Annotated in this window: 132 protein-coding genes (1 of these 132 cut by a window edge); 79 read left to right on the top strand and 53 right to left on the bottom strand. The window is 44.5% G+C overall.

All coding sequences use genetic code 11. From position 1 onward, the window contains the following. The 5 genes from traF to MJX74_RS19480 form a co-directional block, all read right to left on the bottom strand. On the bottom strand, positions 1-316 hold the 5' end (the start) of the coding sequence (traF, locus tag MJX74_RS19500; protein WP_240224681.1) for a conjugal transfer protein TraF. It extends 716 nt beyond the left edge of the window; 316 of the gene's 1,032 nt are visible here — the first part of the coding sequence; it begins with the start codon at positions 314-316; the stop codon falls past the left edge of the window. 70 nt (positions 317-386) lie between these two features. Continuing rightward, positions 387-908 (bottom strand): hypothetical protein, encoded by a 522-nt coding sequence (locus tag MJX74_RS19495; RefSeq protein WP_240224680.1) that lies wholly within the window; start codon positions 906-908, stop codon positions 387-389. A gap of 2 nt (positions 909-910) precedes the next feature. Continuing rightward, positions 911-1,465: a hypothetical protein gene (locus tag MJX74_RS19490; RefSeq protein ID WP_240224679.1), complete on the bottom strand. Its 555-nt coding sequence runs from the start codon at positions 1,463-1,465 to the stop codon at positions 911-913. A gap of 226 nt (positions 1,466-1,691) precedes the next feature. After that, positions 1,692-2,003, bottom strand: a complete 312-nt coding sequence (locus MJX74_RS19485) for a hypothetical protein (RefSeq protein ID WP_240224678.1) — start codon at positions 2,001-2,003, stop codon at positions 1,692-1,694. After that, the gene (locus MJX74_RS19480) at positions 2,000-3,088 is read right to left on the bottom strand and encodes a ParM/StbA family protein (protein ID WP_240224677.1); all 1,089 of its coding nucleotides are present in this window, start codon (positions 3,086-3,088) and stop codon (positions 2,000-2,002) included. Before MJX74_RS19480 ends, MJX74_RS19485 begins: the two co-directional genes overlap by 4 nt. Positions 3,089-3,701: 613 nt before the next feature. On the opposite strand from MJX74_RS19480, the gene mobI reads away from it, so the two are divergent. The 13 genes from mobI (at position 3,702) to MJX74_RS19415 (ending at position 16,688) form a co-directional block, all read left to right on the top strand. Continuing rightward, positions 3,702-4,178 (top strand): conjugative transfer protein MobI(A/C), encoded by a 477-nt coding sequence (mobI, locus tag MJX74_RS19475; RefSeq protein ID WP_240224676.1) that lies wholly within the window; start codon positions 3,702-3,704, stop codon positions 4,176-4,178. Between the two features lies 1 nt (position 4,179). After that, the gene (locus MJX74_RS19470) at positions 4,180-4,932 is read left to right on the top strand and encodes a hypothetical protein (protein WP_240224675.1); all 753 of its coding nucleotides are present in this window, start codon (positions 4,180-4,182) and stop codon (positions 4,930-4,932) included. Further along, entirely contained in the window at positions 4,929-7,442 is a 2,514-nt protein-coding gene (gene mobH / locus MJX74_RS19465) for a MobH family relaxase (RefSeq protein ID WP_240224674.1), read from the top strand. Before MJX74_RS19470 ends, mobH begins: the two co-directional genes overlap by 4 nt. Continuing rightward, positions 7,435-9,372, top strand: a complete 1,938-nt coding sequence (traD, locus tag MJX74_RS19460) for a conjugative transfer system coupling protein TraD (RefSeq protein ID WP_240224673.1) — start codon at positions 7,435-7,437, stop codon at positions 9,370-9,372. The genes mobH and traD overlap by 8 nt, the downstream gene beginning before the upstream one ends. An 8-nt stretch (positions 9,373-9,380) precedes the next feature. Next, complete coding sequence (locus MJX74_RS19455; RefSeq protein WP_240224672.1) at positions 9,381-9,944, top strand: hypothetical protein; 564 nt, start codon at positions 9,381-9,383, stop codon at positions 9,942-9,944. Next, positions 9,941-10,600 (top strand): IncC plasmid conjugative DNA transfer DtrJ family protein, encoded by a 660-nt coding sequence (locus tag MJX74_RS19450; RefSeq protein ID WP_240224671.1) that lies wholly within the window; start codon positions 9,941-9,943, stop codon positions 10,598-10,600. The genes MJX74_RS19455 and MJX74_RS19450 overlap by 4 nt, the downstream gene beginning before the upstream one ends. Before the next feature lie 8 nt (positions 10,601-10,608). Continuing rightward, positions 10,609-11,571, top strand: a complete 963-nt coding sequence (locus MJX74_RS19445; RefSeq protein ID WP_240224670.1) for a S49 family peptidase — start codon at positions 10,609-10,611, stop codon at positions 11,569-11,571. Positions 11,572-12,140: 569 nt separating this feature from the next. Then, entirely contained in the window at positions 12,141-12,524 is a 384-nt protein-coding gene (traA, locus tag MJX74_RS19440) for a TraA family conjugative transfer protein (protein ID WP_240224669.1), read from the top strand. A gap of 171 nt (positions 12,525-12,695) precedes the next feature. After that, positions 12,696-13,001, top strand: a complete 306-nt coding sequence (locus tag MJX74_RS19435; protein WP_240224668.1) for a type IV conjugative transfer system protein TraL — start codon at positions 12,696-12,698, stop codon at positions 12,999-13,001. Continuing rightward, entirely contained in the window at positions 12,998-13,711 is a 714-nt protein-coding gene (locus tag MJX74_RS19430; protein WP_240224667.1) for a type IV conjugative transfer system protein TraE, read from the top strand. Before MJX74_RS19435 ends, MJX74_RS19430 begins: the two co-directional genes overlap by 4 nt. Then, positions 13,711-14,793: a TraK domain-containing protein gene (locus MJX74_RS19425; protein ID WP_240224666.1), complete on the top strand. Its 1,083-nt coding sequence runs from the start codon at positions 13,711-13,713 to the stop codon at positions 14,791-14,793. Before MJX74_RS19430 ends, MJX74_RS19425 begins: the two co-directional genes overlap by 1 nt. 93 nt (positions 14,794-14,886) lie before the next feature. After that, the gene (locus MJX74_RS19420; RefSeq protein WP_240224665.1) at positions 14,887-16,266 is read left to right on the top strand and encodes a TraB/VirB10 family protein; all 1,380 of its coding nucleotides are present in this window, start codon (positions 14,887-14,889) and stop codon (positions 16,264-16,266) included. Then, positions 16,266-16,688, top strand: a complete 423-nt coding sequence (locus MJX74_RS19415) for a hypothetical protein (protein WP_240224664.1) — start codon at positions 16,266-16,268, stop codon at positions 16,686-16,688. Before MJX74_RS19420 ends, MJX74_RS19415 begins: the two co-directional genes overlap by 1 nt. Before the next feature lie 280 nt (positions 16,689-16,968). Here MJX74_RS19415 and MJX74_RS19410 read toward each other — a convergent pair whose 3' ends face one another. Beyond that, positions 16,969-17,238 carry a hypothetical protein gene (locus tag MJX74_RS19410; protein WP_240224663.1) on the bottom strand — a complete coding sequence of 90 codons (270 nt, stop codon included), beginning with the start codon at positions 17,236-17,238 and terminating at the stop codon, positions 16,969-16,971. A gap of 657 nt (positions 17,239-17,895) precedes the next feature. On the opposite strand from MJX74_RS19410, the gene MJX74_RS19405 reads away from it, so the two are divergent. Beyond that, positions 17,896-18,315, top strand: a complete 420-nt coding sequence (locus MJX74_RS19405; RefSeq protein WP_240224662.1) for a hypothetical protein — start codon at positions 17,896-17,898, stop codon at positions 18,313-18,315. Between the two features lie 99 nt (positions 18,316-18,414). On the opposite strand, the gene MJX74_RS19400 is transcribed toward MJX74_RS19405, so the two are convergent. The 3 genes from MJX74_RS19400 to MJX74_RS19390 all read right to left on the bottom strand — a co-directional run bounded on the left by MJX74_RS19400 (position 18,415) and on the right by MJX74_RS19390 (position 20,255). Further along, positions 18,415-18,552, bottom strand: coding sequence for a hypothetical protein (locus MJX74_RS19400; protein ID WP_240224661.1), 138 nt, complete (start codon positions 18,550-18,552; stop codon positions 18,415-18,417). A 129-nt stretch (positions 18,553-18,681) separates the two neighbouring features. Beyond that, positions 18,682-19,212: a hypothetical protein gene (locus tag MJX74_RS19395; protein WP_240224660.1), complete on the bottom strand. Its 531-nt coding sequence runs from the start codon at positions 19,210-19,212 to the stop codon at positions 18,682-18,684. Between the two features lie 362 nt (positions 19,213-19,574). After that, positions 19,575-20,255: a hypothetical protein gene (locus MJX74_RS19390; protein WP_240224659.1), complete on the bottom strand. Its 681-nt coding sequence runs from the start codon at positions 20,253-20,255 to the stop codon at positions 19,575-19,577. A gap of 486 nt (positions 20,256-20,741) precedes the next feature. Here MJX74_RS19390 and MJX74_RS19385 point away from each other — a divergent pair, with 486 nt between their 5' ends. Next, on the top strand, positions 20,742-21,218 hold the full coding sequence (locus MJX74_RS19385) for a hypothetical protein (RefSeq protein WP_240224658.1): 477 nt from the start codon (positions 20,742-20,744) through the stop codon (positions 21,216-21,218). A 59-nt stretch (positions 21,219-21,277) separates the two neighbouring features. Here the strand turns inward: MJX74_RS19385 and MJX74_RS19380 are convergent, their stop codons facing one another. Beyond that, positions 21,278-21,811, bottom strand: coding sequence for a hypothetical protein (locus MJX74_RS19380; RefSeq protein WP_240224657.1), 534 nt, complete (start codon positions 21,809-21,811; stop codon positions 21,278-21,280). 458 nt (positions 21,812-22,269) lie between these two features. Here MJX74_RS19380 and MJX74_RS19375 point away from each other — a divergent pair, with 458 nt between their 5' ends. Next, positions 22,270-22,986, top strand: a complete 717-nt coding sequence (locus MJX74_RS19375; protein ID WP_240224656.1) for a hypothetical protein — start codon at positions 22,270-22,272, stop codon at positions 22,984-22,986. 52 nt (positions 22,987-23,038) lie between these two features. Here MJX74_RS19375 and MJX74_RS19370 read toward each other — a convergent pair whose 3' ends face one another. The 5 genes from MJX74_RS19370 to MJX74_RS19350 form a co-directional block, all read right to left on the bottom strand. Beyond that, positions 23,039-23,206 (bottom strand): hypothetical protein, encoded by a 168-nt coding sequence (locus MJX74_RS19370; RefSeq protein WP_240224655.1) that lies wholly within the window; start codon positions 23,204-23,206, stop codon positions 23,039-23,041. A 12-nt stretch (positions 23,207-23,218) separates the two neighbouring features. Next, entirely contained in the window at positions 23,219-23,467 is a 249-nt protein-coding gene (locus tag MJX74_RS19365) for a hypothetical protein (protein ID WP_240224654.1), read from the bottom strand. Positions 23,468-23,553: 86 nt separating this feature from the next. Continuing rightward, entirely contained in the window at positions 23,554-23,943 is a 390-nt protein-coding gene (locus tag MJX74_RS19360; RefSeq protein WP_240224653.1) for a hypothetical protein, read from the bottom strand. A 28-nt stretch (positions 23,944-23,971) separates the two neighbouring features. Continuing rightward, entirely contained in the window at positions 23,972-24,616 is a 645-nt protein-coding gene (locus MJX74_RS19355) for a hypothetical protein (RefSeq protein WP_240224652.1), read from the bottom strand. 42 nt (positions 24,617-24,658) lie between these two features. Then, the gene (locus MJX74_RS19350) at positions 24,659-25,246 is read right to left on the bottom strand and encodes a single-stranded DNA-binding protein (RefSeq protein ID WP_240224651.1); all 588 of its coding nucleotides are present in this window, start codon (positions 25,244-25,246) and stop codon (positions 24,659-24,661) included. A gap of 673 nt (positions 25,247-25,919) precedes the next feature. Here MJX74_RS19350 and MJX74_RS19345 point away from each other — a divergent pair. Further along, positions 25,920-26,567 (top strand): RES family NAD+ phosphorylase, encoded by a 648-nt coding sequence (locus MJX74_RS19345; protein WP_240224650.1) that lies wholly within the window; start codon positions 25,920-25,922, stop codon positions 26,565-26,567. A 30-nt stretch (positions 26,568-26,597) separates the two neighbouring features. On the opposite strand, the gene MJX74_RS19340 is transcribed toward MJX74_RS19345, so the two are convergent. Next, on the bottom strand, positions 26,598-27,254 hold the full coding sequence (locus MJX74_RS19340) for a helix-turn-helix domain-containing protein (RefSeq protein ID WP_240224649.1): 657 nt from the start codon (positions 27,252-27,254) through the stop codon (positions 26,598-26,600). A 500-nt stretch (positions 27,255-27,754) separates the two neighbouring features. On the opposite strand from MJX74_RS19340, the gene MJX74_RS19335 reads away from it, so the two are divergent. The 6 genes from MJX74_RS19335 (at position 27,755) to MJX74_RS19310 (ending at position 32,795) form a co-directional block, all read left to right on the top strand. After that, positions 27,755-29,209 (top strand): AAA family ATPase, encoded by a 1,455-nt coding sequence (locus MJX74_RS19335; RefSeq protein WP_240224648.1) that lies wholly within the window; start codon positions 27,755-27,757, stop codon positions 29,207-29,209. An 11-nt stretch (positions 29,210-29,220) separates the two neighbouring features. Further along, on the top strand, positions 29,221-29,613 hold the full coding sequence (locus MJX74_RS19330) for a hypothetical protein (RefSeq protein WP_240224647.1): 393 nt from the start codon (positions 29,221-29,223) through the stop codon (positions 29,611-29,613). 21 nt (positions 29,614-29,634) lie between these two features. After that, entirely contained in the window at positions 29,635-29,829 is a 195-nt protein-coding gene (locus MJX74_RS19325; RefSeq protein ID WP_240224646.1) for a hypothetical protein, read from the top strand. Continuing rightward, entirely contained in the window at positions 29,823-31,031 is a 1,209-nt protein-coding gene (locus MJX74_RS19320) for a hypothetical protein (protein ID WP_240224645.1), read from the top strand. Before MJX74_RS19325 ends, MJX74_RS19320 begins: the two co-directional genes overlap by 7 nt. A gap of 5 nt (positions 31,032-31,036) precedes the next feature. After that, positions 31,037-31,384, top strand: a complete 348-nt coding sequence (locus MJX74_RS19315; protein ID WP_240224644.1) for a hypothetical protein — start codon at positions 31,037-31,039, stop codon at positions 31,382-31,384. A 370-nt stretch (positions 31,385-31,754) separates the two neighbouring features. Further along, a complete protein-coding gene (locus MJX74_RS19310; protein ID WP_240224643.1) occupies positions 31,755-32,795 on the top strand; it encodes an IS481-like element ISSpu18 family transposase in 1,041 nt (346 codons plus the stop codon). An 84-nt stretch (positions 32,796-32,879) separates the two neighbouring features. Here MJX74_RS19310 and MJX74_RS19305 read toward each other — a convergent pair whose 3' ends face one another. From MJX74_RS19305 to MJX74_RS19285, 5 genes are all read right to left on the bottom strand, one after another. Next, positions 32,880-34,013 (bottom strand): hypothetical protein, encoded by a 1,134-nt coding sequence (locus tag MJX74_RS19305; protein WP_240224642.1) that lies wholly within the window; start codon positions 34,011-34,013, stop codon positions 32,880-32,882. A gap of 707 nt (positions 34,014-34,720) precedes the next feature. After that, the gene (locus MJX74_RS19300; RefSeq protein WP_240224641.1) at positions 34,721-35,164 is read right to left on the bottom strand and encodes a hypothetical protein; all 444 of its coding nucleotides are present in this window, start codon (positions 35,162-35,164) and stop codon (positions 34,721-34,723) included. Between the two features lie 93 nt (positions 35,165-35,257). Next, positions 35,258-35,653, bottom strand: a complete 396-nt coding sequence (locus MJX74_RS19295; protein WP_240224640.1) for a phage protein NinX family protein — start codon at positions 35,651-35,653, stop codon at positions 35,258-35,260. A gap of 102 nt (positions 35,654-35,755) precedes the next feature. Further along, on the bottom strand, positions 35,756-37,243 hold the full coding sequence (locus tag MJX74_RS19290; RefSeq protein WP_240224746.1) for a DUF4942 domain-containing protein: 1,488 nt from the start codon (positions 37,241-37,243) through the stop codon (positions 35,756-35,758). A gap of 58 nt (positions 37,244-37,301) precedes the next feature. Then, positions 37,302-37,460, bottom strand: coding sequence for a hypothetical protein (locus tag MJX74_RS19285; RefSeq protein ID WP_240224639.1), 159 nt, complete (start codon positions 37,458-37,460; stop codon positions 37,302-37,304). Between the two features lie 155 nt (positions 37,461-37,615). Here MJX74_RS19285 and MJX74_RS19280 point away from each other — a divergent pair, with 155 nt between their 5' ends. Beyond that, positions 37,616-37,777 carry a hypothetical protein gene (locus tag MJX74_RS19280; RefSeq protein ID WP_240224638.1) on the top strand — a complete coding sequence of 54 codons (162 nt, stop codon included), beginning with the start codon at positions 37,616-37,618 and terminating at the stop codon, positions 37,775-37,777. Between the two features lie 15 nt (positions 37,778-37,792). Here the strand turns inward: MJX74_RS19280 and MJX74_RS19275 are convergent, their stop codons facing one another. Beyond that, positions 37,793-38,137, bottom strand: a complete 345-nt coding sequence (locus tag MJX74_RS19275; protein ID WP_240224637.1) for a hypothetical protein — start codon at positions 38,135-38,137, stop codon at positions 37,793-37,795. 416 nt (positions 38,138-38,553) lie between these two features. Between MJX74_RS19275 and MJX74_RS19270 the strand changes: the two genes are divergently transcribed. Further along, complete coding sequence (locus tag MJX74_RS19270) at positions 38,554-39,006, top strand: H-NS family histone-like protein (RefSeq protein WP_240224636.1); 453 nt, start codon at positions 38,554-38,556, stop codon at positions 39,004-39,006. A gap of 116 nt (positions 39,007-39,122) precedes the next feature. Here the strand turns inward: MJX74_RS19270 and MJX74_RS19265 are convergent, their stop codons facing one another. The 3 genes from MJX74_RS19265 to MJX74_RS19255 all read right to left on the bottom strand — a co-directional run bounded on the left by MJX74_RS19265 (position 39,123) and on the right by MJX74_RS19255 (position 42,136). Next, positions 39,123-40,541: an adenine nucleotide alpha hydrolase family protein gene (locus MJX74_RS19265; RefSeq protein WP_240224635.1), complete on the bottom strand. Its 1,419-nt coding sequence runs from the start codon at positions 40,539-40,541 to the stop codon at positions 39,123-39,125. Positions 40,542-40,650: 109 nt separating this feature from the next. Further along, positions 40,651-40,896 carry a hypothetical protein gene (locus MJX74_RS19260; protein WP_240224634.1) on the bottom strand — a complete coding sequence of 82 codons (246 nt, stop codon included), beginning with the start codon at positions 40,894-40,896 and terminating at the stop codon, positions 40,651-40,653. Positions 40,897-40,954: 58 nt separating this feature from the next. Next, complete coding sequence (locus MJX74_RS19255) at positions 40,955-42,136, bottom strand: DGQHR domain-containing protein (RefSeq protein WP_240224633.1); 1,182 nt, start codon at positions 42,134-42,136, stop codon at positions 40,955-40,957. A 186-nt stretch (positions 42,137-42,322) separates the two neighbouring features. Between MJX74_RS19255 and MJX74_RS19250 the strand changes: the two genes are divergently transcribed. The 11 genes from MJX74_RS19250 to MJX74_RS19200 all read left to right on the top strand — a co-directional run bounded on the left by MJX74_RS19250 (position 42,323) and on the right by MJX74_RS19200 (position 50,548). Further along, complete coding sequence (locus tag MJX74_RS19250; protein WP_240224632.1) at positions 42,323-42,589, top strand: hypothetical protein; 267 nt, start codon at positions 42,323-42,325, stop codon at positions 42,587-42,589. Between the two features lie 1,129 nt (positions 42,590-43,718). Continuing rightward, positions 43,719-47,138: an adenine nucleotide alpha hydrolase family protein gene (locus MJX74_RS19245; RefSeq protein ID WP_240224631.1), complete on the top strand. Its 3,420-nt coding sequence runs from the start codon at positions 43,719-43,721 to the stop codon at positions 47,136-47,138. A gap of 632 nt (positions 47,139-47,770) precedes the next feature. Further along, the gene (locus MJX74_RS19240; protein WP_240224630.1) at positions 47,771-47,986 is read left to right on the top strand and encodes a hypothetical protein; all 216 of its coding nucleotides are present in this window, start codon (positions 47,771-47,773) and stop codon (positions 47,984-47,986) included. Positions 47,987-48,011: 25 nt separating this feature from the next. Continuing rightward, the gene (locus MJX74_RS19235; RefSeq protein ID WP_240224629.1) at positions 48,012-48,476 is read left to right on the top strand and encodes a hypothetical protein; all 465 of its coding nucleotides are present in this window, start codon (positions 48,012-48,014) and stop codon (positions 48,474-48,476) included. 3 nt (positions 48,477-48,479) lie between these two features. Next, positions 48,480-48,812, top strand: coding sequence for a hypothetical protein (locus tag MJX74_RS19230; RefSeq protein ID WP_240224628.1), 333 nt, complete (start codon positions 48,480-48,482; stop codon positions 48,810-48,812). A 76-nt stretch (positions 48,813-48,888) separates the two neighbouring features. Beyond that, positions 48,889-49,323: a hypothetical protein gene (locus MJX74_RS19225; RefSeq protein WP_240224627.1), complete on the top strand. Its 435-nt coding sequence runs from the start codon at positions 48,889-48,891 to the stop codon at positions 49,321-49,323. Between the two features lie 13 nt (positions 49,324-49,336). Continuing rightward, the gene (locus MJX74_RS19220) at positions 49,337-49,600 is read left to right on the top strand and encodes a hypothetical protein (RefSeq protein ID WP_240224626.1); all 264 of its coding nucleotides are present in this window, start codon (positions 49,337-49,339) and stop codon (positions 49,598-49,600) included. Positions 49,601-49,665: 65 nt separating this feature from the next. Then, positions 49,666-49,806, top strand: a complete 141-nt coding sequence (locus MJX74_RS19215) for an LIM domain-containing protein (protein ID WP_240224625.1) — start codon at positions 49,666-49,668, stop codon at positions 49,804-49,806. A gap of 12 nt (positions 49,807-49,818) precedes the next feature. Further along, positions 49,819-50,115, top strand: a complete 297-nt coding sequence (locus tag MJX74_RS19210) for a hypothetical protein (protein ID WP_240224624.1) — start codon at positions 49,819-49,821, stop codon at positions 50,113-50,115. Positions 50,116-50,124: 9 nt separating this feature from the next. After that, positions 50,125-50,292, top strand: a complete 168-nt coding sequence (locus MJX74_RS19205) for a hypothetical protein (protein ID WP_240224623.1) — start codon at positions 50,125-50,127, stop codon at positions 50,290-50,292. Positions 50,293-50,305: 13 nt separating this feature from the next. Beyond that, a complete protein-coding gene (locus MJX74_RS19200) occupies positions 50,306-50,548 on the top strand; it encodes a hypothetical protein (RefSeq protein ID WP_240224622.1) in 243 nt (80 codons plus the stop codon). 514 nt (positions 50,549-51,062) lie between these two features. Here MJX74_RS19200 and MJX74_RS19195 read toward each other — a convergent pair. From MJX74_RS19195 to umuD, 4 genes are all read right to left on the bottom strand, one after another. Beyond that, positions 51,063-51,467, bottom strand: a complete 405-nt coding sequence (locus MJX74_RS19195; RefSeq protein ID WP_240224621.1) for a hypothetical protein — start codon at positions 51,465-51,467, stop codon at positions 51,063-51,065. 78 nt (positions 51,468-51,545) lie between these two features. After that, entirely contained in the window at positions 51,546-52,286 is a 741-nt protein-coding gene (locus tag MJX74_RS19190) for a DNA-methyltransferase (RefSeq protein WP_240224620.1), read from the bottom strand. A 372-nt stretch (positions 52,287-52,658) separates the two neighbouring features. Further along, positions 52,659-53,909, bottom strand: coding sequence for a translesion error-prone DNA polymerase V subunit UmuC (gene umuC, locus MJX74_RS19185; RefSeq protein ID WP_240224619.1), 1,251 nt, complete (start codon positions 53,907-53,909; stop codon positions 52,659-52,661). After that, positions 53,909-54,313 carry a translesion error-prone DNA polymerase V autoproteolytic subunit gene (gene umuD, locus MJX74_RS19180; protein ID WP_240224618.1) on the bottom strand — a complete coding sequence of 135 codons (405 nt, stop codon included), beginning with the start codon at positions 54,311-54,313 and terminating at the stop codon, positions 53,909-53,911. The genes umuC and umuD overlap by 1 nt, the downstream gene beginning before the upstream one ends. A gap of 310 nt (positions 54,314-54,623) precedes the next feature. Between umuD and MJX74_RS19175 the strand changes: the two genes are divergently transcribed. Further along, complete coding sequence (locus tag MJX74_RS19175; protein WP_240224617.1) at positions 54,624-55,709, top strand: hypothetical protein; 1,086 nt, start codon at positions 54,624-54,626, stop codon at positions 55,707-55,709. 172 nt (positions 55,710-55,881) lie between these two features. Then, a complete protein-coding gene (locus MJX74_RS19170; RefSeq protein WP_240224616.1) occupies positions 55,882-57,477 on the top strand; it encodes a hypothetical protein in 1,596 nt (531 codons plus the stop codon). Between the two features lie 156 nt (positions 57,478-57,633). On the opposite strand, the gene MJX74_RS19165 is transcribed toward MJX74_RS19170, so the two are convergent. From MJX74_RS19165 to MJX74_RS19110, 12 genes are all read right to left on the bottom strand, one after another. Continuing rightward, positions 57,634-58,104: a hypothetical protein gene (locus MJX74_RS19165; protein WP_240224615.1), complete on the bottom strand. Its 471-nt coding sequence runs from the start codon at positions 58,102-58,104 to the stop codon at positions 57,634-57,636. A 99-nt stretch (positions 58,105-58,203) separates the two neighbouring features. Continuing rightward, positions 58,204-58,758, bottom strand: coding sequence for a hypothetical protein (locus MJX74_RS19160; RefSeq protein WP_240224614.1), 555 nt, complete (start codon positions 58,756-58,758; stop codon positions 58,204-58,206). Between the two features lie 285 nt (positions 58,759-59,043). Beyond that, positions 59,044-60,237 carry a hypothetical protein gene (locus MJX74_RS19155; RefSeq protein WP_240224613.1) on the bottom strand — a complete coding sequence of 398 codons (1,194 nt, stop codon included), beginning with the start codon at positions 60,235-60,237 and terminating at the stop codon, positions 59,044-59,046. A 106-nt stretch (positions 60,238-60,343) separates the two neighbouring features. Next, positions 60,344-61,138: a PRTRC system ThiF family protein gene (locus MJX74_RS19150; protein WP_240224612.1), complete on the bottom strand. Its 795-nt coding sequence runs from the start codon at positions 61,136-61,138 to the stop codon at positions 60,344-60,346. 1 nt (position 61,139) lies between these two features. Further along, a complete protein-coding gene (locus MJX74_RS19145) occupies positions 61,140-61,883 on the bottom strand; it encodes a hypothetical protein (RefSeq protein ID WP_240224611.1) in 744 nt (247 codons plus the stop codon). 28 nt (positions 61,884-61,911) lie between these two features. Further along, a complete protein-coding gene (locus MJX74_RS19140) occupies positions 61,912-63,261 on the bottom strand; it encodes a hypothetical protein (protein WP_240224610.1) in 1,350 nt (449 codons plus the stop codon). 74 nt (positions 63,262-63,335) lie between these two features. Then, a complete protein-coding gene (locus tag MJX74_RS19135) occupies positions 63,336-63,539 on the bottom strand; it encodes a hypothetical protein (RefSeq protein WP_240224609.1) in 204 nt (67 codons plus the stop codon). An 11-nt stretch (positions 63,540-63,550) separates the two neighbouring features. Next, a complete protein-coding gene (locus MJX74_RS19130; protein WP_240224608.1) occupies positions 63,551-64,096 on the bottom strand; it encodes a hypothetical protein in 546 nt (181 codons plus the stop codon). A gap of 85 nt (positions 64,097-64,181) precedes the next feature. After that, the gene (locus MJX74_RS19125; protein ID WP_240224607.1) at positions 64,182-65,927 is read right to left on the bottom strand and encodes a ParB/RepB/Spo0J family partition protein; all 1,746 of its coding nucleotides are present in this window, start codon (positions 65,925-65,927) and stop codon (positions 64,182-64,184) included. A gap of 106 nt (positions 65,928-66,033) precedes the next feature. Then, on the bottom strand, positions 66,034-67,140 hold the full coding sequence (locus MJX74_RS19120; protein ID WP_240224606.1) for a DNA polymerase III subunit beta: 1,107 nt from the start codon (positions 67,138-67,140) through the stop codon (positions 66,034-66,036). Between the two features lie 87 nt (positions 67,141-67,227). Next, positions 67,228-67,530 (bottom strand): hypothetical protein, encoded by a 303-nt coding sequence (locus MJX74_RS19115; protein WP_240224605.1) that lies wholly within the window; start codon positions 67,528-67,530, stop codon positions 67,228-67,230. Between the two features lie 297 nt (positions 67,531-67,827). After that, positions 67,828-69,174 (bottom strand): hypothetical protein, encoded by a 1,347-nt coding sequence (locus tag MJX74_RS19110; RefSeq protein WP_240224604.1) that lies wholly within the window; start codon positions 69,172-69,174, stop codon positions 67,828-67,830. Between the two features lie 1,191 nt (positions 69,175-70,365). Between MJX74_RS19110 and MJX74_RS19105 the strand changes: the two genes are divergently transcribed. Beyond that, on the top strand, positions 70,366-71,784 hold the full coding sequence (locus MJX74_RS19105) for a replication initiation protein (RefSeq protein ID WP_240224603.1): 1,419 nt from the start codon (positions 70,366-70,368) through the stop codon (positions 71,782-71,784). 301 nt (positions 71,785-72,085) lie between these two features. Next, positions 72,086-73,216 carry a tyrosine-type recombinase/integrase gene (locus MJX74_RS19100; protein ID WP_240224602.1) on the top strand — a complete coding sequence of 377 codons (1,131 nt, stop codon included), beginning with the start codon at positions 72,086-72,088 and terminating at the stop codon, positions 73,214-73,216. Between the two features lie 69 nt (positions 73,217-73,285). Here MJX74_RS19100 and MJX74_RS19095 read toward each other — a convergent pair whose 3' ends face one another. Continuing rightward, positions 73,286-75,028 carry a P-loop NTPase fold protein gene (locus MJX74_RS19095; RefSeq protein ID WP_240224601.1) on the bottom strand — a complete coding sequence of 581 codons (1,743 nt, stop codon included), beginning with the start codon at positions 75,026-75,028 and terminating at the stop codon, positions 73,286-73,288. A gap of 106 nt (positions 75,029-75,134) precedes the next feature. Then, positions 75,135-75,500, bottom strand: a complete 366-nt coding sequence (locus MJX74_RS19090) for a hypothetical protein (RefSeq protein WP_240224600.1) — start codon at positions 75,498-75,500, stop codon at positions 75,135-75,137. A 924-nt stretch (positions 75,501-76,424) separates the two neighbouring features. Between MJX74_RS19090 and MJX74_RS19085 the strand changes: the two genes are divergently transcribed. The 10 genes from MJX74_RS19085 (at position 76,425) to MJX74_RS19040 (ending at position 80,318) form a co-directional block, all read left to right on the top strand. Further along, positions 76,425-76,664: a hypothetical protein gene (locus tag MJX74_RS19085; RefSeq protein WP_240224599.1), complete on the top strand. Its 240-nt coding sequence runs from the start codon at positions 76,425-76,427 to the stop codon at positions 76,662-76,664. 13 nt (positions 76,665-76,677) lie between these two features. Then, positions 76,678-77,079: a hypothetical protein gene (locus tag MJX74_RS19080; RefSeq protein WP_240224598.1), complete on the top strand. Its 402-nt coding sequence runs from the start codon at positions 76,678-76,680 to the stop codon at positions 77,077-77,079. A gap of 273 nt (positions 77,080-77,352) precedes the next feature. Then, complete coding sequence (locus MJX74_RS19075) at positions 77,353-77,631, top strand: hypothetical protein (protein WP_240224597.1); 279 nt, start codon at positions 77,353-77,355, stop codon at positions 77,629-77,631. Positions 77,632-77,642: 11 nt separating this feature from the next. Continuing rightward, a complete protein-coding gene (locus MJX74_RS19070; RefSeq protein ID WP_240224596.1) occupies positions 77,643-77,867 on the top strand; it encodes a hypothetical protein in 225 nt (74 codons plus the stop codon). A gap of 245 nt (positions 77,868-78,112) precedes the next feature. Then, the gene (locus MJX74_RS19065) at positions 78,113-78,322 is read left to right on the top strand and encodes a hypothetical protein (protein WP_240224595.1); all 210 of its coding nucleotides are present in this window, start codon (positions 78,113-78,115) and stop codon (positions 78,320-78,322) included. Between the two features lie 13 nt (positions 78,323-78,335). Then, positions 78,336-78,629, top strand: coding sequence for a hypothetical protein (locus MJX74_RS19060; RefSeq protein WP_240224594.1), 294 nt, complete (start codon positions 78,336-78,338; stop codon positions 78,627-78,629). A gap of 138 nt (positions 78,630-78,767) precedes the next feature. Continuing rightward, complete coding sequence (locus MJX74_RS19055) at positions 78,768-78,992, top strand: hypothetical protein (RefSeq protein ID WP_240224593.1); 225 nt, start codon at positions 78,768-78,770, stop codon at positions 78,990-78,992. Between the two features lie 292 nt (positions 78,993-79,284). Next, a complete protein-coding gene (locus MJX74_RS19050; RefSeq protein WP_240224592.1) occupies positions 79,285-79,764 on the top strand; it encodes a hypothetical protein in 480 nt (159 codons plus the stop codon). 116 nt (positions 79,765-79,880) lie between these two features. After that, positions 79,881-80,054, top strand: a complete 174-nt coding sequence (locus MJX74_RS19045) for a hypothetical protein (protein ID WP_240224591.1) — start codon at positions 79,881-79,883, stop codon at positions 80,052-80,054. Positions 80,055-80,075: 21 nt separating this feature from the next. Further along, complete coding sequence (locus tag MJX74_RS19040) at positions 80,076-80,318, top strand: hypothetical protein (RefSeq protein ID WP_240224590.1); 243 nt, start codon at positions 80,076-80,078, stop codon at positions 80,316-80,318. A gap of 95 nt (positions 80,319-80,413) precedes the next feature. Here the strand turns inward: MJX74_RS19040 and MJX74_RS19035 are convergent, their stop codons facing one another. Then, the gene (locus MJX74_RS19035) at positions 80,414-80,773 is read right to left on the bottom strand and encodes a hypothetical protein (protein WP_240224589.1); all 360 of its coding nucleotides are present in this window, start codon (positions 80,771-80,773) and stop codon (positions 80,414-80,416) included. Positions 80,774-81,124: 351 nt separating this feature from the next. Between MJX74_RS19035 and MJX74_RS19030 the strand changes: the two genes are divergently transcribed. Beyond that, positions 81,125-81,268 carry a hypothetical protein gene (locus MJX74_RS19030; RefSeq protein WP_240224588.1) on the top strand — a complete coding sequence of 48 codons (144 nt, stop codon included), beginning with the start codon at positions 81,125-81,127 and terminating at the stop codon, positions 81,266-81,268. Between the two features lie 38 nt (positions 81,269-81,306). Next, complete coding sequence (locus tag MJX74_RS19025) at positions 81,307-82,239, top strand: bacteriophage abortive infection AbiH family protein (RefSeq protein WP_240224587.1); 933 nt, start codon at positions 81,307-81,309, stop codon at positions 82,237-82,239. Between the two features lie 42 nt (positions 82,240-82,281). Here MJX74_RS19025 and MJX74_RS19020 read toward each other — a convergent pair whose 3' ends face one another. The 3 genes from MJX74_RS19020 to MJX74_RS19010 form a co-directional block, all read right to left on the bottom strand. Further along, the gene (locus MJX74_RS19020; protein WP_240224586.1) at positions 82,282-82,575 is read right to left on the bottom strand and encodes a hypothetical protein; all 294 of its coding nucleotides are present in this window, start codon (positions 82,573-82,575) and stop codon (positions 82,282-82,284) included. Between the two features lie 229 nt (positions 82,576-82,804). Next, positions 82,805-83,785, bottom strand: coding sequence for a ParB N-terminal domain-containing protein (locus MJX74_RS19015; protein ID WP_240224585.1), 981 nt, complete (start codon positions 83,783-83,785; stop codon positions 82,805-82,807). A 14-nt stretch (positions 83,786-83,799) separates the two neighbouring features. Beyond that, positions 83,800-85,029: an AAA family ATPase gene (locus MJX74_RS19010; protein WP_240224584.1), complete on the bottom strand. Its 1,230-nt coding sequence runs from the start codon at positions 85,027-85,029 to the stop codon at positions 83,800-83,802. 442 nt (positions 85,030-85,471) lie between these two features. Between MJX74_RS19010 and MJX74_RS19005 the strand changes: the two genes are divergently transcribed. The 6 genes from MJX74_RS19005 to MJX74_RS18980 are packed head-to-tail and all read left to right on the top strand — an operon-like array spanning position 85,472 to position 91,543. Beyond that, on the top strand, positions 85,472-86,218 hold the full coding sequence (locus MJX74_RS19005) for a disulfide isomerase DsbC N-terminal domain-containing protein (RefSeq protein WP_240224583.1): 747 nt from the start codon (positions 85,472-85,474) through the stop codon (positions 86,216-86,218). After that, entirely contained in the window at positions 86,215-87,006 is a 792-nt protein-coding gene (locus MJX74_RS19000) for a thioredoxin domain-containing protein (protein ID WP_240224582.1), read from the top strand. Before MJX74_RS19005 ends, MJX74_RS19000 begins: the two co-directional genes overlap by 4 nt. A gap of 11 nt (positions 87,007-87,017) precedes the next feature. Beyond that, a complete protein-coding gene (traV, locus tag MJX74_RS18995) occupies positions 87,018-87,674 on the top strand; it encodes a type IV conjugative transfer system lipoprotein TraV (protein ID WP_240224581.1) in 657 nt (218 codons plus the stop codon). After that, the gene (locus MJX74_RS18990) at positions 87,674-90,253 is read left to right on the top strand and encodes a TraC family protein (RefSeq protein WP_240224580.1); all 2,580 of its coding nucleotides are present in this window, start codon (positions 87,674-87,676) and stop codon (positions 90,251-90,253) included. The genes traV and MJX74_RS18990 overlap by 1 nt, the downstream gene beginning before the upstream one ends. A gap of 1 nt (position 90,254) precedes the next feature. Then, entirely contained in the window at positions 90,255-91,016 is a 762-nt protein-coding gene (locus MJX74_RS18985; protein ID WP_240224579.1) for a hypothetical protein, read from the top strand. Continuing rightward, a complete protein-coding gene (locus tag MJX74_RS18980) occupies positions 91,007-91,543 on the top strand; it encodes a hypothetical protein (RefSeq protein ID WP_240224578.1) in 537 nt (178 codons plus the stop codon). The genes MJX74_RS18985 and MJX74_RS18980 overlap by 10 nt, the downstream gene beginning before the upstream one ends. Here MJX74_RS18980 and MJX74_RS18975 read toward each other — a convergent pair. The 3 genes from MJX74_RS18975 to MJX74_RS18965 are packed head-to-tail and all read right to left on the bottom strand — an operon-like array spanning position 91,540 to position 94,417. Then, positions 91,540-92,613: a hypothetical protein gene (locus tag MJX74_RS18975; protein WP_240224577.1), complete on the bottom strand. Its 1,074-nt coding sequence runs from the start codon at positions 92,611-92,613 to the stop codon at positions 91,540-91,542. The two genes, MJX74_RS18980 and MJX74_RS18975, sit on opposite strands and share 4 nt — an antisense overlap. Beyond that, positions 92,610-93,536: a hypothetical protein gene (locus MJX74_RS18970; RefSeq protein ID WP_240224576.1), complete on the bottom strand. Its 927-nt coding sequence runs from the start codon at positions 93,534-93,536 to the stop codon at positions 92,610-92,612. Before MJX74_RS18970 ends, MJX74_RS18975 begins: the two co-directional genes overlap by 4 nt. 59 nt (positions 93,537-93,595) lie before the next feature. Beyond that, positions 93,596-94,417 carry a recombinase RecT gene (locus tag MJX74_RS18965; protein WP_240224575.1) on the bottom strand — a complete coding sequence of 274 codons (822 nt, stop codon included), beginning with the start codon at positions 94,415-94,417 and terminating at the stop codon, positions 93,596-93,598. A gap of 191 nt (positions 94,418-94,608) precedes the next feature. On the opposite strand from MJX74_RS18965, the gene MJX74_RS18960 reads away from it, so the two are divergent. The 5 genes from MJX74_RS18960 (at position 94,609) to MJX74_RS18940 (ending at position 98,543) form a co-directional block, all read left to right on the top strand. Continuing rightward, positions 94,609-95,820 (top strand): PD-(D/E)XK nuclease-like domain-containing protein, encoded by a 1,212-nt coding sequence (locus MJX74_RS18960; protein WP_240224574.1) that lies wholly within the window; start codon positions 94,609-94,611, stop codon positions 95,818-95,820. Between the two features lie 81 nt (positions 95,821-95,901). Next, positions 95,902-96,663 carry a hypothetical protein gene (locus tag MJX74_RS18955; RefSeq protein ID WP_240224573.1) on the top strand — a complete coding sequence of 254 codons (762 nt, stop codon included), beginning with the start codon at positions 95,902-95,904 and terminating at the stop codon, positions 96,661-96,663. A gap of 5 nt (positions 96,664-96,668) precedes the next feature. Then, positions 96,669-97,145, top strand: coding sequence for a metal-dependent hydrolase (locus MJX74_RS18950; protein WP_240224745.1), 477 nt, complete (start codon positions 96,669-96,671; stop codon positions 97,143-97,145). 9 nt (positions 97,146-97,154) lie between these two features. Further along, a complete protein-coding gene (locus MJX74_RS18945; protein WP_240224572.1) occupies positions 97,155-97,691 on the top strand; it encodes a hypothetical protein in 537 nt (178 codons plus the stop codon). Positions 97,692-97,727: 36 nt separating this feature from the next. Continuing rightward, complete coding sequence (locus MJX74_RS18940) at positions 97,728-98,543, top strand: DNA/RNA non-specific endonuclease (protein WP_240224571.1); 816 nt, start codon at positions 97,728-97,730, stop codon at positions 98,541-98,543. Here the strand turns inward: MJX74_RS18940 and MJX74_RS18935 are convergent. Beyond that, complete coding sequence (locus tag MJX74_RS18935; RefSeq protein ID WP_240224570.1) at positions 98,509-99,186, bottom strand: ribonuclease HI family protein; 678 nt, start codon at positions 99,184-99,186, stop codon at positions 98,509-98,511. The genes MJX74_RS18940 and MJX74_RS18935 overlap by 35 nt on opposite strands. 376 nt (positions 99,187-99,562) lie before the next feature. On the opposite strand from MJX74_RS18935, the gene MJX74_RS18930 reads away from it, so the two are divergent. The 9 genes from MJX74_RS18930 (at position 99,563) to MJX74_RS18890 (ending at position 103,725) form a co-directional block, all read left to right on the top strand. Beyond that, positions 99,563-99,832 (top strand): hypothetical protein, encoded by a 270-nt coding sequence (locus MJX74_RS18930; protein ID WP_240224569.1) that lies wholly within the window; start codon positions 99,563-99,565, stop codon positions 99,830-99,832. A gap of 382 nt (positions 99,833-100,214) precedes the next feature. Then, positions 100,215-100,412, top strand: coding sequence for a hypothetical protein (locus tag MJX74_RS18925; RefSeq protein WP_240224568.1), 198 nt, complete (start codon positions 100,215-100,217; stop codon positions 100,410-100,412). 65 nt (positions 100,413-100,477) lie between these two features. Continuing rightward, entirely contained in the window at positions 100,478-100,759 is a 282-nt protein-coding gene (locus MJX74_RS18920) for a hypothetical protein (protein ID WP_240224567.1), read from the top strand. A 10-nt stretch (positions 100,760-100,769) separates the two neighbouring features. Continuing rightward, entirely contained in the window at positions 100,770-100,994 is a 225-nt protein-coding gene (locus MJX74_RS18915; protein WP_240224566.1) for a hypothetical protein, read from the top strand. Positions 100,995-101,003: 9 nt separating this feature from the next. Further along, complete coding sequence (locus MJX74_RS18910) at positions 101,004-101,483, top strand: hypothetical protein (protein WP_240224565.1); 480 nt, start codon at positions 101,004-101,006, stop codon at positions 101,481-101,483. A 12-nt stretch (positions 101,484-101,495) separates the two neighbouring features. Beyond that, a complete protein-coding gene (locus MJX74_RS18905; protein WP_240224564.1) occupies positions 101,496-101,843 on the top strand; it encodes a DUF6283 family protein in 348 nt (115 codons plus the stop codon). Between the two features lie 9 nt (positions 101,844-101,852). Then, on the top strand, positions 101,853-102,269 hold the full coding sequence (locus MJX74_RS18900; protein ID WP_240224563.1) for a hypothetical protein: 417 nt from the start codon (positions 101,853-101,855) through the stop codon (positions 102,267-102,269). Between the two features lie 147 nt (positions 102,270-102,416). Next, complete coding sequence (locus MJX74_RS18895; RefSeq protein ID WP_240224562.1) at positions 102,417-103,034, top strand: hypothetical protein; 618 nt, start codon at positions 102,417-102,419, stop codon at positions 103,032-103,034. 385 nt (positions 103,035-103,419) lie between these two features. Continuing rightward, positions 103,420-103,725 carry an RING finger protein gene (locus MJX74_RS18890; RefSeq protein ID WP_240224561.1) on the top strand — a complete coding sequence of 102 codons (306 nt, stop codon included), beginning with the start codon at positions 103,420-103,422 and terminating at the stop codon, positions 103,723-103,725. A 651-nt stretch (positions 103,726-104,376) separates the two neighbouring features. Here MJX74_RS18890 and MJX74_RS18885 read toward each other — a convergent pair. Then, entirely contained in the window at positions 104,377-104,964 is a 588-nt protein-coding gene (locus tag MJX74_RS18885) for an SOS response-associated peptidase (protein WP_240224560.1), read from the bottom strand. 373 nt (positions 104,965-105,337) lie between these two features. Between MJX74_RS18885 and MJX74_RS18880 the strand changes: the two genes are divergently transcribed. The 7 genes from MJX74_RS18880 to MJX74_RS18850 all read left to right on the top strand — a co-directional run bounded on the left by MJX74_RS18880 (position 105,338) and on the right by MJX74_RS18850 (position 109,739). After that, complete coding sequence (locus MJX74_RS18880) at positions 105,338-105,763, top strand: hypothetical protein (protein WP_240224559.1); 426 nt, start codon at positions 105,338-105,340, stop codon at positions 105,761-105,763. After that, positions 105,763-105,918 (top strand): hypothetical protein, encoded by a 156-nt coding sequence (locus MJX74_RS18875; RefSeq protein WP_240224558.1) that lies wholly within the window; start codon positions 105,763-105,765, stop codon positions 105,916-105,918. The genes MJX74_RS18880 and MJX74_RS18875 overlap by 1 nt, the downstream gene beginning before the upstream one ends. A gap of 495 nt (positions 105,919-106,413) precedes the next feature. After that, positions 106,414-106,689: a hypothetical protein gene (locus tag MJX74_RS18870; protein ID WP_240224557.1), complete on the top strand. Its 276-nt coding sequence runs from the start codon at positions 106,414-106,416 to the stop codon at positions 106,687-106,689. 190 nt (positions 106,690-106,879) lie between these two features. After that, on the top strand, positions 106,880-107,107 hold the full coding sequence (locus MJX74_RS18865) for a hypothetical protein (RefSeq protein WP_240224556.1): 228 nt from the start codon (positions 106,880-106,882) through the stop codon (positions 107,105-107,107). A gap of 293 nt (positions 107,108-107,400) precedes the next feature. Beyond that, positions 107,401-107,964: a hypothetical protein gene (locus tag MJX74_RS18860; RefSeq protein ID WP_240224555.1), complete on the top strand. Its 564-nt coding sequence runs from the start codon at positions 107,401-107,403 to the stop codon at positions 107,962-107,964. Positions 107,965-108,332: 368 nt separating this feature from the next. Continuing rightward, positions 108,333-108,692, top strand: a complete 360-nt coding sequence (locus MJX74_RS18855) for a hypothetical protein (RefSeq protein WP_240224554.1) — start codon at positions 108,333-108,335, stop codon at positions 108,690-108,692. A gap of 690 nt (positions 108,693-109,382) precedes the next feature. Next, positions 109,383-109,739: a hypothetical protein gene (locus MJX74_RS18850; RefSeq protein ID WP_240224553.1), complete on the top strand. Its 357-nt coding sequence runs from the start codon at positions 109,383-109,385 to the stop codon at positions 109,737-109,739. A 1,301-nt stretch (positions 109,740-111,040) separates the two neighbouring features. Here MJX74_RS18850 and MJX74_RS18845 read toward each other — a convergent pair. After that, on the bottom strand, positions 111,041-111,283 hold a 243-nt coding region (locus tag MJX74_RS18845; protein WP_240224552.1), incomplete at its 5' end, for a hypothetical protein.

Here is a 111,283-nt window from a genome sequence, read left to right as displayed (position 1 = left end):
CAATTAGCAGACGATTTGCATAGGCATATGCTGCAATATTTTCATCGGATGGGTTATCAATGGCCTTTTGCATCAAGACCTCAAGGTTTTGCTTCAACCAGGCAGAATCCAAAGCAACACTTTCTTCCGGTTGCTGCTCAATCGAAGTTGACTCAGATTTATTCTGCTCTTCCACTATGTCAGGAAGTACCTCAACGACCTCCTCTTTAACCTCATGCCAGAACCAACCACGTTCTCGTTGCTCATACCAATTCTGAGGCTCAGCACTCAAACACAGGCTTGGCAAAATTGATAAGACACATAAAAGAATTCGCATAAAAAAAACCACCGATTAAAGGTGAGTTATTTTTAACTTTTCAGTACAAATAAAGTGATATTAAGACAGTCTATTTTGCGGCCTTAATCTGTTGAGCATTTTGCGCAGTTAATGCAGTTTTGGTAATTTCGCAAACCGCACACGGTAACCAAGTGAACTCCTCTTCATGAAGCAGAAATGGCTTGCCGCAAGAACAGCACTCTTTCATGATGCGTAAACGGCGTGCTCTGACCTTTTCGATCATGTAGTGCATCCGATTAGGCGTCATGTTGTCTTGGGGGTATAGCGTGACGTATGCCTGAAAGAAGCACCACAGGTCTGTGACTGAAATCAACCGTGAATAATCTTCGTTACCGGGAAACAGATGTATGAAAATACGATGAGCTCTGACAATTAGATAGGCTTCCTTGCCACGCATCCAGCCTTCAGAAACGCGCTGTCGTTTCTGGCCATCAGCGGGGCCAGCATAATATTGCTTATACATACCCTTGTCTAAAGGGTAATAGATGTTGAGCAAGTTTTCATTCATGCCGAATTTAGCGAGGTGGCATGCCGCCAGTAACGACTGCATACGTTGATCAACTGCTCTCATCTTTACGCAACCATATCCAAAGCAAATTGGAATGTGTTCTGACAGCGAGCGCACTCTAAAAAATCTTTCAGGGATTTTTCGCTCTTAAAGGGTAAGCGAAATAAAGCGGTATCACTGATTAGTGGAAGAACATCTGTTGGGATCAAAGTTGTAATGTAACGGGCATTGGAAAGAGACATTCCTGTCAGGGCAGAGCACATCTCCACTGATTCTTTTGCGATATCTCTTATCAGCATCAGTATTTCTATTTGCTTACTGATGATTTGGCGGTAAGTAGAAGAGCTGTCATCCGTCAAATCGTAAAAGGACAATGCACCCTCTGAAGATACCTTTTCAAGGTTGCCATCAAATTTAAAAATACAACGAGAATTCTTTTCAACACAGTGCAAATTATGTGTAGCTATAATCGAGAGCTTTGACATCTCACGTGCGAAGGCAATAGAGGTGTTAGCAAAAGCCACATAAAAACCAGGATCTTCAGTCGCCAGCATTTTATGCAAAATAAGAAGGTCAATTTCTGACCGACGAATTTGCTTTAACAATCTATTAAATTGCATTTTATCCCCCTGCACACAAATTAGTCACCAATTATAATGTCAACAATGGACTTTGCAAGTTTTTTCAACATAGATATTTGCATTTTGCCTTGTCCAAGAATGTTAACAAAAAATGCCAATCACCTCGTAGTTTGGTGATTGGCCGTCGGGCTTTTACCGAAATAAACATAGATTGTTGATATTCCACCTGTATCTAATTAAGCCTGGCCCATCAAACCATCAGCTCTTATGAGCCTACTTGAAAAATATCATCAGCGAAGTCTACAATTTCAGATCGACCTTCAAAACGTTGCTCACTTCGATCTGCAGCATTCTCGACTACAGACGGCTTCGTAACAGTTTGGTGGTGTCCAACCTTAGGCTGATGCACACTATTTCTGTCATGGTGAGCACTATTCGAACCCCCGATACCAAGGCGCTCTATTGCCAAGCCCAGATCAGCTAAGCGAATTAATTCGGCATTCCTGTCCTTTGGTGCCATATCGAGACAATGAAGAGCCAGCGGTGATTGTTTTCTGAGAGTGATTTTAAACATCATGCCGCTCCAACTGACTCTTTAACTCTTTTAGCATACTGAACGCCACCCCAATACAGTCCTTCGCATACAACCGTAAGTGAATTTGCATCCCACTGGCCACCAGCTGTTGGCATAACAATTTCGTGATCCGGATAAGCCTGGCTAAGTGCTTCTTTGTAGTGGGTGGCTGGGCCACCAAATAGCAAGATCACGTCAATGTCAGCACCTGAACCTGCTTGATTCCGAATTTGCGTTACTGCAGTGCGTGTGATTTGGTCAATGTTCGGCCGCACGTTAAATTTCACTGCCACATCACGTTTATCAATATCTTTCCCGTCACAAACAGGGAAGGGATATGCCCGGCCTGAAATACGAATGGTACCAGGGTGCTTCCAGAATGCTGCATCAATTACATCGTTTGGTATTCTATCTAACTTCGGAAACGCAGATTTTAATCCAGCTGAAACCTGTTCAATTACGGTACCCATACCTGCTTCTACTGCACCTGAACGGGATTCATTTGGCTTCAGACCACGACTAACTAAATAATCAGCTGTGCCATAACCTATATCAACTGATAGAACTGTCATATCACGAAGCTGGCTATACCCCTTTTGCCCAATTGAATTTGCATAGCTGAGCAATCCAGCCATCGGTTGCACGATAACCCACGCATCTTTAACATGGATTGTCCTTCCCGAAATTGTGTGGGTACCGACAACCATTTTCTTGAGTTCGTTTACCCGATTCCAAGATGTAACAGGGACACCTAAGACCAGCATGTCTATCTCATCACAGTCCATCATGTAGAGCGATCCAAGCAGCAGTGCCTTATAGTTATGACTATCTATATATGTGTTATTTAGAATTCGGCCAGCTGAACGGTCAGACACCAAGCCAGCGTCAGGGCCTACCTCATAGAAAGCATTTTCTACCTGAACTTGAACTGTGTTTCGTCGGTTTAAGCCGGCTGACAAATCAGAGATCTTTGGGTCCACCTGTGAAACTACAGACGAATATGTAGTAATGATAGGTGCTCCATCCTTTTCCACTGACCTTACTAAGCTTGTTGTGCCAAAACCCAACTCAATCGCTCTTACATTCATATTTGAAACTCCACTCGGTTGTTCAAGCCGATCTTCACAAAAATTACAAAACTATCCCTCGTGGGTGCCAAAAGGGCACTTAAAGGGCGCCAAAGTTCTACCAGCCCAATGAGGGCGCTCTATAGGGCGAGTTATAGGCCCCTAGATGTGGCAGTCCGGTGCAAAGTGACCTTGATAGGCCCCTTAAGGGGCTGGTGCATCAAAAGCGGTCAATTGCAGTCCGATATGGGCACCCCGCGGGGCAGTATTAGGACTGGTGGTACTTTAAATCAGAAGTTGAGATTTCAATTTCATTAAGGGAGTGAAAAATGGGCCCTTAGCTTCCCATGACAAAATCAATCAATGACATCATTGCCAGAGATAGGCGTTGACTATGTGAGCGCTTGCTTAAGTGACATCGCAGTCAACAACCAAAGCAGAATCATTAAATATTCCTAAATATTTAGGCGGAATATTTTGTAAGGAGTGTCCATACCATGAATTCCACTAAAAAAAGCGCCTAAATATGTAGGCGTAATTTGATTAGCGGAATTACGGTGATGGTAAAAGCGAGGTCCCTTTAGGCAGAAAAAAAATTCCGCCTAAAGATAAAACTTAGGAGTTTTAACTAAACATGCAGCAGCTCGAAGAGTCGATCCAATATTTGCAAATCCAGCAAGAAGAACTACTGGATAAAGCTGACGAACTCATCTCTGTTTATTGGGCGTGGTTCACCGACTGCAATAGAACTATTAAGGAGCAGCGAAATGCAGGTCTTACTGATGCTCTCAGCGGAATGTATGCACCAGTTATTCAGAGAAAGAAATCTGGGGAAGGCATCAAGCCCTACATTATGTGGCGCAAGTTTGAGCCATCTTCAATAAGGCGATTGAACCCGAAATTCTCTAAAGCCATAAAGCCTGGATTTGATGGTGGATACATGACCGCTCTTAAGAAGGCAACATGGGAACAAGAGCGAGCTATGTCTCTTGAAGTGAAATTGAATCAGCTCAGATTGGCAGTAAACGCCCTGCAGAGTTCGATAGTAAAAATGCGTTCAGTAAAACGGAAAATCGAGAAAGAAACTAACCAACAAGCCAGTGAGGTTTAATATGACCAATCAGACTCTAGAAGTAACGCAAGATTTTGCTGCCCAAGCGGCAGAACCGGTAATTCAAAGCGGTAAAAAAGCAATAAAAAAACCAAGGCCAAGTCGGGCGGAAATGGTAAAACGCAACCTGAACCCCACAACGCATTTGGTTAACGTGCAAAAAACGGTGAAACTTCCACTGAGCTACGCTAGTGACATTCTTCACTACTATCTGCAGACCAACCAATCATTAATGCTCTCTGCCTATGAGCGCTTAGCCGGCCTTAAGCGGATGCTTACCAAAGATAAAGATTTGCTGGCACATGTAGATGAGTGGGTTGCACTTAACATCAGCATTTGTCAGAAGCAGCTTGCTGAAATTGCATCCCAACGTGAAGCTCTGGCCGATGGTTACATTGTGCCTGAGATGAACATTCCGGAGAGCTATAAAACCGAGTTCGTTGCATCACACCCAATTGCCCACAAAATGATTGTTGTCGCTGAAATGGTTGATGAAGAGCTGTCTGAAGTTGAAGCACTGTTCTTTGCCGGCGCAATTGATGATAGCCAATATGCCACATTAAGAGAGCAAGCCATGGTTATTATTCGTGGCTCCGTAGACCGGATCTTTAAAGCTACATCACCAGGCACTCGCACTGGTGGACGTTTCACGCCTCAGCTTCTTGCAAAATGGATCAGGGAAGGTAACCGGTTATCTATGCCGGATATACCGCTTATTGCACAAGATGATGAAAAGGCGGTAGCTGCGGCATGATTTTAAAAATCCTCGGCTATCTGAGATTGTCCCGCCCAAATACACCGGCCACAGATAACGAAGACCGTGATATCTATGGGCGAGTAATTGACGATGCTGAGGTGTATTTCTACCCAAGGCCAGTGAAAGGTTTGCCCCTGCTCGGGCAGGGAACAATCCGCAGAAAGTACAAAGCTAAGTTGCAAGAGCTAAAGCAAAGGATACCTATTGGGGATCACCATCTGACGCCATCCGGTTCACGAGTAATCGATGAGCTCTACTGGAATGTGATTGACCGGCTTATCGAATATGTACATATGATTCCGGCATCTGAAGACCATCATCATAGTGGGCCTGGCGGGCTGTTCTATCACTCAGTTGAAGCCTCTCTCTATGCTATGCGGGCAGCCATTGTAAAAAAATTCGAAACAACGGGCATGATTGACCTCGATAGGGAAATGGAGCCCAGAGCCCGCTATGCCGCATGGTTAGGTGGGCTTGTACATGACCTAGGCAAAGTGCTGGGTGATATCACCGTTGATGCTGTCACCGTGTTTGATAAATACAACTCAATAGTTAATGCCGAACACAATGAAGTGCCCGCGTGGAAACCTGATAAGTGGTCAATCTTTGACTGGGCCAAAGAGCACAAGGTTGTTACCTATTCTGTTTCCTATCGCAAGGACAGAAGACACAACCGCCATAATGTAGACACTGTACTTATGCTGCGCCAAATTGTTGGTGACGGCTATGCCATGGATTATCTCACAGACGGGCCAGTAAACCTGCACAGGGAACTGGGCCGGGTGTTATCAAACTACGAATCAAGTAAAGACTATTTATCTATTTGTGTGCGCGAAGGCGATGTTCTTTCGACTGCAAAAGATATGGCTGTATACACAAGACCCAGCACTGGCTCAGCGCAACTGTCAACACCATCACGTATCTATCGAGCCCTAAAAGCATCACGGCCAGAGTGGGAGTGGAACCAGCGGGGCAAAGAAGGTTGGATAGTTGGTGGTCGGGTTCATGTTAAGTGGCCTACTGCAATTGAAAGCATTATCAAGGGCGCCATAACCCATAACATCGGTATTCCACACAATGCAAAAACTGTTGTGTCCATTATGGAAGAAAACGGGATGCTTAGCCGGTTCGAGCCATCGCACCTCACAATTAAATTCTCACCTGGCAATTTCAGTAATGGTGAAGCCAATATGGTATTGCGTGGCGAGAAATCACTACATTGGGAAGAACTATTACGCTTTGCCTGGAACGGCACCGTGTTTGATACCGACCCATTACCAGATAACGCCCGTGGCCTTATCTTTCTGAGTGAATCAGCAAAAATGTTTATCGCCGATGATAAAGGCGGAATTATTCCTGTAGTTCTCGAACCGGCAACTGCCAAACAATTAAACCTACCTGCACTACATGAAGTCGAGCCGCCAGAAAACGCTGCAGTTATTCAGCAGGCAGAACCGGTGCAAGATGCGCAACCGAAAGAACGAGGCGCTTCAACAGCTGAAACCAATGAAAAAAAACCGGCAGCTAAATCATCACAAACTAAAGCCAAGGTAGTGAAAGCGAAACAGCAATCCGCTGTATCACCTAATAACTCTGAAGCCAAACCAATAGATCAGGAAACGGCTAAAGCTGATACGCAAAAGCCCAAAGCTGAAGCTGTGGTAATTGAGCTTGAGATTGACACCAGTGAAGTGTCATCCGCGACCGTAAAAGCTAAAACCAAAGGCGTTAACTTTGCAGCAGCCAAACAAAAACCTGTAACCAAAGAAGCCGCAGCTGGTGCTGAAAAATCACAATCGAATAAAGCAGAGCCATCATCAGAGCCTAAACTGAAAACTGACAAACCTGCCGAACCCAAACCCAAAGCAACGGGCGGTTCGGTTGATAGTGGAATATCAAAAAGCGCAACGGCCAAACCTTCAATTCAGAGTCTAATTGATGCATCGGTAGCTGTTATCAAAGTAGATGGTTCGGCCTATGCAAAGATTACCGTTTCAGAGTTAGACAGAGCATTTAGCAATAATCGAAAAGCCATCATCAGCCAACTTAAGCACGAAAAGATGCTGCATGTAGATGCGCAAAACCCGACACAGCTTATCCATACTGATAATCGAAACGGATTGAATGTTGAAGTCATAAGGCTAAAAACGCTGGCACTGAAAATGTTCCCTGAACATCTTATCGCCACAGAAATGAGTGCCGATGCTGGCGCCAGCATCAGTCCCTTGGAAATATTAGCAAACAATCTTGTACGCGGCTCGATCGCAGAGATACTGCTTCAAATCCCAATGGAAAAGCTCAAGCTCGCTACAAGCTTTGCTGATGGGAAATTTGCTTATCGAGCGCAACAGATGGCAATCGAGTTAAAACGACATACAGCAATCAACATCAATGATCTCTACAAGCACTTTACAGCTGCAGGACATAAACCAGAGAAAACCACACTAAACGACACAGTATATGAATCCGTTCAGGTCGCAGCGTTGAATGAGGTAATTAATGACTAAACGTATTGACCCCAGGTATACAGAACACTTGTTCAGGCCGATTTACGAAATAAATACTGCCGCAACATGGGCGGCTGGAGCTGTTGCTACACCTATAACAAGTGCAGTGGGCTCATCAATTTCCAATCTCAGCATTCCATTAGGTATATCTGCTGGCATGGCATGTGTTGCAGGGTACTACGGTTCGAAAGCATTGCCACTTTTAAAGCGGCAGATGGCGCTTACCGTCAACAGAAAAGAGTTCATAACATCAAGTGAGCTTCGTAAGAAAAATCTTGTGATTCCCCGCTTTACCGGCAAGCTGAAGAAAGACCCGCGTAACGTGTATATGGGTAAAGGTTACATCTGGGGGCCAGAGCATGCACAACGTGCTTACCAAGTGCTGGACATGGACTCAACCCTATCAGATGTGCAGCTTCCGTTTTTTCTAAAGCCATTAGTGTTAATGATGGCTCGTGAGACTGAAGAATTGGGTGGCTCACCGTGGATTCATGGAATGGGAGATCAAAAGCCAATTTCAATTCTGGAAAACACTCTCTTTGGTCACACCTTTATTTCAGGGAACGTTGGTACCGGCAAAACAACATTGTTGAGGTTAATGTCGGTAAATGCGCTGCACATGGGTAATGTGTTGATCGTGCTTGACCCCAAGAATGATGAAGACTGGAAGGAAACCATAAAGAAAGAAATGGAATACATGGGTATTGGTGATCAGTTCTACCATATCCATCCCTCACGACCACATAAGTCTGCCAGAATTGCACTGTTGAGTAATTACACTCGGATTACTGAGATTGCAAACCGAATCGCCCCGTTAATGGGTGGACAAGGTTCAGGTAAGTCATTCCAAGACTTTGCATACGGCATCATTGTCCATGCTGCACGTGGACTTCGGTACCTTAATGAACCAATTCGATTAACAAGCCTGCAGAAAATCATAGCGAGCGATAGGCGAGGCTTGGCAATGAGAGTGATATCAAGGTATTACGATGAGACACTAGGTGCTGGCTGGCATGGCAGATTAGATGCAACTCTGGAAAAGATGAATCCGGACAGGCTTGCTGCAATGGCTGGATATTATCTGAATGTATTGTCAAAAGAACACCCTGAAAAAGCAGTTGACGGCATGATTGAGCTGGCGCTGCATGATGAAGGCCATTACACAAAGATGGTGGTTTCACTTCGTCCAGTATTTACAGCGCTTACGGCAGAGCCGTTGGATGAGTTGTTGTCAGCAATTGACACTGATGATGTGGATGATGAGCGTCCAGTAGTTGATTTGGCGGCGATAATGGACAAGGGCGGCTGCATCTACATATCGTTAGATTCTCTCACGGATGCACAAAGCGCAGGCTTTATATCAAGGCTGATTATGGCCGAGTTGGCAGCTGCTGCTGGTGACCGATACAACAACAGCACCGGGACGCCGAGAAGGGTGACCATAGCCAATGATGAGGTGCATGCAAGTATTGAAAACAATGACAGTATTTTGAACCTTGCTGCGCAAGGCAGGGCAGCGCAAATCCAAATGATACTGGCGACACAGACGGTATCGGATTTGGAATCAAAAACAGACCCGGCTACAGCGAAACGCTTCCTTGGCCTGTGTAACAACTTCATTTCGATGAGAACAACCGACCCAACAACTCAAGAGTATGTGTCAGAGCAATTCTCAAAAACATCAATATCACAAAGTCAGACTCAGGTTGCCTCTGGCTCCTCGACAGATACGTCAATACTTGAATTTAACGCAAGCTATGGCGAGCGCTTAATGAAAACCCGTGAAGATATGTTCCCTAAGGAATTATTAGGGCAATTACCAGTGCTGCAGTATGTCGCAAGACTTGCGGATGGCCGGCGATTAAAGATGAAGTTAGATGTTTTGATTAACAACGATAGAGATGGGGAGAGAGCGCCATGGGTGCATTAGGAATACAAATGAAAGCCAGGCAAAGCATCCTTGTCGAGCGTCAGGATAAAAAGGCCTACGCCGAGGTCATCGGTAAGGATATCTATGCAGAGCTGGAAAAAATGTCCAACCTGCATCCCAAGCTGATGGAGATATCTATCAGACTGGCAAACTATCTGTCGGAGTGCGTCCGTGATGGCGAAGCAACACTACTGGACATCATTCTGAGTGAGGCTCTGACGGAGTGGTCAACGCGCTATATTCATGATGGCTGTAATGTTGCCTACCAAGCGTTTTGCAAAAGCATTTTTAAGCGGCTGGTAAAAATGTATGAGTATCGGATCACGGGTAAGCGTGGTTACAAACCATTCCATACCACCTATTGGGATTGTACTCGCATCGGCATTACACAGTGGATGCGGGACAACCAGATTAGGGAAGCTCAAATTGTAAAAGTGCATATGGATAGTGCTGCGAGTCAAAGAGAAGCAGCGCTGATAATTGCCCCTCAGATATTTGACCGAAGTGACCTGACAATGTGGGGCTTTCCAGATCCATTAGAACAGCGACCTGTGTTGGAGTCGGTCGCATGACAACAGTTATCACCAAGAACGCAAGCCGATTCAATGTCATTTACGTCATACTGGCATTGTTAGGCCTGTATGCATTTGCAATGATCGTTATCAAGGACACCCCTCAGTACAAAGTTGCTATTGAGGCAGAGCTAAACTATGTACTGGAGAAAATGCCTGAAGCTGAAGGTCAGCACCTTGAGAGTGTAACGCAAGGGCGATTCCAAAGATGGCTCTACGACAGTGGTGCATTCTATAAGCTAAAAAGCATGTTTATGCCAAAAGATGTGCAATATCAGGAGGAGATGTCAAAAGGCATATTCTCTGTAAAGCGTGTGCATCAGGTACTAAACAATCTGCAGTATCTTGTCTACCAGTTCATTATGCGAATTACGTTGGTCGAATTCTGGTTGTACACCATGCTTCCGATGATGGTTGCTATGGTGGTTACGGGGTATTACAACTGGAAAAAGAAGACATATCAGTTGGGCGGCCAGAGTGTAAACGTGGTTCGGTTATGGTTAAAAGTGGGCTGGGGTTTCCTGCTGCTTATGAGCTCTTACCTCGTCATCCCTAATATTGCCGGAGCCTATACGTTATTTGCTCCGCCACTGCTGATGTTCATTATGGCTCTGGCCATTTCAAAAATCATTCAGTCATTTCACAAGTCATTTTAAGGATAATCATGCTCGGGTTTTTCAAAAAGAATCAGGTTCAGCAGCCACAAGACATTGCCACAGTATTAGATAAGCATCTTGGGTCGTATGTTCGTACTTCGGTCGCGCATAAGATGTTGCTTACCGGGCTATTGATATTTGGTGTTGGCATGTCAGTGTACTCAGGCATGCTCAATGACAGCGCCGGCAAGAACCACATTGCCTTAATCCAGATAAAAGGGGAAATCAGTGAAGATAACCCGACTGGAAGCGGCCTAAAATTTAGTCGCGTCTTTGAAGAGGCCAGTAACGACAGCACTGTGAAAGCGATACTCATCACCGCATCATCCGGCGGTGGCAGCCCGACGCAAAGTGAAATGATGTACGAAACAATAAAGGACTATGTGAAGAAACCACTTTCAGAACGAAAGCTGGTAGTGGTGTCAATGATGGATTTATGTGCAAGTGCGTGCCTGGCCAGTGTAATTGCCTCGGATAAAATCTATGTGCATCGCAACACCCTTATAGGTTCAATCGGTGTGAGGATGGACGGATTCGCTATTGATGATGCACTGTCAAAGGTTGGCATTGAGCGTAAAGTGTTGACAAGTGGCAGCCTAAAAGACCTGTTAGATCCCTACCGTAAGCTGACCGGTGAGGAAGAAGCCTTCATCAAATCTACGATAATGATGCCGCTGCATAACACCTTTGTATCTATGGTCAAGGATGCACGTGGTGACAAGCTAGCTACTGACAACCCCTTACTTTTTACAGGTATGGTTTGGACCGGAGAGGATGGGGTTAAGAATGGACTTGCTGATGAAGTAATGACAACAGCTCAGCTTGAGAAACACCTTAAGGACGAATACCAGGTAACCGAAGTGAAGACCTACAACAAAGAGAGGTTTACACTTTCAAAACTTATAAATTCGGGGCTTGAACATGCTATTAGTCAAGCCTTGAGTAAGACACAAGCTGAAGTCACCTACTAAAAGCATTAATTGACTACCAACATAAACCCGCCGACACATGGCGGGTTTTTATTTCGCGATAAAGCCTGACATATCACTCCTTACGGGTGCGCTTTTTGACTGACAAAAGTTGCGCCCAATATCAAACACTAACTAAGCCATACAGATTTCATCGGCCGACAACTACTTGGAGGGATTTTCCCGAGTAGGCATTATGTATTGCACAAAGTAAGGCGTCTGACGCCGGCAAAAGGTTAGAGTTATATGGGTGTACTGGTATCGGCCCGCCCAACCTATAGGCCACCTATAGTGTTAAAGCCTGCGAACTTCAATGTAGAAGGTACCATCACTATAAATCATGAAGTAGGCCTGGCAAATGACGCTCATAGCAAGCGGCACTAACGAAAAATGTGGTGTAATAAACACGATAATTAGAAAGTATCACACAACCTTACACACCCTAAACATCTACCGTAAGCCCCTCAAAAGGCCGTAACAGTCCCCTTATGGGTTACCTAGTGAAGGGGCCGCCGATTGGGAAGGCTAAGCCTTTAAAATCAAAGCTCTTAGCCAAGATACCTGTTTAAAAAATGCAGTTTAATACACAGCGTCAAGCATTAATGCTCACTAACTGTACAGGTAAAGACATGAAATTAATCCCCAACTTCAAAGCATCAATTAAAAAAATTGCTACCCGTAAAAATGCAGCTCTGGCGCTTTTAATCACTCTTTTTGCTGGCGCCGCTGCAGCCGGTTCAGGCGGTGCTGAATTCGAACCAATGTATGACCAAATTGCAGACTGGTTGGATGGCGCTCCCGGTAAATCGGTAGCGGTACTTGCGTTTGGTTTTTCTATGTTTAACGTAATGCGCCAGAATTTTACTGCAGCAATTGGCGCGTTCGTTGGCTGTTTATTGATGGCCAACGCTAAAACAGTTATCGAATCGTTCCTGACAGCCGGTTTACCGTTGTAAGAATTTAATGACTCAGTTTTCCTGATAGTTTCTGAGACATTAGACAACCCCGCTATGCGGGGTTTTTTATTGGTCGGCATTACTAAGGAGCCAAAATATCAAACCTTAAGAAAAATTGGTTCTACAGATAGACGGTATAAATACATCCAATTGAAATACCGGTAAAAGCAGATGAGTGATAACCCTAACGAGTACCGTGTGCCAAAACGCATTAACGACCCAATTTTGCTTTGGTTCTTTCCAGTAATGCACGTAATGCCCATTTTCTTTGCTGCTGGGGCATCAGTGTTTTGGTCGCACCTAACACTTTACTTCATGCTTGGTGGCTTTGCCTGGTACTTCATAGTTAGTCACATAGATGCCAGGTATTCACGCGGGTATTTGTTCCATAGGGTTTGGGCATCCGGCGTTACGACGGGCCTTTTGAAAGAAACTAAAACCGTTGCAGATCCGGTTCAGCAAGAGTACTTCCAATGAAGAAAAAAGATAGCATAGTTGCAAAGTCCTACAGTGACTATGAGAAAAGCAAGCGTGTAAACCAAATCACTATTGCAAGCCTTTCTGTAGCGTTATGCATTACCACGTATATGGCTTTGCGTAATAACGTCGAGATCATCGTCACTCCTCCACAATACTCGTCAGAAATTGTGATTCAAGGTAGCAGGGCGAATGAAGCCTATATGACTGGCCATGCAATGAGTATCGCCGGCCTAATCGGCAACCTGAACGAGAGAAACGTTGACTTCGTGGTCGACCAGGTTACCAGGATGATGACGCCATACTTACGGTCAAACCTCGAAGGTATGTTTGTTAAAGAGGCTCAGATCTTAAAAATCCGTAAAGCATCGCAGCACTTCATTATTGAAGACATGATGTATGAACCGAAAAACAACATCGTTTGGGTGTGGGGCACAAAAACCCTGAAATTATCTACGGGTACAGAAGATACCCAGCGCTTTACCTATGAGCTTAGAATCGAGCCTGTATCAGGATCGCCGCGGATCACGCATTTTGACGCCTATAACGGTGTGCCGCGCAAGAAAAACAATGACTATGTGGTAGATGCAAAACCAATTAACACTCAGCATCTGGAAGAAGTCATGGGCACGACCAGCGATAAGCCAACCCGCTTCAAAATCCAATCACCGGACAGCCAGGCCGGCAATTCAACTGGAGAGAGCAAGTAATGAAATTGAAATTATCCCTTATGGCATTAGCAATAATGGCCAGCGCTGCATCTGCTGATGGTACCGGCCGCATTCCTATTGAAGATGTCAGCACAGGTCGACTAGTTGCTCCGCCACCTGATTTTCTTGAATTTGAACAGCAGCCTGCAAGCGGTATCCGTATAGACGCAAATGCTATCCGCACAGGCATTCAAAAGCTGCAAACACCACAGTATCAGGACGCCATCGAAGAAAGCGAGCGTATTTTTGAACAGGTTCCTCAATCAACACCAGCGCAAACTACTCAAAACGAAGTGATGGATAAAATCACCAAATCGTGGAAGCCGCAGCAGATTTTAAAGTTAAGCCCGGGTGAAAACATTGTCATTCCAGTAGGTCAAGGCTTGATGAACAGCATTCAGACCAATTTCAAAATGCTTGCCGCGCGGACATCTGACAAGGATTCAATCCTTGAAATTGAAGATGGATTTTTATACGTAACCATCAACAACAACCAGCCGGTAGGCCTGATCCTATACGAAGATGGTGTCATGGAGTCACAGGTATCAGTAACACTGGTGCCAAGTTCACTGCCACCGACAATGATTGACATTACCGTTGAGATGTCGGAGCAGATGCTAGCCAAGTCTGAGGAGTACAGAAAGAGAATTGCGCTGGAAGAAACTATAGCCAATGAAGAAGCGACATCAGGTAACCGAAATACCGAATATTCTGACCGTATCATCAACCTTCTTACACCGGTTGCAAAAGGCGACCTGCCTCGTGGCATGAGCCTGACCAACGACATCCCGGGATACCTGACTACTCCATGTCAGGTAACGATTTACCAGGAAGCCGGTCAGCGAATTACCGGCGGCCGCGAAATCATCGATGTTGTCCTTATGCGCAACGACACTGCCCGCGGTTATCGTGTCCGTGAAGAAATGTGCTTAAGCGCCGGCGTTAAAGCGGTAGCGCTTTTTGAAAAGAGCTATCTGCAGCCTGGCGAAGAGACTGAAGTATATATTTTGCGGGACAAACTTTATGAGCAGGAAATGGCACGTAAAAACCGCCGGCCGCGCCTGACAGGCAACGCTAATTGAGCAGAAGTTTCGCTAACACATCTTGGCAAGTGGTAGTTATGCCAATTCATATATTGGCCGCTAAAATAATCCCGTCAGTGAAGGAAGGGTAACATGCAACAGATAAAGCTCATGTGGGCAAATCCAGATACACGAAAATACATTGTCTATGGTTTTATCGCTGTGGCAATGGTTTTTCTCTTTAACTCTATGGGTTCAGAGGAGTCAGGGCCCAAAGCCAGCAAGAAATATTCAACCCGCGAAGGTACCGCATTTGGTGTGGCCTCATCAGCATCCAAAATTGCTGAAAGCGACTCAGCAAGCGTTATCAAAGAATTGACGCAGACATTCGCCGAAAAAGAGAAAGATATAGATGTACGTGAAACGGCCATGAACAAGAAGATGGCAGATCAGGAAAAATCACTGCTGGAATTGCAGGCTTCTGTGTTTGAACTGACGAAAAAATTGGATGCTTCGCTGAAAATGCAAACACGCGATCTTCAAGCCGACCAACCAGGACAGCAAGGTGTAAATCAAGCTGGTAAGGCTCGTGTGCAAGGTGAAAAAACTACAGTTGATGTTGTCGACCGTCAGGGAAACATTGTTCAGCGCAACCAAACACAAATTATCACACCACAGCAACCGGCAATTGAAGGCCGGGTGATCAGGACCATCACTCAGCGTAATGTACGAGAAGTGCGTAAATCTGGTGAAGTAGAACAAAAGGATATCCAGGTTTCTGAGCTTACTCAGAGAAATCAAAAAATTAATGACACCTCTGCCAAATCGAAGGCCGAGCAGGAAAATAAAAGTGTTGTTGGAGAGAACGATGGTGAATTCACTTTAACTATGGGCTCAATAATCACCGGCGTATTACTTAACGGTGCGGCATTACCTACAAGTTCGAGTGGACAGAAGGACCCCATGCCTATTCTGATGCGGGTAAAAAAAGAGGCTATTATGCCAAACCACTTCACCTTGGATATCCGTGAATGCCATTTACTGGGTAGCGGAATTGGTGATTTGGCATCAAGCCGGGGTTATATCCGTGCTGAAGCAATCAGCTGTATAACCAACGATGGCCAGGCCATTGAGAAGAACATAACTGCCTATGCGACATCGGCCGGAGACGGCATGAGCGGTATAGCAGGTGATGTGGTGTTTAAATCCGGCGCCATGCTGTCAAATGCCATGAAGGCAGAGTTCCTGGCTAACTTTGGTAAAGCGATCGCGCCCCAGCGTGTACAGTCACTCAACGTTAACCCAGGCCAGTCATCGATGTGGGAAGCACAGAATTTCAATTATGCCGGCGCTTCAGGTGTAGCAGGTGGATTTGGTGGGGCTGCAGAGCGGCTATCACAGTACTACATGGATTTAGTCGACCAGACATTCCCGGTAATCGAAGTATTGCCGGGTACCGAAGTGGATTTCATTGTTCAAAAGGGTATGACTATGAAGCTTGGCGGCGAAGTAATGGCAGGAGTGCAGCAGTAATGCAAATGAGCAAAATCACGATACTCATCCATACACTTATTTTAGTCGGTGCCAGCGTACTTATTTCTAAGTACATGACGATGACTGAGCTTGAAAAATACGCGGCCGCCAATCCCCAGCCTCGTATAGCAGTTGTCGATTTCGATAATCTGGTGAAGTCAAAGCTCGATAAGGGCGAAGATCCGGTTAAGGTCCTCAAACATGTGCAGATGATTACTATTGCGGCCATGGCGGACGGATACCTGCTTTTAGATAAGCAATACGTCACCGCGGCAGCGCCGGCATTCATTCTCCCGGATATTCCATACGACCGACTTGAGCAGGTGCTTAAAGAGCGCGGGCTAACGCCGGTTAGCGATGCAGCTGCGCAGTCAGAGCTCAACACAACAAAGCAGTCTCTGGACGAACTCCTCAAAAAGTAACAATAAAAAAGGCCTGGCATCCCAGGCCTTTTTTTTGGGCAAAAAAAACCGGCATCAGGGAGAGAGGTCTGATACCGGCAAAGGTTGGGCTCATTGTATCTATGGGCATGCCGGCTAAGCCCGGGCACCTGACATGCATTTAATCGTTTAGGACTGCAGGAAGCTTAAAAGGGCCGGCATAAGGGAGAGAGGTCTTCTGCCGGCAAGGGTTGGGTTTGCTTCTTGTTTGTCGCTATGTGAGGTAGTATCAGGTAATTCAGAAACCGGGCAGCAAAGCTGATTAATCAAATCGCAATAAAGCGAAAGCTTCAAAAATAATTGAGGACAGATAATTCAGAAGTTGTACCATTTTATCTGGGAAAAATAACAACAGACCAACGCAAACAACAAATCCTAAGACGAACTCGAACCAGTGCCAGGACACATCATTATTATTCTGTCCCTTTGACAAAGCCACATCGGGATGACTGGCTACATTCTGACCAGAACCTTTATGTGAAGCTCTAAACTCTTTTGGCCGGTACCAGTAATCCCTTTCATCCTGCGCCATCTCTAAACCTCAACACTTAATAAATTCTCTGAATTCTACAAAAGCAGTTTCATGACAGGTAAAGCTAAAGAGCAGAATAACTGGCGCTTACCATTCCTTTGTAGTTGCTAATTGCTACTATGCTAGTCGGTATCCCTCACTTCACTTTTCCAGTCCCAAGCCTAAATTGGGCTGGGCAGCGCTTCGTAGTAATGCTGAACAATGTGATGTCCCTCAGGTAGTATGGCCCGGGTGCAATAGTGTATTCGCTCGATGGGAATGAGCTCACCAGCATCCAGTCTGTCTAACCACAACTGATACGCGCACCGTTCATATGGCCACAGGAATGAGGTTGTCTTCGCAAGATCTCTGATTGAAGCAATATTGCCGGCCCTGGCACCCAGCCTCAATTGCTCCAACTCTTCTGATTCAGAGTGGAGTTGATGAAGCATGTAGCTGGCGGCCAGTGCAAAGAAACAGGCTAAGAAAGGGAATTTGCGTTTAGTCATGATAAAGCCTCGATTTAATACCTTAACTTAACTAGACGGAATCAATTCATTTTCTGGACATTGGGAAATGAAAATTGCCGACTAAGACCACAAAACAATGGCCCTTAGCAAAGCCCGCGGAGGTATTTCAGCAATAAGATGGGTTTAAGTAAAATTAACGGAGCTAAATATGAGTCAAAGTAATTCCATTAAATCAATTTCAATCACGGCACTATCCTACATCTTTGCTGTACTGGTGGCGGTAACGGTTGCGGACTGGGTAAACATTATGCTGTCTCTTAAGAACCCTTTAACAGCCATCGTTTTCGGAAGCTCGGTAATGCTGTCACTGATAGCCGGTAAACAGCTGGCACTTAAGTTAAATGGTAAAGGTGATCAGGTAAACCTTCAAACCATACTCAAGGATGTAAAACTAATCTGCATCGTTGCAGCTTCCATTTTGGTCGGATACTCATTGGGCCATCAAATTGTGGGCAAAGAGAACATCAATCTGAATCTGATGATCGGCTTTGTCTTCGGCTTGTTACAGTTTGCTTTCCTGACCAGCAAAAAACAAAAGGCTGAAAGACCAAAGGCTGAAGGGAAGTAATTCGAACAGTATCAAAAAGCGAAAAGGGGGATTATTCCCCCTTTCTTACTTCCTGATTCGTCCTGTATGTACGTCATGGCCAGCATCAACATTAAAACCCTATCTGTTAGATCGGTGGTGGCTATGAGCACGACCTTCTTCCTGCCACTGACGCCAATCTGGTTTACCCATAGTACCGGTGGCTAAATTCAGAAGAATCGCTACAGCAACAAACACTAAACATCCGACTAAAAACATGGTGCACCTCCTAATTGATATGCAACCATTATATCGGTGTGTAGATTTCACGCAACAAAGCTTGCCGGCAGATGCCAGCTAATAGTTCGGCCTTTGAGTGGCCATTACCAGGGTAAGAACATGCGCCTATTAAATTGGCATAATCAATACCCCGTGTATAAGCTCTCCAGAGGCCGCAGGCGCTGCCAACGGGAAAACCCCTGATGTCTTCTTAATCTCACGTGCAATCGCATCAGAGCGCCAACAATCGCCACCGACTACCGATGGATCACATAGATAAACCAGTTCATTTGTTTGCAACGTCATGACTGACGATATTGTGTCAATGTCATACCTTGAAGCTATATCGAAGATGGACAGTGATTCTGGTGCGCCATCAGGCCATAGCGAACCATCACCGGTAGTGTATTGAGTTAGTAAAACGGTGAAATCGTCATTCCCCCACGCACTAAACCAGCCGCATGGATGGCCCGTGGCACTTACGTAAATCTCTTTTCCGGATGCATTGATTAATACGCCGGTATAGGGTGGGGTAGAGGAGGCAAGCTCTATCACCCTCGCGCTGTCATGGTAGAAGAAGCTAAAGACCTGCTCATGAGGAAGCAGTATAAATGAGCTGCCCTGGCAAATCAGAACATCTTTTAGAAGCTTTAATTGCATTGGTTCAACCCAGCTGACCACAGATACCAGCAATATGCATGAACTCAAAATTACCGCAATAAATCGAACTGGCAAACAGAGAGCATTTCAGTTTTTAATTGCATTGAAAATAAAGGATCGCGTTTCGCCTAGGAATGCAGCCAAAATAAGTGTATCAGGACAGGATGTTTAACTCGGAAACTTCATAACTGCTTAGGTTAAAGGGGCCGCGGCAGTGGCACCGCTATCGCCCATGAGGAAGCTACAGTTGATTACTCACCCTCAACACATCGAAGTAGCCGCAAAATGAAGCGGGCCTTAACCATTTACAAAAAGTGACTCTGGCAAAGACCCTGGCAGCGCTGGCTGAAGAGGCGCCTGGTTTACTTCTCGACTCTTGCCTTCTCCAGCCTGTCCCAAGCCTCAAATCCGGAAAGACCTTCACGGCTCAGCTTACTAGCTATGCTCAGGTCGCCAGCATGGCGCAAGAAGAGCTCTGAGCATTCATCATTCTGATAAACATTTGGGTATTTTGCCAAATCAAGGACTAATTTTAACTCATCGCGGTAGCCTGAATCTGAGGGCTCCTGCCTTAACGCTTTAAGCTTACCGTCTGCGTCACGTAATAAGGCTTTGCGATGCAGCCCCTTAAGGTGAAGAGGTAACAATAGTGAACTAACTATTTCATCAGCACGAATTACTTTATAAGCACACCAGTTTGGTACGACCGAGATAACACCTTGATCAATCAAAATATCACATGCGAGGGTGGCTTCAACCGCTTCGTTAACGTCCGTTCGTGCATATATCTCAATGCAGCCGATTGATTCAGGATTTATCTTATCAATCAGATCCCAGAAGGGCGGATAGGAGGTACCATCTTCTAAAATACAGTGGTTATTATGAGTAGCCAAAAATCTGTTAAATTGACGCGTAACGAAATCAGCGCTCAACTGTACAGATGGGTGCTTTTTTAAAGCGGCACAAACCTTGTCCATACTCAAAACCGCCTGGCCATTCTCACAACGGTATTGCCCAAAGAAAAAATCGGTTTTATGAGCCATGCAATAGATCTCCCTTCAGTCTCTTTTTTGTCTTTATCACTACTTCAATACTCCAAGAATAAAAAATCAAAATATCAAGCTCACAGTTTGCAAGCAATGTATTGTTACAATCAGCTTAGCTACACGGCAAAATCACTGGAGGTTATTTCCGAGCTCATTCCATAGCTTTGAAGTGCTTTACCTGCCGGCGTTACTGAGACAAATACTACCCGCCTCACACCATTGCGAAGACGAAAATGGACGGCAATATCAGAGCCGGCCATGGATGGTAACCTATCAAGCAATTCCTCTACAGTCACGACCGTTCAAAAATCTGCAGCATGTCTAATATCAACCATAAGGTTGAACTTCTGATAGAAATAAAATTTTAAAGCGAAACCAGTGAAATCCACTGGGTTAAGCAGCCGAAATACGAGCCTTTAATGCGCCCACACCTCACAAAGCCCAGATATCATTCCCTTACGAACCGGCACATCAGGAGAAAGTATGATTTTTGATATCAATAATGAAGCACCAACCAAGCAACAGATTGACTCTCAACGTGAATCCTTGAAATCCAAACGCGAAAGGCTTATCAACACTAAGCAAACAGTGCTCAATGTTGTTCGGGCGTTAGGCCTTATCGCAGTTTTTTATCACTCTTACATAATCCTCACTGACATTGCGGGTTCTGTTGGCGCCAGTCCCGAACCCGCCATGCTATTGGTTTTTGTTAAAATAGGTTTGCTGGTTGCTACTGCACACCTTCTGGCGAATCGATTCACCCAAGGTAAGTTGTTTTACATTGAGGCACACATCAATGACTTGAATGAACTTTCGCCTGAGGTGAATAAGGCAGAATTATCAAAGCTGCATGACCTGGCCATTCAAAATAAGACTATTCACAAATACCTGAAGTCAGTTTTTGCTCAAAACAGACAACCGTTATTTGCTGAACTTTACATCGCAGAAGATAAACAATAGGAATTCATAAGCCATTCATCAGCGCCAGGCTGATGTGTGGCAGTGAACAATTGAACGCCTCAGTCGGCATGGTACGTCCGGATCATGGGGGTCAACATACTGTTGGGTTTGCCAATAATACGTTGATAACCTGACACAGTTGCCGGGCACATTCGTTTTAGCGAGTCGAAGTATTGTTTACACGATTTAGAGTCATTTCCGCCCAGATTGTCGAGTACCACTTGAAAGCCCTGTGATGCTACTTCGGAACTTATAGAGTCAAAAGCCTTGCTTGCGCCATCGCCTAATTCTGCAACGTTTTTTATATACTCATATGAGCATGCATTAAGCATGTCATCTGCAGCCTTCTGAGTGATTTCAGAAGCCGGTTCTTGCAATGAATCATTCTGCTCAGCTTCACATTCTCTCAGGAACGTAGTGAATTCAGCGGGTTTAGCTTCAAGTTGTGTTACAAACCAATAACTCTCAACGGCATCTACAGTAGTGCCTCGTTTATGCAGGGTTCCACTAAGAGATAAGTAACTCTCAACAATGCCATGAACAGCCATGACAAAAGCAAAAAGCCCAATACACACCACAATTCGAATTCCCATTTATACTGCTCCATGTTTACTACTACTATGAACATATCAGATTTGATCCACGCTCAATCCAACAAATTCGTATTTTTCATGACGCCGGCCGGTACCTTTGATTCCCTATTCATTCAGTTTCCGCTACTTGAGTCATTTCGCTAGCCATTGAAAATGCTGATATTGAATGGCAGGATAGAGGTACAAACCATATTGGGAGCAAAGGATTGACAACAATATCCACTCGGCATGTTGCCAAGGAACTCAGGTACGCTTACCGCGGTGACTTACTTATTTGCATAGACCAGTTGGCCAAGAATGAAAACGGCCTAAAAAGTAACTGCACCTGTCCAAAGTGCGGAGTACCACTTGAGGCGTGCATAGGGCATATACGCGATAGGTATTTCAGGCACCAGAAAGACTCCCCTGACTGCGGTATTACTAATGAGTCAGTGCTTCACCAGTTCGCTAAACAATGTTTGAAAGATGCAGCCGGAACAGATAAGCCCTTCCACATTCCCAGATCTGAACTTGGTAAGGTTGTCCCTGCATCCACGCAAGGTGATAAATTCGATAGTGTTACACTGAAAGAAGTGACATTGGAGTATCACTGCCAAGACACCGGGACAATTGTTGATGCCAGGGCGGAGCTGTCAAATGGCTGGAAGGTAAACATCGAAGTCAAGGTTTCACATGGTATTGATGAAACTAAGGCAAAAAAGATTGGCCACGGTAAAGCCTTTACAATAGAAATAGATTTGGATGGTCACGCTTTGACCGCCTTTAAACTTTCAGATGTTGAACAGGATGTGTTTGGGCTTAACTGTAAAAAAATATTCAATCACCCGGATGCACAGTGGTTCCAACACAAGCCGGCAGTCATTAAGCAACGACAAGAAGTAAAAAAGCAAACCATCGAGCCGGCACCAAAGCTTCCACCTAGAAAAGCCATCGTGGCGCCACCCAATACCGCTTTTGGTTTCTCTGATACCTACCTGAGCCACAAGCTTATAGAAGACGCCAATGGCGACTACATAAAACTTGAGTATTGTGATGATGCCGGCGAAGTGATCAATATGCCGGTTAGAAAGGCCTTCACAAAGTATTATGCTGAAGCGTTGAGTACGTTTCGCTCTGGAGACAGGATTAAAGCAGTACAGTACAAGGGTGAAGTAGTGCGCATATTGGGTTGTTAGCTAAAATTGAAGCACAAGGCATGCTATTGCCTGCCTTAACACCAAAACTGATTTAGATACCGAAGTGTTTTCCGGCCAGATAGATTAGTAGAACCAATTGTGAAACCACGAGCACTATTACCAGCGCCTGGCGCATGCCATCGAATACCACTTTACCAGTGCTTGTGTCCGGAGGTGTTCTCGGTCCGGGAGGCTGAGGAAGCTGTCTTGCTTTACTCATAGTTATTCCTTTTCAAGTAATGACACTGGTATCTGGTTTCCCTGCGGCAATAGCATCCTCAATGTCAAAGAATAACCGCCGAAGCTGTCGCAATACCTTTTCAGCAGCTGCTGCCTTTTCCTGCATAGCCAGTTTATCCGCCAACATTGTGCTCTTTTTGGCATCTGCACGCAAACGAAGCATGTAGGCCTGTGCCAAGCGAATTTGACTCTCGGCGTCACCCACCGTTTGAATTTTGCTGATCCGGTCATTAAGGTTCATAAACAACACACTCTAAATTAAAGGTGTTGCCAGTATCATCGGTCGATTAATTCCGGCAACAAGCCAAGTTATACCTAACGATCGATTTAAGAGGCTTCAGAGCGGTAAAACATAGAATGATTCTTAAAAACTGTTCTGAGCGCCATTGCATTATCTTTAAATCTGCCAGCGATGCAGGGTCCCAAGAAAACACCAGGCGTTGAAAATACGAAGTCAGTAATTGATCCCGTACTATTAACATGCGATTGGATGTCGAGAAGCGCCTGGCTTGCCAGAGGCTCCAACTTAAGTATCAACGCTTCATCTGCAGCGTGTAACCAACTAAAAATGGATTCACAGGCATGGCCGTGCCCATCCAGAATGGAAATCGATCCAATACACAAGCGCTCACCAGAGCCAGCTACTGGCTCTATAAATATTGGGTAAGCAGCGCCAAAGTATGCTTGCTCATTTGGAAAATGGTCACCATTAGTCATTTGTCTGCTCCTGGTTAAGCCGCCTGCATCAGGCGGCTTTCTTAGCCTTTTGCGCACGCTGATAAGCAGGTCGGGTGATCCGCTGCAACTCTGCATGGCCATAATTAGAGGTCATAGTTAGCCTAAAGCAGCCGGTCTGCCGGTAAGCATCAAATGGCAAGGCCACAACGTTGCGCGAGCCAGAGCAGGAGAAATAGGACATACTATTGGCATCCATTGAAAAATGAAGTATCGAACCCTTTTCAAAGTCAAAGTCTGACACCAGCTTAGTGCCGACTGAATCTGGCACATACGCCTTTAGAAGCGCTGTAGCCAGTTTGCGTTTTGATTTTCGGTATGCGTTATACCGGCATGACTGAAATGCACCTTCCAGATTACAGGCTTTATATTGATGAACCGATGCGCCCTCTGGATGTACAGAGCTGACATTGATGATGAAATGTAAACTATCATCATCAGCACTAGCCAGTGAATCCGTCAAGGCCTGACTATGTGGTTTGATAAGTACCAGTAGCGAACCACCAGTAGACACTCGCCAGTACCAGTTATCACCTGCCTGAAAATCGTTTGCAACAAAGTCCTTGTCGCGCTCATAGCTTAAATCGCCAGAGCAATAGCCAGTCACCGCCAGCGGCTTTATTGCGGCTTTCATCAACTCAAAAATGGATTGCATAATCACCTCAAAAGGGCTGCAAATTGCAGCCCGTATGGTTAGTTACATGTCATTAAAATCAATTGGTTGGTTATGTTCGCCCTGTTGCTGGTAGCCGCCCTGTTGAGAGCGCTGCTGATAGCCATTGCCATGTTGTTGGTGTGGCTGTTGCAGATGGCTACTTTGATGCTGGTGTGGCTGTTGGCGAATCTGTTGTTTATGGCCACCTTGTTGCGGGAGGGGCTGCTGCCGGCCACCATGCTGCTGATGCCCTCCATCCGGTTGGGGTTGCTGATAACCACCCTGCTGCTGACCGGCGCCGCGGGGCTCACCTAACATATCCAACTCAGTGACGCGCATTTCAAATGATTCATGCTCATCACCGTTTTTTACATATTTACCCGTTTTCAACGTACCTTCAAGATACAACTTTGAACCCTGGAAAACGTACTTAGCAACAACTTCCGCTAAGCCGCCGATTACTGAACAACGCAGCCAGGTAGTGCGCTCGTGCATCTCCTGAGTTTGTTTATCCTTCCACTTTTCCGTTGATGCGATGGAGAAGTTTGCAACGGGTTGGCCTGACGGCAGTGTATTGATAACAGGATCTCTGCCCACGTTTCCGATTGCTGTAATTTTGATAAATGCCATATTGATTACCTCATGAATTACTTCGTCTTATGTCGTTTATGGCGACTTGGTTAGTGTCTTTGTTTCGACAGGGTTATTGTCTTACAGGCTGAAATTGCAGCAACAAATCAGAACTGATTGATACTTGCCAATCATCACACATAGGATGTTAAAGAGTGCCGGCGTAAGGGCGGTATTTAAATGCCTTAATTCCCATGTAAAGGGATGACAATGAAGTGAATTGCAGTGTTAGGTACAGAACCTTGGTACGTGTGATATATTTGGGAAGCAACAACTCTGGAATATAAAGGCCAGGCAGGAAGTCGTTGTCACTTTGAAGTATTTACTTCCGCTCCCCGGTTGCGAGAAATCCGGGCGTTTTGATTTCGTTACCTTCAATTAACTGTTCATATCTGCTCGTCATCTCGCAAGCTACCAAGAACACCGACCGGCCCGCATCTGAGACCTCTACCAAATTGCAAGTTAAAAAGCCACATAGCTACTCCAAGGTGCTATTTGCTTACGCATAAATCCGATTTCTGAAGTGGAATAAATACTGATACCATCAAGTTGTCATTTGCAATTCGCACTTGGCAACGGAGGGTAGCAATACTTGCTGCTCAAATAGGTCATTAAGCAATACGAAAGGATCTGCTTATGAAAATAAAAATATTAAATATGAGGTATTTATACTATGAACAAAACTGGGAGAAACAACATTACCGACAAACTTAACTCGCTTTGCGCCAATAATGAGCTACCTTTGCAGACTATTACAGCAGGTCAGACGCTGTTTAGAATGCAGGGTACCGGCCACGCCAAGGGATTTCACTACCACGCACCGACAGCAAATCTTGGGCGATATAACGACCCTAATGCTAAATTGGGGATCTGCTACGTTTCAAGCCAAGCAGATGTGGCAATCGGGGAGATAATTCTAAGGACAGGCAAGACTGAGTTAGACAAATCGGAATTGGAGTTATCGGAAATAGCGCAGCTGACGACGAAAAAGGACCTTAAAGTCCTCAACGTCGGCCGTTTATTGCCAAAGCTGGGTTTAAAACTTGATGAATTATCAAGTACCAGTTATGGCATATGCCAGGAAATTGTCCGTTATTTTTCTGATAATCCGAATCCGGCAGTGCAAGGCATTATTTACATTAGCAGGCATTTAGCTGACGGCGAGTGCTATGCGCTGTTTGCACCGGCGCCTGGTGAAGTACACCTAGAAACCATCAGTAAAGTAAAATTGTCTGATTTCAAGTGTGCTGCTACTGGTCTTGACGCTGAGGAAATCCTAACAGATGTCCTTAACGTTGATGTCACTGATGTAATGGGCTAATGCTGCATCCATAGCGCCCTATGAAGGGCGCTATTTCGCAACGTGCCGGCCGAATAGCGCTGCCTGGTGTTTAATGTGTTTCACGTAGTCAGGATTCACCTCTGGCATCGAAAGCGCAGCACTGGGTGAAAGCATGTTCCCATCAAGCATTTCCATGTCATTCAAGAAAAATGAACATTGCGCTACACCGGAAAACCCATCCGGAAGCAATTTCAGTATGTCTTCGAGGTAAGGAAGTTTCTTTCCATCCGCGAACTGAAAGGCTGGAAATACAAAATCATGGCCATCACGGATAAATACCAACTTACCGCTGTCTCGCTGTTTGGCAATGGCCTGACGTGACACTCCCAGTTTAGTTGCCACTTCACCAGCTTTGTAAAGTCCACCGTTGACTTTGAGCTTATCAAAGAACCGGCGATTAGCTGCTTCACGCTTACGAAGCTTTTCAGCTTCCCTTGTGGAGCGGGCACTTTCAATTTGATACTTTAGAAGCAGCTCTTCGACAAACTGGCTATCCGGGTTAGATAGTAACTCCTGAGCCGACGCTTTATCAGTTAGCAAAGCAGGCAGCAGGGAAACCTCTAACGTTTTCAGAAGCCGAGTAAAAACAGCTTCCGCAGCCGGAGCGTTAGCTATACGGTTACCTATACTTTCCACAGCTGCGTTAAGCATCGCACTACTGTTCATGTTCCGATCCTCTTCAGTTTACGATTACAGTATAGTTAATACTAAATAATTGTCAACCAAAGTCATGTTGCCAAGAAATGCGGCTAGGAGTTCCCGGTTCTAATTTGACGTAATTACTTCTTCCGCTCCTCCGGCAACTTCTCAAGCCAATGCTCATAACGTTTCCAAATATTTGGTCGTAACGCTATACAGCGCCTCAAGTCTCGTTTAGTCACACCTGAATCAACGAGATGCAAAAAGGTTTCATTCGCCCGTGCGATTTTCTCGGCGGCATCTCAACACATCTGGGGCTGGCCATTCTCTGACGCTATAAATCGCTTTTGATTTGTTGGTGCTGCCATCTAGCTCTCCAGTCAGTTATATATGACCAAGATAAACTTGAATGTGGATAATGCAGCAAAGCGACCCTTAAGGGGCCGTTTTAGGACTCCTTAGCAGAATGTCCATACCGGAGCGTAGGGTAAGATGCAAAGCATCAAACCAGCTATCAGGAGCAAGGCATGTCTACTAATTCTATGGATCAGCTCGAAATACCTATTCGACTTTCATTTCCAGTTATAAACGTGAACACCTTTGAGCTAAGCCGCGCTGAAGCAGTCTTTGCCGCGACTGCAGCTAATGTAAAAAAGTTATTTGTGGTCATGCCTTTTAAACAGCTGCCTGAGCCAAATTTCATCAAGAAGATTGCCGCTGACGCGGAGCAAAATGGTTTGCAAGGCGTAGTTGTGTTTGACCCATTTTTCTTCGAACGCTCTCGCGTTATGAGTGAAACTGGGCCGGCTCTAAAAGCATCTTTAAACGAAATGGAGCGCCATGGCATCAACTACATTATTGCTGGGAAAGACCAGTTAAATGACGAATATGTGTATCACCTGGAGCTGCCGGCAATGCAGCAGAGTGAGATCATTGAATTAATTAAGCTTAGCGAAAAGTCACTGCCAAATCCGGTATTTAACGACGAAGAGCGCGTTGTAATTGCTAACAACGCTGTAGGCCTTTCGCATTCTCAGATGAAAAACGTGTTCACATATTGCGCTTACTTAAAGGCCAAAGGGCAAGAGTATCTTCAGGTTATCCGTAAGGAAAAAGCTCACATTCTTCGGGATTACGGTCTGGATGTCCTCGAAGCACTGCCAATTAGTGCCGTTGGCGGCCTGGAAAACATAAAGACATTCCTTCAAATCCGCAAAGCGGGCTGGGATAAAAATTTGCCTGTTAAAGGTGTGCTTCTTGCCGGTGTGCCAGGTGGCGGTAAGTCGTTAATTGCTAAGGCTGCAGCAAGCGTATTAAATACCGCGCTGGTAAGATTAGATATCGGCCGGTTCTACACAAAGCATCTGGGCGAAACAGAGCGTCAGTTCAGTCGTGCACTGCAAACCATTGAGCAAATATCGCCGGTAGTAGTCTTAATTGACGAGATGGAAAAGTTCTTCGGCAGCTCTGACAATGAACATGAAGTATCTAAGCGCCTGCTGGGTACCTTCCTATACTGGCTGCAGGAGCGTAAAGAGAAAATCTTTATTGTGGCCACTGCCAACCGGGTTCATTCACTGCCCCCGGAGCTAATGCGAGCCGGCCGTTGGGATAGATCATTCTTCATTGACCTGCCAAATGAACCTGAGCGGACCAAAATCTTTGAAATCCACTTATCAAAGAACAAAGCTGACATCAGCCAGTTCAACATGGCTGAACTGCTTAATGCCAGTCAAAGCTATACCGGTGCTGAAATTGAGCAGGCTATTATTGACGCGATGTACTTGGCCAACTCGCTGGATAAGCCGATGGACCATCAGACCCTGTTGAGGTCAATTAAAGACATTACACCTACGAGCGTCACCCGTAAGGCCGACATCGACCAGATCCGATTGCTGGGTGAGCAAGGGTTTTATCCGGCCAACCTGCCAGATAACACTCAAGTTGAGCAAATCGCCGGCCGCAAATTGTCTATCGAGTAGAGGGAGTCATCATGAGCCATATTGTGAAAGGCACAGTTTCAGTTGCCTACGTCAGCAAAGAACATTTAATCAAAGCTATATCTGGCCTTGGGCAGCTGTCTGAAAATGAAAAGCTGTACCGGGTGGGAGTAGGGTACACGCGAGAACGCTATGATCTGGTGTTGATATCAAACGAAGACCCAAAGCTAAGAATTGGTTACCACCTTAACAATGGCGTTTGGGAACAGTATCAGGAAGACTATGGGGATTACGGTACTTGGACTAAAAATATTAGCAGCCAGGTCCAGGACCGATACATAGCTTATCACTATGAAGCCCAACTTAAAGAAGAAGGTTTCAAGGTTACTATTCAACAGCAGAACGATGGCACATTAGAGCTATTAGCTGAAGAGTCAGCTTGGTAAGAAACAGAAAGGAGTATTCACATGAAAAAGGTAAAGCTGACTATAAAAGGCGGTGTTGTCTCTGCCGATTTCACTGGTTTTCAGGGGAAGACATGCGAACAACTGGAAGCCAAAATTCGACCTGCCGGCTTTGGTGAGACACAAAAGGAATTGAAGCCTGAATATCACTTCGATACAGACAATCACAGCGAAACAGAGCAGGAAAAATCATGGTAAGGCGCTATCTCAGCGCCTTTAAGGCTTTTATCGTTGTAGCGGCCACGTTCCTTGCCTGGGGCGGTGTATCACAAGTATCGGCAAATCAAACCTCAAATCCGGCTGCAGCTCAATCAATTCCGGTCACTCATATTGTTAAATACGGGCGCCGAGAATACAGATTATCTGGTGGTGACTACTTTATCTGTAAAGGGAATTATTTATCCTATGATAATTACAGGTGTAAACGGGGTCCGGGCGTTGATCCGCTCACGGCAGAGCGTTCATTAACACAAGACATCATTGAGAGATATGGCACTTCAGCAGTAATATTGGGTGCCAACGTCCTTCATCCACCCGGCGCAGAAAGGAGGCTGGAGGTGCAAGTCGGCCTACCTATCAATGGCATGCCAAGCAAAGCGGACCAATATGCAAATTTTGAGTTTCTGTACCAATATCCTAATGGGTATTGGGCGCAAAAAGATGATGATTATTACGTATGTGGCTCAGGGGAAATTTCGGCTTTTTCTGAGCAATACGCCTGCCTTGCGCCAAGAACTTTTGCTGATTGGCTGATTGGTAAAAAAGTCTATACACAGCCCATTACTGTACTTAACCATATTCAGCAAAAGAATGAGTTTGCCGCAGACATTGTGAATATGCATGTTGATTCAAACAAGTCACTTCGTGTGACCTATCGCAAGGCTGGAAAATACAATGACGATATTATCAATGCAGAAACACCAGCGGTAATTGGTAACAGCAGGCCCAAGTGGCTTGAAAGTATAGGGATGACCGAGTACGCAGATGCCTTAGTAACAGTATTGTTATTAATCTCTTTAGGCATGTATGTCCTGACAATTAAAACGGAGTCCGTGCTTCACGTTTCAATTGGATTGGGTTTTCAGTTGGGGAGCTGGCTCGCATTTGATGGTAGTTTTTTTCTGATATTTACTTCCTTAGCGCCGCTACTATACATACACATTAAGAAAGAGCTAAGAGAAGAGTCAGCAAGGGAATTGCGGAATGTAGCTATGTTAAGAGAGCGGGCATCTACAGAAAGCCGGTATGAGGCAAGACAGCCACGAGTCCGAAGGGAGTTAGACAATATTGACGCTCTGCGAGGAAGTTCCGAGCCTGTTCAGATAAATGAGGTGTCAACGCCTGAAACCCCAACCGCTGAGCCCGGTACTAAACCGGTGCGCAAGATCATCCTGGACTAACTGGTATGCAGACGCAAAAGAAACGTTTGGTGATTAAAGCGGGGCAAGTTGTCAGTTTTGACGGCGACATTAGCTTTGACGGCCTGCAAGTGCACAGCCAGTCAAAAAAACGTGTTTCCCGCATTGTGCCAACACATTGGGCGATTTCACTGGCCTTTTATTCTATTCGGGCAACTTGCAGGGATAACTCAAAGCTTGCGGCCTGGACGCGGCTGTGGCGCTGCGAGTGGACGGTAATTATAGACGGGTCCAAATATCCCGGATTCACATGCCGAAGTGCAGCTATTGAGTTTGAGAAAGATAAGATCTGGCGGCAGAACAAACTAAAACTTGAGCTAGATTTTGAGGGCTAGACGCAAATAAGCTCTTAATATCCATATGCTCTCTCCACATTGCGAATGTGAAATACTAACGAGAGAACTAAATCAGGCAGCAAAGCTAAAGGCGTGATTGAAGTAGCCCGGCATTGGCCGGGCTACTGGTCTTAGATGGCGGTTATTGAAACCTTACCGATTGAGTTTTTAGTAACGTTCACGGGGATAAGCTGAGTAGGGGAGGCATTGCCGTGTTAATCCGGATCAGTGCCAAGCTTTCACAGCTGGCCCAAATAGCAGCATAGGTGTATTAGTCCCGACTTGATCTGACACATCTACTTGAAAAGATGAGAGTTACCAGTTTTGATATGGGTGTCGAATCCGTAATCAAAAACAAAAGGTAACTCTCATGCTGCATACTAACAATCCGATAATTAAACACAAGGCTGGGCTGCTGAATTTAGCTCAGGAGCTTAATAACGTCTCAAAAGCCTGCAAGGTTATGGGCGTGTCACGGGATACGTTTTATCGCTATCAGGAACTTGTGGCTGAAGGTGGCGTTGATGCCCTCATCGATAAAAGCCGCAGAGCGCCGAATCTCAAAAACCGAGTGGATGAAACCATCGAAAAAGCGGTTATTGATTATGCTATCGAATATCCGGCTCATGGCCAGCATCGAACCAGTAATGAGCTACGTAAACAAGGCGTGTTCGTCTCTGGCAGCGGTGTTCGCTCTGTCTGGCTACGGCACGATCTGGAGAACTTTAAGAAGCGCTTAAAGGCGCTGGAAGCAAAGGTTGCTCAGGAAGGTATTTTACTGACTGATGCGCAGATTGCCGCGCTTGAGAAGAAAAAACATGACGATGAAGCCTGCGGTGAGATTGAGACTGCTCACCCTGGCTACCTGGGCTCGCAGGATACGTTTTATGTTGGCAACCTGAAGGGCGTTGGCCGGATTTACCAGCAAACCTACGTCGATACTTACAGCAAAATCGCACATTGTAAGCTGTATACCACCAAGACGCCGATCACAGCAGCAGACTTACTCAACGACAAAGTGCTGCCATTCTACGAGGCTCAGGGCTTGCCTGTGCTGCGTATTCTGACTGACCGGGGTACAGAATACTGTGGCAAAGTAGAACAGCACGACTACCAGCTGTATCTGGCGATCAACGACATCGACCACACTAAAACTAAAGCCATGTCGCCGCAAACGAACGGGATCTGTGAACGGTTCCACAAGACGATATTGCAGGAGTTCTATCAGGTTACGTTCCGTAAAAAGCTCTATGGCGACCTGGCAGAGCTACAAAAAGATCTGGACGAATGGCTGGTTTATTACAACAATAACCGAACTCATCAGGGCAAGATGTGCAATGGCAGAACGCCAATGGATACTTTGCTGGATGGAAAGCAGGTTTGGGTGCAGAAGAATCTGACTCAAATCTAATCTGACAGACACCGTGAAAAACTGGTAACTGTCAGATCAAGTCTGAGCTAGTACAGCATAGGGTAGGCATCCGTTCCGTTGGCCTTAGAATTCATCATCCTCTTGATCATTCCCAAGTAATTCAGAGAGTCTTTCGATATCTTCCCAAGAGTGTTTTCCTTCGGCAATACGATTACGAATGGCATGGATTTCAACTTGCCTATTCTTAAACTGCTCATTGTTTTCACCAATACGAAAGCCACCGGTCATTTCAAGCCACTGATTTTTCGGACTGATACCAGGCACATCGTAATACGTGTTTTCATCTGGCTCATCTGGATAAGGGCTGTCAAAAGCGTTTGCAGAAACGCGGATCGTCAAATCATTAGATAATCCTTCGATCTTTTCCAAAATCTCAGGCGGAGAATTTTCATCAAAGGTCAACACAAAGCCGTAAATCAAGCCATCTGCACTACTGTTTTCCTGTGTGACCCATTCCAGCGATTCAAGTTCTTCGTCTGCTATGCCAAGCTCCACTGCCAATCTGCTCCGAGGATGTTGGCCTTGCCATGGCTCCTGGTTAACCCAGTCATCGCGGACGCTGCCTCCTACTTCAAGCACGAAATCGTTAAAACCGCGCTTTCCGGCCATTCGAGGCAATGTCACCTGCACAACCATATCAAGTGTGTCGCCACAGAACGGTTTATCGTCCAGAGGCTCGCCCTTGTACACGGTTTTGACAATAGCCACCAGCCCGTCACCACGGTCTTCGATTTGTACATCTTCATAATAGGGCGCGTCGTAAAATCCGGCATTGGTTTCAGCCATCTCACCGGAAAGTTGATCATCTATAAGAGATTGGCAGTCGGGTAGTAAGACTTCGGCAATATAGACTTCCAGTGTGTCATAGAGCCATACGTTGCCCCCGAATAGCCCTTCATCGGCAAGCATGTCTGTAAGAACCTTGGCGAGGTCATTAGACCGGGTAAGGTCATTTGGCAAATCGTTAAGTTTCGAGCGTCTGTCATTCATCAATGGTATATCAGGAATGAAGATATCTGCCTCTTCGAGTTGAACCAGGGGGTAGGTATTCTCAGCCATAAGTGCCGCATGGCTCTTATACCCGAAAAATGCCGCAACCAGCTCTCTGGCATGTGAAGCTTTTAGTTTCTCAGTGGATTGGGATGCATGTTTTTGGCGCAGGAAATCCGCGCACAGTTTTGAAAGATCAATACTCATGGGAGCAAACCTGTATTAACAATGCTGGACTTTAAAGGTAGTGGTAAGTGTTTAAGTCACTACGCTTGCCAGCAGGGTTAATAAAGATTAACTGCAATTGGCAGGTAGTTCGATTTGCTGTCTTTTAGGTCACTTACAGCCTTGGCAATCAGCTCCAGTATCTAAGATACCAGATTGTTCACTTTTAACAAGACGAAAAATTGTACAGTATAAGGTTTTGAATGTTTAAGTTATCAGAGGCAATTATCTAGTGATGGTAACCACAGCACAGAGCCATTCCTTGACTTAATGTATGCGTTATACTGAAGGCCACCCAAATTGGTGTTTGCAATGTCGGCCTCAATATGTCGCAGATAGAGCAAGGCCTGTTCGCGGCCATAGAGTTCGTATATAAAGCAGATTCTCGCCTGAGCTTTTTCTTGGTCAGACTCTTTGACATTTTCCTGTGTCGATGGGTAAACCTCTATTACTGTTTTAGCAGGTTTAGTGTCGCTATCAGAGCCTTCACATCCGTTTATACTCATGGCGACTGACAATACAGTCAGAGTTCTAATGTAATTACTGTACATTGATTATCCGTTCTTTGTGTTCTGCACAATTAAAAATTAAGGAAATAGTTGCATGCTTTGGAATTTAGGAAACAAATCAAGATCAGAAATTTTTAACTCTTAACAACCTGACAATGAAAAACCTTTCCGTTTAAGTACTCAAAAAAGCAAATTCTCTGCAAGTCCAATTATTACCAGCGCCGTTACCATCATTTCTATCGATAAGCCAAAAAATTTGCCGGAGGTTTTCTTACATTTTTTTCGTTCAGCTTCTTCATCGCTTTCAATTGGGAAAAGCTGAAACTCGAAGGTATTACTTGATAACACTGAAGATTTTTGAGAAATAATTGACCGAATATAATCAAATGCAGCCGGTGCCTGGTCAGCGTCAACCACTCCGAGCCGCTTGCCTTGCAGCTGCCCTGATTCCATTCTCACTGAAATAAGGTGAAACGCGTACTTCTCCCGAAGCTGATTTATAACATCATCAATGATATCTTCACTTATCAACTTGAAGGCTTCTAATATTAGGTCAAAATCCACCAGAGCAAGATTTTTGCCCTTGAGGCCAAAATCTTCCGGATTAAATACTGTATTTTTCATGGCTCAGCCCTTAATTTGAATAGGCTAATAATAAAGGTTCCGGCATTCGGCGCAGCAAAACGGTCAAGCAAGCTTCCCCCTTTGCATGATCTGTTACTGAGATATATTGGATGGGACATCAATAGTTAGGCCCAATTTCAATTGCACATAGCAGCGCATAGCAGCAATCAAAGCTGTGTTGCCATCCTGCTTCGCTTTACAGCACCATGTCATAGCACACCAGTTATCATGTATTGGGTTTGGTGATGCCAGACTTAATTTTTCACGCTCAATAATAGCGCCGGCCTGAGCCCAATTTGTTGAGGGTGAAAAAAAGCCGCGGCCAATCTTGGTCATTCTGCCACTGGGCGTTTGGTCCCATATCCAATAACCTGCTTCTGAGCCAGAACGAAAACCCATAGGATCGTGCACAATGGGAAGTCCTTCACAGGTTGCTACTGCCCAATCAAGGGCTTCACCGGTAAGTTCTGATACGTTGACGCTGCGCATAAAGAATCCCTAAAGTTTGTTTAGGGATATTGTGAGGGCTATATAAATTTAGGCGATAAAACGAATACTGGCGCATGTTGAGTGCGCCAGTGTAATCACAGTTTAATGTTTTGCCACGTTGTTTAGCAGTAGAGGCAGTGCTGAAAGACCAATCTGCATCTGAATTGCAAAACCTTTTTGAGCTTCTTCACGTGGAATATTTAATTCCTCGGCTGCCTGCTCTGCCGACTTCAGCCATCCTTTCAACCGGCCATGCATCACGTTTAACCGCTGGATAAAGCGCTGATTTAGCTTTATATGCAGGTTGCCATTGTAAAAGCCCTTAACCACAAACAGCTCCTGACGCTCACCGGTTACCGAATCACTGAAATAAAACGTATGCTTGGTGCCACTTGTCCAGCCGCGATCTTGGGCGCTGATATTGCCTACGGCATCAAAACCAATATTGATTGCAACCGTAACGAGGTCATTAACAAGGTCTGTTGCCCGCTCATCAAGCCCGTGTCTTGTTCCGTGCCAGCTACCGCTACGACGAACTGATCCAACCCGATGCAAAACAAACTGATAGTCTAGCCCGTACATACCAAGTTCCGGCTGACTGTTATAGCGCCAAGCCTCAGATCCAAATGTGCGCTGATTGCTCTTGTAAAGCAGCACGCTGGCTTCCTCTGTCAGCGTTTCCACCAGCTCAATGATTTGGTCATCAAAGTAGGTGTTGGCGGTTTTTATGACCCACAGCACCAGAGCTGTCGCATTATCGAGGTTAAAATCAATAGACGTATGCTGCATCAATTTATCAAGCATGCGTTTGCGGCCTGATGATGATAAGCGCTCGGTTACCGCGGTTAAGTTGCCAATTAATTCGCTCCAGTAACGGTCTTTCAGCGATTTAATTTTCAGCTTTAAAGAGGCCTTTACAGCACTTATTGATACTTCCAGCTCCCGGAGTAAATCCGGATCAAGGTCCGTCATGGTCTGATAGGTGGCCATTAATTTTTCAAGTTCGTTGTTATAGAGCGTTTCAAGCGTTTTTATCAAACCTTCACTTTTCACCAGCTCACCGGCTTTGGCCGCTTTAATAGTCGCCTCAAACTCTTCTTTAGCTGCCTGCGCTGCCGCCCATTCTGAGGGTTTATCCTTGACGGCTTTCAATTTAAAGTGCTCGTCGAACCATATATCAAATGGATCAATACTGGCGCCAGAACGATGCCGGCTACTGTAGCCGATATCTATCTTTACAACGTCAACGTAAGCACGGGCCTGGCGATCAGCATTGAGGAAGTCAAATGAACCTATCACTTTGGTTTCTGAATGACGGGCTTTAATAGCGTTTGCAATACCAATGTGGTCACTCCAGCGGGAGGGGATCACCATATAAATAACGCTGGCATTCGCTTCCTTGATAATGCGCTCTGTCCATACGTCATACTCCGAATATGGGGGGTTACAGAAAATCGTATCAACTTTCTTATCAATGATGGTTTGCTGATGAAAGTCGGTGCCCAGGATTAACACATCTTTTGGCATGGCCTCAATCAGGGGCATTGACTTTTCAATAGCGTAGCGAGCACCGCCATCGGTTAACTGCATCAACACTCGGCCATCTCCGGCGCCGATATCTAAAATGCTTGTGTAGCATTTTTCATCTTCACGGATATAGAAATGCTCTTACGGTGGCGATAATTTCCTGTGTAGTCGGGTACCACTCGAAATCCTGTTCAGTCGCCTTTATAGCTTTAACCATTTGATAAACTGACGCTGGTGTTTTTGGTGATTGTTCTGCACCGAACATTGCTAACTGATTCATGAAGGCCTCTCTCTTACTGCATTTAGTGAGGCCATTTTGAAGAAGGTTGAAAAGGGCGCTACAAAGCTGGCGCCAGTTTAAATAATTCAGTGCCTGGACAACAAATCCGATATATGCTCAATGTGAAGTCATGAAAAAGAGCCGGGAGTGTAGTTATGACATTGATGATCGTCTTTTCCAGCGCCGGTGGTACAACATTACCAGTTTGGCCGGCCGAAGCCGGCAGCGAACTGGGAAACTTGCCGCTTGTATTACCATTGATACTGTTGATTATTGTAGGTATGGCCATATCGGCTATATTCCGACGAAATAAATAGTTGAAATTGAAGCCGTTATCGTAAAAATGAGTTGGGGGCGCACCCTTTTAGTACTAATATTTTAGAAGCAGCCTTCTTATCACTAAATGCACCTGACCAATTCAATTCCTGCTCAGCGTGCACAGTCTTTCGAATGAGCCGAGCCTTACTCTCTCCCGTCAATTCTTTACAGACACGGCCGTACTCAGCTTCTACTGCGAGCAAAAAGCGAATGTCATTGAGTGCAATGGACAGGTCACGAGTTAACTTTTCACGGCTGCGCTTTGCACGGTTCACAACGAGAACCGTCATGCTTGGGACGAATGAAGCCAGCACAAGGCCAAAAGCTTTAACCAGCTCGATAATTAACGCTTCGCTCATAGATGTTACCTCTTGATAAGAGGGTAAATTGTATCAAAATTGGTCGAACAGGCAGCAAATCGGACAGTTTGGTAATCCAACTCCCCTTTTACGCAACAATGATGGTGAAGATATTACTGATAAAGGCTCTTCTGGAGGACCATTAAAGGTAAGAATATTACGGGCTTAATTTGGTATATTCAGACAGATTGGTAGCACGTCGAACTAATACCCCTATAGCGATATGCAGTCCTTTAATTGTGGCTTCTGCAATGTACAGTCTTGGCAAACTCAAGCTCGCATGGTTCAGTCAACAATTCCACTTTGATACCTTGTCAAATGTTACTTTTTAATTGAATTTATTACCCTCAACGCCGGAAATACTTTATCCTGATGAAACAGTTAGACTTAACCACCACCACGGATTAATTAAAGATATGACAGTAAAAGAAGTTTTTAACCTGGCAAAGTCATTAAATGATTCCGATCTCCAAAAGCTGATCGCCAAACTTTCATCCCTGCAGGAGAGAAGATTATTAAAGAAAGCCGCTCACGAGAAGGCTGAGCAAGAGAAAGCAGAGAAAGCACAACGGGCAATTGAACATATTGAGCAGGCGATTAAGGCATCAGGCCTGTCACTGACTAAATTGGGATTTTCGTCACCGTTGAGTACACCTGACACACCAAATCGCACCTCAAGTCGCAAACCAATGCATTATGAACCTAAAAATCAGAATTATGCGATTGTAGACGAAAATATTGTTGAAGTACTTTTCGGTAGAAAAGCGGGCATACTCAAACGCGAAGGGAAGGCCTACACCTTTGACCAGCTTAACTCAAAGCAGCAACAGAATGCCGTTAGCATTGTAAGCCGGCTAAACTCAAAATAAGCCCTATAAGCTAAACGCTTCGAGTAATCCCTGCTCTTTAAAGCAGGGATTATGAAGAGGTCATTCCTTACCCTAAAAATCGCGAAGCACATCGCTATTTAAAGGTAAATAGGGCGTCATCGGCTGCACGCATTACACATTTCTGGTGCATCGGTGATATCCATGTCAGTTATAAGTTCTGCGATTTGCATAGGGGTATACAGAGAGCCATGCAGAACCTCGCCAAGACGATCCTTTATTCTTTTAACGTGCTTCATAGCAATGCTACAACCAGATTTTGCGTCTTGAATCAACCCTTCTTCTAATAAGCACTGGCGCAGTATGTAGGAAGTCTTTTTAATTAGCTTAAGTGGGGTTCTATCATTCTGCCAGGTATAAATACCTTCCGGAGCTTCCGGTACCACCCTATAAGCATCGAATAAATCAATTACATAAATGCCAATTTTCAAACCTGATGCAAGTTCATCTTCACTTTCAATACCATAAAGCTCTTTGGTATTAAACTTGTGTATCCAGTGGTGTTTTAGCGAAGTTTTTAACCCGCCCAAAGACGTACTGTAAGTAACAAGCCGTTGGAAATAGACCTCTTCTGGGCCAAATATATCCACTTGACCATAATGGTGTTCAACTGCAACAAAAAAAGTTTTATTCCCATGGGAAAATAAATCATCCTGACGATTACTACCATGGCGAGCAACCCCTCTTTGGCCACTCCAGCTCATACCAACGCCACCGATTTCTTTAGGCACCGCCATTCGCATCCAGTTTTCTGCCAAACCGGTTCGCTGATACATATTTGGCGGCAAATCATCCAACACAGCTTCATACTCTGCGGGTAAACATTCTGTAAGGCTGGCGCGCTTCATTCCATCCGGTTCCATTCTCCACGCACCAATGACTTCGCTTCGCCGGTGAAAAATGCAAACAAAGCAGCCACTTCTGCTCTTCTGGCTGTAGTAGGTTGGAATACCAAGTATCTCCTGGACTATGCGGTTAACATCAGCTTTGACTAAGCCCAGTTCCTGCAGTGGAAATAACGACCGGATATTCGTCTCAGACCAACTGACGCCTTCACGCTCTGGTTCATCAGCCCGTATACCCACTAGCGATACGAATTCTGCATCTGGATGCTTTTGGTTGAGTGCAGCCATGAAGTTTTTGAAGGGCTTAATCTTAGTAAGTTGGGTACACCAGCGCTGGCGCTGGGACGGTAAGAAGTTTCCCTGCTCGATAGTAATATCCAGCAGGTCTTTACCTGGTTTAATTCTTAGAACCGGCCGGCCGCTTAACCGCTCGATACCAGAAAGCACATCGTCAGTACCATCAGCATCAATGCCGGTACCAGTATAAACATAGGTTACCGGCACTTGAGGGTAGAGTACGGCCATAATGATAGCCACTGCAGTTGAGTCAATGCCCCCAGAAACCGGGCACAAGATAAATTGCTTCTTGCCAGGCGTTACAGAGGGTAATGCGAAGGTGCGGCAGCTATCTATGTAGCGGAGAACTTGCTTGGCCAGTGGGTGATTGCTCATGATTCTCTCCTGTTCGGTATAGAAACATGATCTCACCCACACGCGTTCTTGCATCAAATCAGACTTCTTATCCGGCACACAGAAGTGCAGCCGAAGAAATGGTTGTCATTTATTGACGGCTAAGCACTATGGTTACCACCTCTTTAACTTCACCATAGTCATCTTCATCAAATGACTCCTGCCATGCCTGTACATCCTTGTCAGTGATCTGACGACTATGAACCTCACTGACTTTCACCTTTAAATCTAGGCCGGCTATACGAGCCAGGGTATTACGATGCAGCGACGGCTCAATGGTGCTAATCACTAACCCGGTTGCGTCTGATGCGACAAACGCATCCAGGACACGATTCATCAGTATTTGAGCGGTTGGGCAGCGATGCGCCTTTAAATTCACTTCCATGGCCATCTCCTTAAGCCGCCAACTCTTCACAAGGGTAAATACGTAGCTCACGGCAAATTAATGAGCCTATTCGTTTGTCAGTGCCTTTGATGATCTTGATGCGGCCGTCATCGCTCATCGTCACTTTGTTAGCCTGCCAGTACTTGTCCTCTTTAGAAGTGATAGGCATAGACAGTGGCACCAGAACATCCCATGAGATAGTAGGTTCTTGAAGCATCTCTTCCACAATGCTTTTACCAACAAAGCCCAGTGCTGAAGCAAAAATGGCTTTTGTGAAAATGCATGATTCGTGCACCTCAAGGTAGTTGTCGGTATCGAGCATTTCAGCCGGCACAATTTGGCCTACCTTGTTTAGCCAGGCCCGGCACAATGACAGCACATCGTTATAAACGGCTTCATCAGCAAGTTCCTTATTGGCCTGAGTGGCGGAGAATCCAATGAACTTCCCGACCATTCCGGTGAACTGATCGAAGGTCCATAGGTTACCGCGTCTAATTTTGCCGTGAAGCGCGATGCGGTCACCGTAGGTTTTGCCACCCCTCCCAAATGCCGTGTTTAGCAGCTCGCTTTGCAGCCGGGCAAAAGGCGTTGATGAATCGAAAAGTTTTGATACCGACTTATTGGGCTTAATCAGGTTCTTGTGGTAGTCAGCGAAAAGCTGCTTCATTACCATCGAGGCTTTCTCATCAGCCAGGGTGTCGGTATTGGTCACCAACAGTTTAAAGGCAATAGTATAGTGTTCGGAACTAGCTGCCTCTGGTGTACTTAACAGCCAGTTTATGAATGTGGTTCTCCCTTGGCCATCACTGATAAATCGGTCGGCATCTGCTGCTAACACTGCCTCAACCAGATTTTTGCCGGCTATCGTGTGATGTGCTGTAACTTCTATACTATTAGCAAAAAACGTCATGGAAGGGAATACAGCGCCGGCACTGGTTGCCCAATACGCTTTAAGGCCATTTACACGTTTTGCGTCAACATCACGCTGGCGCTTTGCAGCTTCTGCCAGGCTGTCTGAATTTGCTTCAATGCCAAAGTGCTCACTCAGCTCCCGGTAGGTTAGGGTGGCCTCATAGGTTTCAACACCAAGCTTCTCAATAGGCTCACTTGTCTTAGTGAGTAACAGCACCAGTGGTTTACCGCTGGGACTTGTCATTACGCTTGAACTTGTTGGTAATTGAAGTTGTGCCATGTCATTTCTCCTGAATCAATGACGACACTTTAAACGGCTCTTAATTCGGCGCGACAAATCTGAAATAGCCTGGCCGGTTGCAGTAATATCGATAGCAACCTAATTCCATTCTTCCGGTTAGTTGCAGCTCTGAGATATTAAGCTAACATGGGCATCTATAAATCCCTGGGAATAGGTGAGGACTTAATGCCTGATACAACATCGAGATCAATTGAAAAATTTATAGCCCACGCAAGCAGGGAGGCTAACCGAGCACCCCTGCAGCGAGAGGATGCATTTGAACTCGGCAGCCAAGCAGCTAAGGACTGCATTGACTCAGGAGTGCCAATCGACCTTCGGGACGAAGCTCCGGGTATGGCATTGCATAGTGATGCTGAAGCAATGGGTTGGAATACCATGGTATTCAGCCCAGAAAATAAAGCACTTAGACAAAAGGGGTTGGAGAGTGATTAAGAAAATAAAGCACTGGTATTTCACCAGTGGTAATGGATTCTTTTTGAGTGTGGTCTTATGGGCCTGTTTAATATCTCCCCTGGGTGACTTTTTGCAAGAGCCACTTAGAAACTACCTGCCTATCATAGGCGCACTTATTGGCGGTGTGTTTAGCGTGCTCTATTTCAGGGCGAGCAGACGATACAAAGCTAAACTACAGACTGTTGGAAGTGATCATAATGAGTGATTACGTGCTGTTAACGGGTTTGATGTTGGCATTATTAGGCGCAGGTTCACTTAGGGCGTATAACGCCTAGAACATAGGTATCTGAAATGATGATTAGCAAAAACGCTGGCCGTAACATACTCGTTTGGGGTGTCGCTGCAAACATGGTTATCTCTCTACTCGTGAGTATTTATTTTTCTGGCGCCATCCCATGGGAAGTTAGATTCACAATTCTAAGCGCTATTGTCTCAGTATTTGCGTCATATGTTCTTATCGACCTATATCACTGCTTTATTGAGCAGCGACTTAAGGCTGATGCACCAATACATATCGCTCAACTTGTTGCGACTTTCTTGTTTTCCTTATTGGTGTGCACATCTCTTTAGCTGACTCGCTCTTGTAACTTTGTGTATCAGTCCCAACATATTTATTTTTATTTCATGGATGGTTAATTAAATGTCCTACACTCCTAACGAAGATCGCAGTAACACTTTAAACCCAAATAATTCTGCGAATGACGCCACTATCAAAAATATGTATCGCCAATATGGGGCTAATGTTTGGTTCAAGATCGTACATATTAGTGATAGGACAGGCGAGCAACGGCCTTATACATGTGAACGAATCACGAACACTGCTGAACTCAATGAGTTTCTGAGTGGAGAATTCGTTAAAAAAGACAATCACAACTGTACCCATGCTGATCCTGGTTGTCTTTGCGTTGTAGATTTCGTAAAGACTGCAAAAATTAAACCCGGATTCAGACTGGATATCGGAGATAAGCACGACTTTCATAACTTTCTCTTGATGAAAGAGCCAATAAAACATTGGTAAACGGTTTCTATAATTAGCGCAGCTGATTTGTAGCCTCAATTCCCGGCCGCAGTAAACTTTACTCAATGAAAAACATTGGGTTTAAACGTTATGCCGGCCATTATCGACGCCTCGAACAATATCGACATTACGCTGATTGATAACCTGCTCCTGCAGGACAATGCGGCATTAAAGACCGTTGCTGAAAAATTTCATGGTGGCGTCAGTGAGCTTAAAACGCTTGTCCGCGATGGTAACGCTATTCTGTTTTGCCCAACATCCATGGGGAAAGACTCAACGATAGTGACGCTAATGGCACTTGAGGCTTACAAGCAACTGATTGCTGAAGGTAGCATACCGGCAACACACCCCCTGATCATGAGTACTGTCGATACTGGGGGCGAAGCTATCCCTATGAAAATGTATGTGTCCTATGCCAGGAAACGTGTATTGGCCTACGCTCAAAGTCACGGAATCAATTTGATTTACGATATCGTCAGGCCACCGGTAAATGATGAGTACTTCGTCAAGTTCGTAGGGGGGCAAAAGCTCATACCCAATGCGACACGCCATGGAGATTGTTCGGTAATCCTAAAAGTTGATCCATCAGCCAGGTATGTAAAAAACCTACTGAAGAGGCTGCAAGAAAAAAATCCATCAGGAACTTTCAAAGTGATTACTTGTGTCGGCTCACGCACCGAGGAAAGCCAACGGCGTTCAACCAACATGAAAAAGCAGGGGATTGCGGTTAAGAGTGCTGATGACCTGCTCAACGAATTACAGGTTGAATCTGTGGGTAATCACACCCTGTATAAGTTTGCGCCTATCAAAGACTGGGAAACCAGCCAGGTGTTTGATGCCCTTCGCTTAGCCGGTACCCGCCCATTAACCAAAGTTCCAGGCATTTCTATACCGGGATTCTTAGCTGACTTCGGATTGCTGTTGGAGATTTACGGTAACGGATCAAACGAAACCTGTGACATTGCCGTAGGTTCAAAAGCGTCCAGTGGGTGTAACGGTAAAGCCCGCTTCGGATGCGTTTATTGCACCATGGTAGCAGCAAAAGATCACTCATCTACAGCACTGGCAGCGTTACCGCGGTGGCGCGTATTAGGGGCGGAGAATGCCCTGAGAATGCGAGATTATCTCTTTCGCTTAAGCGTAGATGTTGATGCCCGTGCGTTGCACGCCAGAGCGCACGATCCGGTTGGCTTTAACCGGGCGGCACTGCAGCCAAACACCATGAAGCCAAAATACCTCGAAAAGATGGTGCGTTACGCCAGCCAGCTAAGCCTTGATTCACTGAAAGGTGCTTCAGAGTTTAAAGCTCTGGTGGCGCAAGGCAGAGAAATGGAGCATGAAGGCTATAGCGATATAGCCAATGACCCCAATATGCCGCCGCGCACGAAAAAAGCGTTTCTGGAAATGTACAAAGAGTGCGCCCAGGTGCCCCAGCTTGAGCTGTTCTCAGAGCGGCACGCTGTATTACTGTCATTCAGATGGTCAATTGACGGCATCGGTGCTGCACCTTACCGGCCGCTGGCAATATGGAAGCAATTAGAAAGTGGTAAGGGCTGGATACCGTACCCACAGCTCAACTCAGAGTACGAGCTTAAACACGGGCCGGTGACACTGCAAAGTACAAAGTCATTGCCTGAAGCGGTAATGATGCCAATCTTTAAAATTGAAGATCCTAAGCAGCATGCTTTAACACCTGTGCCATTGCTGTCTTTGTGGAGTAGGCCTAATGATGCAAGTGATGTGTTTGAAGAAGATCACAACTGCAGCGTTGAGCGCCAAGCCAATCACCTGGCAGACCTTCAAGTGACATTTGAACACCGGTTCGAGATTATACCGCTTGAAAGTGCTCAATATGGCTTCGGCAATACCATTTACTACATCAGTGAAGCTGGCGCCCATGCTGTTCGGGTCAAATACCTTGGGTCGAATATCAATACGATAAAGATAGACGGCAAAGCCATCAGCGCTCCGGTTGCAGACAAGCTGCTTGATAGTGGTTTGAAGTCTGAAATTGAGGACCATTTTTACGATATGTCTGAAGCGCTTTGTGAAAAAATAAATAGTTTGGCCATGACAGGAAAGGCTGCGATTTCGAGTGCTGAAATAACCGCGGAGCTTGCTAAGAAGCTGGGCGGTACAGTGACGCTAAAGCGAAAGGTTAAATACCTAAAAAGGACTTTTGTTCATGCTGGGTACCGTAGTGTGGGTAAACGCATTGAGCCGGCGCATAAATTTACCAGAAGGGTAACAAAGGTCGTCAAAGGCCAATTGGCTAAAGGCAATACGCGAATGACCTTTTACCCGCATGTCGTCGACTCGGCCATGCATCAAAGTCATAACGTCGAAGCAAGCTTTCTCATGCCAGACTTCGCCACACATACCATGAAATTCATTGGCAGCCACGATAACAGCATAACCGGTAACACTGACACATTGGAAAACATCCTGGTTGATAATCGTGCTTTAGCGCTATGGAAAGAGTTCGGCGGGTTAGATAGAGCGCTGCAAGTCCATGATGACCACTTTTCTGGCATTATTAATAAGCGTCACATTCGCAAGTCAGGCCGGTTCAGCGTTCGCCAGTATGGTGGCACCCATGTAGCAGAGCATTTGCTTGCAGAGGGGGTCGTATCCATCGACAAAGCCTACTGGGGGCAGCTGCGGGCGATATTGCGTCGTAGCCATATCTTTAACGAGCTGGGTCTATTTTCATTCCAGTCTATGAGTCCTGAGCAGGTTGCCATGCACCCAAGGGCCGTCAGTATGCAACAGCATCGCAGCGATAAAGCCCGGGTGTTAAATGTGATCCGCCGGCATCGCAACAAGCAGCGGCAAGCCATTAAAGCCACCAAAGGAAAATTTAACCTGACTGATGCTTTAAGTAGTTTTGAACATGCTGCAAATGCAGCTGTATCGGCAATGACGCACGAACTCAACTCGCATCTATTAAAGCTCAGGTTCGATACGCATGAGGTGTCACCAACTACCCGGGCCTCAACATCAAGCCTGTGGTTATCACTTTATTTTACGGACATTTATCATATCGACGATGTTATTGGCCATTTAATCCCGGCTTCACTTGTCAGGGAGCTAAAGAGGGCGCCACTTCAGTACATGAAGGTAAGTAGATCGGTGCTGAGGTTACTGACTGAGCTCAAAGAAAAGATCGACTGTGCATTAACCGAATGGGCGCCGGTAAGTATGGCATTGTCTCAAGTGATTGGCGGTCATGATGGATATCAACAAAAGCTATCCGATGTGGTAAAAAATACCATAATAACTAATGCGCCTCTGACGGATAACGACGTGTTAATGCAGTTCTGGAACCCGAGTGATGAAGCGGTGTTAAGCCAGCTGGCGGCAACTCTCAAAGCCATTAGTGAATATTCAGCCCAGCTTACAATTGTGCGAGACCAGTTAACCATTTTAGTTAAGCAAAGCCTAAGACAGGTCACAAAAGGTATGTCACTACGGGATAAGCTATCACTTTTGACGCAACAGGCAGCATAAAGAAGTGGATACTTTCCAAAAATGCTGATTAGTAGCTATTACACAAGTCATTAATAATTGGTTTTTGCACTAAATTGATTATATCACCAAGGCTGGAAAGATGCGTAAGGGTGCGAGTGTGAGCCGCGAACCTGGCAGCGTTGGGGAAAGGGAAATTGTGCCGTACCCGGGTTAGCCCAGTCTGTGGCCACAGCAGTGCTGTGCGAACGGGAAGCTGAAAATTGTCGTAATGAAGAAATTATCAATACAACTGAGTAACCCCTCTTAGTTTCATACTAGCCAGCCCATAAGCCCCTAAATTCGGGGGCTTCTTATCACCTGCAGGTAACCAGAATAAAATCCGGCTGGCAAAATCGCGCATTATTACCCTACTGGATGCGCAAACATTAATCACTATCTGTATACTCGTGTCGCCTGCCGGAGAGATACGTGAATTCCGCGGCATGGAAGAAAACCGAATTAAAAATTGTAATGCGATTTACCATTTTGCTATCGGCCCCATGGTCCATTTGTAAATTAGTAAATGTTAAATTCGTTAAGCATAAGAATTAGGCCTGCTTGATTTAATGCCAGAAATGCAAATTGCATTAATCTATTCCGTATCAACAGTTAACCGGTACAGGCAACGCATCATGGAAAATCATACTTTAGATTCGGTTAAGCAGGTTGTTAATGGTTATACCTTGAAGCCTCGTTTCAAGGCAGTTGTGACAGCCGAGGCTCACGAGTCAGTAAAAGTCGAAATCAGAGATAATGATGACGGTGGTAGTTTGGTGTGGCTAGGCTACAGTTTTGAGCGGGGCTTTGGATCAAAATTGCTTCAGGAGCTGCGTTGGGCTAGTCACTAAGTTAATTTTCATCCGAGGTAGCGCTATGGTCAATCAACTTAATAAAGCTGAACTGGAGAGTTTAATTGAGGCTATCCGGCGTGGTCCATCCCAAGTCATAGGGTTTGATCGAGGTGGGCAAAATCAGAAAGATTTTGAAATGGGATGGAATGCTGCAAAAGACCAAGTTTGGTCGGCTCTTTGCGCTATTAAGTCTAAACAAGAAGCACCTGTATTTGAAGCGATTGATGCTGCAGCGGATAACTTTGCAAAGCTGCACGGTGATTTAAACGAAAACAGCAACTTTGACCTGTACGGCCAGCAACTCGAACAGGCTGTTATTGAGTTTAATAAGCAGAATGGTACTGAGTATCTACCAGACGCCATGCTTAAAAAATGGTTTGAAGATGGCCAACAACGCTGTGCGGCTAATTTGGAAGACGACGATATGCGTTTCATGAATGAAGCGCTTGAGAACTGGAATAACCTAAAAGCCGGATTGAAGGAATAGGCGATGAAATCAAACAAACAAAAATGGATTTTCTGCCCGTGCTGTGAAGGTAGTGGAAAAATGGAAAACCCCGCATTCGCTAATGGCTTTACATCGAGTGAATGGCACGATATGCACGAAGAAGAACAGCAGCGTTATCTCGCTGGAGAATATGACGTTGATTGTGGAGATTGTAACGGCTCTGGAAAGGTGCAAGTGCCTAACATTGAAGCTATGACATTTGCAGAAAAACGTCAGTTGGTTATCGTTCAGCGTGAAGCCAGAGAAGCTGCCCGAGCTGATGCCATTGAAGCTGCTGAATGGCGCAGGGAGAACGGTTGGGGCTATGGTTGCTAAGAGTTCACATACCTGCTGCGTCCGGCGTATTGGGCGCATCTGTAAGTCAATTTTAGATAGAAGGAAACCGCAGATCATGAAAAAAATAACTGTCGCGGAGTTTGTTTCAGGAAAAACCGCAGCTTTCAACGCTGGCTGGGAGTCGTATTTTATCGACCGCGAACTCAGCGATAACCCGCACTTGGGTGGAACAGAACAACACAAAGAGTGGGATAGCGGATTTGCTGAAGCATGGCTGTCTGCCGCCTCGCGTAATAGAGTAACTGTTAAATCAATCCAGGAAGCACGTGAGCGATTGGCCGGGGTGGAAAAGCCAGCCCTTTTTGTATTTCCATCGCAGAGTTTAGGGTCTGATGATTTAGACCTGCTTATGTCTCTTCAGTTAGAAGCGGCAAGGAACAAGGTGGCAATAAAGTGCGACGAAGCTGATTTTCTCCAGACAAAGGCTGAACGATTACAGTCGGCTCTAAGGTTGTTCGAAACAGGACGATTGGTTAAAAAATCTAAGTAGGATACAGAATAAAATGAGTGAATGTGATTGTTCATCAGAGCGCATAGTGCCGGGTTTAAATACTCCTTCACGCAGTAAGCATTTAAGAACTTGCCCATTGCAGAAGTCATTCCTTTTTTACTATGAAATTGGTTTGGATACATGGTGTCCGGTTCCTGAAAACATTGATGAAATCCTGAGCGAAAACAACGTAACAGATGGGGAATTATTTGAAATATCCTTCAAGCGCTTGCGGATGACTCAGAATGAATTTGACGCGATACCAGAGGCGGGATAGAAGTTGATTTACCCCTGCGTCCGGCCAGCCAGGCGCAGCAATAAATCAATTTTTAAGGAGTAAGCATGTTTTTAGCAGCAACAAACTCTTGCGCTCATTGCAAAGGCACCATCTATCCAGATGATGAAATAGTCAGCTCTGGCATGGCTCTGTATCACCTCGAATGTGCTGAATTAATTGATTTACCAGACAACAGCGACGAATAGGAAAAACCGGAAATGGCGAAGCAAAACGAATTTAAGTGCCCTAAGTGTGGCTCACCAGTAAAGGCATGGGCTGATTTGGATGCGCAAGTTACTTTTACTGTAACCGCTTCAGGTAAACTGACTAAGCCTGTAATTGCTAACTCCTATCAAACAGATGGCCGTTGTGGAGTTGACTGTTCTGCGTGTGATTGGAGCTTGCATCATAGTGACATGCAGGAAGATAGCATTTTTGAATCCATCGCTAACAGTGCTCTTGCGGCTCAGGATTCAATCGAATTTTTATCAGCTAAACGTCAAAACTCAAATTAGGAATCACCGATGATTGAAATAGACGGCAAAAAGTACAGCGCCGAAACAGTCCCAGGGTTTGATATTTACGACGGCCACGAAGCTAAAATCGTAACCGGCGTAAACACAACATCAGGCCAGGCGGTGGCTATTCAAGTCAATGACACCTGGCGTTTTATTAGCCCTTTGGTGAGATAGGATACAGTCCAATATGACTTATGCATTTAAAATTACATTGTTGCTCATAGCGGCACCTCTGATAGCAATGCTTTCATTCGCCGGTGGCCAGTTAGTAGCGCAAGTGTTTTGGGGGGTAAGTGAACCTGTTTACTGGTTCAAACTGGATTATGTTGTTTTTGCATCTATTGCCTTGGGCGCTGCAGCACTTGCAGTCAACTCGCTTGATCGGGCCATAGCTTGTCTGCAAAGACGCATTAGTAAGCCAATAATCTGACTGAGGAAATTTGTTTGGTAAACGATGTAGCAGTCTTCCCGGCATTAGACCGTTCAGTGTGGAGAAGCGACTGGCCTTACATTGTCACACTTGTTGACGGAGTGAAGTTGCCTGCTTACCCAGTGAGAGGTCGAGTGGATGAGCATGGCTCGTTTTGCTTTGGCGATAGTTGTAATGACGAAATGTGGTATGTAGCGGATCGACTTATTGAGCATGGCCTAATTACTGATTTGAGGAATGCCAGGGTGATTTCTGTTGAGTCAGTATCGTATTGGGAGCAAATTAATCCGGATGAAAGCTAGGCTATTGCAGTGAGTGTAACTCGTATCGGCAGTACGACTCTGACAACGTACTCAAATGGCGGAGTCACTGGGTATTAATAATCCAATACTTAGTAGAAGAACAGTAAAGCTGAATACTTTGATTCTAGCCTAAGAGGAAAAAGCATGCCCCCCGCATGAAAAAGCTACGCGCATTGCTCGCCGGTTAAATGCGCTTGCAATGGGTCTTAGCTCTAGCTGTAAAAACCTTGATTAAAGGCTTCATCAAGCTCGATAGCTACTTTACGGATAAAATCCATTCCAAGGAAGTACTTAATGCTGATCAGCTCTTTAATGTCCGAACCACGCCCCTGCAACACCCTGACAATCTCCCCTTCATTGTTGCCACGGCCGGCGTAAACCATAATTGGGTCGAACTTCATCAGACAGGTAGGCAGCATATCCCTGTTGGCGTAAATCCATTCGGCACAATTTAGAGCGTTCATAGCCGGGTCGCTATCATCAGCACAAATCGTTTTGAGGACAGCTTCTACCTGAGTTTGAACATCGGTCAGGGTCAGCATGCGATCTAACGTCATACAGCCTGGTAGGGCATCCGGCTTTTGTTTATGCAGGCCAAGTTTGATTACATTAGACATGATATACCTCCATCAAATTGATGAAGGTATTTTCGGGGAGTTATGGGTTTAAGCAGTAAATCGGCATAAATCTCGCCATCAAATGGCCAGCGCCATCTGAGAGCGTGGGATAACAAGCTCTTTTTGAGTGCCAATTTTCATTAATCTTGAATCGGCCCTATGTACCGCGCTGGGCTGTAAATCACAAAGAATGACATTGCGGCCAAGATTAAGCGCTGCTTCACCGGTAGAGCCGCTGCCACAAAATCCATCAAAGACAGCTTGCCCCGGTTGCGTGCTCTGACCAATAAACAATTCCAGCAGCTGAACCGGCTTTTCAGTTGGGTAGTACTGCTTTCCTCTGAGCGATTTAACACTGATAATATCAGGTACTGAAAGGTCGTTAAGCTGCCGGTGCTTACCCTTACGCTCAACTTTTTCAAAAAATAACACCCACTCGCTACGGCACCGGTAGTGATAGCCCATACCAAGGCTTTCTTTATCCCATGTCAAAACTCGCCAAAAAAAGAAGCCAATACGCTCCAATTCCGGCTTTAGGAAAAAACCGGTATCTTGGTCGCACAGAATGTACCCATGCGTGCCAGGCTTCATTATCCGGTAGCACTCTCTGGCGTAATCCACCAAATAATCGTTAGATACCACTGGAAACCATTCATTAGAACTGGCATCAGATTGAGCGAGGCGGGTAGTAGTGCCCACTGAACGGTGCTTCTCAAGTGAGCAGTACGCCGGGTCTGACACAACCAAATCAACGCTGTTATCCTCAATAGTTGACATCACAGCCAACGCATCACCCTGCACAATTTGAAAGAATGACATTGGGCTTCCTATAATTGCTTAGTTTAAGTAAAGGCCATCTTCGACGTTGCTACTTTGCTGTGTACCAGCGCCGGCGCATCAAAATCGAATTGCAAATTCATGTCTATATCTCCTGCTTAATGGAAGCATTGTCTCAAAGATAAAAATCACAGCAGTAAAACTGCCAGTCGGGCGCCAACGGAGCCGGCAGTTGTCGCTTTAACATCACGGAATCAGAGGGTGAAACGAAATACAATCGTTTTTAACCCCAAGATGAAGTGCACACCGGGGCCGGATAATTTAAACGAGGGAATTCTAAATGGACCGAAGGCGGGCGCGGCCAGCGAAAGTGTTCAGCGTCTTGTAATTAAACAAGTGACGCTGAGTGACACATTATTTTGCGATAGGCAGTTCAGATAACTTTGTGGTGTAAGCCGGTGACAATCTCTCTCGACGCATTGCATGAGACGAAGATCCAATAGCACTGGCGAAACTAATCTGGCCACTGCCGGTGGAGTTTATCCTGTCTACTAATGACATCAGCTGATTGCTCACTGGTGCCGCGGCGAAAAGGTCGCCTTGTACTACAGACTGATCATAAAAATCCATCAGCATAACCCCACACTTTGCATACCGTGGCCCATCAAGCCATATTGCATCAAGCAGTAATGATGCCAGATGTAAAAAATCTCTGGTGTCATCACTTGGATAGGTGAGTTCCGCTGACCGGTTTTGGCTGTATTTCACAGGATCATTGCTGAAATGCCCCGTAGTTATAAAGATACTGATCACGCGAGCCTTTTGCTTTTCCTGACGCAGCTTCTTGCATGCCCTCGATACGTGCTCAGCCAGAGCAAGATTCATATCACGCTTTATTGTTACCCGCTCTCCAAATGCCCTGGAGCAAACGATTTGCTTTTTGGTGGGTGGAGCATCCTCAAGCTCAATACATGACTCGCCGTTTATCTCTCGATGAGTGCGCTCCAGTACAACTGAAAACTGTTGCCGGAGTAACTTTGCCGGCGTATCCGCGAAGTCCAGGCCTGACTTTATGCCTATATCATTAAGCCGCTTCGTTAACTGCCGCCCAATACCCCAAATTTCATCGACCGGGATGAGAGATAGCAGCTTGCGCTGCCGAACCGAATCTGAAAGGTCAACGACTCCCCCGGTTGCAGACCACTTTTTTGCTGCGAAGTTGGCCAGTTTCGCAAGGGTTTTAGTCGGTGCTATTCCAACACAGATAGCTATGCCGGTGTACTGAGCAACACGTGATTTTATGTCCTTTCCAAACTCAGTGAGATCAAACCTACCGCATCCGGACAGGTCTACAAAACACTCATCGATGCTGTACACCTCCAAGGCCGGCACCATGTCACGTATAGTGCTCATTACTCTGGCTGACATATCGCCGTAGAGAGCGTAATTTGATGAAAAAACCTCTATCCGGTGCTTTCGTATTTCGTTTTGGATCTGAAACGCAGGCACACCCATTTTAATGCCAAGTTGTTTCGCCTCCCGAGAGCGAGCAACCACACAGCCATCATTATTGCTCAGCACGATTACAGGCCGGTTAGCCAGTGCCGGCTTAAACAGCTTTTCACAGCTTGCGTAGAAATTATTGCAGTCACACAGACCAAACATCATCCCACCTGGCGATTACGCAAGTTTTTGATTACATGTACGACGACACCAAACACTTGAAAATCGGAGTTATCAGAAAGTGGAATAGGCGCATATTTTGAGTTATAGGGCAGTAATTGCGTGGTAGGGCGGATGCAAAGCTCTTTTACCGTAAACTCGCCATCGAGTGACGCAACAATGACTTCGCCATGAGTGGCCACAATTGAGCGGTCAACAACCAGAAGATCACCACTGTGTATACCAATATCAATCATCGAATCGCCACCGGCTCGCACAAAGAACGTAGCTGCAGGATGACGAATGCAAAGGCTGTTAAGGTCGATATTTTGCTCAATATAGTCCTGAGCCGGGCTTGGGAAGCCGGCGGCAACTGTATCTGAAAAAAGCGGAATAGGAATTTGCATAAGGCACAACCCATAACTGTATATATAAACAGTATAGCTGCACCTGGTTAGTTTTGTCGATGCTCAAAGTCAGTCTTTGACAATCACAACAGGAAAGTCGCTCAAACTTTTAGGCCTGCCATTGGTGTAACCAGCAATAATTCGCCTTTAGCTGGTAAGGGATATGCGGCAGCGCCCGACAAGGAAGCTACAGCTGCGGGCTTGAAAGTGCTCAGATTCAGAGTCTTCGGCGTTGGTCAAAATTTACTTTTGTAGGAACTGGGCTACATTCATTTATGCAAAGTTGATTGCCATTTAAAGGGACTTATCTATGAAAACAATTAAACACTCATATGTTTGGGTTTTACTGGCGCTGGCGCCAACAATAAGCACACATGTAAATGCTAATTGGCTTACCGGCGAGCCAACCTACCAAAGTCAGTGGAGTAACCCGCAAACCCCCCTTGTTATCGACGCAGCCTCGCCTGGTGAAGCTGTGATAAATAAAACGGGCGGAATGGGAAAAGTGATGTACATTCTCATAACCAATATCCCGCCAAAGGCCAGTGCAAACTACCAGCACAATATCAGTTACCAGGAAGTACGCCGCGCCGCACTTGTCAGGCCGCAAGTTGAAGCGCCGGTGCCGATTGCCAAGCCTGAAGATACACCAAAGCCAGATGGAGGTGTTGCCGGAATTGTGGCAGCTCCCAAATCGTGTGTCGCTATACTCACGCCCCTTATTAACGAATTGAGTAAAGCGGAAACTCCAGCAGCAACAGCAAGCCTGTTAAAGCAAATCATCGCAGTGCCTCCAAATGACGAGAGTGGAGTCCATAATGATTCATGTGTAGGGTCAAAAAATCGAGCAGTTGAGATCACTCAAAGACTAATAGCCGCTCCAATAGAGAAAGGACAGGATTTGATTTTCACCTTTAACAAAGTAGAGACTGGTGGCTCAACACAGGTTGCAAAATTCACGCTCAAACAGAAAGTCAAAGAGTGGATCACTCATGCCGGTTGGACCTTCATTGGTAGCAGAGACACCCTACACTATAGCGTTGCCGGCGAAGATGGGACCTATACAGTTCAGCGTCAGGGAAATCAGCCCTCCATTAATCACGCATTGACCGTCGCATATATTTATCCTCTGTGGACGTGGGGTGATGATTTCCATATCGGGCCATCAGGAATGCTTGGGCTTGGCCAAAATGGTTTACTGGTCGGCGCCGGTGTCAGCCTTGCTTTTACGGAGAATTTTTCCGTTAGCATAAGTGTAATCGCGTCTGAGTTTAAACAGCTTAACGGCGTGTATAAGGTTGGTCAGAACGTTGGCACTACAGCGCTTGATAGCACCACGTTGGATGATGACGCAATTAAAGCCAGTGGAGCCCTTACTATCGGATTTCGCTTCTAAATGCTTAGTGCCGGGCTTAACCCGGCACTCTTTGGTATTAATCAAGCTGTATCGAACACGCAAGCAGCAATAGCAAAATAATAAGCAAAAGCAGTCGCTTGTATTTCCTGATCTTCACCAAATCGTTGTAAACTTCAGGCATAGTGGACTTAGACGTATAACGGGATTATAAATGCCGCCAAAGCCCTCCAATAGAGATGATTTCTCCTCGCAAACAAAATTAATGCTGGAGAAGAGAGTCGGTGGCGTCTGCTCAAAGCCTGATTGCAGATCTTATACCAGCGGCGCTCACACCAACCCAGATAAAAGCTCAAGCATCGGTGTTGCAGCTCATATTCGTGCCGCTGCCCAAGGTGGCCCCCGCTATGACCCCTCATTGACGACAGTTCAGCGAAAGAGCATAAGTAACGGTATTTGGCTGTGCCAATCGTGCGCCAGGTTGATTGATACCGATCCAGCGCGATTCCCTGTAACATTGCTCCTGGAATGGAAAAAAACTGCCGAAGATACTTCAATAAAGCGTTTCGGGAAAAAAAGCATTTCTGAAAGCGAGCATAATAACGAAGTGATGGTAGCATTCGGTAGAGGAATGCTGGCGAATGCTACAGGTGGAACCAGTGATCCAAGTGCAATTTTGTCTGTCATAAAAGGGCATGAGAGAAATTTGTCTGAGCTCGATCCCCGACTTGAAGTTAGGCTCCGCTCCTATGAGAGTGGGAGTTGCATCTATGAGATAGGTGCCAAGCCTGGCACCACCCCGTCACTTAACCTGCTATTGATAAATACACCTGTGGTTGTTGATAAAGTGCGGCAGTTAAAAGAGTTTGGTAAGTCAACCGAGCTTCCACCGGAGTCCTACAAAATTGAAGGCTCCCCCCTTATTGAGGAATTGTTCCGCCACGGAGAGAAAGCAAATTTAATTCTCACCGGTAAAAACAAGGATCTTGAAACAGTTGTTTCATTTAAAAACGAATCAGGTGCTGAGTTTGAACTGGCCACATTCTCAACTGAACTGAGTATAGGAAGTAAAGGCGGAACAATATATGGTAAGGCCTTATCGGGCCTTATTACGCTGGAATTAACTTACTTTAATGAGGGCGGGAGCAAATTCAATTTAAGTTTCTCCATTAACTCGTGGGTCGGTATGCGGGCAGATAAGTTGCAGTATTTTGCCAAATTTAAAAAGCTCTTAAACTTTCTAAGTGCATCTCAAACAACCAATATTGTCATAGAGCTTCACCACTCCGTTGAACCAATTATTCTTAATTCCTCAGACAATATTAGCCTAGAAAATTTTATTGCGAACCTCAAAGATACGATTGAAATTATCGACTACTCCCGAGTTATATCAGCGAAATTACCGCAGGCTGTTAAATTTAAGAACACCCAGTTGTCAGAAGATGAATACCACATGCTCTTGGAGTGCCATGACAGATTAACCAGAAGTAGTAGTATTTGTCCTGCCGGGCACGTATTTTGTACCGGCCTTATTTCCTCTGATTTACCAGAACAATACAAGCACTTCCCTAACGACGGTTTCCAACAAGCGATTTGCCAAATGAAAGGGCAGCCAGTTGAACTAAATGTACTTGGGAACCGGGTATTAGCACCCGCTTTAACTGCAATTATAGAAAGGTTTGAGTTGGCTATGTTCTGTCCGCTGAGTCCACCAGAACAACGCCAGCCGCATTTCCAGTTGACGGCATCAGAAAACACGACGCTAAGTTGGGAATTTGATCCGAAAGGCAGCTGGAAGCTCTTGAGTTGATTTACGAGACGCAGGTAGTCGTATCAGCCTTGGCACTCGAAATAATAAGTTGTCACTGGACGAATTGTGATTTGCCGGGAGACAAAGTTATTGCAAAGCTATATTGAAATTAGCCGGCCAGAACACCCCTTAAACTGGCCGACACCGAATTCCAAGTTAGCTCGGCTGCAACAACTCATCTGCCACAGCCTCGCGTAATTCTGCAGTGAAAAGAGCATCAACTGCCGCGGCCGGTAGTTGAGCTGCTAAACCGCTAACCAGTCTTCGTAAAATTATTAATTGATCCCCGGGTGAGGCTTCACCGTTACACTTTTCAAATATGTCCTGGCACAAGCAATGTGATTCATCAGTAAAATTTGAGGTCGAATTTAAGTCAGTTGTAGCCTGATGAATAAGGCTGGCATAGCGATCAGGTGCAATAGTTGGCGCAAGAGCCATACGAATAGCCGTATACCCCTGTAATTCTCCTACCAAGCGCTGACGCTCATCACGGTCGATACCAACAATTAGCCTCCTGTTGACGCGCTGCAGCAGATTGCGGATGTGTGCCTGCAGTATGTTTCGAATTTGCATTGCCTGTTGATGCTCTGCATTTCTAACGGCCTGATTTGTTAATGGATTAAACATTACTCTCTCCTTAGCTCCAAACTAAGAGATAGTTTGGAGCTAACTCTAGTTGAGGCATTAAATCGGGAAATGAAGAACAAGGGGCAAAGCCCCTTATGGTTACTGAACTATGAAGCAGGCTTTTGCGCCGGCGATCGTTTCAAATATCACGGCACCCACCTGGCCGAGGCGTTTATCAGGGTTGACCACATAAGTTTGTGCCGCCGGCGCCTCTGAGAGCAGCGCAAGATTGCTCTTCACGCAATCAACAGTCAGCTTGTCCTCACCGACACCAGACTTCGATTCATGCAAAGCATTACTCAACAGCCCGACAATAGTTTTGCGATCATCGTTGGTAAGCACATACCCTACGGGAACGTAATTCTCATCTGTTGGTTCATCAGCTGCAGGGAAGGTGAGCGCAGAGGTGTTATTACCAAGGAAATGGCCGGCTAAAGGTAAAAGCGAGATGGCAAACACCGCAAATCCACCAAGCTCGATGTAAGCACAGCTCTTATTGCTTTCAACAACAGGAATGGACAGCGAGGATATGATGGGGAAAGCACCGGTAATCCCCCGGCTTCGTAATTCGTCACGCAAGCTAATTTGCGGCCAGCTATTATTAAAGTCAGATATAACAGTTTTGGTGTTGTTTAATATCAGAACAAGTTTCATATTTATTTTCCTTACGCAGTGGATTGCGTATAGAAAATTACGACTGATTTAAATTTTGGCCATAAAGCAGAACGGCATCATTAGATGCCGTTCGCAATACCTAAGCTGCCTGAGTTACGTTCTGTTGATTATTCTCAACAAAGGAAAGGGTGAAAACACTGTCGTACATGGCCTGTACCTACAAATACATAGGCATCAACCAGATAAAAACCTATGAGAATTAGAGGTCAATTATTGACATTATGATGACCGGCACCAGAAACTAGATAATTGACGTAGGGTGTTCTAACCCAGGTGTTTAAATACTTTATCAAGCCAATTTTTTTTTACTGCCGCTGAGTAGGCGCTAATGTGCGCTTTCGCAAATTCACTTCTTGATTGAAAGTTAACGGCCAATGCTGTTATGGATTCGATTGTCCACTTTGCCCTGCTGGCCTTCGGAAAGCATTTGCAAATGTCATCAAACCAACCATTTCTAAGTGCAGTTCTGACAACATGACCACCGTTCACACGAAAGTCGGTTTTATTTTTGAAACGCAGGGCAATCTCCTTACATTTGTCAAAATTTAATTCCTCTTGATCTTCACTATGTGACTGCATATGTGCACAAATCTCCCTGAGCCAGCCTTTATTGTAAGCCTTTAAGTATGCTGTTTGACTGTTTAAACGGAACTCCCTGGAGGTTGTGAATTTCTTAGCCTCGGTCAGACATGTTTCGTAGTCCCAACGCTTCTGGTATGGCAAACCTGCAAAACAGATGCTTTGCCATTCATTTTGGACAATTAGTGCGTATAAATCAGGATGAGCACATTGAAAAGAGAAAATTGACGAGTAATTTTTAACAAGAGACTGAAGGAATTCACTATTACACTCATCAGGTGTAATGACCCGATAAACCAGTTCATCAGTAAATGAATCAGATTTAGCTTTTGTGTACAGATGTGGGTACTGAAGCTTGAACAGCGAAGCACTGAAACAGGTTGCGGCCATTTTCAAGCAGTGGGATTTATCTATCTGAGTTCTATCTGGTCGCTTCATGTGTGCACAGCATTCTTCCAGCCAGCCCTTTTGTTGAGCATAACTATAAGCGCTACTGTCACCTTTAGCGAAAAAGGATCTAGTAGCGTATTTTGAAGCTACTGTTAAGCAGTAAGTTTTAGTTAGCTTAGTTTCCCTGGCAGGATGTAATTTGTCTAACCAGCCTCGTTTTCTTGCAGCATTATAAGCATGGTGGCTTTCTTCCCGAAATTCTGAGCGAGAAGAAAACTTTGAGGCTTCGCTCTGGCACATTTCAAATGTCCAGATTGAACGCGATTTTAAATGTGCAGTGACTTCGTCCAAAAAACCCTGAGCTTTTGCCGACCTGTAAACCTGTGGTCGCTTGGTTCTAAATTGTGATAGTTGTGTATATGACAGAGCAATTTCTCTGCATTGCTCTAAGGTCAAAACTGGACATTCACTTGGACTTTCAACAGGCATACAACAAACTCAATTGACAGCTTTGAGGTTAGTGTAAGACAGTAGCTGAACTTGGCACTGATACTAAGCATCACTAATTTGCAGGCTTAACGTTAAAGTGACGACTTCAAGCAGCTTCATACCCATACATAGCCCAAACATCTGGATCAGCTTCAAACGAGTGCGTCATTCCGGTTGCAAGATTTACCGATACACCCTGATAGGCCACAGAGCCATGCCTAACCAATTGCCAGAGCATTTGAGTGGCATAGGCGGCAACCATATCATTTACGCCAAAATCTTGCTTATGAAGCGCTTCAGCATGGCTACAGCTATCAATATTGGTATCGACATAGTTTTCCATCTGCTCACGGTACAAATCGACTACGGTGGGCAGATAGGCAAAGTCTCCGTTTACTCTGGCGTTCTGACCAAGAACGATGTTGCCTGAGTTGCGGTCATTGCCGGTATCTATCCAAAGCAAACCATCCCTGCAACGAAACCCATCAGGAACACTGTTGAGTAAGGTGTGGATCACCTTACGCGACGCCACGTTATCGACGCAGCCAAAAATCACCGCGCTGTTTGAAATCTGCCCATTAAACCGCTCAGGTACCGCCGTCCAGTTTACACCACCAAAATTATTGAAGCGGTTCACCAAAGTCACAGCTTTATTCTGGCCAATATCAAACGGGTAAAAACTTTGACGACCTACGTTTGAGGGTGTAACCACATCATCATCGAAAACAGTTACGTCTAAACCTGCACCACCTAATGCAACAAGCGTATTGTGCATCTGAAATAGCTTCCCCAAAACGGCAGAGCCGGTACCGCCAGCGCCAACAACATATACCTTGATGCGGCTATCACTGCTTTGCGCTGCGCGAGATAAAAAGTCAGGGGCAGAAATCATATTGGCCATGTTAGCACTCCAATTTAGCAATGATTGAACCAAGATTTACTTTAGCTGGCACCAGGTGCTTAGCATTAGGCGCTTTACCTGTCATTGCTATCTCTTTCCAGATAGCAATGTGTTCTTTTAAGCCAACACTTTCATCGGCCTTAAATGTCTCCTTGTGGTTGGGGTGAGTGAACAGCGTATCGGTAATGGCCGCTTCACACATACTAATAATTTTGTCATTCGGATCTGACATTTCAGGCATAGTTGCTGTTCCAACACACAGACCTCCAAAACTATTAATATTGCAAAGCGGGGCGTGATACAAAGCGGTTTTTGCTATTGGTAAGCCCTTTGCCAGCTTGGAAAAAATAGCCAGCCTGCGATTATGCTTATCAAGAATAAATACAAACGATGGCAGTTTGGCTCTTACTTCAATAACAGCTTCACCTTGACCACGAAACCACAGGCGATCAGCCACCTTACTAGCAGCGCGTTGCCAGACCAAAAGCCGGTCAGATTCATAAGCAATTTGCGGCAATACCCAATGTGATGTCTCGTTCTTGCATATCACACTTTTAACAGCGGCCAGCGCAGTGGCAGGTTCAACCGGCTTACCTGACTGAAGCAAGCCGTTTTTAATGGGATGATGACTGACAACATAGTCACCGGAAAAAAGCTTTGAGAAACTAAGCGCAAACTCTCCCGTTACCGTTTCAACAGGGGTCACCCTTAAATTTCTCTCAACAACCTCTGATGGTGCAAACATTATAGTGATCTCCAAGCTCTCAATAGCACTATTGTGCCTTACTCTCGGACTTTGGCACCAAATCAGAATTGGCCAGCTCGATGATGTACATCATTAATGCCGTAGACTGCATACGGCGTTTTAATTCCGAAAACCAGTTGGATTGATGGATTATGTCCAGTTCAAACGCTTCAACATCTTCCCCACAATTCATTATTGCACTGTGGATTGCATCACTTAACCCATTGAGCGCATCTGAGCATCTGTGGCTCTGGCTAAAAGGCTGGATAACCAGACCAAAGCCGCCCCATGTTTCTTCCACCTGACTGAATACCTCATAGTTACGCTCAGGAAACGCAGCCGCGATAGAAGCAACCTGTTTTATGGCTTCACCCAAAGGGGTATCCGGTAAATTGGCCTTGGACAGCTTCTCAAAGGTTTTGTACTTTCCAGTTAACTGCTCAAGCGTAAACTGACTGTCAAGCCAGGACATTGCTTCTTGAACTGTAGATTTGAGGCGCTCAACTTCATCGCTATCTTCACTATCGACATCAACAATATCTTCCCAAAACAACTCACTCATTTCTTCAATAAATTGTTTTGTCGCCTTACTCCGGTAACCAGATTTGATCACTGAGTGGATTTCATCATTGTCGGCCGCATCGAGCTTTTTAGCCCAAGAGCTGACGGCCTTATAGTCAGTCTTGGTTTTAAAATCTGACACACAATTCATTTCATACCGAGCTGCATCAACCTGCCATACCCCATCACCTTGCAGGATCAACAAATTCAATAGGGAAGCATAGGCAGAACGATAAGGCTCACCGACTGAATCAACGGATGCCTGATGATGTTGGAAGAAATCGTAACAGCTGTAATGGATACGAATGTCCTCACCATCAGCATCCAGACTGCTTGCAGTTAGACCATATAGCTTGTAGGCCGATAGTTTTGGCACGATGTTACTGGCCAATGGTAGGCGAGAAAGTACCGTGTTTATCTCAGCTAAAGCTGACGACATAACGCTGTTTAAAGCTGCTTGTAGCGCATTAACGAGCCAGCCTGACAGTACGGTATTATTTTGTGATTTGAGGGCTGTACAAAGTTCTGTCAGGCGATGTTCTGGAACAAAACCTTGCTCATGTAGTGCCCTGATTAAGGGCATAGCCGCTTTAACAGGTCGAATAAAAGCCTGAAAGTTGGCTTGTTGGGCTTTCTTCTCAAGCCGAGCCAGATTCCGGTCTGACAGCCGGACTGGCTGGCCTGATAATTTGTAGAACGCTAAATCAGCGGCGGGGCAAGCTGAACGCTTTGACTGGCGACCACGTTTGCTCCGGCCAGTTCCCTGCCGATCCGTGAACCGTGCTTCTGATTTATGACCTGTACTGATACTTTGCATTGCTTTAGCCGCTTCTGTTTAATATCAGTACACTTTAACAATCCGTCTATTTCATGCAGTAAATCAGTCATAGCTCACCCGTTTGCCTTAACCGGCGGCTGAACAACTGTGTATTGAATACTGCCATCAGCCAATACTTCACCGTCACTATCCAGAACAGTAGTCCAGCGGAAAACAGGATGGGTCTGCATTAGTTGTTTCACATTGTCCTGTAGTGACTTTCCTGGCAGTGGAGCAGGGATCACGCGCACACCGACTTTAAATGACATTTGTAGCATTGTATTACTCCTTACAGGCTGTCGAAATCATTAAAGTCAGGAGTTGCTGCGGATGCTTGAGCAACATCACTGCCGGTATTTGCTGACATTTCATCATCGAACACATCATTGTCGGCACCTGTAGCTACTGCCGTATCTGCCTGCTCTGGTTTTGCGTTATTAGCTGGCTTAGCTTCTGCAGGTTTGACTGCTTTCGTTGCGGTTGCAGCTTTGGTGCTGCTGACTTTTAGTAGGGCACTAATATCTATCGCGTTAAAAGTAGTGTTGGCCTCTACTACCGCAGACTTTACAGTGGTGAGCGCATCGGCCAGTTTCTGAGCCAGTTCGGCAGGCTGACCTGTAACAACCAGAGGAACCGCTAAAGCACTACGAAGTGCCAGTACCGCATCAATATTATCAGAATCGTCTTTACACTCACTGTAAACGCCTTGGTCTGTTATGGGAGCGGCCATAAAAGACAGGATTACGCTGAAATTCTCTTTCCCCATTGGTTTAAACGTCATATTCAGGCCAAGCAATGAGGCGTCCTGAACTAACTGTGCAAATTTCTCAAACATGATTGTATCTCTCCGGTTGGTGACTGAGGTAACTGTACACTTGGGAAGAATTGGCGCAGTAAATCGAAACTGCGCCAGACTGCTGCTATGCCGCTTGAGCTGTCTGTAAAGGATGATTGGCCAGTGCTTCGTCAATCAGCTTGAGGTAGGCCGGTGGTGCAAACGTAGACCAATCAAAATCAGTTATATCCATGATGCTTTTGATAAAATCACCCTTTTTTCCGGCACTTAATTTCGCAAAGGATCCCTCACCCTGAGCGTTATCAAAATGCCTGTCAAAGCCTGACAAAGTGCATAACTGAATAACGCCAGAAATACGGTACTTTGATAAAATCGCCGCCGTTGGTACCCACTGCCGCACTAAGTTTGCCTGACCATCTGCAGTTGCTGTGGCTGCAACGCCAAGCAACAACGATGGGGTAATTTGCCGGTCACCGAATGAAGTAGATTTCATCAGTGAATACTGCGTAATTTTTTCCGCAATCGCATCAAGCTGAGCCTCAGTCATGGCCATGAGCTTAGCAAAGGTCTTAGTTGCACCATCATTCATCGGGTAGCCAACAAATTGAGCCATACCGACTATTTGCAGCACCTTTGTATACAGGGCGTTACCGGACAGGTGCGTTGCACTGATAGCCCGAAGCTCGTCTTTGTGCGCGTCAATCGCAACCTGTGGCGTTTGCGCCTGCGCGGTTACCGGCTCTTTAGCTGGTGATTTAGGCTTAACCTCATTACCCACACTGTTACCAGCTTTGCTGTTAACCTGCTTAGATTCAGCATTATCCTGTACTTTGCTGTGCTCTAAAGCCTGCTTTTTGAAATTATCAAATGCTGTCGTGCAATCTGCAAAGCAACTGCGGTCAATACACTGGCTTTGCAATACATCACCTGCTGATGGAGTGGGTGAATCATCAATAACCGCTACACGCTTTTCACACCCCATACAACCTGAATCAAATTGCGCTTGACCAACCACAACAACACTTACTGTTGCGCGATCTGAAGGCTGACTTTCACTTAACCAAAGCACAGCACCAAAGCGTTCCTCGGCTTGAGCTTTCGCATTCACTAAATTCGCCTTGGTCTTTTCCTGAAAACATGACGGCTTGCTACAGCTTGCTTTATCATCATCCAGCCCAAACAAACCCGCTTGACGCTCTGTATTATGGGGACATGCCTGACATTCTGACTTATCGAATTTTGCATGCGCTAAGGAGAGCTGGAACCGGCTGGCGCGTTGACGCAGTTCATTCACAGACCATTTTTCAGAAATCAATTTTTGCAGGGTATTAACCTGAACCTTTGTTTCAAAGCCTGACAAAATCAAAGCGTGGCCTGCAAGTATTTCGCCAAAATCCAGCGCAGATAATACCTCTGGTGCTGAATGTAGCAGCTCTAAACGTTCTGATAGACGCGATACCGACCACCCCAATTTCATGGCGGCAGATTTGCGGTCACCGTTGTAGAAGCTTATAAAGCGCCGAGCGAGTTCAACTTCATCAACTATTGATAAGTCCTCACGCTCAGTGTTTTCTTTAAGGTGCATCAGTAAGGCAGTTTCATCGCCTACATCACGAAATAATGCAGGGATAGTGTCCAGTTCAGCTATAATCGCAGCTTCTCGGCGGCCATATCCAGCAATGAGTTCCAGTTCATTACCTGTTTTAGAGCGACGAACCACCACAGGTTGAATGATGCCATTGGCCTTAATATCCTCAACAAGCCCTGCGAATTTCTTGCGTTTACGGCGAATATTGCCACCGCCAAACAGGTCTTTTAGTACCTTTGGTGATACCTGTAGTAAATCGCCATCCACTAATGATTGATACATGCTTTCTCTCCGGTGTTGTTCAATGTGGCCATTAAACCACCGGTACTGATCGGGGCTACAAAACGAAAAAAACCGGCAAACGCTGGCTTATAGTAAATACTGCACATCACACCCTAATTGGTGCAATTAACTCGACCCGTTGTGAATTTACCCCTTTTAATGCAATAAACCTCATATCAAACTGCTCAAATGACACTAAATCGTCCTGAATGCCGCACAACGCATCTTGTAAGTACCGAAGGTTTAAGCAGATAGTGAAATCAGTTTCTAATTTCGCTGGCAAGAAATCCTCCCCTGTAACGGCGTTCTGAATGTTCAGCGTAACGAGTTTCAGATCACCGGCATCTTTGGTTAACTGTATTACAGGTCGCTTATCTTCAGCGGTTGCATTTAGCCGGGTGATCGCCGACAGCAGCGATTCACGGTTTACTGTAAACGCTTCAATGCCAGACGCACTAAAATGCTGCTTGGTATCGGGAAAGGAAGCATCAATTAAATTTGAACGGATCTGACCGTAGCCCCAAGTGACTTCTGCCATGTTGGAATCAACCTTAAGCCGGATATGCTCTGTCTTTGGTACCAGTGGCAGCAGATCTAAAAATCGCCTTGGTAAAATAGCGTTTATCCTACCTGCGGTTGTTGTTACATCAGTACGTATTACACGGGACAAGCGATGGCCGTCTGAGCTGACTAACGACAGGGTGTTATTTTCAAGAATGATATTAAGACCATTAAAAAATAAATGAGTATGGCGTTCAGCTACTGCATGAATAACCGATTTTACACCATCCAGTAAAATGGAAGCAGGTAATGTGACCTCAGTGTTTTCAGAGCCTAATTTCAACGGTGATGGAAACGACGTTGGTGGTAAAGTCTCCAAAACAAGCTTACTGCGGCCAACCTTTAATACTCCCTCAGATCCTTTATCGCTAATGGTTAAAGGTTTTTGACCATCAATATCCTTTAAACCGCTCAAGATAGCCCGTAGCTTAATGCCACTCACGCATAACTGCATGTCAGCATCAATTGTACTGGCTATTCGTCTTGTGAGAGTCTGAGCACCATTTGTGGAAATGGCATACACGGCGCCGTTCTGGATTTTGATTAGTACAAAATTATGAATTGGTAGCGGTGATTTTTCAGAAGCAGCAAATACTGCAACCGGCAAAAGTGAATCTAGGGCATCTTTAACGGTAATGGTAAGTTGTTTCATAGCATTCTCTCCAAAATGACAGGGAAAATGCTATCAGTGCTGCAGTTTCAGGCTACAAAGCAGGGGTTCAGAAATAAACTGAGCAGATCAATCGTTGATTAGTGCACCAATCAGATGCTCATTAATTTTTCGGGTGACTACTGATACAACAGTAAAGCTCAGCTCAATAGAAGAGTAGCCTGTTTCAATCTCAGTGACGAAATATTGCCCTTGCGTACCTACAGGCAAAAATTCGTTTGAAACAAAAGCAACTCCACGGCCACTGCAATTTAGCGGAATGACTTTAAATTCCTTTTTGCCAGTTTTAACCGTCATGGAGTGTCCCTCCATGCTTATGCGCGGCGAAGATCTATCGTTATTCATATCGTTATTATCAACATTTTTTTTCATCAAGTAATGTTCTAGAAAGACAAAACTAAAGAACAAACGCCCCTTCAGGCATCTGCCTTACTGTTACTGTGTCCATAATTGACAACTGCCTGTTTTGAGGAGGCTTCTACAACAAAACACGGACCAAACAAGCCATTATCAAATTCCACTTCAGTATGCCAAACCGCATAAACATACGCCATAATCATGGCAGTAATGTCTTGATAATTACAGGGGGTGCAAACAGACTTTATCCCCGATATTGATAGAATGCGTTGCCAATTCCGACCAGGCACGTTGAAGTTATGCTAATTATTTTCACTCATTCGGTTTAACTTTAAATTTCGCATTGTTTAGGTAGTACACCCAGCTATCAAGGAGTGATAATTTTTCTGATAAAATTCTACCCTTATCTCCATGATGGCCTGTTCGGCATTCCATCTTCAGACCCTTCGTAATTCTATTGAAAGCCTGCGCATTTCTAATCCATGAAACCAAGTCTCGATTACTTCTTGCGCCTGTAAGCAGAGATGCTGCTTCTGGTAACACAAGCTCATTTGGTAGATTGGATAAATTCCAGTTGACCAAAGCCACACTTCTAAACTTATGGGATTCTGAAACACCAGATGCTGCTGAGCAGGATTTACATTCAAATGTATATCCGACAGTCTCTTTACCTCCGCTCGGTCGAGTAACCTTTTTTTGCTTAACAACAGGCTTTTGGCCACAGCCTTTACAAGGATTTATAGTAAAATTAGGTAATTGCTCAGAAAGTAAAGCTGTGACAATCGCTGTTTTTAAATAGCCACTTGGATAAGGTAAAAGCAATTCCTCGATGTCGTTTTTTTCCAGCTCGGTGGTGTGCACTTCATTTGCCTCATCCGATACTAAACGCATCGCAATGGCTTTAGCCTGAACAACTTCATCTTGAGGAAGCCTGGCGCATAATTCATCGATGAATGCTTTACTAAACTCATCTGGCCGGGCTGCTAAATTAACTGATTTCAACTCTGCTCGTAGTGAGGTTGCAAAGGACTCCAATTCTACCAGGCTAAAATGGATAGCTTCAGCCACCTGCCTTGATAGTAATCTCTTCTCGTACCATCTGAACGCATTAATACGTAATGTCACCCTTTCAATTTGAGCCTTTAGGATGTGAGGAGATTTCTCAGGCACTTCATTGACAATGGTGAGCATATTAGTCAACGCATCTGGCATTACATGTGCATCATAGGCCAGTGGCTTTTCTAATTGCTCAGTGCGAAACACCTCCCAACGCTCAGTGCAGGCTATAAACACGCTTGAATCACGATACGCCTTGATGACTATTGGCCGGCGCTGCAGTGCAAAGAGATCGTCAGTAGTTAAATCGTCAATGAGCAATATGATTCCGGTTGCCCGGTACCTGGGAATTATGAGCTTATGGTATTCATCGGTTTCTATATCTACGAGCCTATCTGACTTATCGGTGTCAGATAATAGCTTAATATCTATACCTCTTGGCTTGTTAAAGCCATAGTCAAATTGATAGTCACCAATAGTCTTTATTAGCAATTCAAGTGGGGATAACGCCAACTGATTTTTTAAGTAAGCAATATCAGCGTCTTCAGAAAGTGAAATCTGCAGACGATAATCTGGTTTTAGTAAGTGGCTAAATTTGGTCATTGGCTCCTCCAGTTTTAATAGTATCACCACGATAGATAATTCCGGTCTCATTAAGACGTTGAATTTAGAGTTTTAACCAGAATAGCTTTTCGGCTGTTAAAGGCTAAAAAAGAGATCGATCATCTTTACGTAGTAAAGAGATCATGATCAGGGGGTGGGGGATCGTTGCGGCGCGCAATTAAAAATGATTTAAAAACAAATGCTTATGAAATGTCGGTACCCCTGGATTGTGATCTGCTGCCCCTAGATTGTGCACTGTTTACCCCTAAATTGTGAAGGCTCTACCCCGATATTGTGAAGGAGTTACCCCTAGATTGTGCAATTCATTGAAGATATACCCCAAGATTGTGATAGGTGATCTGCACAAAACAGGTGTTTATCGATCACAATTTAGGGGTAGAAATCAGCCTAAACCCAATAAAAACAATGTATTCCGTAGCTGTCAGCCTAGGTTGTAGCATAGTTCAAAACGTCTATCTTGCCCAGAAGTTATCATTCTTAAAGCCTTAGCCTTCTGGTTAGTTACCCCAAAATTGTGAAGATGGCGTATATGCTGATTAATCTATGAACAAAATACCCCTAAATTGTGCAAAATGGCATTAAGGGGCCAAAAAAGGCAGGCTTAGCATCACAATTTTGGGGTAAGTCTGTGTTATCGCACTGGAATGGGCATGAGCTTGAACGAAAATTGGAGTTCCAGGCGGGTTCTGTGGTGACAATGGAGGCAAATTTGATTAGATCTCAGCCCGATTACCCCGAATTTGTGCAAAATTGGTTAAGGCTCCGAAAAACCAGATCTTAAGATCACAATTTTGGTGTAGTTTTGTAGTTTTACCCGCTTAAGCGTTACGGTTTTTTAAGTTAAAGACGTTCTGCGCTTATGCGTAACAAACTGATAAATTTGTAAAATATCTCTATAAATCCTGAATTACCCCAAAATTGTGAAGAGTACACATTGTCTGATTAAGCCGCGTGAAACTACCCCGTTATTGTGCATTAAAGTTGTTAAGGCTTGGAAATATAGCTCCTTAGGATCACAATTTAGGGGTAGTACGTGTTAGTGCTTTCCATGGCCTTGTTGATCACAATTGCCCCGGAATTGTGATAATTTCAAAAAACTACCCCAGAATTGTGAATGGTGATTGAAACTACCCCGTTATTGTGCAAAACTCACATGGATTAGGAGGGGTTATGGCTGACAAAAGCGCAATAAGCACTTATACGGAAGGGGATAACAGAACCCTTATTACAAAGTCGCACCCATCTATACACTTTACCCTTGATCCAAAAGTCAGCATGACTGGTGCTGCAGCCAAAGGCCTTAACGCTCTCATCTATGCAATGCAGCGCCAGGCTCGTTATCTAAGCGACAATATCACTGAATATCATGCAAAGCTCGGTAAGGGTAACACCGTTATTCAGATGCCGATTTCAGAATTTGCCAAGCTCATAGGCGTTTCCAGCCGAAACTACCAGGCTTTCAAGAAAACGATCTATGAGATGGGGGATATGAAAGTAACCTGGTCTAACGATGAAAAAGGTGCAGCCGGCAATTTTGGCTTTCACAACCTCTTTGTCAGGGCAGAAGTTAAAGACTCAGGACTTGAGTTTGTCATCCCTCCTGAGAGTCGAGAACTTTTCATAAACGATAAGAACGTGGCTGTAATTGACTTTGTTAAGGTTGCTGATTGTCTATCCAGTAAATACTCGATTTTCTTGCATGACATCATCGAAGAATCGATGAACGGTATTGCAGATCACTCACAAGTGAATGTGCTTCAGTTCACCAATGAAGAATTACGCAACGCACTTAAAGTACCATACGATTTGAAGGCCGGTGAGAAAACCTACTCGTATCCGCAGCCATCAAGGTTCATTGACAAAGTACTTAAGCCGGCCGTATCCGAATACAACGCGGCCGAGATGAAATACCACATACTCGGTTATAACCACGATCGCGGTAGAGTTTGGCATTTTGAAATTATCCCATTATCTAAAACCTACATACGTCGACTTGAACTGGAGCGGCCTGACGAACTTCATGCATTAATCATGGCCATGAAACAGTTCGGGCTTAATGAACTGAACCGGTCCGAGTTTATTAACTCGGTAGTTGATGAGAAGGATTTTGAATATCTTCTGTATTGTAAAGACGTTACTTTAAAGAACACCCGCAAGGTTAATGGTAATGCAGGGGGGTTTTTTAGGACTGTTTTTAAAAACAATTCTGAGCAGTTTAACAAAATTTGGGAAATTGCGTGCAAAGAGCGCGAGATTGCTTCTGTAGCTCGCAGGAACAAAGAGCAAGAGCATATTGATAAGCAGAAAGAAGCTCACAAAACGGCATACATCAAAAACCGTATTGATGCGTTTTTAAAACCTATCTATGAGAATGAAGACGCTCTCGACGAGTTCATGGAGGCCCTGATGGTGCATGCAATTAACATTAAGCACCCATCATCAAGAAAATACAAAAGCGAAATCGAGAGCGGCCGTATCCCGGACGCAACTGATCCAATGGTTAGAATGGTCGCTCAAAGTAAACTGAATATTACTGACAATGAACTAAATAACTATGTTGAGCAACAGCCAATCCAAATCAATGTTTAATGCCGGCGGCAATCAATCAGGTAACGCCCCTTTACTTTGGTCATCCCAGACTGGCAATACGTAGTCAGAGTGGCCATTGTCTCATAAGCAGCTAAGCGAACTGAGGAAATAATAGGGTATTAGCTATATCCATAATATTTCTCACTACTCTTATTGTGAGTAATATATAATGAGGTAAAATCGGTCAATTAGTCTCAGCCCCATGATTCAGCCATTACTTGCAGTCCAAAACGGAAAACCGGTCTTCGTTACGCGGCCGCCAGAATTTGAGCCTGGGTTTAACCGATCTGATTCGATGTCCATGTTGGATTCTGACAGTGACTGGCCCGTTCTGATTGAGTACCTGATACAGTTTCAGCCTAAGCCAAATACGCTGGCCAATTACCTAAAAGAAGTCGAGCGTTTTGCTTTATGGCTCATTCACGAAAAGCAAAAACCGATTAGTGCCATCAACCGGGCCGATTGGTTAGCATATCTGGATTTTATAAAATCCCCGCCGGCAACCTGGTGCTCGTCAAAAGCGCGAAAATTTCAAAAAGACGGCATAACGCTTAACACGGGCTGGCGCCCGTTTGAGATCCGCACAGTTCATAAACCTTTGGCCACAAAATCCCATGTTATTGACGATAAGCCAGAGCTGGTCACCGGCCTAAGTGAAAATAGCCTGGCATTGGCCAAGCGAATCATTGAGTCGATGTTTACGTTCCTGGTGGTTGCCGGCCACTTAAATGCTAACCCTGCGATGTCGCCGCGGACGCGAAACAGATCGAGTGCCACCAAAAAATCCTTTTCTGAAAGAACCATCTCTGACGATCTGGTGAATTACACAATCGATATCTTGTTTCATGCACAAAAGAAGGCTGTCAGTGAGCGTGAGATTTTTTGGTATTTACGGGCCCGGTACATAATTCAGCTACTTGTTGCTACCGGTCTAAGGCTGTCTGAATCAGCTGAGCACACATATGGTGATATAACTATTAGCGGTGAAAGGTGGTACCTCGATATCATTGGAAAAGGGGATAAGCCGCGAAGCATAGAGTTGTTTGACGATGTGATAGCCGTAATGAAAGAGTTTCGTATTGCGACCGGGTGCAGCTCTCCTACCCCACTCTACAATGACCCTATGAAATTAATCCCCAGGAAGAATGTTAATATGGCCATCAGCGACCGACGCATTATTCAAATTGTGCGAGAGTCGTTCGACCTGGCTTGCAAAGCCAAGATGTCAGAAGCTGAGGCAGTCGCATCTGCCGACGATAAAGGTAAGTTGCTGCGTGATGCGAGTTATCTGGAGAAGGCATCTGCCCACTGGCTGCGACACGCTCATGCATCCTACTTTCTGAAGCACACTGGCCATAACCTTAAAGCCACAATGAGCCGGCTTGGCCATGCAGATGTTTCGACAACGATGATTTACATCCACGACGATTAGTTTAGGTTTCAGATAGCTTTAATCCACTTGCTTAAAACTTTAACTGAGGGCTATTAACTTTAAGTGAATTCATTTCTCATGACCGATTGGAAGGTATTTCTCTATTAGAAATCTACTGAGATCACTTTCTTTAGCGTGTCTTCGTAAGGCATTACAAGTCTTGGTATAAATATCCAAATAGATATTTTCTAAACTAAGATTTGCACTGGCCTTCTTAGAACCATAAGCCAGAAGGCATTGTATTGATTCTTTTAAGTAAATTTTAGAATTTTCTGGGTCTTTAAAAAAATCATAAAAATCATCTTCCGTGGCTACTGATACACGTTTTAAGTACTGATTATCAGCCTTGCCTTGGGCAAGCATACCTATTGCATACTTAAAGGGCATTATTGGTACATCTTCAAAGGCCAGCTTAGATACAAATTCTTGCAGTACTGGGTGTTTAAACGTGCGATTACTTAGTGATTTTTTTGTAACTATATTAACTTTGTCTAAGTAATTCCTCACAAATTCCTGAATGCGGCTACAAAACTCAGGTAACTGATCCATTAAAAAGCAAATATCATCAATCTCATGTGGCGGAATGTTTTCCGCATGTTCTATTGTGGCATCAGTAAGGCGCTGCAGTTTGCTGGCGTCGTTCGCAGGCGTGAAGCCAGTCCATAAATCAGTATTGGCCTGGTTATAACTCGTAATATTTTGGTTTAAGCGTGAACTCTGCTCAATCTTGGTAATATGTTTAGAAAGCACTTCACAGTCGTGAATTCCTGATGTTACCCCATTCACCAAAGGTTCAAATATGTCTCCTGCATTCTCAAACGATGCTGCAATCAGTGTGTTACGCCATTTTTCGTATTTTTTTTCTGGATCATCATCAAAGAACTGATAAACGGTGTGGGTACTGACGTAGTCGAGTGGCGGAATGGTTTCAGGCATTGATGTGCTACATGCATCACACAGATGTATGAGCACTAATTTATTAAGGACATCTAAATAGGTCTCTGGAAGCTTCCCTTCTAAAAGAGGAAGTATTTGTTCTGCTGACCTAGCAATTTGCATCAGAATTCGAATGTTATTGATTTTCAGACTGCTGCACTGGTCCTTCAGTATACCGTTTGAAGCATCAGGAAGATGTTCTGAAAAAGCGATATCGAAGGCCTCATCCGGTAATGGGGCGTATAGCAACTCATAGTCAATAACCTTTTCCTTGTACTTCCGATATACGTCACATTTAAGCTGGTCCCGGTTAAGAAGTAGAACGATTTGTGCAGATTTGGATGTTTTAAGTTTCTCTACATAACCAAAGAAATCTTCAAGCTCCAGGGCAGAGGAATGCCGCTCAATGTCATCAAAGCATATCAGAGTGTCATTGTGAGGTAACAGTTTGTACAAGGGGATATCGAAGCCTGCTACATATTTAGAAATAATTGGTACCCGCCCAAAAACATGCGAGATCCAGCCAAGACCTTCATACACCCAGGCAAGGTACTTATACCCCTTCTCGACTGACGTAGCTTTAAAACCTCTAGTATCTTTGAGGAGGTTCATAAAGGTATTCAGGTCAGCTGGCTTGGACGCCTTTGACAAAGGCACGTGGTTAATAAACAGTTCTTTCTCTATTGCAGTGACGCTATCAATACCAAACAGCGATACGTATGAGTATTTTGACCGGCCGGCAAATGTTTCTGAGGATATAAGTTCATTCCATAAGTGAGTTTTACCTACTCCCCACTCCCCCACTAATGCAAATACACCTGGCTGCTTTTTATTAGCATATTGCCGAAGCTGCTCTCTGACAAATTGTGCACTCACCGGAAACCTCAAAAATAACGTGTTTCCGGTAAAGCTATCATTAAATGCTCAACGTCAGAAGCAGTCTTCAGCAATTTAACATAGCAATTAGAACTAACTTCTAACACTATTTCAAAAAGCTCACCTGTTTAATGTTCCGAATGCCTTTGTCATTTACCCGGCCGCAGATACCTTTTACAGTAATATTATTTCGCAACCCTGCTTCGAACTGCTCCAGTATGCGTTTTGCATAACCATACGTATCGCTCAGCTCAGAGATGATGATCTGAAACCGGCTGTTGTACTGACTAAATTCGATGTACACACTACCATCGCGCATCTTAAATCCCCGGGTAATGCTGCCGTTAAAGTACTGGGGATTAGGGTTGTTATCGATCTTGAATTTGGTCCTGATAAACGCATCGCGCTCTCTTTGCTCTTTTGCCCGCTTTTGCCCTGGCGTCAACATGCCAGATACAGAAAATGTGCCCATCTTTGGCTCCGTAGTTCACCTGTGAATTAACACCTTCACAATACCGGTATGCTGAAAATGAGCAGTAAAACGGTCAAGGCGCTAAAGTTAAACCCTTCGATACCTCACTCAGCATTGAACCCGATTATTTTTGTGGTCTTTCCTTTCGATATGATGTTAATTTAACTGCATTAAATGGTTATAGTGTGTGGAGCGGCAATGCTGCAGATCAATACCGGCAAGTTATTTGTCAGTAATCAATTTTACGAAAACGATCTTTGCGGTGTTCTATTCACTAACCTGCATTTCGTCGGGGGGACAAAGCTTGCAACATCCGCGGGAGTTTTAACACCCGCATCCGGCAGTTCTGATATATACAATTGCTATTATGAGTTACATGAAAAAGTTGAGAAATTCGGTGAAAGTGCTGGAGTGCTCGTATCGAATAGCGTGTCCTCATACATAACGGATTTTTCCGCGTTGCTGTCGTTTTATTTTAGCTGCATAGCATCCCCTGATTTCAACGTCGTTAAGCGCTTAATGTCCAATGAAGTTGGAGCTTCTACAAGATGTCGGCCTAGTGATCTGGTAAGTCGATTTTTTGATAGGAATAATCATGGGATATATAGGCACATTTGGAACACCAACGACAGCGCCGGAACATCATTGTAATACGTTTGGTACTCCCAGTTGGTCAGGTTTGCACCAGGACGAATTCACCCCAGCTCTGGAGAGCGACTTGCGCCAATTTATTGAGCGTGAGGCTGCGCGAAAAGGACATAACGACAAAGTGCAAGGTTGCATTGGAGATAATCAGTATTTTTTCAATGAGCACTTTCTAGGCGGTTGGCCTCATAAACTATGGACTGATTGTTATCACGAAAACGTCCGAAATACCTAATTACGATGAAGTACGTCCTTTAACGCCAATATAGGAATGAGCAGATGACTCTGAGTTTTTGGGATTTTGTAATCATTGCACTCATAGTTCGTGGACCTGAGCTCCTGGCTCTGGCGGCAAAACTTGTTCAGTTTTGGGAGCGAGTTGATATAGCGCGCTACGCGCTGGCCTGCGATGATGAAGCGTGTGAGCACTACAAAGAAACGCCTTGCTCTTGGTTCAGGGCGAAACTGGCCACAAAAGCATTTTTGCTAAATAAGTGGCCACATAAGCAACAAATTTGATATAGGACACACCATGGATAGCGAAGAACTCATGAATATCGCTCGATTACAAATGTATAAAGAAGCCTTACCAGGTCAAAAACAGTTAGAAAAAGAGATGGAAATGTTTGAAGACCTGTATATGCCTGTCTTGGAATACTATCCATATTGGCCCCCAGGACCTAGCAGTTCTCCCCTTGGTTGTAGCGAATTGGATAGTGCCTTATTCGATATCTCCCATTGTGACTTTTCAAGAATAACTGTCTCTCAAATTGATAAAGTAGCTAGTTATGCTTCGCAAAAATTACCTTATTCATTCGATGAGTTAAAGTCGATTTTACTAAAAGCCAAAGATAGCTGGTCGAAATTGCCAAATCCTGATGACATTGTACAAGTCACAGCATGGATGAGAAAAATTAGCGTTAACCATTTTTAGTTGTAACTTTGGCATAAAGGAGTTTCAATGATTATTGAATCAGAAGAACAAGCGGATAACGAAGGAAACCCCATGACTGACCTTGTTAAGAGATACCTGGCAAATTAATGTAGGACATAGCAATGGCATTAAAAACTATACAAATCAGTGTTCTGGTGCATGTGCCAGCTAATGCTACCGATGAGCAAGTGTCGGATTTTGTTGATACAAAATTTGGCGAATGTACTGGGTCATGCACTCAGTTAATGCCAGATAACCCGTGCCTAAGCGACTATGAAATTGAGCAAGCAGATTGGCGCTTGGCGAGTTGATTTACCTCTGCATCCGGCAAATTCGGGTGCATCTGCAAATCAATTTTTTATCAGAGGAAACACCATGGCCATCAGTATGCGAGAACGTATTGCAGCTTTTGAGATTTCTTGCCGGGCTGAACGTGAAGCGTTTAAGCGTTCTATACGAGCAGGGAACTACCCTGCTGCTGAGATAAATCGGCAGCGGCTCAATGTTGCCGAACAGCGCCTATCCGCTGCTGTCGCAGCTGCAAACAACTGATAGAGGATACAATGATGGAGCGGGAATTGACGTTAGAGCAGCAGCTGTTCGGGCAGCTGGCCAATGCTGATCGGGAGCATACCGAAGAACACGGTATAAATGATTTTCACGACTGGGATGAAATGTTGGAGTGTGAGGTTATGCACTTCAACACCCAGAACGGTACTAATTTTGACCCGAAAGAATACCGGCTTCAATACATTGAGCGCCAAGAAAAACGCGCTTACGGCTTATAGGATACAGATCAGCATGCCGTCAATTTATGTCACGGAAGCAGAGCTTGAAGCTATCAGGTTTTGTGCTGCTCAAGTAACAGATGCGATTGAGAGCTTCGCTAATCAGGCGTATTGCGACAAAGCTGAAAAGCACTTGAATTGCGTTCATTCAATTGAACAGAAATTTAGAAAGGCACAGTCAAACCAACGGCTCAACAAAGCGCTATAAGCGCGGTATGGCCAGTAATTTCGGTAGAGGAAACCATATGGGTGACTTAACAAAATCTGAAGCGCAGGCAAATATGGCCAACGGCTCATTTGTATCACACAAATCGGCACCGGATATTGGATTTAAATTGAGCCGTGTCGGAAATATTGAGTCACATCATGGCGAAGTATACAGTGCTGCTGAGTTTTGGTATGCCAGACTACACGAGTCGTTTGATTCAGGCTGGTGTTTATACAAATCAGAGTAAAGGAAACAACCGCATGGAATTGAGCATAGAAACAACATTTGAGCAGTTTGTTGCAGAGCTTGGCCAAAAAGCTCTGAATTACGGCGCGGCCCACTATGGACACCATGAATTTGCTGATCTGCCAGCTGATGATCAGGCTGACATTAAGCGTGAATATGACAGCATTGATGAATTTTTTGTGTTGTCTGAGGATGACTACGAGCAGCAACTGGCAGATTACGGTACTGACTACATGGGAGACGAAGCAAAAATTGGTGATCTTATGTGGTTTGATGGTGAATGCCTGAGCGGGATTTGGCTGTGTTAAAGCTTGGGAAGAATCAGAAGCGCTACCAGAAAAAGGCAAGTGGCATGACTGGACAGATGTTCTGGAGTCAGTGAAATGGGCTGTTGTGCTCAGAGAGTTTCAGCGCTTGAACGCTGAATTAACCAAGTAGGATTTATAATGCTGCCTGAATGGTTGAAAACATATTTAGCTTGGTGGAATTCACAAGTGCAAAGTTGGACTGATATGACTTTTTTCGACTTTGCAGTTAGCATTCCACTTATGCTGATACCTCTGATTATTGGGTACTATTTTTTAGGTGGTTTTGCGAAAAAGAAGAAAGATGACACAGGGTGGAACAATCCAAATAAGTCACCCTTATCAAAGTCGATTGATGATAGATAGGAAGCACCATGATACTCTTAAAAACTAGTGCTGGAAAACAAAAACTATAGAATTGCCTGCTCTGGAAAACTACCAGGCAATCCAGTTTAAAGCCCTTTTATCGCTGTATCTAAAGGGTTTTAAATTGGATTCAACAAGCGCAGCGCGGTAGCCGCTCTGCAAATTTCCAGACCTGGCCAGTGCCAGTTTGGGTGGTAATTTTGATTTCCGGGTAACTCAGGAAAACAGCTGAGTGCTGCTTGGTGAGTAAGTTTCCAGACAACTTCCAGAGTCAGCTTTAAGGAGTAAACTAATGCAGAACACCCATTTATTTATGAAGCCTGGCGAGCCTAAGTCAATTTTTGAAGATAAGTTGTCGGCTCTGTTAGCTAGTTTGCCTGATGGAGTTAGGGTTGGTTATGAGATTACTAACGGCTCAGTCGTTTGGTCCGTTCAAGAAAAACCGGTGAGTGTTTCGCGCGAAGAAGAGCAAACTTTTTTGGAAGAACTTAATCAACTTTCGTTGAGGTTTTCAAGCCCTAATCAACGGAAAAAAAATGAAAGTACCGCATTCGACTATCTTGACCCTAACTCTCAGATAGCAAAAGAAACCGTAAGCATCAAAGAAATTGAAGATAGCTATGCTAAATACGCTGCTGGTGAGGGAGAGTTAACCTTGTATGAAAATATGCCAGATAAAGTTATTTTGAAACTGGTGAAGAACGCAATCACTAAAGCGAAGGGGGCAAAATTCTCTGTCCAAATGCTTCCAGATTGGAATGAGCCGGAATAGAAAACAGCTTATGGTTTTTAAAGTTAGTGAATGGCGGTTGGGCTGTACCATTTATACCAAGTGGTCGGACGGAACAGTTAGTGCCATTTCGAAATCACATTCATAGGAAACCGAAGATGACTAAAGCAATTTTCAGAAATAATGTGTCTGATCTCGACCAGGGTATTTTTGAAACATCAGCACTACCGAAAGGTAATTACCGCACCTCGTGGATCATGAAACTGAGACGCGAAAAAAGTAAGTGTCGGCTGCCTCGGGGCTTCGGCAAACTTTCCGGTAAAACCGTTTAATTTTGGTACAAGAAAAAGAGTATGGGCACTACATTTCGTGAACGAGCCGAAGTTCTGCTAATGGTGATTGCTGTAACGATGGCATTTATTACGCTATTGGCAGTTGGTCCCGGACTTAAATGGATTTACCCGAAACAGCACGGTGAAATGCTGATGTTATTTAAAGCGCACCCGGTAACAGAAAAGGTTATTGGTGATACTGAAGAACTGAATCTGATGCAATTCTGGCAGTTGCAGATGTTGGTTGAAGAAAGCCAAAGTTAAGTTTATTTACCCGCCTGGCTCTGTCCGTACGGATCTATAAGTTAATTATTTTACATATAAGGCGCCACCAACTGGCGCCTTTTAGCTAACTGCAGTTAGCTACACCACTCAGCGCGTGCTTTTTCAACAAACGCGGGCTTTACCACACTGAGGTTGTTAATTCCGGCTCCACCCTTGAGCAGAGCTTTAATTGACAGCTTTTCCCGGTGTGGAACGTCTGTTGTCGATGTGAAGTCACTAAGCCTAAGCGGCCTGTTGGCGCTACTTAAAACGTTATAGTGCACCTTCTCAACTGCTTCGCAGAGTGAGCCGCCACAGAGCGGACAAAGGCTTATATGCTTGTTTGCAAAATCGGATTTCCACCATGCCTTACGGCAATTACCTGTGCAAGCGATCTCCGGCTTGCTACTGTGCTCATCAAACGTGATGTGGTACGCCGTATCAAGAATAATCATGTATATGTCCTTTAAGAGGGTTCCCGCCACTCCTGTGCTAATAAAACCATTTTGCGGCGCGGCGCGCAAGGTTCGGTCAGTCTATTCAGGGCGAGACCTATTGGTGTGCCGGCGGCACGGTGAAAGGTTTAGTTGTCACCATGTTGGCCTTGTAGCTGCGTAGGGTACTATGCATAATGCAATTCGTACCTGCAGGGTTAGTCTTTAATATTGGAGAAGAGTATGTCGCATAAATTTATAAACAGTTGCCAGGCAGACAATTGGTACTTTCGTTTAAAAGGGGTGAATGGTACCCATTTTACGAGGGTAGTTGTCTGGGCGACGACTGAGTCTGGAGAGGTTATTGGTCTTGTGAGCGTCACAAACGATTCAGGTTGCCTGACAGTCCCACCACCGGTGAATGGTACCTATGTCCATGTGTCTGATATGAGTAATGAGGAAAAGCAGCAAGCTGCTGAAGGAGACCGGCCCGGCACCAAGTACACCGGCACTTGAACCAAAGTCTTGTCACGCTCAGTAAAGGCTTATCTTCAATGAAGACACTCTATGTAATTGGTAACGGATTTGATCTCCATCACCGCTTACCTACGTCGTATGGAGGCTTCAAGGAGTTTGCAAAGTACAGCCCTTTTGCCAGGGCCTTTGAGCGGTACTTTGCCTTCAGCAGTCGCTATAAGACATTAGATGAAGTGTGGAATGAGCTCGAACAAAATCTTTCCGAGTTTAGTGTTGATGAACTGATTGACCATAAAACCGACTACTATGATGACGACCCGCATGAAGACCAGTTCAACTATGAGGTCGATACTGAAATCGACAACCTGACAGTTGGTTTGGTTAAAATGCTACACGATTACCTTACTCCAGCTGAGAAACACCCGATATGTGCTGGCACCTATTTGAAGCTCGACCATGACGCCCGTTTCATCAATTTTAACTATACCAACACGCTACAACGAATCTACCAAATCCCGCCGGCCAATATTTGCCATATCCATGGCACATTGAGTGGCCCAACGCCGTTGGTAATCGGGCATGGACTTGAGCACAGTGAGTATGAACCACCCAAGCCAATTGATGAATCACTCTATACCGATGAGCAGTTGTCGGATATGTTTGACAGTTTCTCGCAGAAATATCAGGACGCTGTAGAGTCTGCTCACCGCTATTACAACCTGAGCATAAAAGACACTCAGAGCTGTATAGCGTTGCATCATGTTTTTTTATACGCCCTGCACGACATCGAGAGAGTAGTTGTTCTCGGCCACAGCCTCGAAGAGGTTGACTACCCATACTTTGAGTTGCTGAACGAGTTGGTAAGGCCAGGCTGTTTTTGGCAGGCCAGTTACTATGGCGAAGAGAATAGTCCAAAAATCTGGGATAACCTTGAACGTATAGTCAGTGATGTCACACGAATGGGGCTATTTGAAATGTCTGAATTAACGCTTCACCAAGCGCCGCGGTAGAGCAGATGCATTGAATCCTGTTCCACGACAGCCCCAATTTAACTAAGTGCTTTTCCAGAGCTTTTCTATGCGAGCGTGTTCTGCTGCAGCTTTGCTGAGGTCATCCATAGTTAACGCAGGAAGCTTGCTGCCGTCTGGGCTGCATATAGAGCCCGATAGCTCAGACAGGGCCAGCAACTGATATTTATCAAGAGAGTGATCATGTTGAAAGCCTTCCATAGCATCGTCGTTAATCATAACCATTTCTAACCCAGCTGTTAACGCATGCATCAGCACAGAGGCCAATTCTTCATCCAACTGAGCAAATGCTGCTTTCACAAAATCTTTTCTTTCCATGTTTCCCTCTGGTAACGGCCTAACAAGGTAGCGGGTATATTTATTGAGCATATCCCAAAGATCACGCGAAATAAATTGTCTGCCGGCGAACATTTAAATCAACACCAATTAATTTAGCCATTCATATGACCATATTTAAATAAAGCCTGGGAAATTAAATCTTATAAATTGCCCTGTCCCATGTGGGACAGGCTGAAAAAATAAGTGTCCCATCTGGGACAGAGACACCCTACCCTTGCTTTAACATTTCAAGTAACTGTTTTCCAAGCTCAGAGTTAGCTATATCTGAATTAATAGTTAGTGTTACCTTATTACTACTGATTTTGGCTTTGACTCCTTTCCGGAATGCAAAGTCATTCCATGTAGGTAAGACCTTAGAGGGGGGTTCATTAGTTGAATGCTTGGAAGAAGCTAACCGGTTTAATATGATTTTCTCTAGCCTGGATGAAGCTAACTTTAAGATTTTCTCATGTTCTTCATCATTTAACTCCTCATCTGTTAACGTGACCGGCTTAAGACCTTCAATAGCATTAGTTATATCCTCAAATGTCACCTCTGATGCCACTACAGAGCGAATAAATGTTCGTGATATAAATTCAAGTGCAGGGAAAAGTGACAACAATTCATGAGGCAATGTTGCTGCTCGTAGTGCATCGTTCACCTTGGTTTTGTTTGAACGAAACTCCAGGGCTGCTTTACGAACGCTAAATGCTTCCTCACCTACATCATGTTTGTAGTCCAGAAGAGTGAGTCCTAAATCCAAAATACTGGGGTCGCGGTAAGTGTCGAGTGTCTTAGCAAGAATCTGTTTATCCTCGTCACTCATTTCATTTGCGTATTGAATTTCTAAAACAGCATCAGGGGTTATACTTACGGCATAACACCGACGAATGCCGGCGATGATTTCAAACTTACCTTCTGATAATTTGACGGCTAACACTGGCATAGTGTTTCGCTTTGCCTCTTTGATAGATGGCAAAATGTCAGAGACTGCAGCTGGGCTAAGATATCTGATATTACGTTGGTTATATCGACACTTAACAATGGAGCTCATAACCTTGTCGGCGGGGATTGACGTGGTACTAAGCTTAATTTTATTGCCAGAGACTGGTGAAATTAATTCAGTACCCCCACTCCCCTGCCCTGGTAAAATTAACGCAGATTTGGACGGGCGATTAGCTTGATAAAATTCATTGACTGGTTTGTTCATCTGATTCTGTCCAATTAATTGAAGTCTATTTCATTTAAAGAAATTAGTAGTTCACGGGTAACGTCATTCAAGCTTGATAAAGCTTTATCTAACTGTCGCTCTGGGCAGAGATTGTCCGTTTTGCGTATGTCGTAAACAGTTCTGTAGTTTCTGCTAGCAGATTCAAATGCAGTGCTACGTTTAATGACTGGGTTAAGCATGTCCCGACCTAAAACATCCTTCATTTGGTTAAGCATATCTAAATCACGATTTTGTTCTTCGTCATAATTGACAGCAACAACCTTCAGAAACTTGATGTTTTCACCTTTGCTTGGTAGAAAAGCAAATTGGTCTGGTAAATTCATAATGAACTGGCCAGTACTCGCCCAATCAAGTTTTCTTGGGGTAACAGGTATAAGCATGGCATTACAGGCTTCCAAAGCACTCCATGTCAGCGGGTTAACGTGAGGGCCAGTGTCAATTAAGATCATGTCGTAATCGTTCTTCAAAGGGTCGATAATCTTATCCTTTAAAAGTTTCAGGTGGCGGAGTTCACCGGATTTGGCAAATTCAAACCATGCATCGGATGAAAAGCGCTCATCAGTAGGGAATGCAGGGATGATATCCAGATTAGGAATGTGAGTCTTCTTAATTGCATGATTAAGAATTTCCTCATTGGAGTATCCACCTGCAAGAAACTTAGAATAATCACTATCTGGCTCGTCGGCGCCTAACATGATATCGACTGCGCTTAGAATGCCGGGTGCTGCAGTAAGATCAGGTGCAGCAACGACTCGAAGCGTGCCCTGCGGGTCTAAGTCAATGACAAGTACCCTTCTGCGTTCCTTTATATTAAGTGCAATTCCGGCTGCCAAAGAGATAACAGTGGTACTTTTACCTGAGCCACCCTTTTGGTTTTGAACATTAAGAACAATGCACCCTTTATTTTTATCGGCCCATTTCTCACAATTCATCCAGTCCTTCAGGGCATGGATGTGATTCAGAGTATACCGGTATTTATTACTCTCAATGATAACTTCAGGAATAATGCCCTTATCGATAGCTTCAACGACACGCTCTTTGAACGTATTGAGACTAACGCCGCATGCTCTTGCAGCTTCAGATTGATATAGTGAATGGTTAAGAACAAGACGGTTAAGGTCTTCAGGAGTAATCATTCCCTCCAGCACTGCTTCAACTCGTGAGACTTCATTATTTAAAATATTCGGTGATATACGATTAATAATTTTTAGGGCTTCACTCATGATTATTTCCAAAAGTAGTTTGACAGTTACATGCTATAAATTATTTACCCTACTGTCAAACTGCCGCGTTAATAAATTGACACTGTTTCGCATAATGAGACGTAAATAACTTTCGATGAAAGTTTTTTCGGTGTTTAGTATTAACACAATTCAAGTGTCCCACATGGGACAGTCTACCTCCCCTACCCTGCAGATTTGGCATTATGATTTTCACTTGGAACAGAATTTATTGCCTCAGTGATTTTGGAATTTAGCTGTCCCACATGGGACAGTATAGACCCGACCTCAACATAGGGGTTTTAACTGTCCCATGTGGGACAGCTTGCTTTGTTAAAGAAAGGCAGTGGTTAATTTGTTAAGGGCCCAATAAACGGCCCCTTAATCGTCCACTGAAAAGCATTCAGGATGAATAATGCTGAGCATCAAAATCTCGGAGAAAGTCATGAAGTCAATCAAAACTACAGCAGTAAGTTTATTAGCCTTAGCCGTTACAAGCCATGTAAGTGCAGATGAACTTAACAAATCGCAGATCAGTAAGAAATTTCAGGAGCTGACTCCATTTGAAGTGATTTCGGTTGAAGACTCACCATCTAAAGGTCTGTATCAGGTAATTACGAACAAAGGTATCTTTTATACTACTAAGGACGGCGAGCACGTAATATCGGGCGCCCTTCACGATCTGGCGCCAGGACTTAAAAATAATACTGAAGCGCGAAAGCTGAAAATTGCAGAAGAAAAGATTTCTGAACTTAAAAGCTCATTCATAACATTTCCTGCACCCAATCCAAAGCATGAAGTAATCGTGTTTTACGATACTTCTTGTGGGTACTGCCAGAAACTTCACCACGAAATATCAACCTATAACGCGGCCGGTATCACAGTGCATTATGCAGGTTTCCCGCGAATGGGACTTGAAAACCCTCAAAACGGTCAACCATCTCCAACAGTGTCCGAGATGACATCAATTTGGTGTGCTGATAGTCAGCAGATGGCATTAAATATGGTATCTCGTGGCGCTGAAATTCCAGCTAAGAAATGTGATACAAAAATAGCAGAGCATTTTAGCCTAGGTGAGATGTTAGGAGTGGCTGGTACGCCGGCAATATTTTCTATGAAGGGAAATCTTGTTAAGGCAGGGTATGCACCAGCATCTGTATTGAAAACTAACCTTGAAGGTATTACACAATGACAAACGACATTCGGGTAATAGCCGTGGCGTTATCGATGTTGATGTGTGCTACAACCTCAACTGCTGCATCAAGTGAGCCTGTTGATGTGCTAAGCAAATTAAGCGAATTGGCAGCGCCGGACAAAAAAGCATATGGCGAGGAAATTAAAACAAGCTTATCTGCAAAAGGGCAAATAAAAGGCATACAAGAAATGCCTATAACAAAGTTGTTTTTTGTCGAAGCGCAACAAGGTTCCTATCTGGTTTCTAGTGATGGCCGCTTTGTAATTGAGGGCGTGATTAAAGATGTCTGGCATCGCAAAACCATTAATAACCTTGAAGATGCTCGCTCTACCGAAAGGCTGCCGTTAAGTAATATTGGCTTTAACCCTGAAGAACAGTTAGCGAGTTTTACATTGGGTAATCCCAATGTAAAACGACAAGGTGTAATCTTTGTTGATCCGACATCTGCAATAACACTTACAGCATTGCAAAAAATCAAAGAGAAAGCTGACACATCTAATTGGACTGTAGTTCTCATGCCATTAATTGGTGGTGACAGTGCCATCGATAGAAGCCGCCGACTTTGGTGCGCAACCGATAAAGGGGGAGCATTAAACGATTTGGTTTATGGGACAAGTGAAAGCCTCTCCGATGTAGTGGAAGGTTGTAAAGAAGATCCGTTAGTGATGGGTATGATGCTGACCGATCTTCTACAAATCCGCTCATTACCTCATTTAATCCGTGAAGACGGACTAAAGAGCGCGGGCTTCCCTGAAAAATTTGAAGAATGGTTTGCGCAACCATAATGGTGAGATTGATGAAAAAGATTCTATTTGTTATTGCTGCATCTTTGCTGCTATCTGCATGTATGACTCCGATCGGAAAAGAAGAGTTTACTTGTCCGAATAAAAAAAAGGGTGGTGTTTGCGCAGGTGTAAGAGAAATCTATGAGCTGACAAACAACCGGGAAAACCTTAACGATTTATCATCTGAGCAATCAAGTGAAAGTGAAAAGGTAAAATCTGGTACCAGTAATGCAAAAGGTAGTAGTAAAACTAATGATGGCGTAGTGGTATATGAAGCACGCCAACATTCTCAGCACTCAAGTTCTGGTTACCAGCCGGCGACTGTAATACAGCACGATGAAGTGCAGCATGCTTCAAGGGATTCGTTTGATGCATTTCCTGGTAACGGTGAACCACTTGCGCCAGAGCCTCTGGCCATCATTAATCCCGCGAAGGTAATGCGAATTCTCATCGCATCATATACAGATGAAAAGGGTCGGCTAAATATGCCTGGATATGTATATGTGCAAGTTAATGAACAAACATTTAGTGTTGGCGAAGCAGCAAATATGCGGCCGACCCGTGTCGTTCCTCTTGAAGTGAGAAATATAACGCAAGAAGAGATGAAAAAACAGGTTCAGAGAACAAAAGGCGTTTCACCACTTGAAGCAATTACCGGAGGCCAGTAATGGGTATTTATCGCTCCAAGTTAAGGCAAATGCTCCAATCAACCGGATTCTCAGAACTGATGCCGGTTATTGAGTACAGTGAAGAAGATAAGTTATTCATATGCGATGGGCCATCAATCGGCTGCATGCTGATCTGTTCGCCATCAGCCGGAAGTAATGATGAAATTCGAAATTCACTATCTAACCTTTATAAACTGGACTTCCCAACTGGTACATCAATTCAAGCCTCACTTGTTTCAACACCTGATATCGAAAACTCGCTTTTTGGATACAACGCCATCCGTGGCGGCCGAATGCTTAATTCTGACCAGGAACAATGCGAAGCATTAGCTAAAACAATCCATGACTTTTACCGAAAAGGGACGCGTGAGCCCATTAATGAATCAGGTTTCCGGTTCCGAAATATGGAGTTCTGGTTCACTGTAAAGGTTCCAATCAAATCAGCTGTCCCAACTGAAAAGGAATGCGATTCCTTTAATGAACTTATCCGACAGGTAATGAGTATGCTCACGGCTTTTGGGCCAAGCAGGGCAAACGAGTTTGATTACAAGCGCAGACTTAACGTGCTATTGAACATGTACGATAAAGACGGGTGGCGTAACAAGGCGCATCATGAAGATAAAGAACAGCGTTCTATGCCCATCAGGGATTTACTGTTAAACCCGGGTAAGCGAGTTCAAGTTAAATCGAACGGTCTATCAATAAAAGATGGCAATGACGAAGAATGCCAATTCATTAAGGCTATGTCGATTACTGACATGCCAGAGCACCTGATTTACGGGCAGATGTTAAACCTTGTAGGTGATTGGGAGCTTGGCCATACCGGGCTTTATGAGCCATTTATGCTGACGCTTAATATCGTCTACCCAGACCAGATCGCTGAAAAAAAAGCGCTAAATAAGAGCAGGGCGTTTATAACTAACCAAGCTCGTGGCGCAATAATTCAATACCTGGATAAGTTACGTTTTCAAAAGCGTGATTACGATATGATTAACCGTGAGTTAGATCAGGAAGCGTCAAAACTAATCTCATACTCTATGCAGGTCGTAATTTTCAGTGAAACTGAAAAGAAAGCTCAGGACTTTGGTGAAATCATCAAAGGCTATTACTCAAGGCTAAACGTAAAGCTGGTACATGATAGCCACTTTACGCTGCCATTCGTGCTTGGTGCGCTACCTTTTGGCTTGGATGATGTCTATGTTGAGTATTCGAAGCGGTTTAATAAGGGCACATCAAAAGCGGCTGTATTTCTGACCCCTCACATGGCATCATGGACTGGCAATACTGCGTACCCTGCATTTATGTTGTCTTCGCGGTTTGGTCAGGTGGTTAATATTGACTTTTTTAACTCGCCAACAAACTACAATATATATTGTGCTGCAACATCGGGCTCCGGTAAGTCATTTTTTACAGGCTATCTGGTCAACTCGATGCTCGGCTCAGGAATATCTAAGCATCCAAACCCTTATAAAATAGAACACAACCCGAATGATGGTGCGCAGGTATTTATTATCGATGTAGGACGCTCATACGAGGGTTTAGCGGCGCAATACGAGCATTCTAAGTTCCTTGTGTTTGGTAAGGACTTTAAGTATTCAATGAACCCATTCCCATCAATTACAGAATTTGATGGGAAAGAGGGTCAAGCAAACATGTTGCGTGCAATCATTAAAACGATGGCATCTCCAAGCGGTAATATTTCAGATTTACAAAACGCTGAAATATTGGCTGTTTTGACAACCGTTTGGCGTCAGAAGGGTAATGAGGCGACGATAACGGATGTCGCAAATGAGTGTTTACAACATCCAGATGATGAAATGAAGCGGATAGGTAAGCAACTACGTCCATTCTGTGATGGCGGTATCTATGGTGATTATTTTGGTAACAAGTACCCGCCCGTAGATTACAATTCAAGGCTAATAGTCTGTGAATTGGAAGAACTAAAATCTGACATCCACCTACAGGTGGTTGTTCTGATGTCGGTGATGGTGGCGATTCAGCATGCTATGTACCTGACCGGCAGCGACCGCCGAAAAATGTTGATTATCGACGAAGGCTGGGAGTACCTGAAAGAAGATGGTAATAAAGCATCAATGATGCAGTTCTTTGCTGAATTCCTTGAAACAGCTTGGCGCAGGCTACGTAAGACGAATGGCTCTGGCGCGCTTGTAACTCAGTCTGTAATGGATGGCTATGGATCTGCAGCGGGTAGGGCAATTATCAATAACTCTGCTTGGCTGTTATTGATGAAGCAGAACCTTGAGGCGGTTGACCGCCTTGAAAGTGAAAAGATGTATGCAGGTAGCAAGTCTGACTTTAGCCTGATCCGATCATTGAGAACCGTTAAACCGAATCCCGGTATTACTGAAGAGGCATTTTCTGAAGTTTTTGTTAGGTATGAGGGGCAAAAGCAGGTTTGCAGGCTCTATACAGACCGGAAGTTACAGTTAATACTAACAACCAATCCTGATGAGAAGGCCATTCGGAAATCTTACATGGACAAAGGTATGACTTTAGTTGAAGCAACAGAAGCCATGTACAGGGATGAGGTAGAGGCGGCGCAGAGGAAGGCTGGTTAATTTGAGCGACCTTACAACACAGTTACTTCTGGAGATCAGGCGATTAGTTTCAATTAATCGTCTGCTATCTATCAGCAATTCAGCGACACTAAACGAGCTAACAATACTGGCAAATAACCCCGAAGCGACTTTGGTCGAGTTAAGAAATAAAGTTATTTCTGAGGTCGGGGTTACAATGGAAATAATCAATTTAGCGAATTGTACCTTGCGTGTCGGGCTTGGTAGAAAGCGTGAGCTGACCGTTAAGGATGCCTTAAATAGGATAGGCGTTAGGGGAGTTCGCTCAGCGATAATACTGTATAAACTTCAGATGTTGAGAACTCATGTTTCGGCAAACTGGCTTCGGGAATATCAAAGCAATACCGAGGCTTTATTATCCATCGTAACGGCCAGTTACTTAATGTCAAAAGAGTTGGGTTTGTCCCAGGAAGATGTTGAGCTGACAATGAGTTTGTCTATATTTTACAGCGTTAGTGTTTTTGCAAAAATCATTGCTGCGTGCAGTTTACAAATTCCGTGCACTCAACTAGCTATAAGCAGTATTCGTAATCCTGGTGCACAAGTATCCTCAATTATTTTGTTTGTTAACAATGTCCATCACGGGATGGTAACTCTGGTTGAGCAAATGGATAATGCGCGAAACACTCATGTACCTTCATTGGTTGCAAAGGCAGCATGGGATCTAATGCTCAATAACAAAAAGGTTGTTGATATTGAAGGCCATCCATTTTTACGAAATGAGGTTTTACCGAAATGGCAGTAAATATTCAACATTATGATTATTCTCAGCTGACGTTTGGTGATTTCAAGGTTACTGACACGATAGAATTCATGTGCGTTGAAGAGTTTAGAGAGCTATTAACATTAATTGCTACCTCAATCGGCTATGAGATCACGTTACGAAAAGCCGGCAAAGAGAACTTTTTCATTATTTCAAATAATGGAAATGCAAAAATTCGCCTTAGCTCCATTGAGCCTGGATGGGATGGTGATTGCGGTTCAGATAAATTTCTCCTTACGGCATTAATAACAAAAGCAGACAATATTTGTTATGAATGGCTTAACAAGTTAAACGTAGAAAACACTGACATTAAATTTTGCGTTAAATCAGTAATGGGGTCTACTAATAAATACCTGGTAATTTCAGAGTTACTGAACATGACTGGTGGGTTAACAATTAAAAACTTGATCACGCGTTTGCAAACGTTGTTTATTAATCAACGATTTTGCATGGAAGCGTTAAGTGGCAAAATTACCCAGGTTGGGAAAGAGGATGTTGCCACTCATTAGATAAATATCGGAGTACGCTTTTCGCCACCTACAAAACCCGCCATAGTAAATTCAACATACTTTTTAGCAAGTTGCTTCGGGAAGTGAACATTGCAAAGTGGCTTAAGTGTATTGGCACAGAGCAAGCTGCTTAACTCTCCCATTACTGCAGAGATAGTAATTTTCGCAGCCGGTGTTTGAGTTAATAAATAGCTTGATGCCGGTGCAAAACCAAAGCCATCTAATACAATAGCCGTGGAAGCTGCCACCTGTTTTACTAACATGCCTTTATAAACACCGCGGTTATTGACCATAAGCCAATCACGTGCAGAGATGGATTGTGGTTTTGCTAAAATCGAGATGTCTAATCCCACATAGTTCACTGCGTTACTTAGGGCGTTAAATCGCTCAGTGATAGACATGTGATTAATCCATTTATTGCACAAATACACACAATCCGTGATCGCAAATTCCGTTGAGTTGTAAATTACCTCAAAAATGGCTCCCCGAAAGCCTGGTAATGCGAAGAATGCCTTAAAGTAATTGTACATGTCGCCTTCAGTTAAAGTCGCCATTACTGCACCTGGGGCGCTTCCTGTTCTAAAAGTAATAACACCCTGAGGATCAATGAATAAATAGGATAGGACCCCGCCTTTAACTCCCTGAACTGTGTATTCAGCAGCCTGAAGGTGGTGTTCGCGGAAGAAGTCGGCCGCGACCAGGACCTCAGCTTGCTTTGAAAGCAACGGAAGAGTGGTGACGTCAAACAATGGTTGCTCAAATTCATCGCGATACTCATACCCGTCCATTTCAGCTTGAGTCACAAGCTGTTCGATATATTGTCTGGCGCCGAGTTGGTGAGGAAAGCTCTTCAACTCTTTAAAGACGGTTTCGTTTATCGCAAATGATTTGTTGTAAGACGTTTCGCTTACAGTGAATACATCATCAGGCTTTTGGTGAACCGCGTAGCGCGCAACGATGTGCTTTGATAAACGCTTCTCAATTTCAATCAGGTAAACGATGTTAGGCATCAAGTAGCGATTTAACTTAGCCTGAACACCACCCTGATTTTTACCTAATTTCAAACTCAAAATTCACCCCATTCATTTTGTACGTCCGGTTGGCCAATTGCCGGTGAAATATCGCAAACCGGTATGACCTTTGCTGGCTTATTAACAACGAGTTTTAATGTTGGTTGAGGTTTTGTTCCGCATTCCGATTTAACTTCCAGAGCATTGTAACGCACCATTTTTTTGCCGATTTTGCGACCATAGCTGCAGTAAATCACATCATCGTCAGATTTCACTGTAGCGAAGCGTTCGTGGCCATATCCGGCTAATTTTCCGTAAATAGCAACATCCTCAGATGACATGTCACGAGAAATAACAGTAAAGACACCTTTGTCATAAATGCGCCGGTATACTGAAGCAAGGAAAATGTCTCGCCATTGCTCATCGCTAAATGGATTTACGCCGTTAAATTTAGAATCGATATATGACGTTATAACACCATTAAGCTCCTGATCTGACATAGAGCATGAGAATTCAAAAGGTTTGGCGCCAGATTGAGCAATTGTCCCATTTAAATAGGCATACAAAATGGGGGCTGACTTTGCAGACTTCGAAGCGATGTGAAGAATGTGACTGTCTTCCAAATAGCGCTCATGCACGTCACCATCACGAATAAAGCCCTCAGACGCTATTTTAAGAGACTTTAGAAGTAGCTCTTTGAAAATGTATGGGCGCAGCTCGATCGTTGCATCAAAAGACTGCTGCAGCGTTCCAAGCGAAGCAACAAGCCAGGTGCCATTGACTAATTGGTTGAGTGTTAAAGATAGCTCTGCAATTACTTTTTTAACTGAGCCAATAACCCTGTCCTCGTCAACATCAACCAGGCTGATAGAAACGCCATTGACCGACGTTTCGCGAAACATTTGTTCATTAACCCAGTTCGTGATTTGCGCATTGTGCTGAACGCCGTAAATTGAAACCAGCTCAAGTACTAAAGATCTCATGATACCTCCAAATATTTATCTTAGTGTCCTATAAAGAAGACCCGACGCAGCAAACCTAATCAGGCCTGCTGGAACAGTTCCTCTTTGAATTTATCTAAGAATGCATCATGCGGAGTGTCATCAATAATAAGTGAGCCATCCTCTGACATGTTCAGTGAAGGTGACAGGCCATCTGCCATAAGAATGTGTTTAAGTCCATTATAGGCATTACGCCAAACAGCAATTTCCATCATCCGGTTGCGCCATGGCCCTGAGTACAATGAAGCCCCTGAGCTGCCAAACACCTCAAGACACCGCTGCAGATCAGCACGCTCAATTTCAAGGATTTCTTCTGCGTCCATCTTGTATGACAGATAGGTGCCGTTTTTATAGGTAAAGACGACAATGCCGCAAACCAGCTTGGAGTCAGCTGACGGTCGGCATGATGACACAAAAACAGGTTTATCCTGGCCACCCAGCCATGTAAAGGTATCTTCCTCGTACACCAACTCAACAGTGAAGTACTGAAAGGAGCCTGTGTTCATGACAAGTTTCTGCATGCCTTTGTAACCGATGGTTGTCTTTAACACTGGCAAGCCGGTCTGTTCAACGTGGGTGCTGATATAAACCTCCTTTTCCCTCGGATTTAATGACAATCCGATTTCACTAATAGTGAGTAACGCCCTGCGGATTTGTTTGATGTTGCAAACGGATACCCCGGGCCGATATTCATCACCGGTGTGTGACGCGATAAGGTTAAATGCGTGAGTAAATTCGGCGCTTGCCCGCTCCAGGGTCCATTTAGCATTTGCTGAACATTTAGCTGCCAGATAGTTATTTATAAAATTAGCTTTAAATTCTGCGTCTTTATACAGCGCAATAAGCTCTTCGCGTGATGCCATGTGGTAATCCTCGTCTTGATTAATACAACCAACAATACCTCCAGTACGAAAGCAGGCAACAAATCGAATTGGGCAGGGTAGGGGATAGGGTAGATTGCAATTTCCCCAGCATAAACAATTGGTTTCCGTTTTGCTGCGTGAATTTCCCTACACTGGATAATGGTCACATTAGCGAATTGCGGAAAGTTATCATGTCAGCATTAGAAGCGTACTGTTCACCAGAGTTTGAGAAGGCATTTGGCTTGTCTAACTGGAAAGAAAGGGCTGTTCCTGCATTTAATGATGATGGCTCGGAATCGTTTAGAGATGCTAACGGTGAATTGATTGAGGGCATATATTTAGGCATGCCAAACGATCTGTATCACAGTTTACCGGCGCTTAGTTCTAGCGGCCTTAAAAAGTTCTGTGACTCACCGGCGCTGTATGCACGTGAATACTTATCGTCAGTAAACCGTAAGCGCACTACGCAAATGAAGCATACGTTTGATGCTGGTACGTATGGCCATGAACTTTGCTTAGAAGCAGAAGGTTTCTACGACCGTTACTTTCGTGATTTAGTGCCTGCTGATTGCCCTGATGCAATGGATACCGTGGCCGATATTGAAAAGGCTCTGGTGGCTGCTGGTTTAAGTGCCTCAGAGAGTAAAGATGACAAAATTGCAAGGCTACTACGATATGCGCCTGCAACTGATACCACGACGCTTAAAACACTAAAAGATATCGATGCTGCCCTTGAAGCAGCTGGCCAGCCAAAAAGTGAATCAAAGCTGGAAAAGGCTCGTCGCTTGATGGCAGCTAATCCACTTGCTGAAGTGTTTGAGTTAGTCCAACAGCAAAACCGTGATAAACACGGGGCAGCTGAAACTTTGACGGTAAATGGTGAGCAAGCGACTGCCTATGGTGGCAAATTACCGATTGATGGTGTTGTGTGGGATGACGCTCATCGCGTTCAGGCATCAGTTCGTTCACACAGTCAGGCCAACGCGATCATCCAAAATGGTGAACCAGAGGTGGCAATATTAGCGCTTTGTCCTTTAACCAAACTCTGGTTAAAAGTGAAGTTCGACTGGTTGCGTTTCGATGATGAAGCAGCTGATGTAAAAACCACGCTGTCATCACGGCCGGAGGATTTTAAACGGCAAATTAGCAAGCTTAATTATGATATTCAGCTGGCGTTCTACAGCTATGTTGCCGAGCTTGTTGGCATCACTATCAAACGGTTTTCGATGATTGCTGTGGAATATGTAAATGCGGATATTTGCCAGCCTTATGAGTTGGGGCTTCACAGAATAGTTAAGGCAAGACAAAGACTTGATAATTCATTTAAGAACTACGTTGAATGCACCCAAACTGGAAAATGGTGGGGCTGGAGCAAGGAGGACTGCGTAATGGTGCTGGATTAAGAGGTGAATATTGCCGACCTTATTAATAAGCCGCGGGAAAGTATACTGATAGAATTAAAACAGGTAAAAAAGGAAAAAGTCATGAAAAAATTAATTATTGCTGTGTTAGTTGCAACTACTGTTGCCGGTTGTTCATCTTCACCAGATACGGAAATGGCAAATCGCTTATTGGAGCTTGAAAAGGCCAACAAAGAAATGCGCGAGCAGCGTATTGCTGAGCAGCAGGAGAAGCTGGAAGAAACGCTGGATGTTACCCCTGATTGGTATTTATCGCCTCCGGGTGCAGACTCAACAGGTTTTTATGGTGTTGGTTATGCCCAGTCAAAGAACATTGGCCATGGCAAAAAGGCCGCTCGGTTACAGGCGGAATTTGATTTAGCCAAAATGTACCGTCAAGAGTTGTCAGGTTCAGAGCGGGCATTTGAGCGTGGTGGCAATGAAGGTAACGTTCAAACCCAGACAACGTTCCTGGTAGATAAAATCGTGGATAGTGTGCCTGTAGTGGGCTACACAGTGGTTGAACAAAAGCTGATCCCTGTCAATGGCGTTTATGAAGCCTATGTACTGTTGAAGCTGCCATACGATGAGTTTAACCGTGTATTGATTTCTGAGCGGGAAAAATCCTTCGATAAAACAGTGCAAACTCAGTTTGATGATTTAGAGCGCCGTCTAAAAGAGCGTCGTGCTGAAAAAGAAGCTGCAGAGCAAGCCGTGTTCAATCGTGAGCAAGAAGCACTACGCAACCGTGCTGACATCATTAACGAAGCAAACAAAGCTAAAGCTGAGCCTGATAAAAGCATTAAATTTGAGCATCCGGTTCAAACACTGCTAAAAGGTAACTAACTGTGATGATAACGAGCCACCTTGTGGTGGCCGCTGCCGGTTTCGTTTGTTACGTGCACTTTGTAACGGATCGACAATGGAATGTTGATGCCAACATATTCATGGCATTTTTGACGGTAATGGTTGGTGCCTGCTTACCCGACATTGATCACCCGGATTCAACAGTAGGGAAAAGGGTGCTTTGGCTTTCCTACCCAATAAGGTTGGTGTTTGGCCACAGGGGGATTACCCATAGCTTCATAGCGGTTGCAGCTATTGGCTATCTCGCCTACCAGTTTGATAGCCCGTACATATCCTGGTTGGCGCTTGGTTATCTGCTGCACCTGGTGGGCGATTATCTAACAGATAGTGGTATACCTTTACTTTATCCCTATACAAGACGGTACCGGTTTCTTTTGGTTGGCAAGACAAATGGTGCGTCGGAATACTTAATGGTTGCATTTAGCCTGGTAGCTGCAATCGCTTTTATTGAATTTTATTAAGGGGCACCCGTGGTAAATAATCCATGTGACGAAATTGAAGCGCTTTTAAGTACCGTCATGCAAAGGCGAAGTGGTGTTGACGAAAAGGCAGAACATGATGGTTTCGTTGATACAGAAGAGGAAATGCACCTTCACCAGACGGTCGATTTTCTCTCGCCGAAGGAGATGATCAGCGTTCTTAAGCCTGCTGTTGCTGGAGAGTTGGTATTAACCGAGGCAAATGACAAAGCAAGCGTCACCATGGCAATGCCATTTGGGATATTTAAAGTCTTAAGCAATGACTTGGGCTGGAGCGAATCATACCCTTCAGATAACTTGATTATCGAAGTTCACTTTGCGTCAATTCAGTTTAATGACCCCAAAGCCATAAATATGCTTAATATTAAATACCCCGGTATCGGGCTTTCGCAATCGGAGAAGCATTTGGTTTGCCGGCGTGAAGTTATACTCAAAGGGGGGCGATCAGTAGAGAACTTGCTTTGGGAGCTCCTGGCATTCACCCAAGCAGCGGAACGTGTATTCAAAGATATCACTGTGTTCAACTAACTGCGCTACGGCGCAGTTTTTTAGGAATAAATTGGTATGCGAGAATTTTGGATTGGCTTGCTTGCAGCTTCAAATTTAGTTACGGCTCAATGTGAGCCATTTGTGATTGTTGATAATCAAATTTATCTTAGTGTGATTGATTGCAGCATTAGATCTCCGGCAGCTGTTATATATGAGCTATCTCGGGATTCAGGCAACGCAAAACGCCATTCAAGCTATGTTAATGACCGGTCGCTGAAAAAAATGAATCCCCAATGTCACCCCATCACAAACCACAATTTCAGAACTTACCAGGCAGCGTTAAAAGCTCAAGGGATTGAAGAGGAGATTGATGTTGGCCACCTTGCTATGTCTAACCATTTCGACTCTTCTGCCGCAGACTCCAAAATAGCTAATCAATTCAGCAATCTGGCACCGCAGGCTGCTAAGTTTAATCGTAGGGGCGGCGCTTGGTATGCAACTGAGATGATTGTTGAATGCCAGCGTGATGTTGAGCCATTAATTGTGTTGGCCGGCGTACTTGATGACCCATCAACAACCGAACGCGATCATCTTGCTCATATCTTTGGTCAAACAACTGCAGATTACTGGTGGAAGGTGATCTACTGGCAAGACAGCATGGTTTATAAGGCCTGGATAATGCCAAACGTAGATGCCGCAACAGAAACTGAGCTGTATGTGGGAAGCTATGATGTCTCAATAAAAACGTTAAAGGAGGCTTTGCCAATAAGTTTACACACAATAGAGCTGTTAATAGAAGCCGGGGTGGCTCAGGCAGGGCGTGAGTTTTTCTCAACCGAGGTAAAGGGGAGCAAGCTTATGTGTCGAGGGATAACAACCGATGTGGGCTAAGACTACCTCTGCATGCCGTGAAAGCATCGATATGCCGGCAAGCTTTGGCCACGAGAAATTTCGGGCAACTGCAGTATGGATTTGTAGGATGAATAGTTAGAATGCAGTTTGAGGAGCCTTCAACGATAAGAATGGAATTTCTTGACAGCATTCGAATAGCCATGCCAGTTTCATTCGCAGAAACACTGGTGCCCCTTTGAGTTTCATTAGTACATGCTGGGCGAGGGGAGTTTTCTACAAACACAGGCTCAGAGACTTTATGTGCCATGCGTGATAGCTCATCGGCGCGAGCGTTCTTCTCGCGTTTTACCCACTCTATACTGACATGATTGAACTGGCGAATTAGATTGGTAACGGTCGTGTAGTAAGCTTTTAGTTCTGGCTTATTGATTGCCCATCGCCCATTAACCTGTTCAACAACCAATTTACTGTCACCAAAGCAGGCAATCTCACGAATGCCGGCTTTTAGGGCTCGTTTTAGCAACAGAATAAGGGCTTGATACTCTGCCTCATTGTTTGTGCCTGGTTTGCGCGGAACTGAAGCACTATTAATTTCAGCGCCGTCAGCAAAAATGACTGCTCCCAAGCCAATGGGCCCAGGATTGCTTAATGCACTGCCATCAAAATGACCTGAGTATTGCATAACGGTTCTGCCAATTAAATTTGTTCATAAAGGACTTTCTCATAAGTATGATTTCACGCTACAAATCAGTTAGTAGTCCGTTATAACAATTGATACATCAGAAAAGTGGCTCCCCAGACTTTACAAATGAGTACTCAAGCAAAAGCCATTTCAGCGTTGAATGACTTGTGGCGTTATGGTATTAAACCGATTTTGGTGTTTTGAGACACAGTAGCAAACGGCATGTTGAGTTCCGAGCTCTAAGTTAATGAGATCTTGTTTTCAACTACGGCAATGAACATTTAATTTAAGAGGCGCAGTTAGCCGACTATCCGGATGCTATTCTGGAAATCCAAAGAGTTGTATGTATAACCATGAACGAAGGAAGTGAAAAACTATGCAATATCATGAATTTGAACTGGGCCTCTCTGGTACCGGCCTGCCAACTGCTACTTGGCAGATTGACTACCATACCGAAACTGACCTTCGGGCCATTATAAACGTACTGGTTAATGGCGTTTTTAACAGTGAAGAAGCTGAGTTTTCAAGCAGATACATTAAAGTAAAAGGCAATAATGGGTCAATTCAGTGGGCTTCTAAGAAAATCTCAAGTGCCAGGCCTGATATACAGACTTGCACTTTACCGGAGCCTTTTGTCTCCAGTTAATCAATTAAGGAATACCTTACCGGCTGCATCAATATCAAGATAACTCAAATGCAGGCCACTTCTCTGTAACAAGTCATATGAGTTTCCTATTTACAAGCACAATAGCCCCGCTATTCGGGGCTTTTTGTCGTATGTTGTAGCTAGATAAAATTAAGCAGGACGAAATGCGAACTTTTCAGAGGAGTTGCGCTTTTACGGATGGTAGATCGCTTCTATATGTACAGCAATGCTACTTAATGCTGTCAGGCGCCATGGCGAAATTTCTCAGATTCCTAAATTTAAAAAAGTTAAGCACTTAAAATAGGCATGCTTGATTTGTTGCCAGGAAAGCAAAGTACGTTAATCTGAGCAATATCAACAGTGAACAGGTACAGGAACAAACGTGACTGAACTAACTAATAATCAACGTGCTGCAGCCCACCGGCGTAGCCTTCAGGCAATGCACAAAAAGGTCAGCTCAATGGCTGCAGAATGGTGGGAGGAGGACGAGTGCTGCCGCAGTTTTCTGGACGAGCTAGCAGCGAAAATAAAGAACACTGAATCTCTGCTGGTTATTGAAAAGTCTGATTCCGAAAGTTGATTTACCCGCTGCTCCTGGCTGCCTGAAGCTTCTGCAAGTAAATTTTATTGATAGAGGATACACCGATGAAGTTAGTAATTCTAGCAGTGATGCTTTTTTTTAGTGGGGCAGCATGTTCACAGAGTTGTGAAGAAATGAGCAAGCGGTTTTTCCTTAAAGAAATGGACGGATTGGTTGGCGAACACGCTCCACCGGTGAAAGACAGACCCAAGTACGTAGCCATGCTACTAGCAAAGATTATTTCGGAATACCCTGGTGTCGATGCCACAAAATGTATGACTGTTGGCTTGGAAGAAGCTCAGGTTGAAAAGCTAATGCAGACCAAAAAGTCTGATTCTGAAATATAGGAATTCCGACATGAGCGACAAACTGGCGTTTGAGATTGACCCGAATGACCAGCTGTGTAGCGGCGTAATGGTTGAGTTGACTACTGAACAAGGTCGGCTGATGGATGCTTGGCCAGAGAAAGGGCTGGCTATCGTAAAAGAGGAGATGCTGAACGGCCAGCAACGTAATGTAGATGGAGAGTGCCAGCACTGCAAAGCAACTGGCCTAATCGCTGCAAAAGCAAAAGCGGCATAGGATATAGTTATGCAGAACACCCATTTATTTATGAAGTCTGGCGAGCCTAAGTCAATTTTTGAAGATAAGTTGTCGGCTCTGTTAGCTAGTTTGCCTGATGGAGTTAGGGTTGGTTATGAGATTACTAACGGCTCAGTCGTTTGGTCCGTTCAAGAAAAACCGGTGAGTGTTTCGCGCGAAGAAGAGCAAACTTTTTTGGAAGAACTTAATCAACTTTCGTTGAGGTTTTCAAGCCCTAATCAACGGAAAAAAAATGAAAGTACCGCATTCGACTATCTTGACCCTAACTCTCAGATAGCAAAAGAAACCGTAAGCATCAAAGAAATTGAAGATAGCTATGCTAAATACGCTGCTGGTGAGGGAGAGTTAACCTTGTATGAAAATATGCCAGATAAAGTTATTTTGAAACTGGTGAAGAATGCAATCACTAAAGCGAAAGGGGCAAAATTCACTGTCCAAATGCTTCCTGATTGGAATGAGCCGGAATAGGAATCCGCAGAAATGTCAGCAGCAGTAAGGCTTAAGCGAGTAAAGCAGTGTGCAAAATGCCCGTGGAGAAAAGGCGTTAATCCGCATGATATTCCCAATGGATATTCTGTTGAACAGCACATGGCTCTTGCGTCCACAATTGCTGATCCAAATGATGTTTACTCGACCTTGGGGTCTGAATTACGGATTATGGCCTGCCACGAAACAGAGCAAGCTCACTGTGTCGGTTGGCTGCATAACCAGTTGGGTGCTGGCAATAATATCGGCTTGAGGCTGCATATGCGCAACTGCGAAAATCTTGGAAAGCTGCAAGTCGTTGGCGAACAGCATGAGCGGTTTGAAAGTACATTACCCAAATAGGAAAAAGCTATGAACAAATTGTTGTGCGCGACCGCGTTCTTGGCGGCATTAACCGGTTGCGGATCTGAAAGTGTGGCGAAAGTAAGTAAAGATGACACCGCAGAGCTGATACGTAGTAGGGCTTCAACATTGAATGCAATAACGACGGCAGGCTATTTGAAGTTAAAGTCCGTCGAACGGACTTCAGCAAATCCAAAATCGTACCTTGTGACATTCGAAACGGATATTCGTGACATGCTGACTATTCCAGTACCAGAAGGCGATAAGCTTGCTTACGAGCATAACTTAAAAGTTACACAAGCGTGGGCCAAGATGTTTTGCACTCCGGTTCTGAAAGCCACAGCAAAGGTAAACGGAATAAGCATGATTGCTGGCACCATAGTTGATAGCGCCGGCAAAAGGCATAGCAGTACTTCGTGCTACTAAGATAGAGAATACAGCGCATCATGGCCCTGCCAAGCATTCATAGAGTTACACAGTGCGGCCAATTTAACCTGGGCTAATTTACAGCCGGCAACAAAAGCTGAGATATTATAGTCAATAACCTACATCGATATACAGGGTAATACAACGATGAACCGAGTAATTGAAACAACACCATACGACTTAGATTTCAAAATGACTATTGCAGGTATTCCGGTGCCGGCTGTATTAGCACTAATTGCAGCAATATGCTTACTTAGCTATTTCTACCCGGCCACCCTCATCTATATCCTTGCGGCTGCACCTTTAGCGTACGCTATCCGCATTCATACTTTTAGAACGTATCCAATCACTGTAAAGGCAGACCTTGGTGGTCCCATTCCTACAACGGTAGTTATAAAAGGATTACCTGCGTCGTTCAAGGAAGACATTGAAAAAGCTATTTCTGAAAATAAACAAATAGTTATTGGCCTGCCTAAAAAACATAAGTTCAACTTCCTAAAAACTGTTTTGTCTGAATACATCTACACGCGAGCCGGATTCTGTGAGTTTACGCATTCAAACAATTTCTCAGTATCATATCGACCTTTAGATAGAAAGGCCCTACTCCTTAGCTACCATTCCAAACAGTCATTGCAGGACGCTATCAGTACTATCCTGCAGCGCGGTTGGCAAATTGAAGGTTCTCAATCCACTGAATCAAATCTCATTAGCAGGGTTTATACACAGACAATGGTTTATAACCCGAACACGGCTTCAGTAGATTAGGAGTAACCGATGGAAATTGATATCAATGGGTTAGTTTACTTATTGCTCGGATTCATTGAGGCCACTTTCGGCTTGGCAATTTTCTACATCGTAAATTAATTAAACAGTACATTAACCGTTAGTGGAAAAAATTATGAATGATAAAATCCTACAAATTACTTGCCCCAATTGCCATAGAAAATTTGAACTGACAGAGCATAATGCTTATGGTATTCCAACTGAGAATGAAGTCTATGAATGCCCCTACAAAGGCTGCGATTACTCAGCTTCCCAGAGGTCTGCTGGAAGCTTTTCAACGAAACGTTTGGCAAAGTAGGGAAAACCGGATTACAGCATCGATCGGGCAGAAGTTCCGGCGCGATTTCACAATAGAGGAAAATTGGTATTGGCAAAGCTAAAGAGTTATTGCGGTTTAATTTCAGTAGTGTTAAGCGCATTTTTGTTTGCAGCTCCAACCCCAAACGTGAATCACTATATTGGTATGGCCTGTCCCATATGCCTAGATGCACTAAAACAGACAGCGGAAGAAGTTGTGGTGCAAATAAATACCGATACAATTCACAATCTAGTAAATTCTGCCAGGTATGAGCAAATTGTTACGGAGTTGGCTCGGAAAGAATCAATTTATCCTGATAACAACTTTAATATTGAGATTAATACCGGTTCTATCCATGTCAATTATCACAACTGAACAGAAAGGAGTAATGGTCAAATGTCTGAAGTAAAAAAATTTCTATTAGGTATTTTTGTTGGTGGTGTTGTAGGAGTTGCTTTAGCTGTTCCTACCTATTTATTTGTAGTTGATTAGTAGATATTTGTTGTTCGGAGGGGAACGATAAATTATTTTTTTTAAAATGGAAACAACAGTAGGCTACAGTACCGATGAACTGAAGAATTATAAGTGGATGGCCGGGCAATGGATTTGCGTAATCGGAGGCGTACAGCGAAGTGCCTCCGGAGTATGTGGGCCCATGTGTGAAGGATTTAGGCGGCGCTAAACAGCCTGTATTTCCGACATTTGTTGACGCTGCGGCCGCCGCTGGGAGCGTGATCAATTTGAATGTCGGCGGTTACAGTAATGTCATGGTGTATCAGTAATATCACGTTGTATCCAGCTAAAGCAGGGCAAACTGTGACCCACACAACTGCCCAGAACTGGTTATTTAGCTAAAACAGCAGTAACTCCTGGCGATTGCCTACCAGAAGCTCACCCCGCCGGCAAACCGTGGCCCCGGGCTATCTTGCATACACAATCATTAACTAATCTTGTGGTGCAACCATTTGAAAATCGTCATATCCGATTTTCGTTCAAAAGTGTTGGTACTGATCATTTCTTCAGAAGTTAGCATTCTGATGCAATGACACCATCATCTGGCAGTGCGTGCAGTAGTGGCGCCAACCTTTCAGTCTCTCCTTTCAACCATAAACTGGCTCTATCAACGGGGATGATTACAGGCATTCGATTGTGGTACCAGCTGCAGTAATTGTTGGGCGTTGTAGTCAGTGTGACAACCGTTGCATCGTCGCTGTACACGCCTAGCGGCCAGTAAAGGCCGGCCATCAGCATTGGAGCCTTATCAGGCGCGGTGAAACTAAACTTTATTGTTGGCCCGGTATCGTCTTTTCGCCACTCATACCATCCGCTGACAGGCACTAAGCAGCGGTGTTGTTTAAATGCAGGTTTCCAAAGATTACTTATCGCCAGTTTTTCGGACTGGGCATTGATTAATAGCTTTTTTGACCAGCTTGGCTTAATGCCCCAGCGCCCTGTTAAACCGCCTTGCGCCGATATGGCCAACATTGACTGGGTTGGTCTTAGGTCAGGATTTGAGTTGATCTTTGGTTTTACCCCAAGCTGCTCGTAAAGAGCCATTAGCTGAGGATTAACTGTGAAATTCAACCTGCCGCACATTGGATTTACTGTTCTCATAATAAGTTCTTTTCAGTTTAGGCTTTCTAGGCAGCACTAGCAATGTGAGCTGGTTACCCGCCACGGTGGGCGAACTGGCCAAATTCAGCACCGTAATATACTACCTGTGCTGCTGGCCGGTATCGCATACCTGAAAGAATTATATCTGGCGCAGATCACTATTGGCCTGTTTGTATCGCCTTCTGGCGAATTGAGACAATTCGTGGGGGCTGCTTTAAACTCGTTAAGCATTAGAATTACGCGTGTTTAATTTGTTTCCTGAAATGCTAATTGCAATAAACTCCGGTTGCATAGCATAGCCCGCATACATTTAAAGCGCTGTGTGATCTGGTAAACGCGTAATTAACGGCCTCAAGGCTGATAGGAGTAATGAGTGGATAAATCACCAAATCAAATACGAAATCTGGCTTTAAGGAGAACAGGTATTTCCATCCTTTTAAAATTGACATTCCCCTTATTGTTAATACTAATAGTATTACTTGTAATAAATTATCCCGAGGTCCTAGTAACAGCCTTTTGTGTTATTTTTGCCATTTTACTTGCTATTGCATTTCTGGGTGGCGGTTACCTATGGGTTAGCTCTACCTATAAGCGCCACCTTGCAGAAATTAGCGGGAGAGGTGACACACCAACAGGTTGGAAAAAAAATAAAGGTAGCCAGCCTTGTTCGAGCAGGGTTAATGTCCAGCATAAAAATGGAACTGTTTGTTGGCGAGTAAATGCAGATGATAAAGATTGGAGTCTCAATGCAGAAAATCCAATTTTGGAATACATGGATATCAATACAGGAAAAAACTGATGAAATATCAAATTTGGCTTACTCAGCTCAGTTTATTAGTTAAATCAATGTTTGAAAATGTTGATGGGTGGGAAAGTTGGGACGACTGGCAAGGCTATTTCAACCAGGGCGTATCACCGGAGCAGGCTCTGGCCGATTCCCACAGATCTGATTAGTAGTCTTCCAGATTACAGCAATATAAGCATAGGCGATAAACCAGTAGGTGTTTATCAATGCGGAGAGTCAATTGGGCAAACGATCTTGTATCAGTAATTTGAAAATCTGATAGTGTTTTAAAAACTTTAGCTTGGCCACTATCAATTCTAGAATAAGGAACAGGGTAGAATGGCAGCAAAACCGCTTGCCGCAGTAGAAAAGACACGGCTTAACCGCATACAGCGTTCAGCTGCCGACTGAATGGATCTGTAAGTCAATTTTTTGGGTAGAGGGAAAATCTATGAGTATAAAAACAGGTTTTATATTGTCCTTCCTTTTGGCTTTATGCTCCCTGCTGTTTTGGTTTTTAAACCATTATGGCGAGCTTACTGTAGGGCTGTATATTGGGTTATTCGCCTTGATTGTCAGCGGTATAAATTTAAGCAGGTTTGTATTTGTTACCAATACAGACCTATGAAGAGTGGCTAAGAGCGTATAAGAGGAAATAGCAGATCATGACACTCACAGAATTACTAGTTGCAACAGCACAGAAGTGGCGAAATGATAATCAGGATTATATCGGCGGCGTTGTACTGATATGGCAAGGCGAGGCATATGGCTGGAAAGACCGCTTGCGTGATCCGGCTCACGAACAACCAGGTGCTTTTGCTGTTGATCTTGATGGCCATGTTTTTGTAGCAGAGGGTGGAAATGAATACGATGGCGCTAAGTGCTGGGTAGCTTGTTCTATCGACAAAGCTAAGCAATCAGACAAGCCAGTAGGCGCTTGAGGGTGCAGCTAACCCATCGAACACCTTGTTCAATTAGTTGATGAAAGAACAGGCAAAAATAATTGAAGATCAGTTCAGGTTACTCAGTGAAGAGTTACAGAGCCGAATGCAATAAAAAGAGAATATTTACCCGCTGCGCCTGCCTGCAGGTGTAGTCATTTAGCCAATTATTAATTGAGGATGCAACAGTATGAGTAGCAAAATTCTTCAGGGGAAATGGGTTGTTGAGTGGAGTGAAATTCAACAACAATTTCACGTAGACACCTTAGAAACAACGTTAAAACGAAATTTGCAGGCCTTCATAAATGATAGACCATCTCAGTATGTAATTCTCTGCATTGCTGATAGCCAAGATCAAGCTCATGAGCTTTGCTCTGAGATAAAAGCTGTAAAATATGGTGATCAAAGCGAATTGTAAAAATGTATACTTCATTTGGATCTCCCTAAAAATTTGCTAAGAAGCAGCAAAGCTTGGAATGAAAATGAACGCACCCCGAAACTATATGGTTTCAGAGTGGTGGTTTAGGCCTAGTGTTGATTTACAAACTGCGCCGGGCCGCTCAGGTTCATCTTTAATGCAATTATGGTGGATTGACCTAGTCAATTAATTTCAACAGAAACCCCTATATACTGCTGTCCAATTTATTGCCGGGAGCAAGAACTAAGTTAAGATAGTCGTTATCAACATTTAGCCGGCACAGGTAATACGCATTGAAGACTAAGGTTATTGAGTTTATTAACTCAATAGGAATTGAAACCAAAGAGCACAAAGGTGCTGCTGGGTTTATTCCTGGTGTGTTAATCGAAGAAGGCCGGCTTCTTTACGATTTAGAGATAGCGTCCATAGCTGACTTACTTCACGAAGCCGGCCACCTGGCGATTACGCCTCTTGAGTATCGTTCCTATATGAGTAAAGGACTCATGGCAGGGTTGAAGTTTATGCTTGACTCAATAGAACGCGAATTCATAGAGCCTGATAGTCCATTATTCCGAGCTATTATCCAGTGCTCGGACACTGAAGCAACCGCGTGGGCTTATGCTGCAGGAGTTCACCTGGGTTTACCCCCTAATAAGATAATTGACAGTGCCAGTTACGATGGTACAGGTGATGAAATCCTGCTTTCACTTCAGCTTGACGCATATTCGGGTGTAAACGGTCTTCATCATGCAGGAATGTGTGTCAGAGGCAGGGCGTTTGCGGCCATGCGTGGAACCAGTCCTTACCCTCACATGCAACGTTGGACGCAACCCAAGGGTCTTTCAAAAATACTGTAATATTAATAGGAAATAGCAAATGGTCACCACGAGACGATTATTAAGCTATACAACCCCCATTGCGGCAATACTTTATGTATTGGGCACAGTACTAGGCTTAATTACTCTCTTAGTGGGCGTTATGTCCAGTTCAACATTGCTTGTACCTTTCGGCTTGGCAGGTGCATCGCTTATGTGGTGGCCCATTATACGTGACCTTGTTCCAGTTGCTTGGTCGGTTACTATGCAGGGGCAGTGGCCAATTAAAAGTAAATAGGATGCGTAAACCTGAAAAGGAATTAACAGATGATCTATGCAACTGACAATTTCGACGACTTCTTTGATGACAACTTTTACGATCAAGGCGATATCTGAACAAAGGATTTATCATGGCAACGAAGAAAATAACTCTGGAGCTGCACGAGCAAACTTTTGCCTGGCTTGAAATACTTGTTGTTGGGTTAGCTAGAGAAAGTTTGTCCGATGAGGAATATCAAAAGCGCCTTGTCGAAATGGCCCGAAAAGATAAAGACGACTTTGGTGTGGGGGTACGCGATTTACTTGCTCAAGTAGCTGACTCACTTGCTGATGGGGTGAGGCGTTCAGGTTCATGGGAGCGGCAATGCTTGTCGTCTTTAACAGGTTACGAAGGGAGTTATGTGCGAGGGATATTTGCTGACTGCATTAAAAAGGATGCTGAAAGTCTGGGATTTCAAGTTGATCTGAAATCAGAAATGGCCGACAAGTAAATTTAGGACACATCATTAAACCCCATTGAAAATGGTGACATCATTAGAGCTGATGATGAGCGTTATTCAACCATTTATAAATGGCAATTAGTGCCTGCGCATTGGGTCTGTACACCTTAGCGCAAAACAACCAATGGCGCTGTTAGGCGTGTCATTAGTCTGGAGAAAGATAAACCGATTCAGGTTAAATCCAACGAAGCATTGAACTCAAACCAACTCCTGGCCGGCGATGTGAGCTGACAAAACAGTTCTATAACGGACAAAATAGATCTAAACAGCGACAAAATAATTCTAAAAGCAGACGCCTGAGAGTCCTCTATTGGACAGCTTGATATTTCCCTGAAACAGAACCGATATAACACTGTTTAGTGTTATATCGAGATTCATTTAACACCATTTAGTGTTAAATGGTCTATTTGGTTAGCATGTAAGCTTAACTTGGCAGTGGGAGGCCTCAGAGTATTTTAGAATTATTTTGTAATAAAACAGTTATGTTCAGCGCTCAGTCGGCGTTGTGCTTTACAGCTATTTTGGAATTTACATGAATACTTTAAGCGAGACCGCTGGCTCACAAGCCGTTTTGCTTTAGTTCTATTTTGGCAAGCCACAGGCGAACTGTGCCCACGTTGTTCAGGGGGGCTGTTTGAAAACACGAAGTCTGATTGCATTTTCTGTGGTGATTGTGACTACGTGAAAAAAGATGGGCCCATCGGCCGACTTGCCAAAAGCGTTATGGGTAAGAACAGGGTAATAAATCTTAATAGGGTACGGAATATCATGGAAAGGGTGGTTTTAACGCAGTGGCCGGTTGGGGGTGAGCAATCACTTAGCGCAGCTTATAGCGATGTGCCTGCAGACTATACCGGCCCCTGTGCTGTTGAGCTCGACGGTAATGAAGTTGTTGTTTTTCCAAGTTATGTTGAGGCTGCAAGAGCTGCTTGCCTGGCTGTTAATCTTGAGGTTGGTGGCTACAGCTCAGCGGTTGTTATGCTGGCCACGACAAAACAGCAAGTTACCTATGAATCTGCCGATGTTTGGATTCTATAAAGGTAGTTTCAGTTAGAGGAATATGAGAAACCAATTACAGGTCAAATTGCTTACAAGAAGACAAAAACAGCAAGCAGAATGACGTCGGCAACCACACTCATCACTATGAAATGCACTCGTATATTTTCATCGGCCGAAGATACCGTCCAAACAAAAACCCCGGTTACGGCCGGGGTTTATTATCTTTAGTACCTAAAAATTGGGTTATCCGATTTATAAAAAAGGGATCCTAACTTCACTTCGGCACAGGGCACCATTATCTACCCGCACATATGGATCAGGGCAGGTTTTCACCCCCGGATTTGTTTGGGTTTCGTAACAAGTGGAACCGGATGAGGTAAAATTTGCAGGGCAATTAATGGCGGCCGTTTGAGTTAAAGTACGGTCGCAATTACTAACATCTTTTATAGACCAAGTCGCATCACAAAAGTAATTAACTCCCTGAGATAGAGTTCTCGTACATATAGTCCCACTAACTGAAAACCCTGTTGTGCAATTCCCAATATTATTTGATGCAGCAATGGAATGACAGGTTGATGTATTCAACACATTGTAATTTGCGAAGCAAGTTCTGCTTTCAGTTTGAGTAAGTGTGCGGTTACAAGTGCTCCCGGCTACGCTCCAGCCATTTGGGCAGCTATAACTACTCGGGGACGCTGTCAGTGTGCGATTACACACACTTCCAGTCACAGACCAGCCATTAGGACAGCTATAACTGCTTGGGGAAGCTGTCAGTGTGCGATTACACACACTTCCAGTTACAGACCAGCCATTAGGACAGCTATAACTGCTTGGGGAAGCTGTAAGGGTGCGGTTACACATGTTGCCGGATACAGACCAGCCAGTGGGACAGCTATAACTACTCGGTGAAGCTGTCAACGTGCGATTACAGGTGCTTCCGGATACGGACCAACCATTGGGACAGCTATAACTGCTCGGGGAGGCTGTCAACGTGCGGTTACACATGCTACCGGATACGGACCAACCATTGGGACAACTATAACTGCTCGGAGATGCTGTCAACGTGCGATTGCAGGTGCTACCAGATAAACTCCATCCTGTTTCACATATGTTTTGTTGAGGTTGCTGGCCAGAACAATAAAAACGGTCACCACTGTCAGTGACAGGGTCCCATCCAGAACCTGGGTTACCTGTCAGTCCAGCTGGGCAAGTATTCGCAAACGGCTTGCTGCCCAAGTATGTTTGACCATCGATGTAGCACCTTTTTCCATCAAATGGGGCCAATGGATTTGCCATATAGACAGTACCAGCAGGACATATAATTGGGCCGACATCGATTTTCATAAAGCAGGTTTCGCCAAAAAGTGTACCTCCAGCAGGACATTGCTGACTGGCTGGTTTGCTTTGAAGCGAAGTACAAGTTGAGCCATTCCAACTATAGCCTGCCTGGCATATAGGTGTTGCTGATTGGCTTTCAGGTTTGGCGCAGGATGAACCGTTCCAGCTGTAACCTGCCTGGCATATAGGTGTTGCTGATTGGCTTTCAGGTTTGGCGCAGGATGAACCGTTCCAGCTGTAACCTG

It is taken from the genome of Rheinheimera hassiensis (assembly GCF_022436675.1).
GTDB lineage: Bacteria > Pseudomonadota > Gammaproteobacteria > Enterobacterales > Alteromonadaceae > Alishewanella > Alishewanella hassiensis.
Note: the sequence above shows the minus strand (reverse complement) of the source record. Positions and strands in the feature narration are given on the sequence as shown.

Bases quoted from the DNA above. Each gene is read 5' to 3' on its own strand.
- MJX74_RS18895 (WP_240224562.1), top strand. From the start codon at position 102,417: ATGAACCGAGTAATTGAAACAACACCATACGACTTAGATTTCAAAATG.
- MJX74_RS19135 (WP_240224609.1), bottom strand. From the start codon at position 63,539: ATGCTACAAATGTCATTTAAAGTCGGTGTGCGCGTGATCCCTGCTCCA.
- MJX74_RS18910 (WP_240224565.1), top strand. From the start codon at position 101,004: ATGCAGAACACCCATTTATTTATGAAGTCTGGCGAGCCTAAGTCAATT.
- MJX74_RS18865 (WP_240224556.1), top strand. From the start codon at position 106,880: ATGAGTAGCAAAATTCTTCAGGGGAAATGGGTTGTTGAGTGGAGTGAA.
- MJX74_RS19150 (WP_240224612.1), bottom strand. From the start codon at position 61,138: ATGGCCAATATGATTTCTGCCCCTGACTTTTTATCTCGCGCAGCGCAA.
- MJX74_RS19040 (WP_240224590.1), top strand. From the start codon at position 80,076: ATGGGCACTACATTTCGTGAACGAGCCGAAGTTCTGCTAATGGTGATT.
- MJX74_RS18855 (WP_240224554.1), top strand. From the start codon at position 108,333: ATGGCAACGAAGAAAATAACTCTGGAGCTGCACGAGCAAACTTTTGCC.
- MJX74_RS19100 (WP_240224602.1), top strand. From the start codon at position 72,086: ATGTTGGATTCTGACAGTGACTGGCCCGTTCTGATTGAGTACCTGATA.
- mobH (WP_240224674.1), top strand. From the start codon at position 4,929: ATGATTTTAAAAATCCTCGGCTATCTGAGATTGTCCCGCCCAAATACA.
- MJX74_RS19060 (WP_240224594.1), top strand. From the start codon at position 78,336: ATGGAATTGAGCATAGAAACAACATTTGAGCAGTTTGTTGCAGAGCTT.
- MJX74_RS19010 (WP_240224584.1), bottom strand. From the start codon at position 85,029: ATGAGTGAAGCCCTAAAAATTATTAATCGTATATCACCGAATATTTTA.
- umuD (WP_240224618.1), bottom strand. From the start codon at position 54,313: ATGCAAATTCCTATTCCGCTTTTTTCAGATACAGTTGCCGCCGGCTTC.
- MJX74_RS19395 (WP_240224660.1), bottom strand. From the start codon at position 19,212: ATGCAATTAAAGCTTCTAAAAGATGTTCTGATTTGCCAGGGCAGCTCA.
- MJX74_RS19245 (WP_240224631.1), top strand. From the start codon at position 43,719: ATGCCGGCCATTATCGACGCCTCGAACAATATCGACATTACGCTGATT.
- MJX74_RS19250 (WP_240224632.1), top strand. From the start codon at position 42,323: ATGCCTGATACAACATCGAGATCAATTGAAAAATTTATAGCCCACGCA.
- MJX74_RS19280 (WP_240224638.1), top strand. From the start codon at position 37,616: ATGACATTGATGATCGTCTTTTCCAGCGCCGGTGGTACAACATTACCA.
- MJX74_RS19000 (WP_240224582.1), top strand. From the start codon at position 86,215: ATGACAAACGACATTCGGGTAATAGCCGTGGCGTTATCGATGTTGATG.
- MJX74_RS19410 (WP_240224663.1), bottom strand. From the start codon at position 17,238: ATGGCGCAGGATGAAAGGGATTACTGGTACCGGCCAAAAGAGTTTAGA.
- MJX74_RS19260 (WP_240224634.1), bottom strand. From the start codon at position 40,896: ATGAATCGTGTCCTGGATGCGTTTGTCGCATCAGACGCAACCGGGTTA.
- MJX74_RS19300 (WP_240224641.1), bottom strand. From the start codon at position 35,164: ATGAAAAATACAGTATTTAATCCGGAAGATTTTGGCCTCAAGGGCAAA.
- MJX74_RS19385 (WP_240224658.1), top strand. From the start codon at position 20,742: ATGATTTTTGATATCAATAATGAAGCACCAACCAAGCAACAGATTGAC.
- MJX74_RS18955 (WP_240224573.1), top strand. From the start codon at position 95,902: ATGAAAAAATTAATTATTGCTGTGTTAGTTGCAACTACTGTTGCCGGT.
- MJX74_RS18990 (WP_240224580.1), top strand. From the start codon at position 87,674: ATGGGTATTTATCGCTCCAAGTTAAGGCAAATGCTCCAATCAACCGGA.
- MJX74_RS19105 (WP_240224603.1), top strand. From the start codon at position 70,366: ATGGCTGACAAAAGCGCAATAAGCACTTATACGGAAGGGGATAACAGA.
- MJX74_RS18940 (WP_240224571.1), top strand. From the start codon at position 97,728: ATGCGAGAATTTTGGATTGGCTTGCTTGCAGCTTCAAATTTAGTTACG.
- MJX74_RS19080 (WP_240224598.1), top strand. From the start codon at position 76,678: ATGGATAGCGAAGAACTCATGAATATCGCTCGATTACAAATGTATAAA.
- MJX74_RS19120 (WP_240224606.1), bottom strand. From the start codon at position 67,140: ATGAAACAACTTACCATTACCGTTAAAGATGCCCTAGATTCACTTTTG.
- MJX74_RS19470 (WP_240224675.1), top strand. From the start codon at position 4,180: ATGACCAATCAGACTCTAGAAGTAACGCAAGATTTTGCTGCCCAAGCG.
- MJX74_RS18870 (WP_240224557.1), top strand. From the start codon at position 106,414: ATGACACTCACAGAATTACTAGTTGCAACAGCACAGAAGTGGCGAAAT.
- MJX74_RS19370 (WP_240224655.1), bottom strand. From the start codon at position 23,206: ATGAGTAAAGCAAGACAGCTTCCTCAGCCTCCCGGACCGAGAACACCT.
- MJX74_RS19085 (WP_240224599.1), top strand. From the start codon at position 76,425: ATGACTCTGAGTTTTTGGGATTTTGTAATCATTGCACTCATAGTTCGT.
- MJX74_RS19355 (WP_240224652.1), bottom strand. From the start codon at position 24,616: ATGCAATCCATTTTTGAGTTGATGAAAGCCGCAATAAAGCCGCTGGCG.
- MJX74_RS19360 (WP_240224653.1), bottom strand. From the start codon at position 23,943: ATGACTAATGGTGACCATTTTCCAAATGAGCAAGCATACTTTGGCGCT.
- MJX74_RS18965 (WP_240224575.1), bottom strand. From the start codon at position 94,417: ATGGCATCACGCGAAGAGCTTATTGCGCTGTATAAAGACGCAGAATTT.
- MJX74_RS19350 (WP_240224651.1), bottom strand. From the start codon at position 25,246: ATGGCATTTATCAAAATTACAGCAATCGGAAACGTGGGCAGAGATCCT.
- MJX74_RS18950 (WP_240224745.1), top strand. From the start codon at position 96,669: ATGATAACGAGCCACCTTGTGGTGGCCGCTGCCGGTTTCGTTTGTTAC.
- MJX74_RS19265 (WP_240224635.1), bottom strand. From the start codon at position 40,541: ATGAGCAATCACCCACTGGCCAAGCAAGTTCTCCGCTACATAGATAGC.
- MJX74_RS19005 (WP_240224583.1), top strand. From the start codon at position 85,472: ATGAAGTCAATCAAAACTACAGCAGTAAGTTTATTAGCCTTAGCCGTT.
- MJX74_RS19365 (WP_240224654.1), bottom strand. From the start codon at position 23,467: ATGAACCTTAATGACCGGATCAGCAAAATTCAAACGGTGGGTGACGCC.
- MJX74_RS19065 (WP_240224595.1), top strand. From the start codon at position 78,113: ATGGGTGACTTAACAAAATCTGAAGCGCAGGCAAATATGGCCAACGGC.
- MJX74_RS19035 (WP_240224589.1), bottom strand. From the start codon at position 80,773: ATGATTATTCTTGATACGGCGTACCACATCACGTTTGATGAGCACAGT.
- MJX74_RS19225 (WP_240224627.1), top strand. From the start codon at position 48,889: ATGAAAAAAATAACTGTCGCGGAGTTTGTTTCAGGAAAAACCGCAGCT.
- MJX74_RS19400 (WP_240224661.1), bottom strand. From the start codon at position 18,552: ATGTTTTTAGTCGGATGTTTAGTGTTTGTTGCTGTAGCGATTCTTCTG.
- MJX74_RS19430 (WP_240224667.1), top strand. From the start codon at position 12,998: ATGAAGAAAAAAGATAGCATAGTTGCAAAGTCCTACAGTGACTATGAG.
- MJX74_RS19125 (WP_240224607.1), bottom strand. From the start codon at position 65,927: ATGTATCAATCATTAGTGGATGGCGATTTACTACAGGTATCACCAAAG.
- MJX74_RS19380 (WP_240224657.1), bottom strand. From the start codon at position 21,811: ATGGGAATTCGAATTGTGGTGTGTATTGGGCTTTTTGCTTTTGTCATG.
- MJX74_RS19020 (WP_240224586.1), bottom strand. From the start codon at position 82,575: ATGGAAAGAAAAGATTTTGTGAAAGCAGCATTTGCTCAGTTGGATGAA.
- MJX74_RS19050 (WP_240224592.1), top strand. From the start codon at position 79,285: ATGCAGAACACCCATTTATTTATGAAGCCTGGCGAGCCTAAGTCAATT.
- MJX74_RS19305 (WP_240224642.1), bottom strand. From the start codon at position 34,013: ATGAGTATTGATCTTTCAAAACTGTGCGCGGATTTCCTGCGCCAAAAA.
- MJX74_RS19310 (WP_240224643.1), top strand. From the start codon at position 31,755: ATGCTGCATACTAACAATCCGATAATTAAACACAAGGCTGGGCTGCTG.
- MJX74_RS19425 (WP_240224666.1), top strand. From the start codon at position 13,711: ATGAAATTGAAATTATCCCTTATGGCATTAGCAATAATGGCCAGCGCT.
- MJX74_RS19320 (WP_240224645.1), top strand. From the start codon at position 29,823: ATGGTAAGGCGCTATCTCAGCGCCTTTAAGGCTTTTATCGTTGTAGCG.
- MJX74_RS19230 (WP_240224628.1), top strand. From the start codon at position 48,480: ATGAAATCAAACAAACAAAAATGGATTTTCTGCCCGTGCTGTGAAGGT.
- MJX74_RS19200 (WP_240224622.1), top strand. From the start codon at position 50,306: ATGACTTATGCATTTAAAATTACATTGTTGCTCATAGCGGCACCTCTG.
- MJX74_RS19115 (WP_240224605.1), bottom strand. From the start codon at position 67,530: ATGAAAAAAAATGTTGATAATAACGATATGAATAACGATAGATCTTCG.
- MJX74_RS18885 (WP_240224560.1), bottom strand. From the start codon at position 104,964: ATGAGAACAGTAAATCCAATGTGCGGCAGGTTGAATTTCACAGTTAAT.
- MJX74_RS19235 (WP_240224629.1), top strand. From the start codon at position 48,012: ATGGTCAATCAACTTAATAAAGCTGAACTGGAGAGTTTAATTGAGGCT.
- traD (WP_240224673.1), top strand. From the start codon at position 7,435: ATGACTAAACGTATTGACCCCAGGTATACAGAACACTTGTTCAGGCCG.
- MJX74_RS19485 (WP_240224678.1), bottom strand. From the start codon at position 2,003: ATGATGTTTAAAATCACTCTCAGAAAACAATCACCGCTGGCTCTTCAT.
- MJX74_RS19340 (WP_240224649.1), bottom strand. From the start codon at position 27,254: ATGAACAGTAGTGCGATGCTTAACGCAGCTGTGGAAAGTATAGGTAAC.
- MJX74_RS19070 (WP_240224596.1), top strand. From the start codon at position 77,643: ATGATGGAGCGGGAATTGACGTTAGAGCAGCAGCTGTTCGGGCAGCTG.
- MJX74_RS19445 (WP_240224670.1), top strand. From the start codon at position 10,609: ATGCTCGGGTTTTTCAAAAAGAATCAGGTTCAGCAGCCACAAGACATT.
- MJX74_RS19295 (WP_240224640.1), bottom strand. From the start codon at position 35,653: ATGCGCAGCGTCAACGTATCAGAACTTACCGGTGAAGCCCTTGATTGG.
- MJX74_RS19420 (WP_240224665.1), top strand. From the start codon at position 14,887: ATGCAACAGATAAAGCTCATGTGGGCAAATCCAGATACACGAAAATAC.
- MJX74_RS19330 (WP_240224647.1), top strand. From the start codon at position 29,221: ATGAGCCATATTGTGAAAGGCACAGTTTCAGTTGCCTACGTCAGCAAA.
- MJX74_RS19285 (WP_240224639.1), bottom strand. From the start codon at position 37,460: ATGAATCAGTTAGCAATGTTCGGTGCAGAACAATCACCAAAAACACCA.
- MJX74_RS19015 (WP_240224585.1), bottom strand. From the start codon at position 83,785: ATGAACAAACCAGTCAATGAATTTTATCAAGCTAATCGCCCGTCCAAA.
- MJX74_RS19490 (WP_240224679.1), bottom strand. From the start codon at position 1,465: ATGCAATTTAATAGATTGTTAAAGCAAATTCGTCGGTCAGAAATTGAC.
- MJX74_RS19205 (WP_240224623.1), top strand. From the start codon at position 50,125: ATGATTGAAATAGACGGCAAAAAGTACAGCGCCGAAACAGTCCCAGGG.
- MJX74_RS18970 (WP_240224576.1), bottom strand. From the start codon at position 93,536: ATGAGATCTTTAGTACTTGAGCTGGTTTCAATTTACGGCGTTCAGCAC.
- MJX74_RS19215 (WP_240224625.1), top strand. From the start codon at position 49,666: ATGTTTTTAGCAGCAACAAACTCTTGCGCTCATTGCAAAGGCACCATC.
- mobI (WP_240224676.1), top strand. From the start codon at position 3,702: ATGCAGCAGCTCGAAGAGTCGATCCAATATTTGCAAATCCAGCAAGAA.
- MJX74_RS19450 (WP_240224671.1), top strand. From the start codon at position 9,941: ATGACAACAGTTATCACCAAGAACGCAAGCCGATTCAATGTCATTTAC.
- MJX74_RS19175 (WP_240224617.1), top strand. From the start codon at position 54,624: ATGAAAACAATTAAACACTCATATGTTTGGGTTTTACTGGCGCTGGCG.
- MJX74_RS18980 (WP_240224578.1), top strand. From the start codon at position 91,007: ATGGCAGTAAATATTCAACATTATGATTATTCTCAGCTGACGTTTGGT.
- MJX74_RS19290 (WP_240224746.1), bottom strand. From the start codon at position 37,243: ATGCAGTTAACCGATGGCGGTGCTCGCTACGCTATTGAAAAGTCAATG.
- MJX74_RS19045 (WP_240224591.1), top strand. From the start codon at position 79,881: ATGACTAAAGCAATTTTCAGAAATAATGTGTCTGATCTCGACCAGGGT.
- MJX74_RS19160 (WP_240224614.1), bottom strand. From the start codon at position 58,758: ATGAAACTTGTTCTGATATTAAACAACACCAAAACTGTTATATCTGAC.
- MJX74_RS19315 (WP_240224644.1), top strand. From the start codon at position 31,037: ATGCAGACGCAAAAGAAACGTTTGGTGATTAAAGCGGGGCAAGTTGTC.
- MJX74_RS18960 (WP_240224574.1), top strand. From the start codon at position 94,609: ATGTCAGCATTAGAAGCGTACTGTTCACCAGAGTTTGAGAAGGCATTT.
- MJX74_RS19025 (WP_240224587.1), top strand. From the start codon at position 81,307: ATGAAGACACTCTATGTAATTGGTAACGGATTTGATCTCCATCACCGC.
- MJX74_RS19145 (WP_240224611.1), bottom strand. From the start codon at position 61,883: ATGTTTGCACCATCAGAGGTTGTTGAGAGAAATTTAAGGGTGACCCCT.
- MJX74_RS19140 (WP_240224610.1), bottom strand. From the start codon at position 63,261: ATGCAAAGTATCAGTACAGGTCATAAATCAGAAGCACGGTTCACGGAT.
- MJX74_RS19275 (WP_240224637.1), bottom strand. From the start codon at position 38,137: ATGAGCGAAGCGTTAATTATCGAGCTGGTTAAAGCTTTTGGCCTTGTG.
- MJX74_RS19210 (WP_240224624.1), top strand. From the start codon at position 49,819: ATGGCGAAGCAAAACGAATTTAAGTGCCCTAAGTGTGGCTCACCAGTA.
- MJX74_RS19270 (WP_240224636.1), top strand. From the start codon at position 38,554: ATGACAGTAAAAGAAGTTTTTAACCTGGCAAAGTCATTAAATGATTCC.
- MJX74_RS18905 (WP_240224564.1), top strand. From the start codon at position 101,496: ATGTCAGCAGCAGTAAGGCTTAAGCGAGTAAAGCAGTGTGCAAAATGC.
- MJX74_RS19220 (WP_240224626.1), top strand. From the start codon at position 49,337: ATGAGTGAATGTGATTGTTCATCAGAGCGCATAGTGCCGGGTTTAAAT.
- MJX74_RS19155 (WP_240224613.1), bottom strand. From the start codon at position 60,237: ATGCCTGTTGAAAGTCCAAGTGAATGTCCAGTTTTGACCTTAGAGCAA.
- MJX74_RS19195 (WP_240224621.1), bottom strand. From the start codon at position 51,467: ATGTCTAATGTAATCAAACTTGGCCTGCATAAACAAAAGCCGGATGCC.
- MJX74_RS18920 (WP_240224567.1), top strand. From the start codon at position 100,478: ATGAAGTTAGTAATTCTAGCAGTGATGCTTTTTTTTAGTGGGGCAGCA.
- MJX74_RS19390 (WP_240224659.1), bottom strand. From the start codon at position 20,255: ATGGCTCATAAAACCGATTTTTTCTTTGGGCAATACCGTTGTGAGAAT.
- MJX74_RS19405 (WP_240224662.1), top strand. From the start codon at position 17,896: ATGAGTCAAAGTAATTCCATTAAATCAATTTCAATCACGGCACTATCC.
- MJX74_RS19165 (WP_240224615.1), bottom strand. From the start codon at position 58,104: ATGTTTAATCCATTAACAAATCAGGCCGTTAGAAATGCAGAGCATCAA.
- MJX74_RS19415 (WP_240224664.1), top strand. From the start codon at position 16,266: ATGCAAATGAGCAAAATCACGATACTCATCCATACACTTATTTTAGTC.
- MJX74_RS18915 (WP_240224566.1), top strand. From the start codon at position 100,770: ATGAGCGACAAACTGGCGTTTGAGATTGACCCGAATGACCAGCTGTGT.
- MJX74_RS19345 (WP_240224650.1), top strand. From the start codon at position 25,920: ATGAACAAAACTGGGAGAAACAACATTACCGACAAACTTAACTCGCTT.
- MJX74_RS18935 (WP_240224570.1), bottom strand. From the start codon at position 99,186: ATGCAATACTCAGGTCATTTTGATGGCAGTGCATTAAGCAATCCTGGG.
- MJX74_RS19325 (WP_240224646.1), top strand. From the start codon at position 29,635: ATGAAAAAGGTAAAGCTGACTATAAAAGGCGGTGTTGTCTCTGCCGAT.
- MJX74_RS19480 (WP_240224677.1), bottom strand. From the start codon at position 3,088: ATGAATGTAAGAGCGATTGAGTTGGGTTTTGGCACAACAAGCTTAGTA.
- traA (WP_240224669.1), top strand. From the start codon at position 12,141: ATGCAGTTTAATACACAGCGTCAAGCATTAATGCTCACTAACTGTACA.
- MJX74_RS19455 (WP_240224672.1), top strand. From the start codon at position 9,381: ATGAAAGCCAGGCAAAGCATCCTTGTCGAGCGTCAGGATAAAAAGGCC.
- MJX74_RS19130 (WP_240224608.1), bottom strand. From the start codon at position 64,096: ATGTTTGAGAAATTTGCACAGTTAGTTCAGGACGCCTCATTGCTTGGC.
- MJX74_RS19240 (WP_240224630.1), top strand. From the start codon at position 47,771: ATGGAAAATCATACTTTAGATTCGGTTAAGCAGGTTGTTAATGGTTAT.
- MJX74_RS19055 (WP_240224593.1), top strand. From the start codon at position 78,768: ATGCTGCCTGAATGGTTGAAAACATATTTAGCTTGGTGGAATTCACAA.
- MJX74_RS18900 (WP_240224563.1), top strand. From the start codon at position 101,853: ATGAACAAATTGTTGTGCGCGACCGCGTTCTTGGCGGCATTAACCGGT.
- MJX74_RS19110 (WP_240224604.1), bottom strand. From the start codon at position 69,174: ATGACCAAATTTAGCCACTTACTAAAACCAGATTATCGTCTGCAGATT.
- MJX74_RS18875 (WP_240224558.1), top strand. From the start codon at position 105,763: ATGAAATATCAAATTTGGCTTACTCAGCTCAGTTTATTAGTTAAATCA.
- MJX74_RS19495 (WP_240224680.1), bottom strand. From the start codon at position 908: ATGAGAGCAGTTGATCAACGTATGCAGTCGTTACTGGCGGCATGCCAC.
- MJX74_RS19090 (WP_240224600.1), bottom strand. From the start codon at position 75,500: ATGGGCACATTTTCTGTATCTGGCATGTTGACGCCAGGGCAAAAGCGG.
- MJX74_RS19335 (WP_240224648.1), top strand. From the start codon at position 27,755: ATGTCTACTAATTCTATGGATCAGCTCGAAATACCTATTCGACTTTCA.
- MJX74_RS19075 (WP_240224597.1), top strand. From the start codon at position 77,353: ATGAAATTGAGCAAGCAGATTGGCGCTTGGCGAGTTGATTTACCTCTG.
- traV (WP_240224581.1), top strand. From the start codon at position 87,018: ATGAAAAAGATTCTATTTGTTATTGCTGCATCTTTGCTGCTATCTGCA.
- MJX74_RS19170 (WP_240224616.1), top strand. From the start codon at position 55,882: ATGCCGCCAAAGCCCTCCAATAGAGATGATTTCTCCTCGCAAACAAAA.
- MJX74_RS19190 (WP_240224620.1), bottom strand. From the start codon at position 52,286: ATGTCATTCTTTCAAATTGTGCAGGGTGATGCGTTGGCTGTGATGTCA.
- MJX74_RS19435 (WP_240224668.1), top strand. From the start codon at position 12,696: ATGAGTGATAACCCTAACGAGTACCGTGTGCCAAAACGCATTAACGAC.
- MJX74_RS18930 (WP_240224569.1), top strand. From the start codon at position 99,563: ATGCAATATCATGAATTTGAACTGGGCCTCTCTGGTACCGGCCTGCCA.
- umuC (WP_240224619.1), bottom strand. From the start codon at position 53,909: ATGTTTGGTCTGTGTGACTGCAATAATTTCTACGCAAGCTGTGAAAAG.
- MJX74_RS19255 (WP_240224633.1), bottom strand. From the start codon at position 42,136: ATGGCACAACTTCAATTACCAACAAGTTCAAGCGTAATGACAAGTCCC.